Source organism: Mesorhizobium sp. AD1-1 (genome assembly GCF_020164655.1).
Classification (GTDB): Bacteria; Pseudomonadota; Alphaproteobacteria; order Rhizobiales; family Rhizobiaceae; genus Mesorhizobium; species Mesorhizobium ciceri.
Window position 1 is genome coordinate 1 of sequence record NZ_JAIUGP010000011.1, and the last position, 112,248, is coordinate 112,248.

The 112,248-nt window shown below is 62.7% G+C and carries 107 protein-coding genes, 1 tRNA gene and 3 pseudogenes (1 of these 111 only partly in view); 45 read left to right on the forward strand and 66 right to left on the reverse strand.

The features are described from left to right. Positions 1–74: 74 nt before the first annotated feature. Positions 75–974, reverse strand: coding sequence for a LysR substrate-binding domain-containing protein (locus LB519_RS20210; RefSeq protein ID WP_224620979.1), 900 nt, complete (start codon positions 972–974; stop codon positions 75–77). Positions 975–1,084: 110 nt separating this feature from the next. Between LB519_RS20210 and LB519_RS20215 the strand changes: the two genes are divergently transcribed. Both LB519_RS20215 and LB519_RS20220 read left to right on the forward strand, forming a co-directional pair. Beyond that, positions 1,085–1,375 (forward strand): muconolactone Delta-isomerase family protein, encoded by a 291-nt coding sequence (locus tag LB519_RS20215; protein ID WP_013532552.1) that lies wholly within the window; start codon positions 1,085–1,087, stop codon positions 1,373–1,375. A gap of 174 nt (positions 1,376–1,549) precedes the next feature. After that, positions 1,550–2,548, forward strand: a complete 999-nt coding sequence (locus LB519_RS20220; protein WP_024503048.1) for a transporter — start codon at positions 1,550–1,552, stop codon at positions 2,546–2,548. A gap of 16 nt (positions 2,549–2,564) precedes the next feature. On the opposite strand, the gene LB519_RS20225 is transcribed toward LB519_RS20220, so the two are convergent. The 8 genes from LB519_RS20225 to cysS form a co-directional block, all read right to left on the reverse strand. Beyond that, positions 2,565–3,251, reverse strand: coding sequence for a glutathione S-transferase family protein (locus LB519_RS20225; RefSeq protein WP_063171780.1), 687 nt, complete (start codon positions 3,249–3,251; stop codon positions 2,565–2,567). 9 nt (positions 3,252–3,260) lie between these two features. Further along, positions 3,261–4,187 carry an EamA family transporter RarD gene (rarD, locus tag LB519_RS20230; RefSeq protein ID WP_024503050.1) on the reverse strand — a complete coding sequence of 309 codons (927 nt, stop codon included), beginning with the start codon at positions 4,185–4,187 and terminating at the stop codon, positions 3,261–3,263. 83 nt (positions 4,188–4,270) lie between these two features. Beyond that, entirely contained in the window at positions 4,271–5,893 is a 1,623-nt protein-coding gene (gene cimA, locus LB519_RS20235; RefSeq protein ID WP_196815395.1) for a citramalate synthase, read from the reverse strand. Then, entirely contained in the window at positions 5,890–6,846 is a 957-nt protein-coding gene (pip, locus tag LB519_RS20240; RefSeq protein ID WP_127368678.1) for a prolyl aminopeptidase, read from the reverse strand. The genes cimA and pip overlap by 4 nt, the downstream gene beginning before the upstream one ends. Further along, a complete protein-coding gene (locus LB519_RS20245; RefSeq protein WP_013532558.1) occupies positions 6,843–7,319 on the reverse strand; it encodes a GFA family protein in 477 nt (158 codons plus the stop codon). The genes pip and LB519_RS20245 overlap by 4 nt, the downstream gene beginning before the upstream one ends. Next, entirely contained in the window at positions 7,316–7,807 is a 492-nt protein-coding gene (locus LB519_RS20250) for a GFA family protein (protein WP_013532559.1), read from the reverse strand. Before LB519_RS20250 ends, LB519_RS20245 begins: the two co-directional genes overlap by 4 nt. Before the next feature lie 6 nt (positions 7,808–7,813). Then, positions 7,814–8,200: a VOC family protein gene (locus LB519_RS20255; protein WP_013532560.1), complete on the reverse strand. Its 387-nt coding sequence runs from the start codon at positions 8,198–8,200 to the stop codon at positions 7,814–7,816. Further along, positions 8,197–9,633, reverse strand: coding sequence for a cysteine--tRNA ligase (gene cysS, locus LB519_RS20260; RefSeq protein WP_224620980.1), 1,437 nt, complete (start codon positions 9,631–9,633; stop codon positions 8,197–8,199). The genes LB519_RS20255 and cysS overlap by 4 nt, the downstream gene beginning before the upstream one ends. Positions 9,634–10,023: 390 nt before the next feature. On the opposite strand from cysS, the gene LB519_RS20265 reads away from it, so the two are divergent. Next, positions 10,024–10,179: a hypothetical protein gene (locus LB519_RS20265; RefSeq protein ID WP_013532562.1), complete on the forward strand. Its 156-nt coding sequence runs from the start codon at positions 10,024–10,026 to the stop codon at positions 10,177–10,179. 61 nt (positions 10,180–10,240) lie between these two features. On the opposite strand, the gene LB519_RS20270 is transcribed toward LB519_RS20265, so the two are convergent. Beyond that, positions 10,241–11,002, reverse strand: a complete 762-nt coding sequence (locus LB519_RS20270) for an SOS response-associated peptidase (RefSeq protein WP_127385306.1) — start codon at positions 11,000–11,002, stop codon at positions 10,241–10,243. Positions 11,003–11,130: 128 nt separating this feature from the next. Here LB519_RS20270 and LB519_RS20275 point away from each other — a divergent pair, with 128 nt between their 5' ends. From LB519_RS20275 to LB519_RS20290, 4 genes are all read left to right on the forward strand, one after another. After that, positions 11,131–11,565: an NUDIX hydrolase gene (locus tag LB519_RS20275; RefSeq protein ID WP_024503054.1), complete on the forward strand. Its 435-nt coding sequence runs from the start codon at positions 11,131–11,133 to the stop codon at positions 11,563–11,565. A gap of 81 nt (positions 11,566–11,646) precedes the next feature. Then, positions 11,647–12,024, forward strand: coding sequence for a TIGR02301 family protein (locus tag LB519_RS20280; protein ID WP_224620982.1), 378 nt, complete (start codon positions 11,647–11,649; stop codon positions 12,022–12,024). A gap of 458 nt (positions 12,025–12,482) precedes the next feature. Continuing rightward, positions 12,483–12,740, forward strand: a complete 258-nt coding sequence (locus LB519_RS20285; RefSeq protein WP_008874920.1) for a hypothetical protein — start codon at positions 12,483–12,485, stop codon at positions 12,738–12,740. Positions 12,741–12,822: 82 nt separating this feature from the next. Then, positions 12,823–13,596, forward strand: coding sequence for a hypothetical protein (locus tag LB519_RS20290; protein ID WP_013532566.1), 774 nt, complete (start codon positions 12,823–12,825; stop codon positions 13,594–13,596). 33 nt (positions 13,597–13,629) lie between these two features. On the opposite strand, the gene LB519_RS20295 is transcribed toward LB519_RS20290, so the two are convergent. Next, the gene (locus LB519_RS20295; protein ID WP_224620984.1) at positions 13,630–14,961 is read right to left on the reverse strand and encodes a dihydroorotase; all 1,332 of its coding nucleotides are present in this window, start codon (positions 14,959–14,961) and stop codon (positions 13,630–13,632) included. Positions 14,962–15,036: 75 nt separating this feature from the next. Between LB519_RS20295 and LB519_RS20300 the strand changes: the two genes are divergently transcribed. From LB519_RS20300 to LB519_RS20310, 3 genes are all read left to right on the forward strand, one after another. Beyond that, the gene (locus LB519_RS20300; RefSeq protein ID WP_224620985.1) at positions 15,037–15,897 is read left to right on the forward strand and encodes a YgfZ/GcvT domain-containing protein; all 861 of its coding nucleotides are present in this window, start codon (positions 15,037–15,039) and stop codon (positions 15,895–15,897) included. Further along, positions 15,897–16,532 (forward strand): HD family hydrolase, encoded by a 636-nt coding sequence (locus tag LB519_RS20305; RefSeq protein WP_224620986.1) that lies wholly within the window; start codon positions 15,897–15,899, stop codon positions 16,530–16,532. The genes LB519_RS20300 and LB519_RS20305 overlap by 1 nt, the downstream gene beginning before the upstream one ends. A 165-nt stretch (positions 16,533–16,697) precedes the next feature. Continuing rightward, on the forward strand, positions 16,698–18,839 hold the full coding sequence (locus tag LB519_RS20310) for a putative bifunctional diguanylate cyclase/phosphodiesterase (protein WP_224620987.1): 2,142 nt from the start codon (positions 16,698–16,700) through the stop codon (positions 18,837–18,839). Between the two features lie 11 nt (positions 18,840–18,850). Here LB519_RS20310 and LB519_RS20315 read toward each other — a convergent pair whose 3' ends face one another. Then, positions 18,851–19,741, reverse strand: a complete 891-nt coding sequence (locus tag LB519_RS20315; RefSeq protein ID WP_027162671.1) for a fatty acid desaturase family protein — start codon at positions 19,739–19,741, stop codon at positions 18,851–18,853. Between the two features lie 112 nt (positions 19,742–19,853). Between LB519_RS20315 and LB519_RS20320 the strand changes: the two genes are divergently transcribed. After that, positions 19,854–20,765 carry a LysR substrate-binding domain-containing protein gene (locus LB519_RS20320; RefSeq protein ID WP_064993160.1) on the forward strand — a complete coding sequence of 304 codons (912 nt, stop codon included), beginning with the start codon at positions 19,854–19,856 and terminating at the stop codon, positions 20,763–20,765. Between the two features lie 18 nt (positions 20,766–20,783). On the opposite strand, the gene LB519_RS20325 is transcribed toward LB519_RS20320, so the two are convergent. The 5 genes from LB519_RS20325 to LB519_RS20345 form a co-directional block, all read right to left on the reverse strand. Further along, positions 20,784–21,056 (reverse strand): DUF3303 domain-containing protein, encoded by a 273-nt coding sequence (locus tag LB519_RS20325; protein WP_013532573.1) that lies wholly within the window; start codon positions 21,054–21,056, stop codon positions 20,784–20,786. A gap of 18 nt (positions 21,057–21,074) precedes the next feature. Then, positions 21,075–22,538 (reverse strand): RimK family alpha-L-glutamate ligase, encoded by a 1,464-nt coding sequence (locus LB519_RS20330; protein ID WP_013532574.1) that lies wholly within the window; start codon positions 22,536–22,538, stop codon positions 21,075–21,077. Then, the gene (locus LB519_RS20335; protein ID WP_013532575.1) at positions 22,535–23,641 is read right to left on the reverse strand and encodes a peptidase C39 family protein; all 1,107 of its coding nucleotides are present in this window, start codon (positions 23,639–23,641) and stop codon (positions 22,535–22,537) included. Before LB519_RS20335 ends, LB519_RS20330 begins: the two co-directional genes overlap by 4 nt. Before the next feature lie 310 nt (positions 23,642–23,951). Next, the gene (locus LB519_RS20340) at positions 23,952–24,743 is read right to left on the reverse strand and encodes an anti-sigma factor family protein (protein ID WP_027162669.1); all 792 of its coding nucleotides are present in this window, start codon (positions 24,741–24,743) and stop codon (positions 23,952–23,954) included. Beyond that, complete coding sequence (locus LB519_RS20345; RefSeq protein ID WP_013532577.1) at positions 24,740–25,258, reverse strand: RNA polymerase sigma factor; 519 nt, start codon at positions 25,256–25,258, stop codon at positions 24,740–24,742. Before LB519_RS20345 ends, LB519_RS20340 begins: the two co-directional genes overlap by 4 nt. Positions 25,259–25,478: 220 nt before the next feature. Between LB519_RS20345 and LB519_RS20350 the strand changes: the two genes are divergently transcribed. After that, positions 25,479–25,730 (forward strand): prevent-host-death protein, encoded by a 252-nt coding sequence (locus tag LB519_RS20350; protein ID WP_027045294.1) that lies wholly within the window; start codon positions 25,479–25,481, stop codon positions 25,728–25,730. Then, a complete protein-coding gene (locus LB519_RS20355) occupies positions 25,723–26,118 on the forward strand; it encodes a hypothetical protein (RefSeq protein WP_224620989.1) in 396 nt (131 codons plus the stop codon). Before LB519_RS20350 ends, LB519_RS20355 begins: the two co-directional genes overlap by 8 nt. A 50-nt stretch (positions 26,119–26,168) precedes the next feature. On the opposite strand, the gene LB519_RS20360 is transcribed toward LB519_RS20355, so the two are convergent. The 14 genes from LB519_RS20360 to rpoZ form a co-directional block, all read right to left on the reverse strand. Next, entirely contained in the window at positions 26,169–28,916 is a 2,748-nt protein-coding gene (locus LB519_RS20360) for a DUF2339 domain-containing protein (protein ID WP_224620991.1), read from the reverse strand. Positions 28,917–28,998: 82 nt separating this feature from the next. Then, positions 28,999–29,517, reverse strand: a complete 519-nt coding sequence (locus LB519_RS20365; RefSeq protein ID WP_224620992.1) for a PaaI family thioesterase — start codon at positions 29,515–29,517, stop codon at positions 28,999–29,001. After that, on the reverse strand, positions 29,514–30,290 hold the full coding sequence (recO, locus tag LB519_RS20370) for a DNA repair protein RecO (protein ID WP_224620993.1): 777 nt from the start codon (positions 30,288–30,290) through the stop codon (positions 29,514–29,516). The genes LB519_RS20365 and recO overlap by 4 nt, the downstream gene beginning before the upstream one ends. Positions 30,291–30,419: 129 nt before the next feature. After that, complete coding sequence (locus tag LB519_RS20375) at positions 30,420–31,556, reverse strand: porin (protein ID WP_024503065.1); 1,137 nt, start codon at positions 31,554–31,556, stop codon at positions 30,420–30,422. Between the two features lie 696 nt (positions 31,557–32,252). Continuing rightward, complete coding sequence (locus LB519_RS20380) at positions 32,253–33,170, reverse strand: aminoglycoside phosphotransferase family protein (protein ID WP_224620994.1); 918 nt, start codon at positions 33,168–33,170, stop codon at positions 32,253–32,255. A gap of 5 nt (positions 33,171–33,175) precedes the next feature. Continuing rightward, positions 33,176–34,102, reverse strand: coding sequence for a GTPase Era (gene era, locus LB519_RS20385; RefSeq protein ID WP_024503067.1), 927 nt, complete (start codon positions 34,100–34,102; stop codon positions 33,176–33,178). Further along, entirely contained in the window at positions 34,099–34,854 is a 756-nt protein-coding gene (rnc, locus tag LB519_RS20390) for a ribonuclease III (RefSeq protein ID WP_013532584.1), read from the reverse strand. Before rnc ends, era begins: the two co-directional genes overlap by 4 nt. After that, positions 34,854–35,603 carry a signal peptidase I gene (lepB, locus tag LB519_RS20395; RefSeq protein WP_013532585.1) on the reverse strand — a complete coding sequence of 250 codons (750 nt, stop codon included), beginning with the start codon at positions 35,601–35,603 and terminating at the stop codon, positions 34,854–34,856. Before lepB ends, rnc begins: the two co-directional genes overlap by 1 nt. Before the next feature lie 78 nt (positions 35,604–35,681). Then, the gene (gene acpS, locus LB519_RS20400) at positions 35,682–36,095 is read right to left on the reverse strand and encodes a holo-ACP synthase (protein WP_224620995.1); all 414 of its coding nucleotides are present in this window, start codon (positions 36,093–36,095) and stop codon (positions 35,682–35,684) included. Then, entirely contained in the window at positions 36,092–36,691 is a 600-nt protein-coding gene (locus LB519_RS20405; protein ID WP_013532587.1) for a DUF2062 domain-containing protein, read from the reverse strand. The genes acpS and LB519_RS20405 overlap by 4 nt, the downstream gene beginning before the upstream one ends. A gap of 256 nt (positions 36,692–36,947) precedes the next feature. After that, complete coding sequence (locus LB519_RS20410) at positions 36,948–37,328, reverse strand: VOC family protein (protein WP_224620996.1); 381 nt, start codon at positions 37,326–37,328, stop codon at positions 36,948–36,950. Between the two features lie 35 nt (positions 37,329–37,363). Further along, positions 37,364–37,942 carry an orotate phosphoribosyltransferase gene (gene pyrE / locus LB519_RS20415; RefSeq protein WP_013532589.1) on the reverse strand — a complete coding sequence of 193 codons (579 nt, stop codon included), beginning with the start codon at positions 37,940–37,942 and terminating at the stop codon, positions 37,364–37,366. A gap of 50 nt (positions 37,943–37,992) precedes the next feature. Continuing rightward, positions 37,993–40,221 carry a RelA/SpoT family protein gene (locus LB519_RS20420; RefSeq protein WP_013532590.1) on the reverse strand — a complete coding sequence of 743 codons (2,229 nt, stop codon included), beginning with the start codon at positions 40,219–40,221 and terminating at the stop codon, positions 37,993–37,995. 128 nt (positions 40,222–40,349) lie between these two features. Then, positions 40,350–40,751, reverse strand: a complete 402-nt coding sequence (gene rpoZ, locus LB519_RS20425) for a DNA-directed RNA polymerase subunit omega (protein WP_013532591.1) — start codon at positions 40,749–40,751, stop codon at positions 40,350–40,352. Positions 40,752–41,074: 323 nt separating this feature from the next. Between rpoZ and LB519_RS20430 the strand changes: the two genes are divergently transcribed. Both LB519_RS20430 and LB519_RS20435 read left to right on the forward strand, forming a co-directional pair. Continuing rightward, positions 41,075–41,656 (forward strand): NYN domain-containing protein, encoded by a 582-nt coding sequence (locus tag LB519_RS20430; RefSeq protein WP_010915096.1) that lies wholly within the window; start codon positions 41,075–41,077, stop codon positions 41,654–41,656. Between the two features lie 11 nt (positions 41,657–41,667). Continuing rightward, positions 41,668–42,324 (forward strand): uracil-DNA glycosylase, encoded by a 657-nt coding sequence (locus tag LB519_RS20435; protein ID WP_127366505.1) that lies wholly within the window; start codon positions 41,668–41,670, stop codon positions 42,322–42,324. A gap of 17 nt (positions 42,325–42,341) precedes the next feature. On the opposite strand, the gene LB519_RS20440 is transcribed toward LB519_RS20435, so the two are convergent. The 3 genes from LB519_RS20440 to dapA are packed head-to-tail and all read right to left on the reverse strand — an operon-like array spanning position 42,342 to position 44,454. Beyond that, entirely contained in the window at positions 42,342–43,052 is a 711-nt protein-coding gene (locus tag LB519_RS20440) for a GH25 family lysozyme (RefSeq protein WP_224620997.1), read from the reverse strand. 15 nt (positions 43,053–43,067) lie between these two features. Beyond that, a complete protein-coding gene (smpB, locus tag LB519_RS20445) occupies positions 43,068–43,547 on the reverse strand; it encodes an SsrA-binding protein SmpB (protein WP_013532594.1) in 480 nt (159 codons plus the stop codon). A gap of 25 nt (positions 43,548–43,572) precedes the next feature. Further along, entirely contained in the window at positions 43,573–44,454 is an 882-nt protein-coding gene (dapA, locus tag LB519_RS20450) for a 4-hydroxy-tetrahydrodipicolinate synthase (RefSeq protein ID WP_013532595.1), read from the reverse strand. 247 nt (positions 44,455–44,701) lie between these two features. On the opposite strand from dapA, the gene LB519_RS20455 reads away from it, so the two are divergent. Together LB519_RS20455 and LB519_RS20460 are read left to right on the forward strand one after the other, a co-directional pair. Continuing rightward, positions 44,702–46,753 carry a lytic transglycosylase domain-containing protein gene (locus LB519_RS20455; RefSeq protein WP_224620998.1) on the forward strand — a complete coding sequence of 684 codons (2,052 nt, stop codon included), beginning with the start codon at positions 44,702–44,704 and terminating at the stop codon, positions 46,751–46,753. A 109-nt stretch (positions 46,754–46,862) separates the two neighbouring features. Further along, positions 46,863–47,762: an alpha/beta fold hydrolase gene (locus LB519_RS20460; RefSeq protein WP_224620999.1), complete on the forward strand. Its 900-nt coding sequence runs from the start codon at positions 46,863–46,865 to the stop codon at positions 47,760–47,762. 59 nt (positions 47,763–47,821) lie between these two features. Here the strand turns inward: LB519_RS20460 and LB519_RS20465 are convergent, their stop codons facing one another. The 3 genes from LB519_RS20465 to LB519_RS20475 form a co-directional block, all read right to left on the reverse strand. Then, entirely contained in the window at positions 47,822–48,907 is a 1,086-nt protein-coding gene (locus tag LB519_RS20465; RefSeq protein ID WP_224621000.1) for a tyrosine-type recombinase/integrase, read from the reverse strand. A 241-nt stretch (positions 48,908–49,148) separates the two neighbouring features. After that, positions 49,149–50,288, reverse strand: a complete 1,140-nt coding sequence (locus LB519_RS20470; RefSeq protein ID WP_086081345.1) for a porin — start codon at positions 50,286–50,288, stop codon at positions 49,149–49,151. 139 nt (positions 50,289–50,427) lie between these two features. After that, a tRNA-Ser gene (locus LB519_RS20475) sits at positions 50,428–50,518 on the reverse strand. Positions 50,519–50,969: 451 nt separating this feature from the next. Here LB519_RS20475 and LB519_RS20480 point away from each other — a divergent pair. Both LB519_RS20480 and LB519_RS20485 read left to right on the forward strand, forming a co-directional pair. Then, complete coding sequence (locus LB519_RS20480; RefSeq protein ID WP_127371729.1) at positions 50,970–52,118, forward strand: porin; 1,149 nt, start codon at positions 50,970–50,972, stop codon at positions 52,116–52,118. Between the two features lie 243 nt (positions 52,119–52,361). Beyond that, positions 52,362–52,542: pseudogene (locus LB519_RS20485) on the forward strand (IS5/IS1182 family transposase); the annotation flags it as partial. A gap of 67 nt (positions 52,543–52,609) precedes the next feature. Here LB519_RS20485 and LB519_RS20490 read toward each other — a convergent pair. Next, positions 52,610–54,283: a tetratricopeptide repeat-containing sulfotransferase family protein gene (locus LB519_RS20490; RefSeq protein WP_224621001.1), complete on the reverse strand. Its 1,674-nt coding sequence runs from the start codon at positions 54,281–54,283 to the stop codon at positions 52,610–52,612. Positions 54,284–54,400: 117 nt separating this feature from the next. On the opposite strand from LB519_RS20490, the gene LB519_RS20495 reads away from it, so the two are divergent. Next, positions 54,401–55,513, forward strand: coding sequence for a pyridoxal phosphate-dependent aminotransferase (locus tag LB519_RS20495; RefSeq protein WP_224621003.1), 1,113 nt, complete (start codon positions 54,401–54,403; stop codon positions 55,511–55,513). A 35-nt stretch (positions 55,514–55,548) separates the two neighbouring features. On the opposite strand, the gene LB519_RS20500 is transcribed toward LB519_RS20495, so the two are convergent. After that, entirely contained in the window at positions 55,549–56,541 is a 993-nt protein-coding gene (locus tag LB519_RS20500; RefSeq protein WP_224621004.1) for a helix-turn-helix domain-containing GNAT family N-acetyltransferase, read from the reverse strand. Positions 56,542–56,716: 175 nt separating this feature from the next. On the opposite strand from LB519_RS20500, the gene LB519_RS20505 reads away from it, so the two are divergent. The 8 genes from LB519_RS20505 to LB519_RS20540 all read left to right on the forward strand — a co-directional run bounded on the left by LB519_RS20505 (position 56,717) and on the right by LB519_RS20540 (position 64,096). Further along, positions 56,717–57,001 (forward strand): acylphosphatase, encoded by a 285-nt coding sequence (locus LB519_RS20505; RefSeq protein WP_224621005.1) that lies wholly within the window; start codon positions 56,717–56,719, stop codon positions 56,999–57,001. A 71-nt stretch (positions 57,002–57,072) separates the two neighbouring features. Further along, on the forward strand, positions 57,073–57,723 hold the full coding sequence (locus LB519_RS20510) for a TetR/AcrR family transcriptional regulator (protein ID WP_013532606.1): 651 nt from the start codon (positions 57,073–57,075) through the stop codon (positions 57,721–57,723). A gap of 64 nt (positions 57,724–57,787) precedes the next feature. Further along, complete coding sequence (locus LB519_RS20515; RefSeq protein ID WP_013532607.1) at positions 57,788–58,951, forward strand: isovaleryl-CoA dehydrogenase; 1,164 nt, start codon at positions 57,788–57,790, stop codon at positions 58,949–58,951. 2 nt (positions 58,952–58,953) lie between these two features. After that, a complete protein-coding gene (locus LB519_RS20520; RefSeq protein ID WP_064993367.1) occupies positions 58,954–60,561 on the forward strand; it encodes a carboxyl transferase domain-containing protein in 1,608 nt (535 codons plus the stop codon). 93 nt (positions 60,562–60,654) lie between these two features. After that, positions 60,655–61,125 (forward strand): hypothetical protein, encoded by a 471-nt coding sequence (locus LB519_RS20525; RefSeq protein ID WP_318011939.1) that lies wholly within the window; start codon positions 60,655–60,657, stop codon positions 61,123–61,125. A 39-nt stretch (positions 61,126–61,164) separates the two neighbouring features. Beyond that, positions 61,165–61,536 carry a hypothetical protein gene (locus LB519_RS20530; protein ID WP_224621006.1) on the forward strand — a complete coding sequence of 124 codons (372 nt, stop codon included), beginning with the start codon at positions 61,165–61,167 and terminating at the stop codon, positions 61,534–61,536. 39 nt (positions 61,537–61,575) lie between these two features. After that, positions 61,576–61,950 (forward strand): hypothetical protein, encoded by a 375-nt coding sequence (locus LB519_RS20535; RefSeq protein WP_164753856.1) that lies wholly within the window; start codon positions 61,576–61,578, stop codon positions 61,948–61,950. 163 nt (positions 61,951–62,113) lie between these two features. Further along, positions 62,114–64,096 (forward strand): acetyl/propionyl/methylcrotonyl-CoA carboxylase subunit alpha, encoded by a 1,983-nt coding sequence (locus tag LB519_RS20540; RefSeq protein WP_224621007.1) that lies wholly within the window; start codon positions 62,114–62,116, stop codon positions 64,094–64,096. Between the two features lie 91 nt (positions 64,097–64,187). Here the strand turns inward: LB519_RS20540 and LB519_RS20545 are convergent, their stop codons facing one another. Further along, positions 64,188–65,309 carry an ABC transporter substrate-binding protein gene (locus LB519_RS20545; protein WP_013532613.1) on the reverse strand — a complete coding sequence of 374 codons (1,122 nt, stop codon included), beginning with the start codon at positions 65,307–65,309 and terminating at the stop codon, positions 64,188–64,190. A gap of 392 nt (positions 65,310–65,701) precedes the next feature. Further along, on the reverse strand, positions 65,702–65,968 hold the full coding sequence (locus LB519_RS20550) for an SEL1-like repeat protein (RefSeq protein WP_013532614.1): 267 nt from the start codon (positions 65,966–65,968) through the stop codon (positions 65,702–65,704). Positions 65,969–66,414: 446 nt separating this feature from the next. Here LB519_RS20550 and LB519_RS20555 point away from each other — a divergent pair, with 446 nt between their 5' ends. The 5 genes and pseudogenes from LB519_RS20555 to LB519_RS20575 all read left to right on the forward strand — a co-directional run. Then, positions 66,415–66,756, forward strand: a complete 342-nt coding sequence (locus LB519_RS20555) for a DUF2147 domain-containing protein (protein WP_013532615.1) — start codon at positions 66,415–66,417, stop codon at positions 66,754–66,756. A 224-nt stretch (positions 66,757–66,980) separates the two neighbouring features. After that, on the forward strand, positions 66,981–67,139 hold the full coding sequence (locus LB519_RS20560) for a hypothetical protein (RefSeq protein ID WP_023812838.1): 159 nt from the start codon (positions 66,981–66,983) through the stop codon (positions 67,137–67,139). A 39-nt stretch (positions 67,140–67,178) separates the two neighbouring features. Further along, entirely contained in the window at positions 67,179–67,373 is a 195-nt protein-coding gene (locus tag LB519_RS20565) for a hypothetical protein (protein ID WP_013532616.1), read from the forward strand. A 116-nt stretch (positions 67,374–67,489) separates the two neighbouring features. Then, complete coding sequence (locus LB519_RS20570) at positions 67,490–68,953, forward strand: AMP nucleosidase (protein ID WP_128278158.1); 1,464 nt, start codon at positions 67,490–67,492, stop codon at positions 68,951–68,953. Between the two features lie 71 nt (positions 68,954–69,024). Then, positions 69,025–69,954 (forward strand): annotated as a pseudogene (locus LB519_RS20575) (endonuclease/exonuclease/phosphatase family protein); the annotation flags it as partial. Here the strand turns inward: LB519_RS20575 and LB519_RS20580 are convergent. The 3 genes from LB519_RS20580 to LB519_RS20590 form a co-directional block, all read right to left on the reverse strand. Continuing rightward, a complete protein-coding gene (locus tag LB519_RS20580; RefSeq protein WP_224621008.1) occupies positions 69,948–70,547 on the reverse strand; it encodes a DUF922 domain-containing protein in 600 nt (199 codons plus the stop codon). The pseudogene LB519_RS20575 and the gene LB519_RS20580 sit on opposite strands and share 7 nt — an antisense overlap. A gap of 129 nt (positions 70,548–70,676) precedes the next feature. Further along, on the reverse strand, positions 70,677–72,356 hold the full coding sequence (locus tag LB519_RS20585) for an electron transfer flavoprotein-ubiquinone oxidoreductase (protein WP_013532620.1): 1,680 nt from the start codon (positions 72,354–72,356) through the stop codon (positions 70,677–70,679). Between the two features lie 63 nt (positions 72,357–72,419). Further along, entirely contained in the window at positions 72,420–72,566 is a 147-nt protein-coding gene (locus LB519_RS20590; protein WP_224621009.1) for a hypothetical protein, read from the reverse strand. A 10-nt stretch (positions 72,567–72,576) separates the two neighbouring features. On the opposite strand from LB519_RS20590, the gene LB519_RS20595 reads away from it, so the two are divergent. From LB519_RS20595 to LB519_RS20605, 3 genes are all read left to right on the forward strand, one after another. Further along, on the forward strand, positions 72,577–73,221 hold the full coding sequence (locus tag LB519_RS20595) for a hypothetical protein (RefSeq protein WP_063171747.1): 645 nt from the start codon (positions 72,577–72,579) through the stop codon (positions 73,219–73,221). A 198-nt stretch (positions 73,222–73,419) separates the two neighbouring features. Beyond that, on the forward strand, positions 73,420–74,301 hold the full coding sequence (locus LB519_RS20600) for a uracil-DNA glycosylase family protein (RefSeq protein ID WP_024505277.1): 882 nt from the start codon (positions 73,420–73,422) through the stop codon (positions 74,299–74,301). Between the two features lie 54 nt (positions 74,302–74,355). Further along, the gene (locus LB519_RS20605; RefSeq protein WP_013532623.1) at positions 74,356–75,168 is read left to right on the forward strand and encodes a helix-turn-helix domain-containing protein; all 813 of its coding nucleotides are present in this window, start codon (positions 74,356–74,358) and stop codon (positions 75,166–75,168) included. On the opposite strand, the gene LB519_RS20610 is transcribed toward LB519_RS20605, so the two are convergent. Together LB519_RS20610 and LB519_RS20615 are read right to left on the reverse strand one after the other, a co-directional pair. Beyond that, positions 75,169–76,071: a DMT family transporter gene (locus LB519_RS20610; protein ID WP_224621108.1), complete on the reverse strand. Its 903-nt coding sequence runs from the start codon at positions 76,069–76,071 to the stop codon at positions 75,169–75,171. A gap of 71 nt (positions 76,072–76,142) precedes the next feature. Continuing rightward, positions 76,143–78,449: a xanthine dehydrogenase family protein molybdopterin-binding subunit gene (locus tag LB519_RS20615; protein ID WP_224621010.1), complete on the reverse strand. Its 2,307-nt coding sequence runs from the start codon at positions 78,447–78,449 to the stop codon at positions 76,143–76,145. A 156-nt stretch (positions 78,450–78,605) separates the two neighbouring features. Between LB519_RS20615 and pepN the strand changes: the two genes are divergently transcribed. Both pepN and LB519_RS20625 read left to right on the forward strand, forming a co-directional pair. After that, positions 78,606–81,251, forward strand: coding sequence for an aminopeptidase N (gene pepN / locus LB519_RS20620; protein WP_224621012.1), 2,646 nt, complete (start codon positions 78,606–78,608; stop codon positions 81,249–81,251). 262 nt (positions 81,252–81,513) lie between these two features. Continuing rightward, positions 81,514–83,835, forward strand: a complete 2,322-nt coding sequence (locus tag LB519_RS20625; protein WP_224621013.1) for a PAS domain-containing sensor histidine kinase — start codon at positions 81,514–81,516, stop codon at positions 83,833–83,835. A 44-nt stretch (positions 83,836–83,879) separates the two neighbouring features. Here the strand turns inward: LB519_RS20625 and LB519_RS20630 are convergent, their stop codons facing one another. The 5 genes from LB519_RS20630 to LB519_RS20650 all read right to left on the reverse strand — a co-directional run bounded on the left by LB519_RS20630 (position 83,880) and on the right by LB519_RS20650 (position 91,431). Next, positions 83,880–84,362 carry a hypothetical protein gene (locus LB519_RS20630; protein WP_224621014.1) on the reverse strand — a complete coding sequence of 161 codons (483 nt, stop codon included), beginning with the start codon at positions 84,360–84,362 and terminating at the stop codon, positions 83,880–83,882. Positions 84,363–84,412: 50 nt separating this feature from the next. Further along, the gene (locus LB519_RS20635; RefSeq protein ID WP_224621015.1) at positions 84,413–87,367 is read right to left on the reverse strand and encodes a bifunctional [glutamine synthetase] adenylyltransferase/[glutamine synthetase]-adenylyl-L-tyrosine phosphorylase; all 2,955 of its coding nucleotides are present in this window, start codon (positions 87,365–87,367) and stop codon (positions 84,413–84,415) included. Beyond that, complete coding sequence (locus tag LB519_RS20640; protein WP_224621016.1) at positions 87,367–88,845, reverse strand: sensor histidine kinase; 1,479 nt, start codon at positions 88,843–88,845, stop codon at positions 87,367–87,369. Before LB519_RS20640 ends, LB519_RS20635 begins: the two co-directional genes overlap by 1 nt. Positions 88,846–88,852: 7 nt before the next feature. After that, the gene (locus tag LB519_RS20645; RefSeq protein ID WP_023812818.1) at positions 88,853–89,527 is read right to left on the reverse strand and encodes a response regulator transcription factor; all 675 of its coding nucleotides are present in this window, start codon (positions 89,525–89,527) and stop codon (positions 88,853–88,855) included. 350 nt (positions 89,528–89,877) lie between these two features. After that, positions 89,878–91,431 carry a Do family serine endopeptidase gene (locus tag LB519_RS20650; RefSeq protein WP_224621018.1) on the reverse strand — a complete coding sequence of 518 codons (1,554 nt, stop codon included), beginning with the start codon at positions 91,429–91,431 and terminating at the stop codon, positions 89,878–89,880. A 205-nt stretch (positions 91,432–91,636) separates the two neighbouring features. On the opposite strand from LB519_RS20650, the pseudogene LB519_RS31345 reads away from it, so the two are divergent. Beyond that, positions 91,637–91,860, forward strand: a pseudogene (locus LB519_RS31345) (type II toxin-antitoxin system RelE/ParE family toxin); the annotation flags it as partial. Here LB519_RS31345 and LB519_RS20655 read toward each other — a convergent pair. The 9 genes from LB519_RS20655 to LB519_RS20695 form a co-directional block, all read right to left on the reverse strand. Further along, entirely contained in the window at positions 91,857–92,321 is a 465-nt protein-coding gene (locus tag LB519_RS20655) for a cytochrome c-type biogenesis protein (protein ID WP_024505284.1), read from the reverse strand. The pseudogene LB519_RS31345 and the gene LB519_RS20655 sit on opposite strands and share 4 nt — an antisense overlap. Further along, entirely contained in the window at positions 92,318–94,309 is a 1,992-nt protein-coding gene (locus LB519_RS20660; RefSeq protein WP_224621019.1) for a heme lyase CcmF/NrfE family subunit, read from the reverse strand. The genes LB519_RS20655 and LB519_RS20660 overlap by 4 nt, the downstream gene beginning before the upstream one ends. A 32-nt stretch (positions 94,310–94,341) precedes the next feature. Then, a complete protein-coding gene (gene ccmE / locus LB519_RS20665; RefSeq protein WP_013532635.1) occupies positions 94,342–94,785 on the reverse strand; it encodes a cytochrome c maturation protein CcmE in 444 nt (147 codons plus the stop codon). A gap of 8 nt (positions 94,786–94,793) precedes the next feature. Next, the gene (gene ccmI, locus LB519_RS20670) at positions 94,794–95,933 is read right to left on the reverse strand and encodes a c-type cytochrome biogenesis protein CcmI (RefSeq protein ID WP_224621021.1); all 1,140 of its coding nucleotides are present in this window, start codon (positions 95,931–95,933) and stop codon (positions 94,794–94,796) included. A 93-nt stretch (positions 95,934–96,026) separates the two neighbouring features. Next, positions 96,027–96,464 (reverse strand): hypothetical protein, encoded by a 438-nt coding sequence (locus LB519_RS20675; RefSeq protein WP_013532637.1) that lies wholly within the window; start codon positions 96,462–96,464, stop codon positions 96,027–96,029. Between the two features lie 184 nt (positions 96,465–96,648). Next, positions 96,649–98,082, reverse strand: coding sequence for an ATP-binding protein (locus LB519_RS20680; protein ID WP_318011941.1), 1,434 nt, complete (start codon positions 98,080–98,082; stop codon positions 96,649–96,651). Beyond that, the gene (locus LB519_RS20685; RefSeq protein ID WP_013532639.1) at positions 98,066–98,731 is read right to left on the reverse strand and encodes a response regulator transcription factor; all 666 of its coding nucleotides are present in this window, start codon (positions 98,729–98,731) and stop codon (positions 98,066–98,068) included. The genes LB519_RS20680 and LB519_RS20685 overlap by 17 nt, the downstream gene beginning before the upstream one ends. Before the next feature lie 119 nt (positions 98,732–98,850). Then, positions 98,851–99,153 (reverse strand): hypothetical protein, encoded by a 303-nt coding sequence (locus LB519_RS20690; protein ID WP_013532640.1) that lies wholly within the window; start codon positions 99,151–99,153, stop codon positions 98,851–98,853. Between the two features lie 175 nt (positions 99,154–99,328). Continuing rightward, positions 99,329–99,736, reverse strand: coding sequence for a DUF3168 domain-containing protein (locus LB519_RS20695; RefSeq protein WP_224621022.1), 408 nt, complete (start codon positions 99,734–99,736; stop codon positions 99,329–99,331). Between the two features lie 293 nt (positions 99,737–100,029). Here LB519_RS20695 and LB519_RS20700 point away from each other — a divergent pair, with 293 nt between their 5' ends. Then, positions 100,030–100,818 carry a 2-keto-4-pentenoate hydratase gene (locus tag LB519_RS20700; RefSeq protein ID WP_224621023.1) on the forward strand — a complete coding sequence of 263 codons (789 nt, stop codon included), beginning with the start codon at positions 100,030–100,032 and terminating at the stop codon, positions 100,816–100,818. Here the strand turns inward: LB519_RS20700 and LB519_RS20705 are convergent. From LB519_RS20705 to LB519_RS20725, 5 genes are all read right to left on the reverse strand, one after another. Next, a complete protein-coding gene (locus LB519_RS20705) occupies positions 100,815–101,618 on the reverse strand; it encodes an ABC transporter permease (protein WP_027162976.1) in 804 nt (267 codons plus the stop codon). The genes LB519_RS20700 and LB519_RS20705 overlap by 4 nt on opposite strands. Next, entirely contained in the window at positions 101,618–102,451 is an 834-nt protein-coding gene (locus tag LB519_RS20710; RefSeq protein WP_013532644.1) for an ABC transporter permease, read from the reverse strand. Before LB519_RS20710 ends, LB519_RS20705 begins: the two co-directional genes overlap by 1 nt. 23 nt (positions 102,452–102,474) lie before the next feature. Beyond that, the gene (locus LB519_RS20715) at positions 102,475–103,590 is read right to left on the reverse strand and encodes an ABC transporter substrate-binding protein (protein ID WP_127366760.1); all 1,116 of its coding nucleotides are present in this window, start codon (positions 103,588–103,590) and stop codon (positions 102,475–102,477) included. 67 nt (positions 103,591–103,657) lie between these two features. Next, on the reverse strand, positions 103,658–104,752 hold the full coding sequence (locus LB519_RS20720) for an ABC transporter ATP-binding protein (RefSeq protein WP_013532646.1): 1,095 nt from the start codon (positions 104,750–104,752) through the stop codon (positions 103,658–103,660). Positions 104,753–104,872: 120 nt separating this feature from the next. After that, positions 104,873–105,769 (reverse strand): LysR substrate-binding domain-containing protein, encoded by an 897-nt coding sequence (locus tag LB519_RS20725; protein ID WP_013532647.1) that lies wholly within the window; start codon positions 105,767–105,769, stop codon positions 104,873–104,875. 84 nt (positions 105,770–105,853) lie between these two features. Here LB519_RS20725 and LB519_RS20730 point away from each other — a divergent pair, with 84 nt between their 5' ends. The 5 genes from LB519_RS20730 to LB519_RS20750 all read left to right on the forward strand — a co-directional run bounded on the left by LB519_RS20730 (position 105,854) and on the right by LB519_RS20750 (position 112,014). Continuing rightward, positions 105,854–107,473: an amidohydrolase gene (locus LB519_RS20730; protein WP_206524306.1), complete on the forward strand. Its 1,620-nt coding sequence runs from the start codon at positions 105,854–105,856 to the stop codon at positions 107,471–107,473. Continuing rightward, positions 107,470–108,402, forward strand: coding sequence for a dimethylarginine dimethylaminohydrolase family protein (locus LB519_RS20735; protein WP_013532649.1), 933 nt, complete (start codon positions 107,470–107,472; stop codon positions 108,400–108,402). Before LB519_RS20730 ends, LB519_RS20735 begins: the two co-directional genes overlap by 4 nt. 150 nt (positions 108,403–108,552) lie before the next feature. After that, entirely contained in the window at positions 108,553–110,706 is a 2,154-nt protein-coding gene (locus LB519_RS20740; RefSeq protein ID WP_224621025.1) for a transglycosylase domain-containing protein, read from the forward strand. A gap of 161 nt (positions 110,707–110,867) precedes the next feature. Next, positions 110,868–111,452 (forward strand): DUF1214 domain-containing protein, encoded by a 585-nt coding sequence (locus LB519_RS20745; protein WP_224621026.1) that lies wholly within the window; start codon positions 110,868–110,870, stop codon positions 111,450–111,452. Next, on the forward strand, positions 111,445–112,014 hold the full coding sequence (locus tag LB519_RS20750) for a DUF1254 domain-containing protein (protein WP_224621027.1): 570 nt from the start codon (positions 111,445–111,447) through the stop codon (positions 112,012–112,014). The genes LB519_RS20745 and LB519_RS20750 overlap by 8 nt, the downstream gene beginning before the upstream one ends. A gap of 139 nt (positions 112,015–112,153) precedes the next feature. Here the strand turns inward: LB519_RS20750 and LB519_RS20755 are convergent, their stop codons facing one another. Next, positions 112,154–112,248, reverse strand: partial view of a hypothetical protein gene (locus tag LB519_RS20755; RefSeq protein WP_013532653.1) — the 3' portion only. 94 nt of this gene lie beyond the right edge of the window; the window shows 95 of its 189 coding nt (coding positions 95–189); its start codon lies beyond the right edge, outside the window; the stop codon is at positions 112,154–112,156.

A 112,248-nucleotide genomic window follows, 5' to 3' on the forward strand; every position in this document is an offset into this window, starting at 1 on the left:
CCCTACTGCCCTACTGCCCTACTGCCCTACTGCCCTACTGCCCTACTGCCCTACTGCCCTACTCCCCTACTGCCCTACTCCCCTACTCCCTCTTCCGCCGCAGCCTGCCGCAAATCGGCAATCACCGCGCGCCGGTCATGACGCCGCCAGGCGAGATGGAGTGAAACCGTGCGGTCGAACCACGGCAGGTCGCGAAACACGATCCGCGGCGGCGCGGCGGCACGCAGGCTGGCTTGCACCGTCGCCAAGCCGAGACCCGCGCTGACAAGGCCGAGCGAGGTCAGCGGGTCCGCCGTCTCATAGGCGATGTCGGGCAAAAAGCCGGCTTTGGCGCAGGCGGCAAGGAACTGGCCGCGATTGGTGTCGTCCGGCTGGCGCACGACGGTGATCCAGGTGCGACCGTCAAGATGGTGCGGCCCGATCTCTGGCACTTCAACGAGTGGGTCATCTTCGGGGATCGCCAGCACCAGCGGCTCATGCCGCAGCGCCATGGCGGCGACATCCGGATCATCATCGGGTGGCGGCGAGTAGACAAAGCCCAGATCCAGCGACCGCTGCCGTAGCCCTTCCAACTGCGCCGCCGAACGCAGGCTTCTCAGCTGCAGGTGGAAATCCGGCCGGTCGCGACGGAACTGGCGCAGCATCCCGGCGACAAGCCCGGCATGAACGGCCCCTTCGACATAACCGATGGCGAGCCGGCCGACGGCACCGCTGGCCAGGTTGCGGCCGAACTCCTCCACACGTCGCGCATTGGACAGCAGCGCGCGGGCCTCGGGGAGGAAGGCGCGGCCCTCGGCGTTGAGATGGACCCGCTGCTTCGACCTCTCAAAGAGGGAAACACCCAACTGCTCCTCGAGCTGGATGATCTGCCGGCTGAGTGGCGATTGGGAAATATGCAGCATTTCGGCTGCGCGCCCGACATTTCCGGTTTCGGCGACCGTGACGAAATAGCGGAGCTGGCGCAGGTCGAACATTTCTCCTCCAAGGCTCAAGTCCTTTTGGGTCTCAACTTTAGCCTAATCAGTCTTGGACTGTCTGACCAGCCAAAAGCGATAATCGGCCATCCCAACCAAAGGAGACCGCCATGCAGTTCTTTGCCCTCCTCGCTCGCAACACCGAAAAATTTACCGATGCCGATTTCGCTCCACTTCTGCCCGGCGAAGCCGAACAGCGGCGCACGCTCTACGCCGAAGGGGCGGTACGTCAGGTGTGGAACCGAGGCGACATCCCGGGCAGCGGCATGATGCTCGAGGCTGCTGATGATGCTGAGGTTCGCGGCCACCTCGCCACCTTGCCGTTGGTCAAGGCCGGCATGATGGACATTGCCGCAATCGTGCCCCTCAAGCCCTACCCCGGCTTCGGCCCGAAGCACTGACAGGGCACATCCGGGGGTGACGAAGGCGTCACCCCCAGATTGACACGGGGGATCGACAGACTGTGATCGGCTGTCAAGAAACCGTCACACGAAACCGGCTTCGCGCGTGCTAGGAATCAGTATCAGGCAGCCGCCGTGCGGCGCCATCTTCGGAACATGCATCTGGCACCGCCCATGGACATCACTCTCGCCCCGGAAGGCACCGATCTGTCGCCCTACCTGCCCGACGAGCACGGACTGTTCTTCATCTATCACTTCACCGCTGAGGGCGTGCGAACCAGGGACGCCGCCGCCGCGCACTGGACATGGCGCAGCTACCAGCTTTCCGACATGCGGGCCCGTCACGAAATCGGCGCCGATCGGGCTTTGCCGGCACCGGTGCGTGAAGCTTTCCTGTCCGCCAGCCATGGCTGCCACATCGACCTCGAGGACGACTGGCTCTATGGCGATCTGCCGGACCTGCGCCATGACTATTCGGCGGAAGCGGGCGGGCTTGGCCATTTCCGCTTCGCGCTCAATGACACGATGCTGGTCGGCGCCCGCAAGCAACCGCTGCAGTCGGTCGACAACATCCGCAAGGCGATCGAGAATGGATCGCGCAAGTTCCGCTCGCCAGCCGAGTTGATCGAGGCTGTCGTCGGCCAGTCGTTCGATGGCATGGTGGCGGAACTTGCGGCACTCGGCGACAGTCTCGACGGCATCGAAGACCGTATCGTCTGCGACGCATGGCACAATGAACGGCAATCCCTGGTCGACGCGCGCCGGCATCTGGTGGTGATCCACAGGCAGATGGCGACGCTGACCAATCTGTTCCGTCACCTTGATCATTCGCACCGCAACGACCTGCCAGACAGCATCAACGACATGGCCGCGCGCCTTTCACACCGGGCGCAGACGCTGCACTATGACGGCGAGCAATTGCAGGCGCGCGCCCGGCTATTGCAGGACGAGCTTATGGCAAAGCTGACGACGCAGTCGAACCGGCTGCTGTACGTCCTGTCGGTGATGACGGCGGTGCTGTTGCCGATGACCATCATCTCAGGCCTGTTCGGCATGAACGTTGGGGGCCTGCCGCTGGTCGACACGCCAATGGGCTTTTGGGTGGTGACGGCTGTGTCGATGGTGATCGCGGGCGCGACCTATCTCTTTGTCAGGCGGCTCGGACAGATGTAGCACCCGCCGGCAGCTTTCACGCAGTGGCGCGAAGATCCTCGATGATGGTGCCGGCGGCGGCCACTTCCGCTTCGTGATCGGGCTCGCGCCAGGTCTCGGCAAGCCCAGCCGCATGCCATTCGCGCATCGCCGGCAGAGCAAGCAACTGCGCCGGATACGCTGCAGCCGCGCCCTCGAAGGAGAGCCCATAAGACTGTGCGCGGAACGCCACCGGGGCAAAGAAAGCATCTACTGCGGTGAAATGAGCGCCCGCCAGAAATGGCCCGCCGAAACGAGCAAGACCATCATTCCAGAGGTCGTCGAGGCGAAAGAGGTCCTGCTTCAGCGCATCGGACATCGGAAACGGCTCTACCCGCACGCCGCAACTCATCGGACAGGCGCTGCGCAATGCGGTGAAGCTCGAATGCATCTCGGCGGCGGCCGAGCGCGCCCAGGCGCGCGCCTTGGCTTCGACGGGCCACACGCCATGGTGGCGTTCGGCCAGATATTCGACGATGGCCAGCGAATCCCAGACCGCCCAGCCGTCGTCGACCAGGCACGGCACGCGGCCGCTCGGTGAGAAGGAACGGTACAGATCCCAGCTCGATCCGGTCGGGAATGGCGTCAGCCGTTCCTCGAATGGGATATCCAGCGCGCGCATCAGCACCCAGGGCCGCAGCGACCATGAGGAATAATTTTTGTTGGCGATATGCAGCAGGTACATCGAACCCCCTTACCGTACGGGCTGCGGCGCGGCGCGTCGCGCTGTCGTCAACATCGACCAGGAATAGACTGCCAAAGCCGCCCAGATCAGCGCAAAGGCGATGGCCTGGATGGTGCCGAAAGGCTCGTCGAAGATCAGAACGGCGATCAGGAACACCATGGTCGGCGCGATATATTGCATGATGCCGATGGTTGACAGCCGCAGCAGCTTGGCGCCGAAGGCGAACAGCAACAACGGCACCGATGTGACTGGACCGCAGCCGATCAGCAACGCCGTATCCGTGCCACTGCTGGATACGATGTGGTCCTGTCCGGTTGCGATGAGATAGACGATGTAGCCAAGTGCCGGCACCGACAGCAGAAGGACTTCGAGCAAAAATCCCTGGCTCGGGCCGATCGGCAGCGTCTTGCGGAAGAAGCCGTAGGCGGCGAAGGAAAACGCCAGTGCCAGCGACACCCAGGGCAGCTTGCCGCCTTCGATGGTCAGCACGGCGACGGCGACGGCCGCCAGCACCACCGCCGCGATCTGCAGCCGGTCGAGCCGCTCGCCGAGCAGCAGCGCGCCGACAACGACGCTGACCAGGGGATTGATGTAGTAGCCGAGCGCGGTTTCGACGGTGCGGTCGACCGCGATCGCCCAGACATAGATGCCCCAGTTGACCGAGATCAGCGCCGCCGTCAGCGCGGCCATGGCGATGGTGCGCGGCGAACGCAGCGCCGCCTTGAAATCCGCCGTGCGGCCGGCCCAGATCAGAACGGCGGCGGCGATCGGCACCGACCAGACGATGCGATGGGCAATGACTTCCGCGAGCGGCAGATGAGCGACCGCCTTCATGTAGAAGGGCAGCAATCCCCATAGCAGATAGGCGCCGAGCGCCAGCAGAAAGCCGCGCCGGGCCTTGGACTCTGCATCCAGGGTAATTGCTTCAGTGGCCATGGGCCAACGCTATGGCCCAGTCACCTTGGCAAGACCATCGCAAAGTTCTGATGGATCAATGGACTTTCGCTGATGGTTCAACCCTATTCGGCGGCCACCAGTCCGGCCATCTCGCGGTTCTTCATCAGCTTGTAGACGATGGAATCCATCAGCGCCTGGAACGAGGCGTCGATGATGTTCTCGGAAACGCCCACCGTCCACCAGCGCGCGCCGGTGCCGTCATGCGATTCGATCAGAACGCGGGTGATCGCCTCGGTACCGCCATTGAGGATACGCACCTTGAAGTCGGCCAGCTCCATGTCGGCGATCTCGCCCTGGAATTTGCCGAGGTCCTTGCGCAGCGCGATGTCGAGCGCGTTGACCGGGCCATGCCCTTCGGCCACCGACATCTTCTCCTCGCCATCGACCACCACCTTGACGATCGCTTCGGAGACCGTCTTCAACTGGCCGTTGGCGTCGAAGCGGCGCTCGACCATGCAGCGGAACGAGGTGACGTTGAAGAATTCCGGCAGGCCGTGCAGCATCTTGCGGGCGAGGAGTTCGAAGCTGGCATCGGCGCCTTCATAGGCATAGCCCTCGGCCTCGCGCTCCTTGACCACGGATATCAGCGCGTCGAGCCGGTGATCGTCCTTCGGCACCTCGATGCCGCGTCGCCTCAGCTCGGCGAGGAAATTGGCCTTGCCGCCCTGGTCCGAGACCATGACACGGCGGCGGTTGCCGACGGTTTCGGGGGGGACGTGCTCATAGGTCGCCGGCTCCTTGGCCAGTGCGGATGCGTGGATACCCGCCTTGGTGGCGAAGGCGGAAGCGCCGACATAGGGCGCTTGCGCCTCTGGCGCTCGGTTCAGGAGTTCGTCAAATGCGCGCGACAACCTGGAAATGCCTGTCAGCGCCTCAGCCGAAATGCCAGTTTCGAAACGATCGGCGAAGGCCGGCTTTAGCGCCAGCGTCGGCACGATCGAGATCAAATTGGCGTTGCCGCAGCGCTCCCCGATGCCGTTGAGCGTGCCCTGGATCTGGCGCACGCCAGCCTCGACAGCGGCGAGGGAATTCGCCACGGCCTGGCCGGTGTCGTCATGGGCATGGATACCGAGATGATCGCCTGAAATACCCGACGAAATAACCTTCTCGACGATGGCGCGGACTTCCGATGGCTGCGTGCCGCCATTGGTGTCGCACAGCACCACCCAGCGCGCCCCGGCATCATAGGCGGTCCTGGCGCAGGCCAGCGCGTAGTCGGGATTGGCCTTGATGCCATCGAAGAAATGCTCGCAGTCGACCAATGCCTCCTTGCCGGCGGCGATCGCCGCCTCGACGGAGGCCTTGATGGCGTCGAGGTTCTCCTCATTGGTGCAGCCGAGCGCGACACGGACGTGGTAGTCCCAGCTCTTGGCGACGAAGCAGATGGCATCCGATTTCGATTGCACAAGAGACGCTAGGCCGGGATCGTTGGACGCCGACACCCCTGCCCGCTTGGTCATGCCGAAGGCGACGAATTTGGCGCGCTCCGTGCGCTTCTCCTGGAAGAAGGCGGTGTCGGTCGGGTTGGCGCCGGGATAGCCGCCTTCGACATAGTCGAGGCCAAAAGCGTCAAGCAGTTTTGCGATGGCGATCTTGTCCTCGACGGAAAAGTCGATGCCCGGCGTCTGCTGGCCATCGCGCAACGTGGTGTCGAAGAGATAGAGGCGCTCGCGGGTCATGGTCATTTGCCTGCAAACTTGTCCGTCGCGCGGATCAGCCGGTCGAGGATACCCGGCTCCGAATAAGCATGGCCGGCGCCCTCGATCAGATGGAAATCCGCCTTTGGCCAGGCCTTGTGCAGCGCCCAGGCATAGCGCGCCGGGCATGGCATGTCGTAGCGGCCATGGACGATGGTGCCGGGGATGTCGCTCAGCCTGTGCGCGTCGCGCAGCAATTGTCCCTCTTCCAGCCAGCCGGCATGGACGAAATAGTGGTTCTCGATGCGGGCGAACGCGACGGCATAGTCGTCCTGCCCAAACGGACCGCTTGTCTCAAGCTCCGGCAACAGCGTGATCGTTTCGCCTTCCCACAGGCTCCAGGCGCGGGCCGCCTCGATCTGCGCCTTTCGATCCGTGCCGACCAGCCGCTTGCGATAGGCGGCCATCATGTCGCTGCGCTCGGCCTCCGGGATCGGCGCCAGGAAGCGCTCCCATTTGTCCGGGAACATTTCCGAGACGCCGAACTGATAGTACCATTCCAGTTCCGCACGCGTCAGCGTGTAGATGCCGCGCACCACCAGTTCGCTGACGCGTTCTGGATGGGTCTCGGCGTAGGCGAGCGCAAGCGTCGACCCCCAGGAGCCGCCGAACACCAGCCATTTGTCGAAGCCGGCCATTTCGCGCAGCCGTTCGATGTCGGCGACCAGGTGCCATGTCGTATTGGCTTCGAGCGAGGCGTTGGGCGTCGATTTTCCGCAGCCACGCTGGTCGAACAGGATGACATCGTAGAGCTTCGGGTCGAACAGCCGCCGGTGTTTTGGCGAAATGGTGCCGCCCGGCCCGCCATGCAGGAACACCGCCGGCTTGGCGCCTTTGGTGCCGGAACGCTCCCAGTAGACCTGGTGGCCGTCGCCGACATCGAGCATGCCGGAATCGAACGCCTCGATCTCGGGATAAAGCGTACGCAATTGACTGCTCATAGTTGTAAACCTTTGGTCGGCCAGTCCGGCGTTTCATGGTCTGGGTGCTGGAAGGAGATGATGGATTCCTGCCTGTTGTAATAATCAGGATCCTGGTGGACGGGCTGATCGAAGATCGTCTCCACCCAGGGCAACCGCGCGGCATAGTTGACCTGGATCTGCGGTGCCAGGTCCGAACGGTCGTCGAAGGCACCGATCGCGATTTCCAGCCCGCCGGGCTGCCGATATGTCAGCGGCGTGCCGCAGCGGGCGCAGAAACCACGATCGATGTTGACCGACGACTGGAAGTAACTCGGCTCTTCATGGGTCCATTCGACGCCATCTCTGGGCACCGTGACCAGCGCGCCGAAGAACGAGCCGAACTGCTTCTGGCACATGCGGCAATGGCAGATGGACGGACGGCCGAGCGCTCCATGAACGCGGAAGCGCACGGCGCCACACTGGCAGCCGCCGGTTCTTACCTGATCGGTCATGATCTTTCCTTTGGCGGCCATTGTTCGGTGTCGTGGTCGGGGTGCTGGTAGGAAACGAGATCGGCCAGATAGGAGGCCGACGACATGTCGGCCATGGTGTCCTCGCCCGGCAGTTGCGGGATCGAGTCGACATAGGGCAGCTTTGCCTCGATCCCCCATTGAATCAGCGGCACGATCTCCGCTGGATTGTCGAACGCACCGATGGCGAGGCCAACCCCGTCCGGCGCGGTGAAGGTCAGCGGCGTGCCGCAATCGGCGCAAAAACCGCGATCGACATGGTTGGACGAACGGAAGTATTTCGGCTCGCCGCGCGTCCAGTCGAGCCTGGCGCCACGCACCGAAACCAGCGGCGCGTAGAACGCGCCGAACGCCTTCTGGCACATGCGGCAATGGCAGACCGAAGCGTCGCCCAAAGCGCCTTCAACGCGAAAGCGCACCGCGCCGCACTGGCAGCCGCCGGTGTAGATCGGTCGGTTGTCGAGGCTCATCGCTGATCACTCCGGCGCATGGCAGACGGCCTCGACGTTGTTGCCGTCGGGATCGAGGACGAAGGCGCCATAGTAGTCCGGGTGATAGTGCGGGCGCAGGCCCGGCCCGCCATTGTCCTTGCCGCCGGCGGCAAGCGCCGCAGCATAGAAGGCTTCGACCTCGGCGCGGCTGCGCGCGGTGAAGGCGACGTGCTGATGGGCCTTCTGACCATCCTTGCCTTCCTGCAGCCAGAATACCGGCCGATCGCGACCGTAGCCACCGACCTTTTTACCGCCGGTGTACTCCAGCGGCACCATATACAACAGCGCGGCACCAAGCGGCGCCATCGCCTTGTCATAGAAAGCCTTCGAAGCGTCGAAATCGGCAACGTTGATGCCGAGATGATCGATCATCTTTTTACCTCCCAGGTGGTGATGCGTTCGCCTGTGACCGGATCCTTGCCGTCCTTCAACTGTATCCCTTGGGCCAGCAGGTCGTCGCGGATGCGGTCGGCTTCGGCCCAGTTCTTGGCGGCGATGAACGCGAGACGCTTGGCGATGGCCTTGGCGACGTGGCCTTCATCAACCTTCGCCGACGCGACGTCGAAGCCGAGGAACAGCAGCGACGCCTTCAGCGATGCAGCGGCATCGTTGCCGTCCACTGCCTCGCCGGCCAACTGGGTCAGGATCTGGAAGGTGGCATAGGTGGCGAGATCGTCCGACAAGGCGTCGATGATCTCCACGGGCACCTGTCCCGCCGCCGTCGGCGCGAGGTCGGCCCCCCGCTTCCATTTTCGCAGGGTGTTCTCGGCCTCTTCCAGCTTGCGCACGGAAAAGTCGATCGGCTCGCGATAATGCGTCATCAGCATCGCCAGCCGCAGCACCTCGCCCGGCCATTTGCGGCCGCCGAAGGTCTCGGTCTCCAGGAGTTCGTTGATCGAGTAGAAGTTGCCGAGGCTCTTCGACATTTTCTGCCCTTCGACCTGCAGGAAGCCGTTGTGCATCCAGATGTTGGCCATCATTTCGGTGCCATGGGCGCAACGCGACTGGGCGATCTCGTTTTCATGGTGCGGGAAGATCAGGTCGAGGCCGCCGCCATGGATGTCGAAGACCTCGCCGAGATAGGCGGCCGACATCGCCGAGCACTCGATGTGCCAGCCCGGCCGACCCCTGCCCCATGGCGAATTCCAGCCCGGCTCCTCCGGTGACGACAACTTCCAGAGGACAAAATCGCCGGGATTTTTCTTATGCGCGTCGACGGCGACGCGAGCACCGGCCTGCTGCTCGTCGAGATTGCGCTTCGACAGCTGGCCGTAGTCGGGCATCGACGCCGTGTCGAACAGGACTTCGCCCGCAGCAACATAGGCATGGCCGCGTTCGATCAGGCTTTGAATCAAGGTGATCATGTCGACCTTGCCGTCGGCACGGGGCTCGACGAATTCGGTGGCGCGCGGCTCGACCGTCGGCGCCAGGCAGCCGAGAACCGCCACGTCGCTGTGGAACTGGCCGGCGGTCTTTTCGGTGACCCGCCTGATCGCCTCATTCAACGACAGCGTGCCGGAAGCGATCTCGCCGCCGAAATCGCGCAAAGCGCGCGCATTGATCTTGTCGTCTACGTCGGTGATGTTGCGCACATAGGTGACGTGCGTCTGCCCATAGAGATGGCGCAGCAAGCGGAACAGCACGTCGAAGACGATCACCGGCCTGGCATTGCCGATATGAGCAAAGTCGTAGACGGTCGGGCCGCAGACATACATGCGCACGTTCAGCGGATCGATCGGGACGAAATCCTCTTTCGTCCGCGTCAGCGTGTTGTAGAGGCGCAGGCCCTGCGATGCGTCGGACATTCGTGCCTTCCCGGTTCAGAACTCAATTCGACGAAGCCAGCCCTGCGCGAACGCAAATCAGGCTCCAGCCTGCTGGCCGGGGCGTTTGTCCAATCTGGGGAAAGATGAGGCGAAAACGTCCGGACCAGCGCGAGGCTAGCCAATAATGCAAATGCCACAAATGGCGAAAGACGTTTTCATGGGCGGCTTTATCGCCTTGGCTTGTGTTGCCGTCAAGTCGCAAGTTTCGGCAAAACCGTCGCTGGGTCACAGGTAATGATGCACTGAAACATTTTATTAAACATGTCGGCACAGTCATGAAACATTCGCCGGCTAGATCAGCAGGCGTCACGATTTGGTCAGAATCGGCCATCAAACGCAGACACGAAAATGTTACCAGGGAAGAGAGACATGCCCCGAACCAAGCAGGAAGCCAACCGCGCCAAGCAGCCCGCGCTGGCCAACCACTATCGCGCAATCGGCCCGGCCGCGATCGTCGCCGCCCTTCTCCATACCGCCAAGAAGAAAAAGCCGGCGCAGAAGATCGTTTCGCCCCGCGCTGCCTGAAGGGGTGTGCGACCGGCGCCAATGGCGCCAGAAATGAAGGCGCCGACACGCGCGCCCTCTGCTAGAACAACGTCATCTGACTGTCGTCCGCGCCGGACTTCTGGCGCTTGACCTTCTCGGGCTCCGGCCCGATCTCGCCCCGCTCCTGAATCTCCGGTCCGGTGTTGGCGACCTTGTTGACGAGGTCGGAGACCGGAATTGCCTCGAAGAAATCGAGCTGTGCCGGTCGCAACAGATCGGCGACATCGCGCGGTTCGAGCGTGCGGCAATCCAGCCAACGTGCGAAATCCCTGGGATCGATCACCACCGGCATGCGGTCGTGGATATGCGCGATGTCGGCATTGGCGTTGATGGTCAGGATGGCGCCGGTGTCCATTTCCGAACCGCCCGGCTCGGCATAGGTCTCGATCAGCCCGGCGAAGGCAACCAGCCCGCCATGCCTGGGGCGTATCCAGTAAGGCTGCCCCTTCTTGCCACCGGTTTGCCGCCATTCATAAAAGCCGGACGCCGGCACCAAAGCGCGGCGATGGCGCATGGCGGCCTTGAACGACGCCTTTTCGGCAGCCCCTTCGGAGCGCGCGTTGAACAGCAGCGGAAACTCGCCTGTATCCTTCACCCAGGTCGGGATCAGCCCCCAGCGCACCAGCATTGGCTGCCGGTCCGGCAGATTGGAGCCCGGCGCCCGCGGAGGGCCGGCGACCGCCATCAGGATCGGCTGCGTCGGGGCGATGTTGTAGCGCGCCGGGAAATCCTCAAGCCCCGCCACGTCCAGAAACGCAGCGGTCTGATCCGGCGTCGCGGTCAAGGCGAAACGTCCGCACATGGTCGATTGATGCCCTTCGAAAGCTTCGGTTTCTGAAAGTGGCGATGGAACCGGCGTTGCGCAACCGCTAAAACTTGTCCACGCTGGCCGGTCCACAACTGACCGGCCTTCAGTCTGATTGGGAATCCATGAACGAAGCGCGCAAAATACTTCCGGCAGTCTCGGTCGCCGTCGTGCGGGCAGACACCGTGCTTCTGGTCAAGCGAGCCCGGCAACCGTCGCAAGGGCTCTATGCCTTTCCGGGCGGCAAGGTCGAACCTGGTGAGACGCTGGAGGCAGCGGCAGAGCGCGAACTTCAGGAAGAAACCGGTTTGCGTGCCACAAATTATCGCCCGCTGCGGGAAATCCACATCGACGGCCGGGATGACAGCCACCCGGTCGATTATCTCCTCACAGTCTTCGGCGCCGCCTATGCCGGCGGCGAGGCCGTGGCCAGCGACGATGCGGAGACGGCGGCCTTCTATACGCTCAGCGAGATGGCGGCGCTGCCGCTGGCAGGCTCGGTATTCGCGGTCGCCGAAGACTTGTTGGCCCCCGGCGGAAACGCCGGACTGCTGTCCTGAAATCAACTTGCGGGCGACAAATTGTTTCGCCACAAAGACTTATGCTGTTTAGCAGAGCCACGCAGCTGGTAGAGAAGGCTTATGAATCGTCCATCCATGCTCCTCGCCCTGTGTCTTGCGGTCGGCGCGACCGTTTCGATACGGCCCGCGCTCAGCGCCGAGTCGCCGTTCGAGCCCGGGTTGATGCGGCTGGCGGAGGTTCTGGGCTCGCTGCATTTCCTGCGCAATCTGTGCGGCGAGAAGGGCGACCAGTGGCGTGTCGAGATGACAAAACTGCTCGATTCGGAAAATCCGGACGCCGAGCGGCGCGCCCGCTTCATTGCCAGCTTCAATCGCGGCTACCGCTCCTTCGGCGGCACCTATACGAGGTGCACGCCCTCGGCGACCGAAGCCATCAGCCGCTATATGAAGGAAGGCGAGACGCTGTCTCGCGATATCGCCTCGCGTTACGGCAACTAATGCATGTCGCCCAAAACTGGCTGCGGTTTTGGGAGAACGACACGCATAAAAACGAAAACCTAAAGCGCCTCGCCTGAATCCGTTCAAACGCGGCGCGCTTTAGGCACTCGCTCATCGACAACTATCCGAACCATTGCTGGGTACAGCCGATATATCGGCTTGTGCCAGGCGATATCTTGGTGCAATCCTCATGTTGCACTTCTGCAACAGTATTAACGAAACCTTACCGCGCGAAAGCGGAATTAACTCAAACTGAAGGTTTTCGCCCCGCAGGCCGCCCCAATCGGCTAAGTTTGACTCGAACTGAACGCAGCTTCGCACAAGGCAATCGGGCTTTGTAAAAGACGATCAAAAAAATGTCGTATTTACAAATACTTAATTGTCCCTGCGTGTGAAATGAACAGATCAGGCCTGATCCACATCAATGGATCGCAGCTTGAAAGGGTGGACATTCGCTTATGGAACATGGTGTCAACGACATCGACGCGCTGGTCAGGGAAGAAAAACGCTTGACCGCCGTGGAAAGCCACAGCGAGGCCTGGGCGGAAGGTCTCTCCGCCGGGATAGAGCCCGAGATCATTGCCGAAGCAGCGCTCGAAACAGCCTTCGGCGAGATGTTGCGTGCCAATGGCGAGACCTCGGCCCTTGCCCTGCTCGACCGTATGCGTGAAAAGGTGATTGCTGGCGCCTTCGAACCTGAACGGCTGCGGCACTGAACCGACGTCCGGTTCTTTGACGGCAATATGCCGCTCGGGCGTCATGCCCGTAAGCAGGGAGAAACGGGCAGTGAGTTTTTCGATGTCAGGCAAGCCGCGTGGCTTGGTCCTTCGCATCTCTTTCGCCGCTTGCTGTGCCGCGATTCCCCTGGTTGTGTGTCTCGCGAGCAGCCCCGCCTATGCGCTGAGCGAAATCAAGCGCGAAGAGCTCCCCCCGACGGTCACGCCGCCGGCCGACGACATGTCGCCCCCCGGAAGCACCGTGCCAATGCCCAACCCGGTCGGGACGCCGCCGCCGTCTAGCCAGCCGACTGCTCCTGCCGAAGCCGAGCCGGACAGTCCGGCGGATGGCGGCGTGACCAGGCCACGCGTCGATCCGGACACGCCGGTGCCCGAGGTCATCTACGATCTCGGCAAGCTGCCGGAACCAGTGCGGCGCATGCATGATTTGATCGTCGAAGCCTGCAAGGGCGGCGATATCGAAAAGTTGCGGCCGTTGATCGGCACGGGCGACAACACAACGCAATTGTCCCTAACCGACATTGATGGCGATGCCGTCGCCTTCCTCAAGGGCCTCTCGGGCGACCCGGACGGCCAGGAAATCCTGGCCATCCTGGAGGAGGTGCTTGATGCCGGCTACGTCCACCTCGATGCCGGCACGCCACAAGAGCTCTATGTGTGGCCGTATTTCTTCGCCCTACCGCTGGACAAGCTGGACGCCAAGCAGCGGGTCGAACTGTTCAAGATCGTCACCGCTGGCGATTTCGACGACATGAAGCAGTTCGGCGCCTATATTTTCTATCGCGTCGGTATCACCCCTAGCGGACAATGGTCGTTCTTCGTCGCCGGGGATTGAGAGCGGCTCTTCCCACCCACGGAGGTGGGGAGCCTAGCAGGGCAATGCCTCAGAAAACTCCACCGCCCTACCCTGGCTTGGCGTGGCGATCTCGCCTTCCCACATCACGCGGCGGCCGCGAATGACGGTGCCGACCGGCCAGCCGACCACTTCTCTCCCGTCATAAGGCGTCCAGCCGGCTTTCGAGCCGGCCTGCGCATTGGTGATGGTCTGGCGCCGCTTCATATCGACGATGGTGAAGTCGGCGTCGTAGCCGGCAGCGATGCGGCCCTTTCTCGCCATGCCGAAGATCCGCTGCGGGCCGTGGCTAGACAGGTCGACAAAGCGCTGCAAGGTCAGCCGGCCGGCATTGACGTGGTCGAGCATGATCGGCACCAGCGTCTGCACGCCGGTCATCCCCGACGGTGAGGCCGGATAGGGCTTTGCCTTCTCGGCCAGCGTGTGCGGCGCGTGGTCGGAGCCGAGCACATCGACGATGCCTTGCGCAATGCCATGCCAGACGCCATCGCGATGGCGCGCGGCACGCACCGGCGGGTTCATCTGGATCAGCGTGCCAAGCCTGAGATAGTCGTCGGCGCTCAGCGTCAAATGATGTGGCGTCGCCTCGCAGGTCGCGACATCCTTGTGTTGTTCGAGGAACACAATCTCCTCGGCGGTCGAGATGTGTAGAACATGGATGCGGGCACGGGCGTTTCGCGCAATGCGTACCAGCCGTTCGGTACAGCGCAAGGCGGCGATCTCGTCGCGCCAGACAGGGTGCGATGCCGGGTCGCCTTCGATGCGTTCGCCAAGGCGCTCGCGCAGCCGGAATTCGTCTTCCGAATGAAAGGCGGCGCGCCGGCGCGTGTTTCTCAGGATCGACGCCACGCCCTCGTCATCCTCGACCAGCAGGTCGCCAGTGGACGAGCCCATGAAAACCTTGATCCCGGCCGCACCCGGCAGCCGCTCAAGCTCGCCGACATCCCCGGCATTCTCGCGGGTGCCGCCGACCCAGAAGGCGAAATCGCAATGCATGCGCCCCGTGCCGCGCCGGACCTTGTCGGCAAGCGCTGCCTCGCTGGTGGTCAGCGGATTGGTGTTGGGCATCTCGAACACGGCGGTGACGCCGCCAAGCACGGCAGCGCGCGAACCCGTTTCCAAATCTTCCTTGTGCTCCAGTCCCGGCTCGCGAAAATGCACCTGGCTGTCGACGACACCCGGCAGGACATGCAGGCCGCGGCAGTCGATCGTCTCGCCGGCCGAGGCCTGGCGGAGATCGCCGATGGCAGCGATGCGCCCGTCCTTCACGCCGATGTCGCGAGCCCCTTCGCCGTCATGGTTGACCACTGTGCCGCCTGTCAGGATGAGGTCGTAGATCATGGCCATGCTCTCTTGCGGGGGGAGTGCCAGCGGCTTACGTAAAGGCCGACCATTTTGCAAGATCAGGTTGCTTTTCCGCCCATGCCCTGTGCCCAGCTCAAAGACCGCGCCCTCATTTCCGTATCAGGTGCGGATGCCGAGCATTTTTTGCAGAACATCCTGACCACCGATCTCGACATCCTGGCTCCCGGCGAAGCCAAACCCGGTGCGCTGCTGACGCCGCAAGGCAAGATCCTGTTCGATTTCCTGATCTCCCGCACCGGCGAGAATGCATTCCGGCTCGAATGCCGTGCCGACATATCGGACGATTTCGTACGCCGGCTGACGCTCTACAAACTGCGCGCCAAGGTCGAGATTGCCAAATCCGATCAGGCGTTTGTCACCGTCGCGTGGGGACATGAATCAACACCCTCACAATCTGATTCAACGGCGGCCGCCGACACACGCTTTCCGAAGGGTGCCGTCACGCGTTCCTATGGCGAAACGGATGAGCGCGGCGATCTTGCCGCGTGGCAAGCCTTCCGCATTGTCGGCGGCATTGCCGAAAGCGGCAGCGACTACCAACTCGGAGACGCCTTCCCCCACGATGTGCTGCTGGACGAAACCGGCGGCATCGGCTTCGAGAAGGGCTGCTATGTCGGCCAGGAGGTCGTCTCGCGCATGCAGCATCGCGGCACGGCCAGGCGGCGCGTGCTGATTGCATCGGCCGACAGGCCCCTGCCCGCGCCCGGCACCGAACTGACCGTCGCAGGCAGGCCGGTTGGCACGCTCGGCTCGACCGTAGAGACGACCGGTCTGGCCATTGCGCGCATCGACCGGGTCAAGGCGGCGCTCGATGCCGGCCAGCCGATCATGGCCGGGGACGTTCCGTTAACGCTGGCCATTCCCGGTTGGGCAAAATTCGCCTTCCCGCAGGAAGCCGTCAGCGCGGAGGAGGCCTGATGGCGGCCGACCGCGTCGGCGCGCCGGCACGCGCCTGGCAGCGCATGCTGTCGGGCCGCCGGCTCGATTTGCTCGACCCCTCACCGCTCGACATCGAGATTTCGGACATTGCGCACGGGCTCGCCCGCGTTGCCCGCTGGAACGGCCAGACCAGCGGCGAGCATGCGTTTTCGGTCGCCCAGCACTCGCTGCTGGTCGAAGCGCTGTTCTGCGACCTGGTGCCCGAGGCTTCGGCCGACGCCCGGCTGGCGGCCCTGCTGCACGACGCCCCCGAATATGTCATCGGCGACATGATCTCGCCGTTCAAATCGGTGATGGGCGGCAGCTACAAGGATTGTGAGTTACGGCTGCAGCGCGCCATCCATCTGCGCTTCTCGCTGCCTCCGGAACCAAGTGCTGCGCTGCGCAAGGAGATCAAGCGCGCCGACCAGATCGCCGCCTATTTCGAGGCAACGCTGCTCGCCGGCTTTTCGACCGCCGAGGCGACCGAGTTCTTCGGCCGTCCGCGCGGCTTCAATGCCGACCGCTTCGATTTCACGCCACGCTCGGTGACCTGGGCGCAGAACGCGTTTCTGAAACGGTTTTCGGCGATCGAGACGTCGCGGCGCCAGGTTTCGGCGACCGCAATCGGCTAAAGCGCGTCGCGCTGAAACGGATCCACGCGACGCGCTTTAGGTCTTTGTTTCTATGCATGTCGTTCCCCCAAAACCGAGGTCACTTGTGGGCGACATGCATTAAAACGCTAAATTAACCGGCGGCGACCACAGTAGCGCGTTCGATCACGGTCCGCAGGCGCGCTCATGCCCGTCGCTGATGCCAAGGATGGTTCGGCCGTCCCGAAACGGGAGGCCGAAGGCATGGACCGCTCCCGCCACATGGAAGACGAACTGCGCGAGCAGAACCAACGCTTTTCGGCTGCCGTCGAGAACATGTCGCACGGCCTGTGCATGTTCGACGCCGACGAGCGGATGATCATCTGCAACGGCAACTACCTGAACATCTTTTGCCTCGACGCCAGAGTGATAAGGCCCGGCATCCGGTTCCTCGACATTCTGCGCCACAGCGTCGATATCGGCATCGCCTCGCAAACAGCCGACGAACTCTACGCCATCCGCAAGCCCTATATCGATCAGGCAAAGCCCTCGACCTACGAAGAAACACTGTCGGACGGCCGCATCGTCAGCATCTCGCACCGCCCTCTGGCTCTGGGCGGCTGGGTCTCGATCTATGAAGACATCACCGAGCAGCGCCGCGCGCAAGAGGATCTCAAGGAGCAGCACCGCCGCTTCGACGCAGCGCTCGCCAACATGTCGCAAGGCCTGCTGATGTATGACGCCGACGGCAAGATGATCGTGCGCAACGGGCGTTTTCTAGAACTCTACAACGTCACCGCGGCGGACTTCCCGCTTGGAACGACGCACCGCGACGCGCTCGAACGATTGCTGGAACTCGGCATCTATACGAAAATCGATGTCGACAGCGAAGTCGCCAAGACCGAGGCCTGCCTGGTGGCGAAAAAAATGCATTCGGCCTATCGGCATCTTACCGACGGCAGGACGGTTCTGGTCACCCGCCAGCCGATGAGCGGCGGCGGTTGGGTGGCGACCTTCGACGATGTTACGGAGCGCCGCCGTACCGAAGAGCGCATGACCCATCTTGCGCATCACGATATGCTGACCGGACTGCCCAACCGCTCGATGTTTCGCGAACGGCTCGACCTTGCGCTGGAGGACACGGCGGCCACGCCGCTGGCGATCTTCTCGCTCGATCTCGATCGCTTCAAGGCAGTCAACGACACCTGGGGACATCCGGCCGGCGACTGGCTGCTGAAGAGCGTGGCCGAGCGGCTGCAGCGCTGCCTGCATAATGAAAACGACGTCGTTGCCCGCTTCGGCGGCGACGAATTCGTCATCATCCAGTTCAATTTCAAGGGCATTGCCAATGCTGAAAAACTCGCGAAGCGCATCGTCGAGACAATCGGAAAACCGTTCCGCGACAAGAGCCGCGAGATGCATATCGGCATCAGCCTGGGCATCGCGGTTTTCCCCGACGACGGCGGAGACGCCGACACGCTGCTGAGGAACGCCGATACAGCGCTTTACCGGGCGAAGAGCGAAGGGCGCAATCTGTATCGCTTCTTCGAACCCGGAATGGACGCAATGGTACAGGCACGGCGTGCGCTGGAGGTCGACCTCGGGACCGCACTGTCGCGCCAGGAATTCGACCTCGATTTCCAACCCATCATGAACATCGCCTCCGGCGAGATCGTCGGCGCGGAAGCCTTGATGCGCTGGCATTCCCCAGAACGTGGCATGGTGGCGCCGGACAGCTTCATTCCGGTCGCCGAAGAAACCGGATTGATCGTGCCGCTTGGAGAATGGGCGCTGAGGAAAGCCTGCACGGCGGCGGCACGGTGGCCCGCCGGCCTGCGCGTCGCGGTCAATGTCTCGGCCGTGCAACTTAAAAGCGGCAGCTTCGCCCGCAGCGTCATCTCGGCGCTGGCTTTCTCCGGCGTGCCAGCCGGTCGGTTGGAACTGGAGATCACCGAAACCGTGCTGATGGACGAAAGCGAGGTGGTGCTAAGGACGCTGCGGCAGTTGCGCGAACTCGGCATCCGCATCGCGCTGGACGATTTCGGCACCGGCTATTCGTCGCTCGGCTACCTCAGGCGTTTTCCTGTCGACAAGATCAAGATCGACCGTTCGTTCATCCACGACCTCGGCAATCGCGACACCGCGGCGATCGTTCGCACCGTCATCGGGCTGGGTGCCGAGCTTGGCATCACTGTCACCGCCGAGGGGGTCGAGACCGAGGTGCAACTCGACATCCTGCGCAGCAATGGCTGCACCGAGGCGCAGGGCTTTCTGATCGGCGCGCCGTCAAAGGCGGCCGAGATCCAGCGCCTGTTGAGATCCCGAGCGCCGCACAGCCAGACCGGCTAGGCCGGCCATCGTCAATGCAGCGTCTCGATGTACTTTTCGTGGAAGCTGACATAGCCGGGCTCGACCACCTTGAGATGCCGCTCGATCAGCGCATGAAACCGCGGCAGTTGATGAAACGGCACGCCGGGATAGGCATGATGCTCGGCATGGAACGGCATGTTCCACGCCAGCTTGCGGACCAGCCAGTTGGTCAATGTGGTCCTGGTGTTCTCCAGCATGTTGGCGACGAACGGACAACGACCGTGCTCGGCCAAGAGATAGAGGCGCAGAAACGGCTGCCCCAACAGAGCGGGCAAAATCCAGACATAGACAAGCACCGAGAGCCGGAAATAGACGGCCAGCAGAAGGAGCACGGCATAAAAGGCAATCATGGCGCGTGCCTCGATGCGCACCTTGTCATAGCCCTTTGGCGGAACGTAGCTTTCGCGACCACGATCCGCGGCGTTGGCATAAAGCGTCTTGATGTGGCCCCACCATAACGGGATGCCGGATATGTGGACGAGGTATTGCCGCCATGTCTCCGGCTTGGGGAACGCCAGTTCCGGGTCATTGTCGGGATCTTGCGTGTATCGATGGTGGGCAAAGTGGAAGTAGCGGAACCAGTCCGCCGGCAGCGCGATCGCCAGGCTGCACACCCGCGCCACGACATCGTTCAGCCGCTGCGCCTCAAAGGCCGTGCGATGAACCGTCTCGTGCAGCAGCGTGAACAGAAACACGATGAGGAGACCTTGCGGCAGCATCAGCAGCGGCCAGAACGGCACTTTGGCGGCGATCAGCGATCCGAGGATCACGATCGCACCCCAATGAGCGGCAAGCTGAACGAGGCCCGCGGCATCAGACTTGGCGGTCAGCCGGTTGCGCTCCTCCTGCGTCAACGATGAAATTACGTCGCGATGATCCACGGGCTTCGATCCAGGCTGGGATTTGATAGAATCCACTGTAGCGCATGAAAAACCTTTCCAAAAATGACGATTTCTGCGATTTAGATAAGCTGAACTTATCTATTCGGTGATCATGGCCGTACTTCCCTCTCTCAAAGGACTTCAGGCTTTCGAGGCTGCGGCTCGCACAGGCAGCTTTGCGGGGGCGGCGGAAGAGCTTTCTGTATCCGCCGCCGCCGTCAGCCAGCTCATCCGCACCGTCGAGGAGCAGATGGACCGCAAGCTGTTCCATCGCGTCAACCGGCGCGCCGTCCTCACCGAGGCCGGCGTCGAGATGCTGCCCAGGCTGACCATGGCCTTCCAGGAGATCGGCAGCGTCGCGCGCCAGCTGGGCGGCGATGCGTTCCGCCCGCGCCTCGTGGTGTCGGTGCCGCCATCCATGGCCATGGGTTGGCTTTCGCAGCGCCTCACTGGTTTTGTCTCCAGCCATGGCGCCGTCGACATATCGCTCAGAGGCGAGGATGACCCGGTGCCGTTCGACCGTGAGTTGATCGACATCAGGCTCACTTATGGCCCGCACTATCGCGAGCACCCGACCGAGGACATCGTCCAGGACGCAGTCTATCCCGTGTGTGCACCCGGGCTGGCCGACACGATCAAACCCGAAGGCCTCGCCAGCCTGCCGCTTATCCATACCGGCTGGGGACCGACCGGTGCGTCCTTTCCGTCCTGGCACAACTGGTTCGAGGCGGCCGGCATCGAGCCCGGCCGGGCAGCGCAGCGCGGCCTTTCGGCCAACTCATCGCGCGCAGCACTCGACCTTGCCATTTCGGGATTGGGCGTGGCGCTGGCGCAAGGGATCTACTGTGCCGAGGCGCTGGAGGACGGCCGACTTGTCAGGCCCCTCGCCCAAATGGTCGAGCTGCGCCAGCCCTATTGCCTGACGATCCCGGAGCGCAGCGCCAGGCGCGATGTCGTGGACGCGTTTCGCCAATGGCTGATCGACGAGTGCCGGCGCGCAGTCGGCTCGCCGGCACTGCGTTGACGTGACACGCGGCAATGGTCAGAGGTGCCCGCTCAATGCCTCAGCCATGTCCTTGTTTGTCGCCACGGGGATGATCTCGAATTCCACCAGATCCGCCCATTCGATGACCCAACGCTGCAGCAGCGTGACGTCATCGGCCTCCACCAGCAGGAAGCAGCGGCTCATGTCCGCCGCGATCCAGCTGTGGTGCACGAGCAGCTCGTCCGGTTTCAGGCGGCCGCGGTCGCGAAAGCGGCGATAGATCTCCTTGCGATCACAGCCGGTGAAGTCCTCGATCACGATGAACTGCATGTTCTACCCCCGATCAAATTACCGCCCCGGCCGGTCCAACCGCTCCAGGAACCACTGCGTCAGCCGCACCCACACCTCGTCCTTCTCACCGGAATCCTCCCAGCCATGGTCGAGGTTGGGATTGTCATTCACCTCGATGACGAAGACGCCGTCCTTGGTCTCCTTGAGGTCGACGCCATAGAGCCCGTCGCCGATGCAGCGCGCCGCCTTCACTGCCGTCTCGACGACATGCGCCGGCGTTTCCTTCAGCGTGAAGGTCTTGATGCCGCCCTGGTCGGGCTTGCCGTTGGCCTTGTGGTTGACGATCTGCCAGTGCTTCTTGGCCATCAGATAGTGCACGGCAAACAGCGGCTGGCCGCCGAGCACGCCGACACGCCAGTCATATTCGGTCGGAATGAATTTCTGCGCGATCAGAAGGTCGGAATCCTCCAGCCATTCGGTGGCGAGCGTCTTCAGTTCCTCGAAATTGGCGCATTTCTTGACGCCGCGCGAGAACGACGAATCCGGGATCTTCAGCACCAGCGGAAAGCCCAGCGTCTGCGCCGCCAGTTCGAGATCCGAGGTGCCGGCGATCATCACCGTCGGCGGCACCGGCACCTTGTTGTAGGCCATCAGCTCGTTGAGATAGACCTTGTTGGTGCAGCGGATCATCGACAGCGGATCGTCGATCACCGGCATGCCTTCCTGCTGGGCGCGGCGGGCGAAACGATAGGTGTGGTTGGAGATCGAGGTGGTCTCGCGGATGAACAGCGCGTCGTAATTGGCGAGCTTGGCCAGGTCCCGCTTGGTGATCGGCTCGATTTCGACGCCCATCTTCTCCGCGATCTTGGCCCAATAGCGCAGCGACGAGATCTCCGAGGGCGGCAATTCCTCATGCGGGTCGACCAGCGTGGCGAAGGTGTAGCGCGCCGGCGTACGGCCCTTGGTGTCGCGCCACTCCCGGTTGGTGTAGGTTTCCAGGCACTGGATGAAGCTTTTTTCCTCGTCCTCGGTCATCCGCGCCAATGGATGAAAGCCGATCTTGCGGATCGAGGCCCATTCGGCGCTGTCCTTGATGTGGACTTCGAGCGCCGGTGCGCGGAACCAATCGAACAACAGCTTGGCGAAACGGTCCCAGATTTTTGACGGCCCGATGCCGAAGAAGATGCAGACCTTTTGCGGAAAGGCGCCACCAAGATCCTTGCGGCATTTGTTGAGCGCCAGTTCCAGTTCCGGCAGCGCGTGCTCATAGAGCTTGCGTTCCGACAGGTCGATCATCGTCTCGACGGTCGGGATCACCTTGTGGCCGCGCGAGCTTGCCAGCAGCGAGGCATAGTAGCCGCGGCTCTGGTAGGCGTAATTGTTCGACAGGTTGATGACCTTCGGCCGCTGGCCGCGAAACAATGACGGATGCGCGAGATAGTCGCGGTTGGTGATGATCTTATGCGGTGTCGCCACCTGGTCGAGATCGCTCTGCCTGCCGGTAAGGATGACCCAGGTCATTGTCTGTCACGCTTTCCCAGAGTGATGGCGGCCCGCAGTCCATCGCGACCGAACTGCGCCATGTTCATGAAGATGCCGTAAGGCACGGGAATGTTGGCTGCATCAAGGATGGTCTCCTGCCTTTCATCCTCGACCCAAGGGTCGTGGATCAGGATATGGTCGCCGTCATCGCCGATCGCCAGCACCCAGTGCGGCACCTTCTTGCCGAACATCAGGAAGCCGCTGATCAGCACCAGCACCAGCTTTCCCCCAGCGATCGCAGCGCGGATATCGTCGATTGTGAATGCACGGTAATTCACCGGGATGCCGTAAAGTTCCGCGCGTCGGCGAAAGTCGACCTGCGCCAGTTCCATTACCCTGCGCTTGTCCTCGCTGCGCACCGATTGCAGGAACAGCGCGCCATAGAAGGAGACGTAGATCTCCACCGCGAGCCCGCTCTCGTAGCCCGAGACAGCGAGGCCGAACGGCTCGCAACCGCCGGGACCCGACATCATGAAGACGGTCGTCGCTTCACGCCACAGGCGGATTTCCATGACCGGATCCGGCACGAAGCCGCGATCGAAATTGGCCATCGCCATCATCAGGCAGCACGGACCGCAGGTGAATTCGCAGGTCTGCGGGTAGAACGGCACCTTGGTGGCGATCGGAATGTCGCCACGCAAGGTTTTTTCGTAGCGAAGTGCCGTTTCGCCATCCTCATAGTAGCCGGGCTCACGCCCGATCTTGCGATAACCGGCCCGTTCGTAGATGCGGATCGCGCGGCTGTTGTCTTCGCGAACTTCGAGACGCAGCATCATGCGGTCGTGCTCGAAGGCGGCATCTTCGGCGGATCCGAGCAGGATGCGGCCGACACCCAGCCCGCCGAAAAACGGACTGGTCGCAATCGAGTAGAGGCGCGCCACGCCGCTGCCTTTGCGAAACAGCACGATCGCATAACCGGCCACGCGGCCGTCGACTTCGGCGACCAGCGTCTCGGCGGTTTCACGCTCGATGAACAGTCGGAAGGAGCGGCGGGAAATACGGTCGCTTGAGAAAACAGCTTTCTCGATGGCGGCGAGATCATCGACGTCAGACGCGCGGGCCGTGCGGATCTCGGCAGGCATGCGGCTTCAGAAAACCTCGATTGGTGGTGGAAATGGCCCTACTCGAACACGTCCTTGACGCCAACCAGGGCGTTGGGAAAACCGGCGTCCACCTGGGCGCACGAAGTCCGCTCCACCACCTTGAATCTTCGCCTCGTTTTTCCAAAAACCGTTTCCGATTTTCGGGGCGATGCGACGGCATTCATCAAGCGCTATCGCACCTCGATTAGGGCCGAATTGTGACAAATCCGACGCCGATCCGACGGGCGCAAAAGGTCCTTCGGCCGGATCGGCATTCGCGGATCGACGGCACCGGCAAAAGCGGTGCCGTTCAGCTTGCCAGCCCGTTTACAAGTTGCGTGTAGGCGTTCCTGGCGACCTCGTTCAGCCGCTCGCGCGGCAAGGAGCCGACGACGGCGCAGCCATAGCCCTTGTCCAGCCAGTAGACGGCCTCGGGTCCGTCTTGCGTGGCGGCGTAGGTGCCCTTGGCATTCTCCGTCGATTCCGTGGTGACGAACAGCGATATACGCTGCCCATTGCCGTCCTCGTAAAGCAGCATGGCGGCCTTGCTCTCGCCTGCCGGAAGCAACCGGCCGCCGACCAACTGGAAACCGTTCGCGGTCAAGTCGGGTGCCACCAGCTTCAACCCTACCCGGTTGGACAGCCAGGTCTGCAGATGGTCCTTGTCGCTGGCCGGAACCTCGACGGCATGCCGCTTTTCGGCGGCATAGATGACATGGGCCGCGATTGCCTGCTCGGCCAGCCGATCTTCCGCCGGGTCCTCCTGGCCGATGCCGTCGACGCCGGCAAGGTAGCCACCAAGCCCGCCGGCGACCAAAAGCACGGCGGCAGCAGCGGCAAGCCACCAGCGCGAGCGTGGCACAGCTGCCTTGACCGGCGCCTCGCCAAGCACGACCTTGCGCAGGCGCGCGGGCACGGCTTCGTCCAGCACCCCGGCGAAGGCGGCCTGCAGCGCCGTCCGGTCGGCGGTGAAGCGGGCGCTCCTGGCCTTCATCTCGGGATTGGCGTCGAGCCAGGCGTCGTAAGCGGCGCGCTCGTCTGCAGGCAGCTCGCCATCGAGCGCCATGTGGATGTCCCGTTCGGAAAAGTCGCGGCGGATCATTTCTCGACGATCCTTATTGCGCGGCGACGCGCCGTATCGTCCAGCAACCCACGCAATTCCTCACGCCCGCGCGCAATGCGCGACATCAGCGTGCCAGCGGGGACGCCCAGAATGTTGGCGGCTTCGGCATAGGAAAAACCTTCGATGGCAACCATGACAAGAGCTGCGCGTCGATCGGGGCTGATCGCCTGCAACGCGTCGATGATCTCGCGCGAGGCGATACTCTCCACCTGCTCTGCCGGCTGGGCAACGGCCTCGCCCGCCTCCAGCGGCAACATCGCCGCCTCGCCGCGGCGGTTCACCTTGCGCATCTGGTCGATGAACAAATGATGCATGATCGTAAACAGCCACCTCCGGGGGCTTTCTCCTGTCTGCCAGTTGTCGAGCCGCACAAGCGCCCGCTCGAGGCAATCCTGGACAAGGTCGTCGGCAGCGTCGCGGTCGCGCAAAAGCGAGCGTGCGTAACGGCGCAGGCGCGGTATTTCGCCAAGGATTGCTGCCTTCTTTTCGTCCATGACCGCTGGTTTCGAGGTCGCCCTTGTTGATCTGGATTGAACGCGCCTTCCGGGCGCGGCGCAAGCGGCCAGCGCGAAGCGGTCTCCCGCCCCGGTCACCCAAGCAATGAGATAACGCTGGCGAGTGCCGATTTATTCCCCAATTGCAAGGCAGGGGCAAATCGGCTGCCCGAACACGTAAAATATGTACAATATGTAAAATACGTATTAGGATCACTCGATGAAACAATTCACCTTTTCGGATATGAATCGGGCGTCCGGCGAAATTCTCGAAACGGCAATGATCGAGCCTGTCGCTCTCACGAAACGCGGCAAAGAGAAGCTGATCATCCTATCAGCGGCCCAATACCGGCAGCTCGTCAGTTCGCCTCATGCCGTAGCCTATACGCTTGAGGACGCGCCGGACGAGGTTCACGATGAACTCATGTCCGGATTGGAGGCCATCACAACCGGCGACAAGCCGGATGCTTAGGCCCGGTAATTTGCTTCGATACTATTATTTATGGGCGCGACAGGCTGACGCTGGCGAGGAATCCGGCCGCAAGGCGCGGCCGGTCTGCATCCTGGTCAGAACGCCGGCAACGCCTGCCGCACTGTTCTTGTTCCCACTCACCTCGCAAAAACCCGACCATTCCCGCACGTATGTTGCCGTTAGCGAAATCGAGTGTCGCAGGGGTGGGCTCGATTTCCCGTCATGGCTGATCCTGGACGAGTACAACCGCGTACAGATCGATGAAGCTTATGATCTCGTCACGACGAAGCCAATCGGCTCCTTCAGCCCGGCGTTTGTTCGCAAGATCGCGGGCCTCATCAAAGAGGCAATCGCACAACGACGCGTGCGTGGCGTCGTCCGAAAATAGCGAACAAACCGGCACATGACGGGTAAGAGCTATTCACGGAAGCAAGCGCATCATCCCTCCCTCGCCGCCCGTGTCAAAAGCCGCTGATAGAACAGGCCGATACCGATCAGAACCGCGCCGAGGCCGATGAAGGATAGCGCCCGGAGTACGCCTTCCAACTCCGACATGTCGAATATGAAGACCTTCAGCACGGCGATCGCGATCAGCGCGGCCGAAGCGATGCGCAGCACCTGCGATTTCAGCCAGACGCCAGCTGAGAGCAGCGCAACGCCAATCACCAGCCAGAGCGCCGAATAGGTGTAGGTTTCCAACTGGCCGAGGCCGCTCCACAGGCCGATGAATTCGCCCTTGAACAGGCGCCTCACCGACAGCGTGGCATAGGCGAAGGCAAGCGCGGCAGACACCACGGCCAGCATCTGCGCATACCATTTTGGCCGCTTGTCCCTGGCGTAGAGCGCCAGTCCCCCGGCGGCGACCGCCGGCAGGAGATAGGCGAGGAACAACAGGTTGAACACCGGGATACGGCCGGTCGATTCGTCGGTAAGCAAAGGATTCAGCACCACGAAATGCCTGACAACGATGAAAGCGACCGAGGCCACACCGGCGGCCATCGAACCATAGCGCAGCACCGAGCTTGGCGAGCGCATGTCGATGGCGACCAGGATGGCGCCGGCGCCGATGGCGATCAGCGTGTAGATCGACTGTTCGGCGAGCGTCATGGCACCCGTGTCGATGACGCCGCCATGCATGGCGTGGCGCACCAGCATGGCGAGCGTGAGCAGCGCAAACAGCGCCGCCGCCGCTTCCATGGCAAGGCGCGGTCGGCCGTTGGTGGTGCGCGCTAGCTGCCACGCGGCGAAGCCGAAGGCCAGTGCGGGCACGCCGTAGCCCGGCAGCAGCCAGTTGAACACCGGCGTCGTCGACAGGAACCCGGCGCCGACAATGGTCGGGTCGAAGGCGACACGGCCAAGCACCGCGATCACCGCGCCGACCGAAATCCAGCCGAGCACCGGATAGGAGCGCCAGCGCGTGGCCAGCGCCGGCACGATGGCCGCCGCACCGAGCAGGATGGTGGTCCAGCCGGAATCGAAAGCCATATGCATGAGCAGGAGCCCGGCGATGGCCGCGCCGCCCAGGGCAAACGACACGGCGATGCCGCCCTTGAGCGGCGGCTCCTCGGCCCGCGCGATCCACTCGCCGCCGGCGGCGAAAATGACGACCAACAGTGCCGCTGCGGCGGCGTAGACAGGGTCACGGTCGAGATTGCCGAAAGTGAACCAGAGCGCCAGCAGGACGACCAGCGGGACGATGACGCCCCACGCCGCCCATGAGGCCGCACGTATCTGTGTCCCAGCGGCGAACCGGCGCGCGGCCCAGAAGCCGGCGCCGATGAAGACCAGGCCGAGTGCGATGCCGATGCGCAAGGTCAGCGCGTTGGACGTGGCCACCGGCAGTCCGTCGACGCCCAGGGCGCCGCCCGAAAAATCGGAAGCGATCGAGGTTGGCGGGATAATGCCGAGATAGATCAGCACCGTGACCAGTCCCGCGGCATAGAGGAGCGGCAGCGCCAGCGGACGATAAAGCGTGACCGCCACCATCGCGGCGATCACCACCGCGCCCGGCAAGGCATAGCCGGCGGCAGCAAAGGCCGGGTCTACCGACAGGCCCAGTGCCGAGAATGCGACGAACAGGCCAGGCACGATGGACGGCCAGTCGAAAGCCCTGTCTGGCGTGGTTTCGTCGCCACGGCGAGCGAGCCAGACAAGGGCGAGCACGGCCAGCGTGACGGCGTCGATGAGCAGGATCGCAGAGAGGTTCGCCCCCGGCGCATCGGTCATATAGAGAATGGTCCAGACACCGGTGCCGAAAAAGGCAGCCGCCATCAGCAACTTCCAGTCGCGCATGCGGGCGATGACGCCGGTGGCGGCAAGCACGATGGCGAGATAGCCGAACAGCGCCCAGGGATTAGGTGCCTGCGAGGCGACGAGCACCGGCGTCACCATGGCGCCGACAAGGCCGACGCCGGCCAGCGCCTGGCCGTGGACGAGCGCAGCGGCAATGGTTGCCACACCGATGGCCCCAAGCAGCGTGAAGGCGAGCGCCGGCCCGATGAAACCGTAAATGCCATGCGCGGCGTAGACGGTGCCGAACAGGATGAAGGCACCGGCCGCTGTCAGGATCGCCGGAATATAGGCGCCCGCGGCGCCTTGTACGGGCATCTTGAAGCCGGTGCGGCGGACGAACTCGCCGCCCACGACCAGCACAAGGCCGAGCGCGCCGGCCATGGTCAGCCGTACGCCGGGGCCGAAAATGCCGGCTTCGATGGTGTAGCGGATCAGGAACAGGCCGCCCAGCGCCAGGGCGATGCCGCCGACCCAGACCGCCCAGCGGGTGCCGAGCGCGGTTTCGACATCGGATTGGCGGGCGGCTTTCGTCGCTCCGGGAAGCTCCGCGGGTTCCACCGCCTTCGGCGCCGGTTCTGGAGCGGTCCACGGCCCGGACACGATCTCGCCGGTCGAGTCTTCCGTTTCCGTGGCTGGCGCCGGTGCGGCGACCGGCTCGCTTGTCGCTGGAGAGGGAATGTCGGCCGCTGCCGCAACGGCTGGAATCACATCGGCGGGCACGTTGTCGGCCACCGCCTGTTCGGACGGCTTGGCCGCCGGCGGCACGGCTCCCGAGAGCACAAGGCTGCGCAGCGCGCCAAGCTCACGCTCGACAAGGCCGATGCGGCTCTGCTGACGCGAAATGATGACGAACAAGGCGATGATGGCGACAAGGCCGATCAGGCTTTCAAACATGGCGGTTCCCCCAAACCAGGCCAGTTTTCACTGACATTCGTCTTACTGACATGCAAATGCGGCGGCCAAACGGCCAGAAAACTCAGCGCGCCGCCAGATTGGCGGCCGGAAAGATCGAGCATGTTTCGGTACCGAAAGCCAGCAGCTTGCCGCCGCCATCCTTCAGCGTCGCTTCCGACACCGCCAACGTGCGGCCCTTGTGAACAACCCTGCCCTCGCAGACCACTCCGCCGGTCTTCGGCGTGATGGGACGCGTCAAATTCACCTTGAACTCCGCCGTCGTATAGGCCTCGCCCTTTTCGAGCAGCGTCTGCACGGCACAGGCCAGTGCCGAATCGAGCAGCGTCGCCGCCCAGCCGCCATGCACGCTGCCCAGCGGGTTGAGATGGCGCTCGCTCGGCATGCCACGAAAGACAGCGCGCCCTTCCGAGACTTCGGTGAGAGTGAAATTCAGCTGGAAGGAAATCGGCGGCGCCGGATACTTGCCGTCGACGATGCGCTGCAGCAATTCCAAACCGGTGTATTTCAGGATGTCGGCGTGCGGAATGGTGCCGAGGCCGAGCGGTGAGACCCGGCCAGGATAAAGTTCGACTTCGCTCATGTGAGGATTTCTCTGGCTGCGTCCTCGCCAGCTATGGCCTTGCCGCGCGCGTGATGTTTGCGCAAGGCGGCGAGGAAGCCGGTACGAGCGTCCGGCGGCTCGATGCCGCGCGGCTCATAGACGTGCCGGGTGAAAAAGAAGCCGGTGAGCCGGAAGGCGTCCTCGACATCAGCCGCATCGGCGCGCAGGCCGGAGCCGCGCTGCAGGAAGGCCGGCAGAGCCAGCATCCTGTCGCGCCATGGCAAACCGGCTTCGCGCGATACCGCGCGTCCCGACTTCGGCGAAACATAGGCCAGGTCCTGTCGCGTGCCGGTGGCGGCGCATTGGCTGAGATCGAGGCCGAAGCCGAGTTCGTCCAGCACCAGAAGCTCGAAACGCGCCACCAGTTCGCCGGCAACGTCGGCATCGTCGAGATGGACGATCATTACGGCAAGCGTTTCGTAGAGACCTTCATGCGCGTCGCGCTCGGGCAGCAGGCGCAGATGCGCGGCCATGGTCTGCAAGCCGTAGACGGCGACGGCGCTGTCCATCAACCGGGCAGCATTCATCTCGATCGCTTCGGCCTGGAACGTGCCGAGATGTTCATCAAGGCGCGCACGCCACAACAGGTCGACGCGATTGCCGGGCTGGAGGACGGGCTGCTGTTTGCGCGAACGGCCGCCGCGAACAAGGCCGAGATGACGGCCATGCGCTCGCGTCAGCACCTCGAGAATGGCGCTGGTTTCGCCATGCTTGCGGGTGCCGAGAATGATTCCCTCGTCGCGCCATTCCATTTCAGGAGCTTTTCACCGATCGGGTGGCGAAATCAAGGTGGGTTTTGGCCTGGGGTGGCGCTCACAACAACACATAAAAACCGCCCGCAGCGATGTGCTGCGGGCGGGCTGGTGAGGTCAGTCGATCTGCTAGAAATTGCGCTGGAAGCGGACGATGCCGCCGACGCTGCTCTTCTTGTCGGCCTTGGTCCAGTTGTTGAAGTCGAAGTCGTCGAATTTTCCTGCATTGAGGTAATCGACTTCAGTCGTGACCGTAAAGCCGGGCACAATGGTATAGGCAACGTTGGCAGCGACGCCGAGGTTCTTCCAGTCGTCATAGGAAATCTGGGCGTTGAACGAGGTCTTCTCGTTGAACTTGTAGGTGCCGCCACCCCAGACTGCCCAGTTACCGCCCCACGGCTTGTATTGGGTACGGCCTGTGCCGAAGTCGTTGATGTTGTCGTTGGTGCCGTAGCCGCCCATGACGAACAGCGTCAGTTCCTTGCTGACGTTGACGTCCAAACGGACCTTGCCGGCCACTTCCTCATAGTTGCTGTCATAGGCCACGACGCCAGTGATCGCACCCCAGTCGCCCTTGTACTTCAAGCCGCCGACGACATGCGGAACATAGCTGTCGATGGTGTTGACGGCGGTGCCTTCCTCAAGCGAGACCACGCCCGTGAAGCCGCTGCCAGCGTCGAAGTAATAGCTGATGAGATTGGTATCCTTGACACCATACGGGATGAGCGTGTCCTGGATGACGTTGCCGGCATAACCGATGAACTGGTCGTATACCGTTTCATCCTTACCGACGCGCAGACCACCGAGCTGGATCCAGGCGAAATTGAGGGTGGTGGTCTTGTTGCCGGCCTGCCAGCCGGTGCCGTCGCCTGTATAGTCGCCGGAAGAGTTGCCGAACTGGAAGCGAGTTTCGGTAAAGGTCTTCAACGTGCCGAGTTCGGTTTCCTGGCCGGTATAAGTCCTCAGCGTGAAGCGCATGTTCTTGTAATAGGTGTCGTGCCTATCGCCGTCCATGTGATCGGCAACGTTGTTGGCGCCATCGAGCGAGCCGGAATCGCCGACGCCCATGTCGTAGCGGAGATAACCGCCGATGCGCAGGCAGGTCTCGGTGCCCGGAATATAGAAGTAGCCGGCGCCGTAGACGTCGCAAATCTTGACGTATTCGGCCGGTTCCGGTTCGGCGACGACGACAGCGTCGGCGGCGCGTGCGCCGCTGACCGCGATCAGGGCCGCGGCTGAGCCGAGAAGGAGGCTCTTGATGTTCATTTTCTGACCTCTCCAGTCATAGTTTTAAATGGCTTCGGATTTGTGGCTGGCGGCAATGTTTTCCCGCCTCACCCCCACAACGAAAAAGGCTCACACCGCTCGCCCTTTTCAGCGGCGAACATACCCATCGATCATCTGCCTTCAATGACGATTTCCGAAATAATGCCAATTCCGTGAACAGATTAATGCTGTGTTGCACAAATAACACTTGTCGTTATGGCGAATGGCACAAGTGGCACAACGTCACATATTGAATATATATACGGGATACTTTCGCGGCTAAATATAATTCAACGTTTTATATTTCTAAAAATACCGCACAATGTGGAATATCTACCTGGTTTTCGCCGACATCGACCTGAATCTTGCCGACCCCTCTATCGCCAGGTGACGCCCATTCGCCAATCTCACTCTGATGCCGAGGCGAAAAGCGGGATGACGCTTCCAAGCCTGTCTGCTTCTTCCAAGACGATCGAAACCCTGGAGCGCTGTGGCGTCCCCGATTGTGACAGCAGCCAACCGTTCAAAAACGATTCCTCCGTGACGCCTCTCAGTCGACCTTGGCGACACGGGCGACGTGGTCGTCCGCCTCGATCAGGCGGATCGGCACTCCCGGGAAGCATGGCGTCGGTCGGAATGTCCCTGGTCGCGCCATGCGACGGCGGATGTTTGGCGACGGGACTGGGTTTTGGTTGGCTAGAGTGGCTTATCGTTCGGCGCTTCACGCTCGCGCGCGCGGTCGGCAAGGACTTCATCGATTACGTGACAGGATTTCTCAACCTCAACAGGGTTGGCGTCGATCTGTCCAGCGACCGTGATCAGCGCCTTCCAAAGCGTCCAGCCACGACCGCGCGCCCACATCGCCCCGTCGGCCGGAAGGCCGGCACGAAACGCCTCCCGGCTTTTGCCTTCAAACAGCGTCCACGCAATCGCCAGATCGCAGGCGGGATCGCCGACGCCGGAGGTTCCGAAGTCGATCACCGCGCTCAATCGGCCTTGCCTGACCAACAGGTTTCCCCAACTGACGTCACCGTGGAACCAGACCGGCGCACCGTGCCATTGTGCGGCAAGTGCTGCCTCCCACACCGCACTGGCTGCGGCCGTGTCGATCTTGCCTTCGAGGGCGGCAATCGCTTGCCGGGCCTCGCCATCGTAGACGCTGAGTGCTCCGCCGCGAAAGAAATTGTGCTGTCCCGGCGCCGGTCCACCGGTGGCATCGATACGCTGAAGGGCGACCAGGAACGCGGCCAGGTCGGTCGCAAATTGCGGCAGGCTGGCAATCCGCTCGCGCTCTGCCGTCTCGCCTTCGATCCAGCGGTAGACGGACCAGTGCCAGGGATAGCTTTCGGCCGGAACTCCCATCGCCAGCGGCACCGGGATCGGCAGCGGCAGCAGAGGTGCGAACCTCGGCAGCCAGCGATGCTCCTTTTCCACCTGCAGGGAATAGGCCGCGGCGCTTGGCAGTCGCACGGTCATCTCGCCGCCCAGATGAAAGGTCCTGTTGTCCCATCCGCCTGATGCAACCGGCCTGACCGGAAGATCCTTCCACTTGGGAAATTGCGTGGCGATCAATCGGCTGACAAGCGTTATGTCGATGTTCGGCTTGCCGACCATCGAGCCTAGCGCGGAAACTCGAGCCCCATTTCGCGGTAGCGCTCGGGGTCGTCGCCCCAGTTCTCGCGCACCTTGACGAACAGGAACAGGTGCACCTTCTGTTCGAGGATGCCTGCTATCTCCATGCGCGCCGCCTGGCCGATGGCGCGGATGGTCTCGCCCTTGTGGCCGAGAACGATCTTCTTCTGGCTGTCGCGCTCGACATAGATGGTCTGGTCGATGCGCACCGAGCCGTCCGGCTTCTCTTCCCATTTCTCGGTCTCGATATGCGAGGAATAGGGCAATTCCTGATGCAGCCTGAGATAAAGCTTCTCGCGCGTGATCTCGGCCGCGAGCTGGCGCATCGGCAGGTCCGAGATCTGGTCTTCCGGATAGTACCAGGGACCGACCGGCAGAGACTCGGCCAGATAATCGAGCACGTCCTTGCAGCCGGAACCGGTCAGCGCCGACACCATGAAGGTGCGCTTGAACGGCACCCTTTCGTTCGCTGCCGCCGACAGAGCCAGCAGCGCTTCGTGCTTGACGCGGTCGACCTTGTTGAGGATCAGCACCATCGGCTGGCGCACATCCTTCAGCCGTTCGAGGATGGCGTCGGCGTCGCCCCTGATGCCGCGCTCGGCGTCGATCAGAAGCAGTACGATATCGGCGTCCTTGGCCCCACCCCAGGCGGTGGTCACCATCGCCGTGTCGAGCCTCCGCTTCGGCTTGAAGATGCCGGGCGTATCGACGAAAACGATTTGCGCATTGTCATGCGTGGCGATGCCGCGCACGATGGCGCGGGTCGTCTGCACCTTGTGGGTGACAATCGACACCTTGGCGCCGACCAGTTGGTTGACCAAGGTCGACTTGCCCGCATTGGGCGCGCCGATCAGCGCGACAAAGCCGGAATGCGTGGCGGCGGCTGTGGTCGCCGGCTCTTCGGTAGCGGTCATGCCGCGCTCCCTTCACTGGAGGGCCGCGAGCCCCCCGATTTTTGGGCCGATGCGGCGGCCCAGACGCCTTCGCGCACAAGAAATGCCGAAGCCGCCGCTTCTTCGGCCGCCCTGCGCGAGCCGCCGGTGCCGCTTATCGGCGCAAAGCCGCGGACCTGCAAGGATACAGTGAAGACCGGCTGATGGTCGGGTCCCTCGCGCTTGTCGATCACATATTCGGGTCTGATATCGCTGGTCTTGGCAATCCATTCCTGCAGATCGGATTTCGGATTGAGCGGCTTTGCGATCACCGTATGCGAGCGCGGTTCCCAGTAGCGCAGGACGAACCGCCGCGCGGCCTCGATGCCACCGTCGACGTAAACCGCCGCAATCAGCGCTTCGACCGCATCCGCCAGATAATTTCCGCCCGAGCCACGCGACCGCATCTTCAAGGCAGAATCGGCGCGGACCAGATCCTCCAGCTGCATTTCGATGCCGATTTCGGAGCAGGTCCGCGCATCGACCAGCGCATTGAAGCGCGGCGCGATTTCACCTTCCGGCGCATCGGGAAATTTTTCGAAAAGCATATCGGCGACGACAAGCCCGAGCACGCGGTCGCCAAGAAATTCAAGACGCTGGTTGTTGGTGGCCGCCTTGACCGCACTGGAATGCGTCAAGGCGGTCTCGAGCAAACGGATATCCTTGAAGACGTAACCGGTCTTGGCCTTCACCAAACCGGCCAGTGTTTCGCCTGTCGGGCGCTTCAAAGCCATCAATTGACGAAGTGAAACAGGCGCGAAGCGCGCATCAGCGACGGCCATTTCCAGATTTCGAGAGGGCTCGCCTTGCCGGCGATCGAGAAGAAGACAAGATTGGCGCGGCCAACCAGATTTTCCGCGGGAACGTAGCCGACAGTGAAACGGCTGTCGGCGGAATTGTCCCGGTTGTCGCCCATCATGAAATAGTGGCCGGGCGGCACGTCGAATTCGCGGGTGTTGTCGCCGATCGAGTTCGAATTCAGGTCAAGCGTGTCGTAGCTGACGCCGTTGGGCAGGGTTTCGCGATAGACATCGATCGGGCGCGATTCCTCGGTGATGTCGGGATTGTCGATCTGGCCTGTTTTCACGCGCGGCACGCCGACGCCGTTGATGAACAGCTGGCCGTCCTTGACCTGGATCTTGTCACCCGGCAGGCCGACCACGCGCTTGATGTAGTCGACGGACGGATCAGGCGGGAACTTGAAAACCGCCACGTCGCCGCGCTTCGGCTCGGAGCCCCAGATGCGGCCCGAAAAAATATCGGGTCCGAAAGGCAGCGAATAGCGCGAATAGCCATAGGACCATTTGGTGACGAACAGATAGTCGCCTTCCAAAAGCGTCGGCCGCATCGATCCCGATGGGATCGAAAAAGGCTGGAACAGCAGCGTGCGGATGACCAGGGCGAGCAAAAGCGCCTGGACGATGACGCTGACGGTCTCGCCAAGCCCGCCGGATTTCTTCTCGGATTTTTCAGCCACGCTCATGTCGTCCTCGATTGTGCGTTGGATGGTATAGAGTCTCGGCGCGCGCTGGGCAACGTCAATGCCGGTCGTCAGAGGCAATCAATGTGGCGCTTCTTCGACGGGCAGCGCCTCGATGATCACAAAGGCTTGAGCGAGCGGGAAATCATCCGTGATGGTGAGGTGGATTGCCGCCCGATGGCCCTTTGGCAGGATTTTGTCCAGCCTGGCCTGCGCTCCTCCCGTCAGCGCCACGGTCGGCGCGCCACTGGGCAGGTTGACGACACCCATGTCGCGCCAGAACACGCCCTGCGCCAGTCCGGTGCCCAGCGCCTTGGCGCAGGCCTCCTTGGCGGCGAAACGCTTGGCATAGGAGGCCGCGCGGGCGCGTCGATTGTCCGAACGCGCCTGTTCGATGTCGGTGTAGATTCTCTGGACGAAGCGCTGGCCGTGACGCTCCAGCGATTTCTCGATGCGTCTGATGTCGATCAGGTCGCTGCCGATGCCGATGATCATCGCGCAGTGGAACCGATGCTTGCGCCGGGATGGGACGATTGCGCATGCCGGCTTGCGCGCTCGGCCAGGCGTTTGCGCCGCTGTTCGCGGAAAGCGTTCATACCCCAGCGCGTGATGGCGTAGAACAGCAGCCCGAAGATCAAGCCGAGCGGAACCGCACCGATCAGCATCGGTTCAAGGACCGGTTTCCACAATTGCGCGAAGGAGAGGTTGTGCAACATCTCGCCCAGATGCGCCGGCGGCCCATGCGTCGGCAAACGGTCATGCAGGATGAGCTTGCCCGTTTCCCACGACGCGCCCCATAGCAACGGGAAGGTCAGCGGGTTGCCGAAAAAAACCGCGCCAAGCGCCGCCGCCACCAGATTGCCGGCGATCACCCAGCACAGGATGGCAGCGATGATGAAATGGAAACCGACGGGGAAGAATGAAGCGAAGACACCAGCCGCAACGCCGGCGGCCACCGCATGCGGTGTGGCCTTCAGCCGCAGGATGCGCTTGGAAAAATACTGAAGCGAGCGCGAAAACGAGCGGCGCGGCCAAAGATAGGTACGCACCCGCTCATAAAGGCCATCAGGCTTGCGGCGTCGAAATAGCACTCTGTTCCCGTTCCACAGCGCCCGCAACGGCACCTTCAGCCGGGCGTGGCAGCCACACATCTTGCGCTTGACGATCACCCTATGGCAATCGCCAGCTTATATAACAACGCGCTGGCGCAAGAACAACCAAACACCTTTTGTGCGCCGCGCTTGTCGCCGCCCTTCGGAGTGGCAGGTCTTGCTTCGAACATTGGACAATCGCGGCAAATTTAAGGAACGGCAGTCGCATCGCCGAAAGGCACAGCGCCGCCAGCGGCTACGGCAGGTATTCGCTGACCTCGACCAGATTGCCGTCCGGGTCGCGGAAATAGACCGACATCATTGGACCTCGGGCCCCGACACGTTCAACGGGGCCGAGTTCCACCACCACACCATTGGCCGCGAGCCGCGCACGGACCTCATCCAGTGGCCGCTCGGTGATCAGGCAGAAATCACCTGATCCTGATGTCGGCGACTTCGCCTTTGGCTCGAAAGTCCGGCCGACCTCATGCACATTGATCTTATGGATACCGAAAGCCAGCGCGGTCGGTCGATCCGCCGCGTCGATGCGCTCAAAACCCAGCACGCGCTGGTAAAACTCACAGGTCACTTCCAGCGAAGCGACCGTCAGCACGAAATGATCGATGCCGGCGATCATTTCCAATTCGTCTTCACGCATGTCGGCATGCCCCGTCAGATGTTGCGGCTGCCGGGCTTGATCGCCGGGATGGCGGCAAGCTCCGGCGGCAGCCGGTCGGCCGGATAGGCCGGGACCTCATACTCGGCAAGCGCGATGAGCGGCACGCCGACGTCAGTCTTGCCGGCCGAACGGTCGATGATGCAGGCCGCGGCAACCACCTCGGCGCCAAGCTCGCGCAGGCACTCGATGGTCTCTCGGATCGACAGGCCGGTGGTGACGATGTCCTCGACGATGACGACACGCGACCCCCTGGCGATCTCGAAGCGGCGCAAGCGGAACTCGCCCCCTTCCCGCTCGACCCAGATCGCCGGCACCCCGAGATGACGTGAGGTCTCATAGGCCGGGATCAGCCCGCCGATCGCCGGGCCGACGACATAGTCGATCTTGCCGGGCACGCCTGCGCGGATCTTCTCCGCCAGCGCCTTGCACAGAAGCTCGGTCTTGTCGGCATGCATGAACACGCGCGCCTTCTGCAGGAAGACCGGACTGCGCAGGCCCGAGGTCAAAATGAAATGCCCTTCCAGAACAGCACCCGCCTCGCGGAAAATGCCCAGCACTTCATCGGTGTTCATGCCTGCCTCTTTTTGATTGACCATGACGTTGTCCGAAACCGGAGCATGGTCTAGCCATTGACGCGTCTTGCGTCGCTGACGCTCGAATTGTCCTTGAGCTGCGATAGCAGCCGGTTGAGGTGCTTGAGATCCCAGACTTCGAGATCGATCAGCATTTCGGTGAAGTCGGGCGCAGTGCGCACCATCGACAGCGTATGGATGTTGGCGTCGTTCGAGGCAACCACCTGCGCTATATCGGCGAGTGACCCCGGCGCGTTGATGGCGGTGACCGATACGCGCGCCGGAAAGCGTTCCTTGGTGCGCTCATCGATGTCCCAGCGCACGTCGATCCAGCGCTCGGGCTGGTCGTCGAACGCCTGCAGCGCTGGCGACTGGATCGGATAGATAGTGATGCCGGTGCCCGGCTGGACGATGCCGACGATGCGATCGCCAGGCACTGCCCCCTCCGGCGCGAAGCGCACCGGCAGATCGCCGCGCACGCCGCGGATCGGCACGGCTCCATCGCGTGGCTGGTCCTTGTCCTTGCGCGCGGCACGACCCGGAATCTGGAACAGCATGCCGGCGGCATTGCGGATCTTCGACCAGCCCTCCTCGCGCGGCTTGGGAACGGCCGTGGTGACGCGCTCGTCCTTGTAGTCAGGGAATACCGCCTTCATGACATCAGTGGAGGCGAGCTCGCCACGCCCGACAGAGGCCAGCACATCCTCGATGTCCTTGCGCGCCAACCTGTGCAGCACCTGCTTCAGGCTCTCCTTGGTGAAGGTCTTGCCGGCACGCTCGAAGGCGCGTTCCAGGATGCGGATGCCAAGACCCGAATATTGCTTGCGGATGGCGTTCTTGGTGGCACGGCGGATGGCCGAGCGCGCCTTGCCGGTGACGACGACCGATTCCCACGCCGCCGGCGGCACCTGCGCCTTGGAGCGGATGATCTCGACCTCGTCGCCGTTCTTCAGTTCCGTCATCAGCGGCATGATGCGGCCGTTGACCTTGGCACCGACGCAGGTGTCGCCGACGTCGGTGTGCACCGCATAGGCGAAGTCGATCGGTGTCGCGCCGCGCGGCAGCGCAATCAACATGCCTTTCGGGGTGAAGCAGAACACCTGGTCCTGGAACAGTTCCAGCTTGGTATTTTCGAGGAAATCCTCAGGGTTGTCGCCTTCGGCAAGCTGCTCGATGGTGCGGCGCAGCCAGGCGTAGGCGTTGGTTTCCTTTGAAATCGCGTGGGCGGCTCCATTCGTCTTGCCGCCGGTATCCTTGTAGATCGAATGGGCGGCGACGCCGTATTCGGCGATCTTGTTCATCTCTCGGGTACGGATCTGCAGCTCGACACGCTGGCGCGACGGGCCGACAATGGTGGTGTGGATCGAGCGGTAGTCGTTCTGTTTCGGCGTCGAGATGTAGTCCTTGAAGCGGCCCGGCACCATAGACCACGCGGTGTGGATGGCGCCAAGCGCCCGGTAACAGTCCTCGACCGTGTCGACCACGACACGAAAGCCGAAGATGTCAGAGAGCTGCTCGAAGGACAGCGCCTTGGCCTCCATCTTGCGGAACACCGACCACGGCTTCTTCTGCCGGCTCTTTACGCTGGCGTTGATCGCATGCTTCTCGAACAGCGTGGACAGTGCCTTTTCGATGTCCGTCAGCACGCCCTTGTTGCGTTCGAAGATTTCGGCAAGCCGTGCGGTGACGGCGCGATAGGCTTCAGGATTAATGAAGCGGAAGGCGATCTCCTCCAGCTCTTCACGCATGCCTTGCATGCCCATGCGCCCGGCCAGCGGCGCGTAGATATCCATCGTCTCCTCGGCGATGCGCAGGCGCTTGGCCTCCGGCATGTGGTCGAGGGTGCGCATATTGTGCAAGCGATCGGCGAGCTTGACCAGCAGCACGCGGACATCTTCCGAAATCGCCAGCAGAAGCTTTCTCAGGTTTTCCGCCTGCTCGGCCTTCTTCGAGACCAGATCGAGCTTCTTCAACTTGGTCAGGCCCTCGACCAGCTTGCCCATTTCGGGGCCGAACAGATCGTCGATCTCGGCCCGCGTGGCGGTCGTGTCCTCGATGGTGTCGTGCAGCAGGGCGACCGCGATCGTCGCCTCGTCCATATGCATTTCGGTGAGGATGGCGGCGACTTCGAGCGGATGCGAGAAATACGGATCGCCGGAAGCGCGCTTCTGGTGGCCATGCTTCTGCATGGCATAGACATAGGCCTTGTTGAGCAACGCCTCGTTGACGTCAGGCTTGTAGCGCTGGACGCGCTCGACAAGCTCATACTGACGCATCATGGGCGGAATCTCGCGGTGCTGAAATGATTGATGCGCCGCACTAGCGTACGGCGCATCCCATAGATAGCCACGAAACTGACTGGACGGAAGTGCCGGAAACGTATTCCAGGCAGGTCCAGAACGCTGGCTTAGTAGTCGTCGCTCTTTTCCGGCGGCACAAGGCCCTCGATGCCGGCCAGGAGGTCTTCCTCGGTCATCCGGTCGAAGGTGATGTTCTCCTCGGCGTCGTCGGCGTCGGTGGCGGCAACGGCGGTGCCGGTCTGATCGGCAATCGCCTCGCCATCGGCCTCGGGCTCGTCGACCTCGACATGCTTCTGCAGCGAATGGATCAGATCTTCCTTGAGGTCGTCGGGCGACAGCGTCTCATCGGCGATCTCGCGCAGCGCCACAACCGGATTCTTGTCGTTGTCACGCGGCACTGTGATCGGCGCTCCCTGGCTGATCTGCCGGGCACGATGGCCGGCAAGGAGCACCAGCTCGAAGCGGTTGTCGACCTTGTCGATGCAATCTTCAACGGTTACGCGGGCCATGGATTGCCCCTTTCATGCGATGGATTTGATGGAAAACAGGCGCGGTCCATAACCCGAACGCCGCCAAAATACAAGCATCATGGCAATGGCTGGGTTGCATGGCGCCCAAACCTTGGTTCAAACACCCGATTTGGCAAAACCAGTCTGTGCTATGTGTTCGGTGTCCCGATCACAATTGCTTGCAGTGCCGCACGCGCCCTTGGATTGCCGCGAAACTGGCGCTATCTCGGATGGCATAGAGGTCAGCCGGTTTATTATGAGCCTGACCGAACGCTATCGCATTTGGTTTAGACGGGTGTTTATTTCGAGAAGGAATATTTTCCATGTTCGACCCTCGTGAAAAAATCGCCCTATTCATCGACGGCGCCAATCTCTACGCGACGTCGCGCGCGCTCGGCTTCGACATCGACTACCGCAAGCTTCTGTCGAGCTTCCAGAAGCGCGGCTATCTGCTGCGCGCCTATTATTACACGGCGCTGGTCGAGGATCAGGAATACTCCTCGATCCGTCCGCTGATCGACTGGCTCGACTATAATGGCTTCAAGGTGGTCACCAAGCCGGCCAAGGAATTCACCGACTCGACCGGCCGCCGCAAGATCAAGGGCAATATGGACATCGAGCTCACCGTCGATGCGCTGGAACTCGCCGATGTCGTCGACCACTACGTCATCTTTTCCGGCGACGGCGATTTCCGCACATTGGTCGAGGCATTGCAGCGGCGTGGCCGCAAGGTATCGATCGTCTCGACCATGGCCTCGCAGCCGCCGATGATCTCCGACGATCTGCGCCGCCAGGCCGACCATTTCATCGACCTGACGACGCTGAAGAACGAGGTTGGCCGTGACCCGTCCGAGCGCCCGGTGCGCAGGCCCGAGCCGGCCGAAGTCGACGAGGACGATTATTGAGGCCGGTCGCCTTGACCGTGCTTTCCGCCTCCGAACCCGGCCGCGATTGCCCGCTCTGCCCAAGGCTGCATGACTTCATCGCCGAGTGGCGGCAGCGCGAGCCGTCCTGGTTCAATGCGCCGGTGCCGACTTTTTTACCACCCGAGGGTGACGCGGCGGTTCAGTTGCTGATCGTCGGGCTGGCGCCTGGCCTGCGCGGTGCCAATCGAACGGGCCGCCCGTTCACCGGCGACTATGCCGGCGACCTGCTCTACTCGACGATGATTTCGCACGGTTTTGCGCGCGGAGAGTTCAAGGCGCGGCCAGATGACGGATTGGAGCTGGTCGGCACCGCGATCACCAACGCGGTGCGCTGCGTGCCGCCGGAGAACAAGCCGGTGGGCGCTGAGATTGCCACCTGCCGGACATTCCTGGTGCCGACGATCGCCAGGTTCCCGAACCTGCGCGCCGTGCTGGCACTGGGATCGATCGCGCATCAGTCGACGGTGCGGGCATTGGGCGGGCGTGTCGCCGCCTATCCGTTCAAGCATGGCGGGCAGCTGCCGGCCGGCAGCATCACGCTGTTTTCGAGCTATCATTGCTCGCGCTACAACACCAACACCGGTGTGCTGACCGAAGCGATGTTCGTTAGCGTTTTCAGCCAGATAGCGGCGTTCCTGCAGAAATAGAGTCGGGCGCGAGCGGATCAGCTTGATGGCGCAAACAGTGCAGCCAGCACCGCCGGCCCACCCTTCAGCACATTCATATCGACATCGCCATTGATGCCGTCGACGCGACCCCTGTTGTGGTACTGCCAGTAGACCCAGTCGTCGCGGTCCGGCTCCAGGAGCAACGAGCGGAGCCAGAGCGGACGGGCAGCAATGCGCCCTGCATAGGTCTGCGCTGCCTCATCGGTCAGATAGACGATCGCAGGCTTGCCGAACGTCGCCTCGACTGGAGCGAGGAACGCGGCCAGTTCGGCGTTCAATTGTTCGGGCGTCGGCCGCTGCGGGCAGTTGCCGCCGAATTCGATGTCGACGACCGGCGGCAGCAGCGGCTGGTCGTGCGGCACAACCGAGATGAAATTCTTCGCCTGGTCGGCGCCAGGTCGGCAAAAGGTGAAAAAGTGATAGGCGCCAACGGCGAGACCGGCGGCGGGGGCCTCTTCCAGATTCCTCGCGAAGGCATCGTCGACATGATCGCCGCCTTCGGTCGCCTTGATGACTGCGAAAGCGACATCGTCGGCGGCGACACGCGGCCAGTCGATCCGGCCCTGATGATGGGAAACGTCGATGCCCCTGAGCGGATATTTGTCGCGGTCCGGCGAGAATGCCTTGAAATAGATGTAGCCGCCTGCTGCGACGAAACATACCAAGACCAGACTGGCCAGACCAAAGAGGACAATTCGGTTCTTCAAGCGAATGGCCCCAGCCTACCCACGCTCTTTTAACAGCCGGCCCTTCTCGCGCGACCAATCGCGCTGCTTCTCGCTCTCGCGCTTGTCGTGCAGTTTCTTGCCGCGGCCGACAGCGAGCAGCAGCTTGGCGCGGCCCTGGTCGTTGAAATAGATCTTTAGTGGCACAAGCGTCATGCCTTCGCGGTCGACGCTTTGCGACAGTTTCGCCATCTCGCGCTTGTTGAGCAGCAGCTTGCGGCGCCGCCTGGGCTCGTGGTTGAAGCGGTTGGCCTGCAGATATTCCGGCAGATAGGAATTGATCAGCCAGATCTCGCCGCCTTCGACCGAGGCATAGCTGTCCTGGATATTGGCCTGGCCCTGGCGCAGCGACTTGACCTCGGTGCCGGTCAGCACCAGACCGGCCTCGACCGTGTCGAGCACCTCATAGGAAAACCGCGCCTTGCGGTTTTCCGAAACGGTCTTGTTGTTGGGATCGGCTTTTCTGACTTGATTCATGATGCGGAGAGGTGGCGCCTCATCCCTAATTAATCAAGCCGGCGTGCTTCATAGCCGCATCGATCTTGTCGGCAGTCGACTGTTCGATCGTCACCAGCGGCGAGCGCAGCACGTTTTCGACCTTGCCTAGCTTCGACAGCGCGTATTTGGCGCCGGAAACGCCAGGCTCGATGAAGATCGCCTTGTGCAGCGGCAGCAGGCGATCCTGCAGATCCAGCGCCTTGGCGCTGTCGCCGGCAAGCGTTGCCTCCTGGAATTCGGCGCACAGCCGCGGCGCGACGTTCGACGTCACCGAAATACAGCCGACGCCGCCATGCGCGTTGAATCCAAGCGCCGAAGCATCTTCGCCCGAAAGCTGGATGAAATCCTTGCCGCACGTGGCACGCTGCTCGGAAACCCGTTCGACCTTGCCGGTGGCATCCTTGACACCGACGATATTCTTGAAGTCGTGCACGAGCCGGCCCATCGTGTCCGGCATCATGTCGATGACCGAGCGCGGCGGGATGTTGTAGATGATGATCGGCAGCTTGGTCGCCCTGGCGACCGCCGCGAAGTGCTCATACAGGCCGCGCTGCGTCGGCCTGTTATAATAAGGCGTGACGACCAGGGCGGCATCTGCGCCGGCCTTCTCGGCATACTGCACGAGCCCGACGGCTTCCTCGGTGTTGTTGGAACCAGCGCCGGCGACGACCGGAACTCGTCCCTTGGCCACCTCGATGCACACCTTGACGACCTGGCGATGCTCGTCATGCGACAGTGTCGGCGACTCGCCGGTGGTGCCGACCGGCACCAGGCCCGTCGTGCCCTCCGCGAGTTGCCATTCGACGAATGCGCGAAAGGCTTTCTCGTCGAAACGCCCGCTCTTTTCGAACGGTGTCACGAGCGCAGTAAGCGAGCCTCTCAGCATATCGTCCAACTCCTTGGCACTTCTGGTGTTTTGTGTCGGTGTTTGTGGTCGCGCCTTCTAACCGAAAGCGAAGCGGCGCACCATAGTCTCGACATGGTTGCGCGGCAAGCATTGCCATGGTGCCAGCAAGCGCAATTCGAACGGCCTCGCTAACTCTTTGTTTACGGGCTCTTCACGACCTAAGTCTAGGCTTCGAGGCATCTTCGCCAGCTTGTGGAATGCCAGGACAAGGAAAGATTTAGGGATCATGCCGGGCGGTCGGCCTCACCTTCTCGCGCTGCTTGGCGCCGCGCTCGCGCTGATGCCGGGCATGGCGATCAGCGGCAGCGTGGACGCACGGGTCACCTCAGCCATTCCGGTTCCAGGCGCGGCAATTGCGCTGCCAGACCTGCAGGACAGAACGCGACAGGCGCCCTTGCCCGACGTCGCCCCTCTGAAAAGCGGACTGGATGCGTTGGCGCAGGGTGATAGTCCCCGCGCTCGTGGCGTGCGCGATGCCCTTCCGGCGCAGTCGCTCGACCAGCATATCCTTGCCTGGGCGATCGCGCTTTATGGCGGCGACAAGGTTCCGAGCGACGATATCACTGCTGCGGCCAAGATGCTGCCCAACTGGCCGGGGACCGTAGCCCTGCGCAAGAACAGCGAGCGCGCGCTCTATCGAGAGAACCCCACCCCCGACATCGTCATCAGGGCGTTCGATGGCAGCCAGCCGCAGACATTCGAAGGCGTGATGGTTCTCGCCCGCGCCTATGTGGCGTCCAGCAATACCAAGGCGGCGCGTTCCGTGCTGTCGCCCTTCTGGCGCACCGCGATCCTGGAGGCCAAGGACGAGGCGGCGCTGATCAAGGAATTCGGCAGCCTGATCCCGGCCGCAGACCACCGCTTTCGCATGGAGCGCATGTTCTATGCCGACCGCGCGAATTCCGCGCTGCGCGTCGCCGGCCTCGCCGGCGCCCAGCAGCTCGCCGATGCATGGGCGGCGGCCGACAAAGGCGACAAGAACGCGCCCAAGCTGCTGAAGGCCGTGCCGGCAATGCAACGTTCGGCCGGCTACTTCTTCGCGCAGGCCGAATATTTGCGCAAGCAGGAGGATTTTGCCGGCGCTGCAGCCGTTGTGATGCAGGCACCGACCGATCGCGAAGCTCTGGTCGATCCGGATGCCTGGTGGGTCGAGCGCCGGGTGCTGTCGCGTGAACTGGTCGACCAGGGCGACATGAAGGCCGCGTACAAGATTGTCGCTACACACGCTGCCGAAAGTGCCACCAATGCGGCCGACGCCGAATTCCATGCCGGCTGGTACGCGTTGCGCGGCCTGAGCGACCCCAAGCTTGCCGCAACGCATTTCGCTCGCATCGCCGACCTTGCCCAAGGGCCGATGACGCTGTCGCGCGCGTATTACTGGCTCGGCCGTGCCGCCGAAGTCGGCGGCCCGGGCAACGCCAAGGATTATTTTGCGCGCGCCGCTGCCTACGGCACGACATTCTACGGCCAGCTTGCCGCCGAACGTGTCGGCCGGCAGGCGCTCAACATCGTCTATCCCTCGCCAAGCGCCGCCGACCGGCAGAACTTTGCCGGCCGCGAGGCCGTCAGCGCCATCAAGCGGCTGCAGGAGGCGGGCTACGATCGCTATGCCGAGACGCTCTATCGCGACCTTGCCGGGCAGTTGACCAGTCCAGGCGAACTGGCGCTGCTCGCTGTCCTTGCCGAAAAGCAAGGGAACCATTTCATGGCGCTGAAAATCGGCAAGATCGCCGGGGCGCGCGGCATTGATGTCGGCGCATTGTCGCATCCGCTCGGCGTCATTCCCGATTCGGCCGACATTTCCGGCTCAGGCAAGGCGCTGGCCTATGCGATCGCCCGCCAGGAAAGCGAATTCAACATCGGCGCCGTGTCGAGCGCCGGCGCGCGCGGGCTGCTGCAGCTGATGCCGGGAACCGCAAGGCAATTGGCGAAGAAGGCCGGGCTGCAGTTTTCGCAAACACGGCTGACCACCGATGCCGGCTACAACGCGACGCTTGGTTCGGCCTTCCTCGGCGAACAGCTCGACCGCTTCAACGGCTCCTACGTGCTGACCTTCGCCGGCTACAATGCCGGCCCCAACCGGGCCAGGCAGTGGGTGGGCAGATATGGCGACCCGCGCGGCAAGGACATCGACGCGGTCGTCGACTGGATCGAGCGGATTCCCTACACGGAAACAAGAAGTTACGTTCAGCGAGTGATGGAGAATTACGAGGTCTACAAGATGCGTATTTCCGGCAAATACGACATTGTCGGGGATCTGGTGAACGGGCGGAGTTGAGCCTTTCTGTCCTTCTCCACTTGTGGGAGAAGGCAAGAGCGCCTTTTATTGACCATCCCTGCCCTCGCCTGTAGCTGTCCAGATTGATACAGCGAGGTCGCACATTCCGATGGCAAGCGAGCAACTTTTTTCCGACTTCTTCTACAGCGCACCGGACGGGTTAAAACTCCATGCGCGCGTCTATGGCGAGGCCAATTCCGGACCCTGGCCGGTTGTCTGCCTGCCTGGCCTGACCCGCAATGCCAGGGATTTTCACGAGCTGGCGCTCTATCTGTCGACGCATGCGGCAACTCCACGAAAGGTCATCGCCTTCGACTACCGCGGGCGCGGGCAGTCAGCTTATGATCCCGACGTCAAAAATTACAATGTCGGCGTGGAGGCCGGCGACATTCTCGCCGGGCTGGCGGCGCTGAACATCGGAGAAGCGGCCTTCATCGGCACCTCGCGCGGGGGATTGATCATCCATGTGCTCGGGACGATGCGGCCATCCGTCCTGAAAGCCATTGTTTTCAACGACATCGGACCGGTGATCGAGACGGCCGGACTTGCCCATATCCAGTCTTATCTCGAGCGCGACCCGGCACCGAAAACACGCACACAGACGACCGCCGCCCAGCGCAGTGTGCATGGCGAAGACTTCTCCGCCCTTGCCGGCGCCGATTGGGATCGGATGGTATGGGCTCTCTACCGCGAAACGGATGGTGGACTGGTGCCGGATTTCGATCCGAAGCTGGTGGATACCGTTGCCAGTCTCGATCTGACGCAGAAGCTGCCTGATCTATGGCCTCAATTCGAGGCGTTGGCCGCCATCCCGTTGCTCGCCATACGTGGTGCCAATTCGAGATTGCTGTCGATAGACACGCTCAAGCAGATGAAAGAGCGCCATTTCATGATGGAGACGATCACCGTCGAGGGCCAGGGCCATGCGCCGTTCCTCGAGACCGGCAGCCTACCGGGCGACATAGGCGCTTTTCTCGATCAGGCCGAGCGGAAGAATATCCTGAAGTAAACCCCATGACCAAACAAGGTCACGGGATAGCTATGATAGTATAGGCACGATTCTTCAGCCTACTTGGCTTTTGAACTTTTCCGAGTCGCTTTCGGCGACTCCTTAGCGGCGGCGGCTGCCTCGTCCCTCGTTTTCCGCTCTGCCGTCGGCGACGAAGGCGTCGTCACGGGCGAAGAAAACATGGAGCCTTCAGCGCAATTGCCGCCCGGCTGAGTCGATCGAGGCGTTTCCAGCACGATGACACAGCCATCGAGATCGTTGGTGGCCAGATGCGCGTAGCGCATCGTCATCGACAACGTTTGGTGGCCGAGCCACATCTGCACGCGTCTGATGTCGATGCCGCCTTGGACCAGACGCGAGGCGCAGGTATGGCGCAGTATATGCGGCACCACCTGATCGTCGGCACCGAGGCCGACTTCGGCCTTCGCGTCGTTCCAGATGGCACGGAACTGTGCCTGGCTGAGCTTGGTGAACGGTCCTTTGGGCCGGCGGCCCTCGGTGGGAGGCAGCTTGATGACCTCCTTGACCCGCTCGGTCATTGGAATGGTGCGGCTACGGCCGGATTTGGTGATCCAGAACGAGACGCGATGCTCCTGGATATCGTTCCAGATCAGCCCGAGCGCCTCGCCGAGACGGCATCCGGTGTCGACCAGGAAGACGGAAAGCCTGTAGGCATCCTCGCTGCGGCTCTTGATGGCGGCGAACAGGCGCGCCTCTTCGTCCCTTTCGAGGAACCGAATCCGACCCGCCCGCTCCTTCTGGCGGCGGAACTCGGGCAGGCTGTGGATATCTCCCATCTTGTGAGCCTTGCGCAGCAGTTTGCTGAGGGCAGCCATCTTTCGATTGATGGTTGCGTTGCTGTTGCCGCGCTGGCGCAAGGTGCCGATAAGGTTGTCGAGGGTACTTTGGTCAAAGGCGCTGAAACGCTCCCCAAGGAGAATCTCGTCTATTTCGCCGATGAAAGAGCTGACATTATACTTATGCCGCCCGTCATCCCATAATATGTCGCGATATACTGAAAAAAGATCTCCGACCCGGTGCGATTTTACCTCTCTTATTTTATTGAAGCTGTATTTTATTTTTTGAGAAGAAAACATCGCAAAGGGATCAGAGGAAACGCCCCCTTGAATTGCTTCGTTTGTCATTTATTCGCCACACCCCCGAGTGGATAGATCAGACCTATCCGCTTGGAAGCGTCCTTTCAAGAGATTTTAATCACGCAGTTGTGATCTCATCCGCGCATCAGCGGATCCCACGAAACCACTCCACGGATTCATTCAGCTACCGTTACCCCCATCCTTCCGTTTGCCTTGATCCAGTCACGAAACAAAAACAGCCCGGGCGTTTGCGCGCCCGGGCTGGATTTCACCTGTAAGGAACCAGCCCTTAGAAGGAGCGCTGGAAGCGGAGCATACCGCCGAGGCCGTCGAAGCTGTCGTGCCAATCGCTATCGCCAGCGTTGATGTAGTCAACTTCGCCGGTGATCGTGAAGCCGGGAACGACGTCGTAGGCAATGTTGGCCGCCAGGCCGAACTTCTTGCCGTCGTCATAAGAGGCCTGCACGTTGAACGAGGTCTTCTCGTTGAACTTGTAGCTGCCACCGCCCCAGACTGCCCAGCTGCCGTCCCAGAGCTTGAAGAAGTTGTGGCCAAAGTTCGGATCCAGGAAGTCGTCGTCACTTCCGTACCCAGCCATCAAGAACAGCGACAGTTCATTGGTAGCGTTCACATCCAAGCGAGCCTTGCCGGCCCATGCTTCGTAGTTGCTGTCATAAGCAGCAACCGCCGTGATGGCGCCCCAGCCCTGCGTGTACTTCACGCCGCCAACGACATGCGGAACATAGCTGTCGATCGTGTCAGCGCCAGCGCCTTCTTCGAGCGAGACCACGGCCGAGAAACCGTTGCCAGCGTCGAAGTAATACTGGACGACGTTGGTGTCGAACGAACCGTAGGGAACCAGCGTATCCTGGATGACGTTGCCGGCGTAGCCGATGAACGTATCGAAGGCCGATTCGTCCTTACCGACGCGGAGACCGCCGAGCTGGATCCAGGCGAAGTTCAGCGAAACAGGCTTGTTGCCAGCCTGCCAGCCGTTCGGATTGTAGCCGGCGGGGAAGGGAGCGACCTGATCTTCATAATCGCCGCCGCTGTTGCCGAAGTTGAAGCGGGTTTCGGTGTAGGTCTTCAACGTGCCGAGTTCGGTTTCCTGGCCGGTCCAGGTCTTCAGCGTGAAGCGGGCATTCTTGGAATAAGTGTCGTTGGTGTCAGCGTCCAGATGGTCGGGAACGTTGTTCACGCCGTCGAAGGAAGCCGCATCGCCCACGCCGATATCGTAGCGGATGTAGCCGCCGATGCGCAGGCAGGTCTCGGTGCCGGGGATGTAGAAGTAGCCAGCGCCATAGACGTCGCAAATCTTGACGTATTCAGCGGGTTCCGGCTCGGCGACGACGACGGCGTCGGCGGCGCGCGCACCGGAAACTGCGATCAGGGCCGCAGCGGAGCCGAGGAGAAGGCTCTTAATGTTCATTTTCTGACCTCCAGTCAGAATCGAATGAAACAGCGGCTTGCGGAGAGTCAGGCGACGCCACAGGAACAGCGCTTCCTTCGACTATCAATTTGTTATTGTTAGGAGATTTGTCCTGCGAAGCGCGCAGCGCGAAGCAGGATGGCGGAGAGGATGGGATTCGAACCCACGAGAAGCTTTTGACCTCTACTCCCTTAGCAGGGGAGCGCCTTCGACCACTCGGCCACCTCTCCGTTGCGCCGCTGGATAAAGAAAAGCGCCGGCACAATCAACAAGCCCGCACCATTATCTGAAAAAATAAGAAGGCGCCGAACCGCGATCTTCCATGCATGTGGCGGTTCTGCGGTTGTTTCCTGGCTAGCGACTCGGGAACTCGCCATGATTCCGTCGGTCCATCGCCGGATTCGGCGGCAAACAAGGGGTTGCGGCGGGCCTGATGGTTAACGAGAGCTTTCTGAGTGAGGCCAAATCGTGTCATTTGTGCAACAACGCCAGGGGATAGCAGCCAGGCAGCCCTTTCACCGGTACGATCGTGGTTGAACGCCGCCGCCTCATGAGTAATGTCGATTTCGAAGGAGCGGCGCGGTGCGCATCTTTTTCGGTAGTGGGGATGGGGCAGGGAACGCTGTCCTTCAGCAAAGAATACCCAGACCCGTTTTTTAACTTTTGACTGGAGGTCAGAAAATGAACATTAAGAGCCTTCTCCTCGGCTCCGCTGCGGCCCTGATCGCAGTTTCCGGTGCGCGCGCCGCCGACGCCGTCGTCGTCGCCGAGCCGGAACCCGCTGAATACGTCAAGATTTGCGACGTCTATGGCGCTGGCTACTTCTACATCCCCGGCACCGAGACCTGCCTGCGCATCGGCGGCTACATCCGCTACGATATCGGCGTGGGCGATCACGGCACCAACGATGGCGTCAACAACGTTCCGGACCGCATGAACGCCGGCGACGAGCACGACACCTACTACAAGCAGGCTCGCTTCACGCTGAAGACCTGGACCGGCCAGGAAACCGAACTCGGCACGTTGAAGACCTACACCGAAACCCGCTTCAACTTCGGCAACAACACCGGCGACTATACCGATGAGTTTGCCGGCGACTGGCAGGCTCACAACAAGGGTACCACGCTGAATTTCGCCTGGATCCAGCTCGGCGGTCTCCGCGTCGGTAAGGACGAATCGGCCTTCGATACGTTCATCGGCTATGCCGGCAACGTCATCCAGGATACGATTGTTCCCTACGGCGGCTTCGACACCAATGTCATCCAGTACTACTTCGACGCTGGCAACGGTTTCTCGGCCGTGGTCTCGCTCGAAGAAGGTTATGGCGACTACTCGATCGACAGCTATGTTCCGCATGTTGTCGGCGGCGTGAAGTGGACGCAGGGCTGGGGCGCCATCACCGGCGTTGTCTCGTATGACAGCAACTACGAAGAAGTTGCCGGCAAGGTTCGCCTGGACGTGAACGTCTCCAACGAACTGTCGCTGTGGGTCATGGGTGGCTACGGCTCCGACGACAACCTCGGCGATGATCCGCTGGTCGGAGCTGGCGGTCGCGGCATGTACAAGCAGTGGGGCGGCAACTGGGCAGTGTGGGGCGGTGGCACCTACAAGTTCAACGAGAAGACCTCGTTCAACGCTCAGGTCTCGTATGATGACTGGAAGAACCTCGGCATTGCGGCGAACGTCGCTTATGACGTCGTTCCGGGCTTCACGGTCACGGCCGAAGTCGACTACCAGAACGTCGGCAGTGACGATCTTAACAAGGGTTGGTTCGGCGCTGACAAGAAGAGCAACATCGGCGGCATTCTCCGCTTCCAGCGCTCCTTCTAATAGACGTCTAGACATCGCTTCGGCGAGATCGAAAACCCGGCGGGCAACCGCCGGGTTTTTTTAAGCTTTTATGCGACCACTACACGTGGTGCTGCAGTTCGCTGTCTTACCTTTGGTTCGGCCTCAACAGCGAAGCTCACGGACGCCTTGCCGCAAAGTTCGTAGCAAATTTCGGAATTGGATTGGTCGACCGCGAACTATCCACAAGCCATTGGTCTGGCAAGGCCTTCACCGCCGGCCAGAAGCATCAAGCGCCAGATGCGGCGGCGCTCGCGGTCGAGCCCGGCAACATCAAGAGCGAACACAGAATGGGCCGCAACTACCTCTCCGGCTAGCAGGCGATGCCCTCAACGCCATCCTGGCAGCCGCCGGCTATGACTTCTCCTCCCTGCTCATATGGCTGAAGAGATTTTTGTCGCTCTAGATCACCCTGCCTCACCTCCGACCCAGGTCGGTCGCCGCTTAGGTCCGGATTGTTCACAGTCGACGGATTATTTGTCCGCCAGGTCGCCCAATGCATCAATCAGCGGCTGAATTTCATTTTCATAATTTTTCCAGCGCTTGACCGACGATGTATAGATCGGTTGGCGGACCTGCCAGCGGCTGGGCGTGTTGACCGAACCATCCCTGTCGAAAAAACGCAGGCAGGCGTCATCCCAGGGCAGCCCAAGGTAATCTATGAGGCGGCGTGACTGCGCCTCCTGATCCTCGACCAGCGTTTCGTAGCGATTTTCGAATATAAGGCCTGGAAAAACCTCGTTCCAATGGCGCATCAGTCGGTCATACTCACGATAGTACAGACCCAGTATCCGCAAATCAGTATTGTAGCTGTGTCCTTTGTTGAAGGTCTGGACAAAGCAAGAGACGCAATTGTCGATGGCGTCACGGCGGCAATGAATGATGCGCGCGTTGGGAAAGAGAAGACCGATAAGGCCGATCATTTCAAAATTGTGCGGCATCTTGTCGACCACGCGAAGCGCGGCAGGCGCCCACTCCCTAAGGTAGGACAGATGCTCTTCCGCCAGCGTTCTGGACAGGTCTTGCGTGACCGACATGGCCGGCCGGCTCAAATCGCCGGCCGATGAGGTTTTAAGGCCGATTGCATTGGCGACCCGCCTCAATTTGTTAAGCTCGCCTGCCCCTTGAACATCGGGATGGCTGGCGCAGATCTGTTCCGTGAGCGTTGTGCCCGACCGCGGCATGCCGACCACGAACACAGGCACTTCGGAAGGATTTCCATAGCCGGCCCTGGCCGCCAGAAAGTCCGGCGTGAAGGTTTCAATCAGGGAGTCGATCCAGCGGCGATACAGATTGATATCGAAGATGTAGCCGGAGGCCCGTTTCGCCCTGTTGAAATGGTCGAATGCCTCACTGTAGCGCTTGAGGTCGTTCAGCACCTTGCCGGCAGCGTGATGGAGCTTGTAAGCACTGTCCGGATCAAGCTTGGGATTGCCGAGTTCACGCAGGATGGATTGGAGTTCCTCCGGCTCTTCGGTGAATTTTTTCGTCTGCACAAGGTCGTTGTAGGCAGTCGGCACGTCGATGCGACGTCCGATTGCTTCTTTCAGACAGGCGGCGGCCTCATCCATGCGCCCCAGGCCGCTGAGCGCACTGGCCAGCCCCGCCCGCACTTTGGGATGATCGCGGTTGATCTTGAGCGCCTTCTCGTAGAGCGGCAAAGCCATGCCGGGTTTGTCAAACTTGGTGTAGGCGTGCCCCAGGGCACAAAGCACCTCGATAAGGCCGGGCTGCAGTTCCAAAGCATACAGCATATGCCTGATGGCTGGCGAATATTCGCTGACCTTCGCATAGGCCTCGCCCAGGCTGAGGTGGTAGTAGGGGTTTTTAGGTTCCTCGCCGACCGCCCGCGCGAAATACCGCAAGGCCATCTCGTCATCGTAACGCTGGTATAGGGTCCCCAGGATATACAGAGCGAGCGGATGGTTTGGCGTGCGCGCCAGCACCCGAAGGCACAGATCCTGGGCCTCGTCGAGCCGCTGGGCCTGCTGAAGGGCATAGGCCTGGTTCAGCAGCGCTTCGTCGGCCTGCGCTCGCGATTGAGCGTTTCCTTGGCTCATTGTCGGCTTGAGTATCGGCCCCTTCGCTTTCGGCGCGGGTCCGGGCTTGATGTGCTTTGACCAAGCAGGCGGCAGACGGTTGTTCATCACGTCTCGCTAGCAAAAGCGGCCGAAAGAATCCAGCGTTACGGATCTGCCCAGCGGCAACTTGCACCGACCCATCCGGCGCGCTAGCAAGAAGGCCCTTTCAAGCGAGCTTCCACCATGCATCAGCGCCCTCCCCTCATGCCGCTCATCGCAGCGCTTCCCTCGACGGTGCCGTTTGTCGGCCCCGAAGCGCAGGAGCGCGAGCGTGGCCGCGCTTTTCGCGCCCGCATCGGCGCCAATGAGAGCAGCTTTGGTCCCTCGCCGCGCGTCATCGCCCGCATGGCCGAGATCGCCGGCGACATGTGGATGTATTGCGATCCCGACAATCACGATCTGAAGGTGGCGGTAGCCGCGCATCACGGCGTAAAAGCAGAGAACGTCGTTGTCGGCGAAGGCATAGATGGCCTGCTCGCTCTGGTGGCACGCATGTATGTGGCGCCCGGCGATGCTGTGGTCACATCGCTCGGCGCTTATCCGACCTTCAACTTCCACATCGCCGGTGTCGGCGGACGACTGGTGACGGTCCCTTACGAGGACGACCGGGAAAGCCTGGATGGCCTGCTGGCGGCGGTGCGCAGGGACAAGGCCCCGCTGGTCTATCTCTCCAACCCCGACAATCCGATGGGCAGTTGGTGGGAGGCGAGCGAGATCATCCGCTTCATCGAGGCGCTGCCGGAAACCACCATGCTGGTGCTCGACGAGGCCTATGGCGAACTCGGGCCGGCCTCGGCGCTGCCGCCGATCGATATCTCCAGGCCAAACGTCATCCGCATGCGAACCTTCTCGAAGGCGTACGGGCTGGCGGGCATACGCTGCGGCTATGCGATCGCCGAGGCCCAGGTGATCCGCGACTTCGAGAAGATCCGCAACCATTACGGCGTCAGCCGCATGGCGCAGATCGCCGGCGTCGAGGCGCTCGCCGATCAGCACTATCTGCAAAGCGTGGTGGCGCGGGTCGCGGCCGGCCGCCGACGCATCGCCGGCATTGCCGAGGCGAACGGGCTGAAGCCACTGGCGTCGGCGACCAATTTCGTCACCATCGATTGCTGCGGCGATGGCGCCTTCGCGCTGAAAGTTCTGCAAGCCCTGCTGTCACGCGACGTCTTCATCCGCAAGCCGATGGTGCCACGGCTCGACCGCTGCATCCGCGTCAGCGTCGGCCTCGATCACGAGCTCGACATTTTTGCCGAGGAACTTCCCGGTGCTTTGGCGGCGGCGCGGGGCAATTAGGATACCGCTGGCGCGCAACCGGCAGCAAAAGCCGCCTACAAATCCATTTCCCAGGTCTGGCCGGTCAGATCCTTGCCGAAGCTGCGGTGGTGCTCCTGCGAGACTAGCCTGAAGCCGGCACGTTCGTAGATCGCGCGCGCCGCAACGAGGATGTCGTTGGTCCACAGAACCAGCTTGGTGTAGCCGCAAGCCCGGGCCTGGTTCACGCATTCCGCCACCAGTCGTTTGCCGATGCCGAAGCCGCGCGCCGACGCCTCGACATGCAGCATTCTCAGCTTGGCCACCTTATCATCGTGATGAACCAGGAACACCGCGCCGACCGGCTGACCACCGCGCTCGGCGATCCAGCAGAAATCGCGGCCGGGCACGAAATTGCGAATGAAATCGGCGCCGATCTCGGCGAGCATGGCCTCGAACTCGATCGTCCAGCCATATTCCTCGGCATAAAGTTGGGCCTGGCGCTGCACGACCCAGCCGACATCGCCGACGCGGTGCGGCCGCAACGTCACCTCACCGCTTTCACGGGTGGGATCACCCAGCAATTCCCCCGCCTTGCGCAAGGCGCTGCGCAGTTCATGCAACCTGTCGTCGGGTACGCTTTCGATCAGCCGCGCCGTATCCCGATCGGCCGCCGCCTGCAGCCTGGCAAGCGCTGCCTCGCCCCTTGCGGTCAGCGAGAGGACCCTTCGGCGCCGGTCAGCCGGGTCCGTTCTGGCCTCGGTCAGCCCCTGGCCCGCGAACTTGCGCAGGATCCGCGTCAGATAGGCGGCATCGACACGCAACTGTCTCGATATTTCGGAGGCCGCCGGGCCATTCTCCAGCCGAAAAGCACCAACCAGGAAACCTCGCTCGCCGGCGATTTCGGCGGAAGCCGGGTTGCTGCGGTGACCCAGTTCGAACAGCACGCGCGCCTCGGTCAAAGTGAATGCACTTTGTGTCAGCGTCTCGTCGAGAAGGCCGACAGTGCGCGTGTAGAAGCGATTGAAGCGCCGGACATCGGCCACCAATGCGTTGCGTTCGTCCAACATTTGCGGCCAGCTCCTAATAAAGCAGTTCCATTATCCTAAATTAGTGGACTGAGTCAATTAAATTCAAGGCCAGAAGGCCAGCTAAAGCCGGAAGGCCCAGCTATTGCGTCCGCGCGCAGGTTGCATTCCTCAGGTCGTGCGCCAGATTCAAAACGAGACAGGCTTGGAGAGATTCATGGCTGGTCATCGCAGGAAAGTGCACGCACGCGTCTACGGTAACGTGCAAGGCGTCGGCTTCAGAGCCTGGGCCCGGGATGAGGCCACGGGCCTTAGTCTTGCGGGCTGGGTTTGCAATGAAGCGGACGGGTCCGTAACGGCCGAGATCGCAGGCCTCGATGAGGCGGTCTCGACAATGATCGAGCGCCTGTGGAAAGGGCCGGCCGGGGCTTTGGTTTCCAAGGTCGACGTCGAGGAGTTGGAGACAGAAAACGCCTCTGTTGGGTTCAGGATCGTGGCATGAAGGCGGATCTGGATTGAGCGCCTTGAATTAATTAAACGTTCGTTTTATTATTGCTCCGCAGAGGAGCTGACATGGCACGCACCGCCGGGTCTGATGGCGAAAAGACCGAAGCGACCATTCGTGAGGCGGCGGTCAATCTGATCGCGCGTTTTGGCTACGAGGCGATGTCGATGCGACAGCTCGCCGCCGAGGTCGGCGTACAGGCGGCCGCACTCTACCGCTACTTTCCGACCAAGGAAGAGCTTCTGTTCACGCTGATGCGCGAGCACATGGAAGGTTTGACCGAAGCGTGGGAAACAGCTCGCCCGGTTAATGCGGATCCCGTGCAGCGGCTTTCGGCCTATGTCGAAAACCACATCACTTTCCACATCGAGCGACGGCACGCCACGCATGTGTCGAACATGGAATTGCGCAGCCTGTCGCCGGAAAGGCTGACGCAGATCCTGCGCATGCGCACGGCCTACGAGAAGGAGCTGCGCACCATCCTGCGCGACGGCGCCGAGACGGGCACCTTCAGCATCGACGACACCGGGCTGACCGCCATGGCGCTGATCCAGATGATGACCGGCGTCATCGTCTGGTTTCGGCCGGGCGAACGGCTGTCGATCGCTGAAGTGACCACAACATATCTTTCAATGACAATGCGGCTCGTCGGCGCGAAGATCGACGCCTACGGCGCCGCGCGTCCCTTCGGACGCGCAAAGGACGCTGCAGCATTTTGATTCGCGCATGATCCCTTTCCGAAATCAAAGTCGATTTTCGAGGTCATGCGCAGGGAGGAGAAAAATGTACACCAACACGCTCAGCTTCGGGCATGACGAAGAGATCGAGGCACTGCGCGACATGGTGCGGCGCTTTGCCCAGGACCGGATCGCGCCGATCGCCGCCGACATCGATCGCTCGAATGAATTCCCGGCGCATCTGTGGGGCGAATTCGGTGCGCTCGGCCTGCTCGGCATCACCGCCGACCCCGATTTCGGCGGCAGCGGCATGGGCTATCTCGCCCATGTGATCGCCGTCGAGGAGATTTCGCGCGCTTCGGCCTCGGTCGGCCTCTCCTACGGTGCCCATTCCAACCTCTGCGTCAACCAGATCAACCGCTGGGCGACGCAGGCGCAGAAGGAAAAATACCTGCCGCCGCTGTGCTCGGGCGAGCGAGTCGGCGCGCTGGCGATGTCGGAATCCGGCGCCGGCTCGGACGTCGTCTCGCTGAAGCTGCGCGCCGAAAAGCGCAATGACCGCTACGTGCTCAACGGCACCAAGATGTGGATCACCAACGGGCCGGACGCCGAGACGCTGGTGGTCTATGCCAAGACGGATCCGGACCAGAAATCGCGCGGCATCACCGCCTTCATCGTCGAGAAGGCTTTTGCCGGATTTTCCGTGGCGCAAAAGCTCGACAAGCTCGGCATGCGCGGCTCCAACACCGGCGAGCTGGTGTTTAGGGATGTCGAGGTGCCCTTCGACAACGTGCTGCATGAGGAAGGGCGCGGCGTCGAAGTGCTGATGTCTGGCCTAGACTATGAGCGCACGGTGCTTGCCGGCGGCCCGATCGGCCTGATGGCGGCGTGCCTCGACGTGGCAATCCCCTATGTGCATGAGCGCAAGCAGTTCGGACAGGCGATCGGCGAGTTCCAACTGGTGCAGGGCAAGCTGGCCGACATGTACACGACGCTGAATGCCGCGCGCGCCTATGTCTATGCCGTCGCCGCCGCCTGCGATCGTGGCCAGACGACGCGCAAGGATGCCGCCGGCTGCGTGCTGTTTGCCGCCGAGAAGGCGACGCTGATGGCGCTCGACGCCATCCAGCTGCTTGGCGGCAACGGCTACATCAACGACTATCCAACCGGCCGCCTGTTGCGCGATGCCAAGCTCTACGAGATCGGCGCCGGCACCAGCGAAATCCGCCGCTGGCTGATCGGCCGCGAGATCATGGCGGAGGGGGTGTAGGTATGGCCACGTTGCAAACCCAGATCTCCCCCTCCTCCGAAACCTTCCGTGCCAACGCCGAGCGCATGCGGGCGCTGGTCGCCGACATTGCGGAAAAGGCCGCCACCGTCGAGCTCGGCGGTTCGGAGGAAGCGCGTGAGCGCCATGTCTCGCGCGGCAAGCTTCTGCCGCGCGAGCGCCTTGCGCAATTGCTGGATGTCGGCTCACCCTTCCTCGAGATCGGCCAGTTCGCGGCATGGTCGATGTATGGCGAGGAGATCTCTTCGGCCGGCATGATCGCCGGCATCGGCCGCGTCGAAGGCACCGAGGTGATGGTCGTCGTCAACGACGCCACCGTGAAGGGCGGCACCTATTATCCGCTGACCGTGAAGAAGCATTTGCGGGCGCAGGAGATCGCACTGCAGAACAATCTTCCCTGCATCTACCTCGTCGACAGCGGCGGCGCCAATCTGCCCAACCAGGACGAGGTGTTTCCCGACCGCGAGCATTTCGGCCGCATCTTCTACAACCAGGCCAACATGTCGGCATCAGGCATTCCGCAGATCGCCTGCGTCATGGGTTCGTGCACGGCGGGCGGCGCCTATGTGCCGGCAATGTCCGACGAGACGATCATGGTGCGCAATCAGGCAACCATCTTCCTCGGCGGCCCGCCGCTGGTGAAGGCGGCGACGGGCGAGGATGTCAGTGCCGAGGATCTCGGCGGTGCGGATGTGCACACCAGGCTTTCCGGTGTTGCCGACCACTATGCGCTGGACGACGACCATGCCCTCGCCATCTGCCGGCGCATCGTCAAGAACCTGAATCGGAACAAGACTGTAAGCCTGAACTCTAGGAGAGCGATTCCGCCGCTTCATCCGGCGGATGAACTTTATGGCATCGTGCCGACCGACCTGCGCCAGCCCTATGACGCGCGCGAGGTCATCGCGCGCGTCGTCGACGGTTCCGAATTCGACGAGTTCAAGCAGAATTACGGCACCACGCTGATCACCGGCTTTGCCCATCTCCATGGCGTGCCGGTCGGCATCATCGCCAACAACGGCGTGCTGTTTTCCGAAAGCGCGCTGAAGGGCGCGCACTTCATCGAACTGTGCTGCCAGCGCAAAATTCCATTGGTCTTCCTGCAGAACATCACCGGCTTCATGGTCGGTCGAAAATATGAAGCAGGCGGCATCGCCAAGGATGGCGCCAAGCTGGTGATGGCGGTTGCCACCGCCAGGGTGCCGAAGGTGACTGTCATCATCGGCGGTTCGTTCGGCGCCGGCAATTACGGCATGTGCGGCCGCGCCTATTCACCGCGCTTCCTGTGGATGTGGCCGAACGCCCGCATCTCGGTGATGGGCGGCGAACAGGCGGCAACGGTGCTTGCCATGGTCAAACGCGAAGGCATCGAGCGCAAGGGCGGAGAATGGAGCGCCGAGGAAGAGGCGAAATTCAAGAAGCCTATCCTGATGAAATACGAGCATGAGGGCCATCCGCTCTATTCGTCCGCACGCCTCTGGGACGACGGTATCATCGATCCTGCAAAGACGCGCGACGTGCTGGCGCTCAGCCTGTCGGCCGCGCTCAACGCCGAAATCGAGGACACGCGCTTTGGCGTGTTTCGGATGTGAGAATGGACGGTCAACTTCGACAGCCAAACGGCGGAACTATACCGGCAGGCCGTTGCTGCCGTGTGAAAAGGCTGAACTGTATGGACCAAGCGATTGGTCAGTATAGGCGGCTTCGAATCTCAAACAGTGAACTGGCGGGGGGACAAAATATTCGCTACTGTTTATCCAGCATGGGGCAATGGGGACGGGCTGGAAATGAAACTGAAATATTGCCAGGGAACGGCTGCTTCGATACTTTCCGCATTTCTAATATTAACGGCGACCGGCATCAGCTCGGCGGAATCGCTCGCAGGACGCAAGGGAGACGTGCGTTTTCCGCCGACCTTGGGTTCGGGCGAATGCAACGTTGCCTACAAGGGTTACGTCGCGGCGAGCGGCCATTCGGCCTACGCCACAACCTTTTATTCGCGCGTTGTCGACCTCTACATCATCTGCGGGACGAAGCTCAACGCGCCGTCCCAGAAGGCGGCGGAAGAGACGGCGCTGCGCAATTGCCAGGCCGGGTTGACACGGTGGAAGCTCAAGACCGCGAGTGGCGGCTGCGCAATCTCGTCATCGAAATAAGCAACCGGCCGAGACTTTTTTGCGAATGGGGGAAGCAGAATGAAATCCGGGACCTTCAAACGAGCAGCCACCCCCATAGTGGCAGGCTTGCTGATGGTGGCGGCCTCCACCGCTGCCATGGCCGGATCGCTGGCAGGCAGCAAGGGCGACGTGCGCTACCCGGTGACCATTCCTATAGGAACCACCGGGGGCTGCGGGAAGGCCTATGCAGCGTATCTCGCAGCCGCAGGCCATTCGGCTTTCGCGGCGACGCCAATCGTTCCGGCGACCGAGTACTTCGTTTGCGGCGTGAAGCTGAATGCATCGTCACAAAAGGCGGCGGCGGAACTGGCACTGAAATCCTGTCAGGCCAGCAAAAGCAAATACAAGGTTACCGTCGCCGGCGCCTGCAGCATCGCCGCGTCCAAATAGACCGGAAAGCGCCCGGTTTTTCTCCTTGGGGAAGACAAAATGAAATCCACGAATTCCAAGCGAACAGCCATGGCGATATTTGCCGGATTGCTGACGATCGCGGCGTGCGGCGCGGGCATGGCCGGCTCACTGGCGGGAAGCGAGGGAGACAAGCGTTTCCCGCCGTACCTGCCGCGAAATCCCAAGGATCCCTGCACCAAGGCCTACAAGGCCTATGTCGCGGCCGGTGGCCATTCAGCGTACGCAACCACTCCCTACGCACGGATAATGTCGTCGTACATAGTTTGCGGCGGCCACCTCAACGCACCATCTCAAAAGACGGCCGAAGAGTTGGCGATGAAATCCTGTCAGTCCACCCGCGGCCACTACAAAGTCACGACCGGCGGCAGTTGCGAGATCGCGGCCTCGAAGTAGGTACAGCCGACCGCAAGGTAGAGCACTTCCCTGGTAAGGGAGAGGTTTACTCCGAGGGCTTAAAAGGCTCGCGAGACAGCACCCCCCTCTGTCCTGCCGGTCAGAGGGGGGTGTTCAAGCGCCATGCTTCCCATGGACTTCGAACCTTACATGCGGAGGCTCCATGTTCGCCAAGATCCTGATCGCCAACCGCGGCGAGATCGCTTGCCGTGTCATCCGTACGGCTCGGAAGCTGGGCGTGCGTACCGTCGCCATCTATTCGGATGCCGACGCAAAATCCCTGCATGTCGAGATGGCCGACGAGGCGGTGCATATCGGCGCCTCGCCCGTCGGCGAAAGCTATCTGCGCGGCGACAAGATCATCGCGGCGGCCCTGGCAACGGGTGCGCAAGCCATTCATCCCGGCTACGGCTTCCTGTCGGAAAATCCCGATTTCGTCGACCAGGTGACAGCGGCGGGGCTTATTTTCATCGGCCCATCCGCGGCCTCTATCCGTGCCATGGGGCTGAAGGACGCCGCCAAGCGGCTGATGGAAAAGGCCGGCGTGCCGGTCGTGCCGGGCTATCATGGCGAGGCGCAGGAGATCGTGCTGCTTGCCTCCAAGGCGCGCGAGATCGGCTATCCAGTGCTGATCAAGGCGCGCGCCGGCGGCGGCGGCAAGGGCATGCGCCGGGTCGAGCATCCCGATGAGTTTTCCGAGGCGTTGTCCAGCGCACGGCGCGAGGCGAAAGCCGCGTTCGGCGACGACCGTGTGCTGGTCGAAAAATATGTCGACAAGCCGCGCCATGTCGAAGTGCAGGTCTTCGGCGACAATTTGGGCAATGTCGTGCATCTCTACGAGCGCGATTGCTCGGCGCAGCGCCGCCACCAGAAGGTGATCGAGGAATCGCCGGCGCCCGGCATGACGCCCGCTTTGCGCAAGGCGATGACGGAGGCGGCAGTGAAGGCCGCCAAGGCGATCAATTATTCAGGCGCCGGCACCATCGAGTTCATCGTCGATGCCTCGCAGGGCCTGAAGGCCGACCGCTTCTGGTTCATGGAGATGAACACCCGTCTGCAGGTCGAGCACCCGGTCACCGAAATGGTCACCGGCACCGACCTGGTCGAGTGGCAGTTGCGGGTCGCGTCAGGCGAAAAGCTGCCCAAGACGCAAAGCGAGATCGCGCTCGTCGGCCATGCCTTCGAGGCGCGCATCTATGCCGAGGACGCGGCAAAAGGGTTCCTGCCGGCGACCGGTACGCTGCATCATCTGAAATTTCCGGATGCGGCCCCGCAAGGCGCCACGATTCGCATCGAGACTGGCGTGCGAGCGGGTGACGCCATCTCGCCCTATTACGACCCGATGATTGCCAAGCTGGTCGTCCACGCAACGGACAGGCAGGCGGCTCTGGAGGCGCTTGGCGCGGCGCTATCCCGGACCGAGATCGCCGGCTCGACCGTCAACACCGCCTTTCTTGCCGCTCTCGCCGCCGATCCGGATTTCGCCGCAGGCGACGTCGACACCAGCCTGATCGCCAGGCACCAGACGGCGCTGACCGAGGTCGCGCCGCCGACCGGCGAAACCATCGCTGCCGCGGCCGTTGCGGCCTCCGGCGCCGGAGCATCGCCGTCACCCAACGATCCGTGGTCGTCGCTTGCCGGTTATGCGCATTTCCACAGCGTGGCGCGACGCACACGATTGAAGTTTGGCGAAGACGAAATCGTGGCGAAAGTTTCGGTGCGGCATGACGGGCGGTTCCAGGTGACGCTGGACAAGCCCTATGACGACACCAATTCGCGTGATTTTCGCTCAACACCACGCCTCGCCCGCTGGCCAGGCCACATCACCGTGTTCGAAGGCGCCGTCGGCTACACCTTTACGGTGCCGGACCCGCTCGCACGAGCCGACGAGGCAGCGGCGGGTTCAGGCAGCCTGCGCGCGCCGATGCCGGGACTGGTCAAGCTGGTGCGCGTGGGAAAGGGCGATGCCGTGATCAAGGGTCAGCCGCTGCTGATCCTGGAGGCGATGAAGATGGAACACACCATCGCCGCGCCGCATGACGGCGTGATCGCCGAGATCGCCACCGAGGGCGTGCAGGTGACCGACGGGACGGTGCTGGTACGGTTCGTCGAGGAACAAGCCGCTTCGGCCGCTGTAACCAGCTGACGGTTCGAAAGGCAGACTACAGGGCAAACAAGAAAATGGCCGGGGACGACCCCGGCCATTTCCCTATGCTATTCAGTCGCCGGGCCGGCGATTACTGCGCGATCGGCGCATATTTTCCGTCATGCCACTGGTTGATGTCGTAGCTGGCATTCTTGAGATCGCCCTTCTCGTCGAAGGTGACATTACCGACAACGGTGCTGATCGGCGTGCCGTTCTTCAGCGCCTCGGCAACCTTGGCCGGATCGTCGCTGCCGGCACGCTTGATGCCTTCGGCGAATGCCTGGATGGTGGCGTATGAGAACAGCGTGAAGCCCTCCGGCACGAAACCGCCGGCCTTGATCTTCTCGACGGCTGCCTTGGCTTCCGGCTTTGCCTGCGGATCCGACGGGAAGACGAACATGGTGCCCTCGCCGGCCGGGCCAGCGACCTGCCAGAATTCCGGCGAGGCGATGGAGTCCGGCATGATCAGCTGGAACTTCAGGTTCTGTTCCGCCGACTGACGCAGGATCAGGCCAGCTTCAGGATGGTAGCCGCCGAAATAGACGACGTCGGCTTTCAAGTCCTTGAGCTTGGTAACGAGAGCCGAATAGTCCTTCTCGCCAGCGTTGATGCCGTCATAGTAGACCTCCTTGAGGCCGCCGGCATTCATCGTTGCCCTGACGGCGTCAGCCACGCCCTGTCCGTAGGCGCTCTTGTCGTGCAGGACGACGACATTCTTGCCGGCGAACTTCTTGGCGATCCATGGGCCGATGAAGGCGCCCTGCGCATCGTCACGCGTATAAAGGCGCATGATCGTCGGCCAGCCGGCCTTGGCGGCCGCGTCGGTCAGCACCGGGTTGGAAGAAGCCGGGCTCATCATCAGCGCGCCGGCTTCGGCATAGACGGCCGAGGCCGGAATGCTCGAACCCGAGCAGGCATGGCCGTCGATGAACTTGACGCCATCGGCGACGACGCGGTTGGCAACCGACACCGCCTGCTTGGGATCGCACTGGTCGTCTTCGATATCAAGCTTGATCATCGACCCGTTGACGCCGCCAGCGGCGTTGATCGCATCGGCAGCGGCCTGTGCGCCCTGCTTGAACTGATCGCCGATGGTGGCGAGCTGTCCGGTCATCGGGCCGATCACCGCAAAGGTGATATCGTCGGCGAATGCGACCGGCGTGCTCATCATCAGGCCGAATATGGCCGCGTTCAAAATACTCAATTTTTTCATGATGGTAGAACTCCTCCACTCACGCGCGGCCGCCCCGGCCACGCTTCTTCCAGAGAGGCGGGACAATTTCATCCTTCATTCGGCCTGTCTAGGCGCATTGGCGCCGCTCGATTGGGCCTGCAAGACGTCATCCACGCAAAAAGCCACGCCAGCCTTGTTCCGGCTGGTCGTGGCTTTTTTGCCCGTCGAGCAATCTCCAGGCGCCCCGCCCCTAAAAATCCCGCTCAGCTTCCCTGTGTCGCGCACGACTGGGCCTTGCGGCCTGCCGCGTTCTTTCTCTTGCCCTCGTGACCGTCTTGCGCGGCCTTCAATTTCGCCGGGTCCGGCCGTCTGTGCGGCCTTGATCCCGGAGCTTCCCTGTCTTCGATAGGCCTGTCTGCGATTGGCAGATTTCAGTGCATGGTCATCCATTCGCGGGCTTCGCGAAGCGCCGTGGCGATCTCGACCTTCGACATGGCCGCCGACAGTTCCGAGCGCAGTTCCGCGGCGCGGGCCGAGCCCTTGATGGCGGCGATGTTGAACCATTTGTGGGCGGCAACGACATCGGTCTCGCAATCGCGGCCGGTCGCATACATCATGCCCAGTTCGAAAAGGATGTCGGCCTGGGCAGTTGCCCCCATGGCGCCGAAACCTGCTTCAAGCATTTCAAAACGTGCCATTTCAATCCCCTGTTTCCGGCCCCTGTCAGGCTCCCGAGAGCTGCCTTCTTTCGTCCTTGGCGGCTGCTCTTCCGATGCTTTCGAGAATGCCGTGCAGGCTTGAATCCGTCGTTAAATGGCGTGCTTAATTTGAGGAAAACAAAGCTAAAACAAGAGGTAAACGCGGAAATTCGTTAAGGATACAAAGCCAGCAATTCAGCCTGCTTGCGTCAAATTTGACGAAAATTTCCCGATGCCAATTCAAGACTTCGCTAACCACAGGAGACAAAGGCGATGCGCCGATCGTTTCATTTCCTTGGCCAGGAGGCGCATTCGGGGCCCTTCAAAATCCGAAAGTCTTCCGTTGCGGCACCGCTTTTGTTTTGCCGGGAGCTGGATTAGCTTACGTTTGCGTAAGCGGCAGACCGAGGCGGAGCATCCGGCCGGACATCTAAAGGGAGGAAGACATGTTTCGAAGAGTGAGCCTGGCCCTTGCGGCCACATTGATCATGGCCGGTGCGGCCTGGGCCGATCCGATCGAGGGCAATTGGAAGACGCAGGCCGGCGACACCGCAGCCATCGCTGGCGGCGGCTCGTTTTCCATCACGCTCAAGTCCGGCAAATATGCCGGCAAGACCATCGGCTCGCTCAAGGCGACGGGCGACAACAAATATGCCGGCAACATCACCGATCCGGCAAACGACAAGACCTATTCGGGCAAGGCGACATTGTCGGGCACCTCTCTCAAGATGAGCGGCTGCGTGCTCGGCGGGCTGATCTGCAAGAGCCAGACCTGGCACAAGCTCTGATCGAGCGCATCTTTCCGACCTGATGACGGGGCCCCGACGGGCCCCGTTTTCGTTTTGTCGACACATCCTGCGCCGGTGATGCTCGATGGAGGCCGGCGGCTATCCAACCGACGCCGGCGCCGTCGAAACCCCGTCAATCATCTTGAACCGCAGATGAACGCCGCCATCAGAGCCGGTTCAGTTGCATCAGGGCATTCTCCGGCGTGTTGAAGGAGACCGACCCAATGCTTGCTCGCCGCTTCACCATCGTCTGCCTGCTGGTGAGCCTGTTTGGAATGTTCTTCGCCATCCTCGTCGCTGAAGCGGGCCGTCCGGCCCGCGCCTGGGACGAAGCCAGTTCCAGAACCTGCCGCCTCGCCTGCCCCACCCATCTTCGCAACTGAACAAAGAAACCAAGACCTCGAAAAGAAAAGCTGAACGCCATGAACCGCATCGCCGCCAACGTTCTCAAGACCCTTCGGCTTCTGCCGCGGGCGGCGCTTATCCTGACGGTTCTGGCCGCTCCGGTCCTGGCCGTGCCGATGATGCGCGCTGACGCCGGCTCGACGATCGACGCACCGGCCCTGAAGAAGTCCGGCGTCGGCTTTGTGCTTCTGGTCAGCCTGCAGCGCGGTTGAAGAAAAACGGCGCTTTGGCCGCCTTCGGTCGCGACACCCCTCCCAAGTGCCGATCCAAGTCTCTATATTGAGCCATGGAAAAGCGAATCTACCCACAAGCCATCGAATCTGTCGTCATGCCGGAGCCTTTTGGCCGGCAAAGCTTTGATAGCGCTGAAAAGGCCGTCAAGGCACTGCAGGCGCTTTACGATCGCAACACCAGGTTCCTGCGCGACTCCTTCGCAGAATTGGCGGCAGCAGGCGGTGATAATGGCAAGCGCTACCGGGCCTTCTATCCGGAGATCGGCGTCACCACCAACTCATTCACCCAGATCGACTCGCGCCAGGCCTATGGGCATATGCCGACGCCTGGGCATTTTTCCACCACCATCACCCAGCCGGGCCTGTTCGAAAGCTACCTCGTCGAGCAGTTGCGCCTGATCATGCGCAATCATGGGGTTGCGGTCACGGTGTCGGAATCGACCACACCCATCCCGCTGCATTTCGCCTTCCTTGAAGGCACCCATGTCGACGGCGCGACGGCAGAGCGCATCAAGCGGCCGATCCGCGACCTGTTCGACGTGCCCGATCTCGACGGCACCGACGACCAGATCGCCAACGGCACCTTCGAAGTCGCCTTCGGCGAGCCGAGGCCTCTGGCGCCCTTCACGGCGCAGCGCATCGACTATTCGCTGCACCGGCTGTCGCACTATACGGCAACCACGCCGCAGCATTTCCAGAACTTCGTGCTGTTCACCAACTATCAGTTCTACATCGACGAATTCGTCGCCCGCGCCCGCGACCTGATGGCCAATGGCGGCGGCGGATACACGGAGTTCGTCGAGCCGGGCAATGTCATCACCAAGGGCGGGCAGAGCGCGCCCAGCGAAGGCGTTGCACCGCCGCGCCTGCCGCAGATGCCGGCCTATCACCTGAAGAAATCGGGACATGGCGGCATCACCATGGTCAATATCGGCGTCGGGCCTTCCAACGCCAAGACCATCACCGACCATATTGCGGTGCTGAGGCCGCATGCCTGGGTGATGCTCGGTCACTGCGCCGGCCTGCGCAACACGCAGGCGCTGGGCGACTATGTGCTGGCGCATGCCTATGTGCGCGAGGACCACGTGCTGGACGACGATCTTCCGGTCTGGGTGCCGATCCCGCCGCTGGCCGAGATCCAGGTGGCGTTGCAGGAAGCCGTCGCCGAAGTCACCGGCCTTTCGGGCTACGACCTGAAGCGCATCATGCGCACCGGCACCGTCGCCACCATCGACAATCGCAACTGGGAGCTGCGCGACCAGCGTGGGCCGGTACAGCGTCTGTCGCAATCTCGCGCCATCGCACTCGACATGGAATCGGCGACCATCGCCGCCAATGGCTTCCGCTTCCGTGTTCCCTACGGCACGCTGCTGTGCGTTTCGGACAAACCGCTGCATGGCGAGTTGAAGCTGCCCGGCATGGCGACCGAATTCTACAAGCGCCAGGTGGCGCAGCACCTGACCATCGGCATCAGGGCTATGGAGAAGCTCGCGGAAATGCCGATGGAACGGCTGCATTCGCGCAAGCTCAGAAGTTTTTCGGAAACGGCGTTCCAGTAGGCCGCTTCCACGCATCGCATGGGCATTTCGCCATCTTGATTGAGCCGCATTTCTGCCGATAAGCAGGCGGCATGGAGAGAGCGGGCTTCGGGACATTGCTGATTTCGGTTGCGTTCCTGGCAATGCTGGCCTGTTCGATCGCGCTGGTGGCCGGGTTTTTCGGAACGCTGCATCCCGCCTTCGATTCCTTCTCGCATTTCCGCGTCCACCTTGCCGTGCTGATGGCGCTTTGCGCGTTGCCGCTGCTGGCCACGACATTTCGACTGCAAGCGGCCGTGGCACTGCTTTTTGCCGCGGCGGCCTTCGCCACCACTTCCGGCTCGCTGTCCTTCTCCCGCCTGTGGCCGGTTCAGGCGGCCTATGAAGCCAGGAACGAAGACCGCGCGATCTACAAGCTGCTGCAGATGAACCTGCGCTACGACAATCCAACGCCGAAGAAGGTGCTGTCGCTGATCGGCCGGACCAATCCCGACGTGATCACCCTCGACGAGGTGTCGGCGATGTGGGCGACCGAGCTTGGCTATATCAGCAGCGCATATCCATACCGGATCCTCTGTCCTTACCCTAACAAGATATTCGGCGTCGCGCTGCTCTCGCGGCGGCCCTTTGCCGCCGGCACCGAGGCGCGTTGCGAAAGGCGTGGTGCCATGGCGACAGCGACCGTCGACTTCGGCGGCATCGACGTCGATGTCGCCGCGATCCATCTCAGCTGGCCCTGGCCACGCGAGCAGTACTGGCAGATCGGCGAGTTGACGGAGCCGCTTTCCGCGCTCGGCGAGACGGCCATCATGGCGGGCGACTGTAATGCCGCCCCATGGAGTGCCGCCGTGCGTCGGGTCGCGGCGCTTGGCGGGCTGACCGTCATGCCTTCTGCCGGCCCGACCTGGATCCACATCAGGCTGCCGGATTTCCTGCGGCGCTTCGCCGGCCTGCCGATCGACCAGGTTTTCAGCAAGGGCGGCGTGACGATCCATTCGGCGACACGGCTGGAAGATCAGGGCCTGACCAAAGCGATGACGAGATGCTGGACATGGCCGCCGTCGCGATGCTCGCGCGCATCGAAAGCGAGCTGCTTGGCCTCATATGCGGCATTGGTGGCCTTGATGCGTCGCTGTGCCTCGCGACGTGTCTTGTAGCAGGACCGGTCGTCGGCAACCCTGAGGCCGGAGATGGATCTTTCCGTGGCCCGCATCATCTCCCTGGCGATGCGGCCATGGGTTTCCTCATGGGCGCGGACGCCGGCGAAGAACCGCGTCCAGCGCTTCCGGAGCGTCGGGGTGGTGGCCGAGGCGACACGCGGAAACGTGTAGAAGAGATTGAGCGTGCCGTTGGCACGCCGCAAGCGGCAGACGCCATTGTCCTGGCTGGTGTCGAGGTCCCAATCCACAGCGTAGCCGGTCAGCGCGATGGCATGCGTCATGAAGCCGTGCTTCGGCCCCTTGCGGTCCATAGCCTGGACTAGTGCCAGCCCCGTGTTCCCGGTGATGTGGTAGGTCCGCGTCTTGACCACCACCCTGGTGCCGGCCGGGGCCGCCGAAGCCAAACCGAACAGCGCACCGATCGCCACAAGGCATGCCAGAACCGCCAGGCGCATTGGCCATCTCCTTATCGTCAAGGAATGGAACCATAAGCGCGCGGCAGTTTCAACAGTTCTAATGTTCCACATGCCACGGGAGACCCCGAGCCATCGTCGGGACCTTTGCGCGCTGCGGCCGGCTCGGGCCTACATGCCCTGATAGACCGGGCCTTCTCCGCCTTGCGGCGGCACCCAGTTGATGTTCTGGTTCGGGTCCTTGATGTCGCATGTCTTGCAGTGGACGCAGTTCTGCGCGTTGATGACGAAGCGCACATCCTTGGCCGTGGGATCGGCGGCGGCGTTGCCGTCTTTGTCGACCCACTCGTAAACCCCGGCCGGACAATAGCGCGTCGAGGGGCCCGCAAAGACATCGTGCTCGGAACGCTTCTGCAGCTCCATGTCGCCGACAAGCAGGTGGACCGGCTCGTTTTCCTCGTGATTGGTGTTGGACAGGAACACCGAGGACAGCCTGTCGAAGGTCAGCACGCCATCGGGCTTCGGATAGGCGATCTTCTTGTGCCGGGCGGCAGGCTCGAGCGTTGCGTAGTCGGCCTTGCCATGCTTCAGCGTGCCGAAGGGCGAGACACCGAACAGCGTGTTCAGCCACATGTCGAGGCCGCCAAGGCCGACACCGACGATGGTGCCGAAGCGCGACCACAGCGGCTTGACGTTGCGCACCTTCTTCAGATCCTTGCCGATGTCGGTCGCGCGCCAGGCTTCCTCGTAGGACGCGAGTTCGTCGTTGGCGCGCCCGGCGCCGATCGCCTCGGCGACATGCTCGGCCGCCAGCATGCCGGACAGCACGGCATTGTGCGAACCCTTGATGCGCGGCACGTTGACGAAGCCCGCGGCACAGCCCATCAGCGCACCGCCGGGGAAGGACAATTTCGGCACCGACTGCCAGCCACCCTCGGTGATGGCGCGCGCGCCATAGCCCAGCCGCTTGCCGCCTTCGAACGTAGCCGCGATCGCCGGATGGGTCTTGAAGCGCTGGAATTCCTCGAACGGCGACAGCCAGGGATTCTTGTAATTGAGATGGAGGACGAAGCCGACCGCCACCTGATTATCTTCGAGATGGTAGAGGAACGAGCCGCCGCCGGTCTTCAAGTCAAGCGGCCAGCCGAAGGAATGCTGGACCAGCCCCGGCCGGTGGTTCTCCGGCTTGACCTGCCAGAGTTCCTTAAGGCCGATGCCGTATTTGCCCGGTTCGCGGCCATCGGAAAGCTTGTATCTGGCGATCAGCTGCTTGGCGAGCGAGCCGCGAGCGCCCTCCCCGATCAGCACATATTTGCCCATCAGCGCCATGCCGGGTGCGAAACCCGGGCCGTGCGTTCCGTCCTTCTCGACGCCCATGTCGCCGGTAACGACACCGGTGACGGCGCCTTGCTCATTGTAGAGCAGGCCGGCAGCGGCAAAGCCCGGATAGATCTCGACGCCGAGCGCTTCGGCCTTGGTCGCCAGCCAGCGGCAGACATTGCCCAGCGAAACGATGTAGTTGCCGTGATTGTTCATCAGCGGCGGCATGAAAATGTTGGGCAGACGGAACGAGCCGGCAGGACCAAGGACCAGGAAATGATCCGCGGTGACCGGCGTCTTGAAGGGATGGCCGTCCTCGTCGCGCCAGCCCGGCAAGAGCCGGTCGATGCCGATCGGATCGACGACGGCGCCGGAGAGAATATGGGCGCCGACCTCACCGCCCTTCTCCAGGACGACGACCGAAAGCTCGGGATTGACCTGCTTGAGGCGGATGGCGGCGGCGAGGCCCGCCGGCCCGGCACCGACGATAACCACGTCGAATTCCATGCTTTCGCGTTCGATGTCGCTCATCAACCCCTCCGCACTGGCTTATCCCATTCGGGTATCTTGCTGGCTCCCGCGCTGCATAGCGCATCAATTGACGACAGGAAACCGGCGCATACGTGACAATGCCGTTTTGGCCAAAAAGTCGCGCATTGCGAGGCTGGAAGACTGCTTTTCGCCTGGCATTGCCTGCGGGGCGCGCGTTTTTAATTGTTCGATGGCTTGCTTATCGGCCATACTTCACGCCATGCGCTTTCCTGGGCCAGCCGGCTTTTCATCGACGCGCTTTCTTTTCCCGCCCGGCCGGATCCGCCGGGCGCTCCTTTGGGCCCTTCTGATGCTGGCGCCGCATCACGCTGCCGCCGACGAAGTGAAGGTCTGGGCGGCGGGCGCCTACTCCTTCTCCGACGAGCTGGGCGGCTTCCACATCACCGGAGCCTCGGGCATCGGCACAAAGGACGATCCGTTCGTCATCACCGAAGAGCTGACTTCGTCAACGCCGGTGACGCTGACGATCCGCACGACAAAGCCGATCCAGGCCTTCGGCAAGGCCGGCGAATTCGCCAACGGCATGATGTATATGCGCATCGAGGTGCTCAACAACAGCGGCCAGGCCTGGGTCGAATTCCAGTTCGAATTGCAGGAGATCCTGAACCAGCCGAGCGTGTTCGGCGACGGGCTTTCCTTCGACCAGCGCAACAAGACGCCGGACAATATCCGGTCGAGCAATTTCGCCGATTTCGATCGCGATTTCGAACCCTATGACCGGCTGCTGTTCAGGAATGGCAAGGTCGACCCGCTGAAAACCGCCAGCTTCGAATTCCTGATGACCGACTACACGCCCAGATGGACCTTCTACCTGGTGCAGGATCCGCGCATACCAACGGGCTGACACGATAGGAATTTTTTCTTGACTCGGTGAGCTCAGCTATGGTACATTTTTGCCTATGGTGCTGAGTTGCGCCAGTGACCCGCCGCACAGGCGGGTTTTTCGTTTGATGCTCCGTCAGCCAACGCGCCGGCGAGAGGCTCCGAAGGAACCCAAGCTGCCAGCCTTGCAAATTGCCGCCACGCGGACGAATGTGAATCGATGACTGCCGCTTCCCCAACCAACAGACCTGATATCGCCGACCTGCTGGCGTTTTACGCCAGCGTGGGCGTCGACGAGGCGCTCGAAGAGCAGCCGGTGAACCGGTTCGCCGAGGTTGCGCCAAAGCCGATGGAGCGCGCGCCGATCGCAGCGCCTTCGGGTGGCACCGCCGCACCGCTGCGCTCGACGACCGTGTCCCGCGGCGAAGCCGGGGACAGAGCAAATGCACCACCCGTTGCGCGGTCGCCGTCTGCGACGACTGCGGTTCCCGACGAAGCGCAGGCGGCACTTGCCCGCCAATTGGCGACCACAGCAACGACGCTGGACGAGCTTCGCCAGCATATGGCGGCGTTCGAGGGCTGCAATCTCAAGGCCACCGCCAAGAACCTGGTGTTTGCCGACGGCAACCCGGAAGCCGCCGTCATGCTGGTCGGCGAGGCGCCCGGCCGCGACGAGGACATCGAGGGCCTGCCCTTCGTCGGCCGCTCGGGCCGGCTGCTCGACCGCATGCTGGCCGCGATCGGGCTCGACCGCACTTCAGCCTATATCGCCAATGTCATTCCCTGGCGGCCGCCGGGCAATCGCACGCCGACGCCGCACGAAACCGAGATCTGCCGGCCGTTCATCGAACGGCAGATCGAGCTGGTCAATCCCAAGGTGCTGATCAACCTTGGCGGCCCGTCGGCCAAGACCTTGCTCAACACCTCGGAAGGCATATTGCGGCTGCGCGGCAATTGGCGCGTTCACACGACGGCATCCGGCATCGCCATCCCGGCCATGCCGACGCTGCATCCGGCCTATCTCCTGCGAACCCCGTCGCATAAGAAGCTGGCGTGGCGGGATTTCCTCGAAGTGAAGGCAAAGCTGCGAGCGCTCACCTAGCGATAACCTTGCAGGTAATTGAAATGCCGTCCTCACCAGCCTAACCATCCACTCATGACAACAGCCCAAACCTCCGCCGGCAGCCTCATTCGCGAATGGCGCACGCGCCGGCGCATGTCGCAGCTCGACCTCGCCATGGAGGCCGAAATCTCGCAGCGGCATCTGAGCTTCGTCGAAAGCGGCCGCGCCGCGCCCTCGCGCGACATGGTGCTGCATCTGGCCGAGCAATTGTCGATCCCGCTGAGGCAACGCAACCAGTTGCTGCTCGCCGCCGGCTTTGCTCCCAGTTTCGGCGAACGCTCGCTGACCGACACGACAATGGCACCGGCGATGGCGGCGGTCGAAATCGTGCTCAAAGGCCACGAGCCGTTCCCGGCACTCGCTGTCGACCGCCACTGGAACCTGGTTTCGGCCAACGCCGCCATCGCTCCCTTCCTTGCCGATGTCAGCGAGGCTTCGCTGCTGACGCCGCCGGTCAACGTGCTTCGCCTCAGCCTGCATCCCGGCGGCATCGCGCCACGCATCGTCAATCTTCAGGAATGGCGCACGCATCTGCTCGAGCGCCTGAAACACCAGAATGACGCGAGCGGCGACGCGGTGCTGATCGAACTCGAGCGTGAGCTGAGGACTTATCCGTCAGGCTTGAGAGGCAGCCGGCCGTCGCCGGTCGAGGCGAACGCCATCGTGCATCCGCTCAGGCTGGCGCATGGCGATCAGGTGCTGTCGTTCATCAGCACCATCACCGTGTTCGGCACGCCGCTCGACGTGACGCTTTCGGAACTGGCGATCGAATCGTTTTTCCCCGCCGATGAACAGACGAGGACGGTGCTGGTTCGGTTGGCGAAGGAACGGGCCGAACGTTCGTAATCACCCTTCAGGCAAAGATGCCTTGCGCGTGCGGGTGCGCTCCAGGCCGAGCTGGCGTTCGCGCCAGATGATGAAGATGCCGGCGGCGACGACGATCAGGCCGCCGACAAGCATATGGAGCGTGGCGACGTCGCCGAAGACGAGATAGCCGACGACGAGGCCTAGGATCATCGAGGTGTATTCGAACGGCGCCACGACCGAGGCTTCGGCATGGCGATAGGCCGCCGTCATCAGGATCTGGCCAAGGCCGCCGCAGAAGCCGGCGGCAACAAGAAGGGCCGCCTGGAGCGGCGTCAGCGCCTGCCAGCCGAATGGCAGCGAGAGCAGCGACATGACGCTCGCCGTCACCGAAAACCACAGCACGATGGTCGCCGTGCGCTCGCTTTGCACGAGATTGCGCACCAAGAGCATGGCGACGGCCGAGATCGCTGCCGCGACAAGAGCGGCCATGACGCCAAGCACTTCCTGGTCGTCGAGCGCCCGGTCGGAACTCAGCAGCGTCAGTTCCGGCCAGGAGATGATCAGCACGCCGACCAGGCCGACCGCGACCGCACTCCAGCGATACACGCGGATAGCCTCGCCGAGGAAGATGGAGCTGAACACCACCACCAGCAGCGGCTGCGCGTAGTTCAGCGTGATCGCTTCCGGCAGCGGCAGCCGGGTCAACGCGAAAAAGCCGAGCCCCATGGCGCAGACGCCGACCAGGCCGCGGGCGATGTGGTTGAACGGACGCTTGGTGGTGAAGGCAGTGCCGAGCTCTTTCCTGAAGGCCAGGAAGGCGATGATCGGGAAGATGGCGAAGAAAGAGCGGAAGAAGACAATCTGGCCGGCCGGAACGGTGCCTGCGGCTTTGATGCAGGTCTGCATGCCGACGAAGACAGCCACCGACACGATCTTGAGCATGATGCCGGTAAGCGTGTCGTGCCCGCCGGCATCATCGCTGGCTGTGGCCGAGGGGCTGCCGGGGCCCGCTGTCACGCTCCCGACGCTTCTCGGATCGTCGCCCAGATACGCGCCGGCGTTGCCGGCATGTCGATGTGCTTGACGCCATAAGCGCGCCAGAGCGCGTCGGTCACCGCATTGAGTGCCGCCGGGGTCGAGCCGATGGTGCCAGCCTCGCCCGCGCCCTTGATGCCGAGTGCATTGGTGGTCGAAGGCACGTTGCGGGTCTCGAAATGGAAGAACGGGAAATTGTCGGCGCGCGGCATGGCGTAATCCATGAAGCTCGCCGTCAACAGCTGTCCGTCCTCGCCATAGATAGTGTCCTCGGTCAGTGCCTGGCCGACGCCTTGCACGACGCCGCCATGCACCTGGCCGGCGAGCAGGATCGGGTTCACGGTCACGCCGAAATCGTCGACGATGGTGTAGCGGACAATCTCGGTCGCGCCGGTGTCGGGATCGATCTCGACCTCGCAGATATGAGTGCCGTTGGGATAGGTGCATTCGTCCTGCACGAACTCGCCAAAGCCCTTGAGGTCGTCAGGCGTCTTGGCGGCCTTGGCGATGCTGGAAAAATCGAGCGAGCGATCGGTGCCGACGATGCGGGCAACACCATCGGACAACTCGATGTCGCCGGCAGAAGCCTCCAGCTCGTCGGCGGCGATGCGCTTGATCTTGTTGGCCAGATCCTCGCCCGCGCGGGAAGCCGACACACCCCCCAGCGGAATGGAGCGCGAGCCGCCGGTGCCGCCGCCGGCCTTCAATTCATCGGTATCGCCCTGGCGGACATGGATCTTGTCGATGTCGAGATTGAGCTTTTCCGACAGGAACTGCGCATAGGCGGTGGCGTGTCCCTGCCCGTTGGTCTGGGTGCCGATCTTCAGCGTCACCGTGCCGTCGCCATTGAGTTCGACGAAGGCCGGCTCCGAGCCCGGAAAGGCACAGGCCTCGATATAGGTCGCCATGCCGAGACCGCGGATTTTTCCGCCGGCCTTCGACTGCGCCAGCCGCTCCGGAAATGCTTTCCATTCGGATTGCTCAATGGCGCGCTCCATATGGCCTTCGAATTCACCGGTGTCGTAGAGGCGGCCGGTTTGCGTCCGGTAGGGAAATTGCTCCGGCCGGATGAAATTGCGGCGGCGGATCTCCTCGACGGGCAGGCCGAGATCGTGGGCGCAGGCATCGACCAGTTTTTCCAGCAGGAAGGCTGCTTCCGGCCGGCCGGCACCGCGATAGGCATCGACCGGGCAGGTGTTGGTGTAGAGGCCGGTCACCGAGACGTCGAGCGCCTGGATATCGTAGACACCGGTCGACATGGTGACGCCGATATAGGGGATGAACGGACCATATTGCGAGATATAGGCGCCGATGTTGGCGAGCAGGTCCACCTTCATGCCGAGAAAGCGGCCGTCCTTGTCCAGTGCCATCTCGGCCGTGACGAAATTGTCGCGGCCTTGCGCGTCGGTCAGAAAGTGTTCCGTGCGGTCGCCGGCCCACTTCACCGGGCGGCCAAGCCGCTTCGCCGCTTCCAGCACCAGCGGATATTCGCGGTAGACGAAGCTCTTGGGCCCGAAACCACCGCCGACATCAGGCGTGATGACGCGCAACTGGCCCTTCTTGATCTTGAACACGCTGGCCAGGATATACTGCATGGAGTGCACGCCTTGCGACCCGGTGGTCAGCACGAAGCGCTTCTCCTCGGCGTTCCATTCGCCGATCGCGGAGCGCGGCTCCATGTAGTTGCAGACCAGCCGGTTGTTGACGAACTCGATGCGGGTGACGTGTGCGGCCTTGGCGAAAGCCGCTTCGGTCTTTTTCCTGTCGCCCATGTGGTAGCTGAAGGCGCGGTTGGAACCGAGCTCCGGCCAGACCAGCGGCGTGCCTTCGGCAAGTGCATTTGCGGTCCCGGAGGCTGCGTCTTCGCCGTCATAGTCGACATCGATCAGTTCAGCGGCATCCTGCGCTAAGGCACGGCTGTCGGCGACGACGAAGGCAACGGCATCGCCGACATAGTTGACGCGGTCGCGGCACAGGATCGGGATGTCGCGCGTCGGCGCCTTGGTGCCGTCCGGCTGTTCCTGCATGACGCCGGATTTCAGATCGCCGAGATGGGCAAGGTCCTTGCCGGTCAGTACCAGATGGACGCCAGGTGCGGCCTTCGCCGCCTCGGTCGAACCGATGGTGAAGCTGGCCTTGGCGACCGGCGAACGCAGGACATAGCCATGCAGGACGCCAGCCGGCTGGATATCGTCGGTATAACGGCCCTGCCCCTGGATGAAGGCGGCATCCTCGCGCCGCAGCACGGATGCGCCCATGCCGAATTTCGGTGTGACGACGGTCATGGATGCCTCGTGATGATGACAGGAGAACGAACGCCTGAAATAGGCATTGCCTCAGTTTTGTCGAGGGGCCGTTTCGTGTAAAGAGCGCGGACTTCAAATTTCTTGGACCAGCGGACACAATCCGCCGCCAAGGCAATCGACAGGAAAACCCACGGAATGCGCACGGACACCGGCCAGGTCTTCAAGCTCGAAGACTATCGCCCCAACGACTACCTCATTCCGCAAACCGACCTCACCTTCCGCCTTTCGCCAGACGCAACGCGTGTCACCGCCGTGCTCACGATAGAGCGCCGTGACGGCGTCTCCGTGTCGGCACCGTTGGTGCTCGACGGCGACGGGCTGACGCTCAAGCGCATCGAGATCGACGGCAAGAAGGTAAAACCGGCGGATCTGCTGGCGACGCCTGACCAGCTGACCATCCTCGAGCCACCGGTGGCGCGGCGCTTCCAGTTGCTCATCGAGACCGAGGTGGCGCCGGCGGGCAACGAAGCCCTGATGGGCCTCTACCGCTCGAGCCACGTCTACTGCACGCAATGCGAAGCCGAGGGCTTTCGCCGCATCACCTATTTCCTCGACCGTCCCGATATCCTGTCCGTCTACACGGTGCGCATGGAGGCAATGCGCGACGAGGCGCCGCTGCTCCTGTCCAACGGCAACCCGCTCGAAAAGGGCGACCTCGGCGACGGCTGGCATTATGCCGTGTGGCACGACCCTTTCCCCAAGCCGTCCTATCTGTTCGCATTGGTAGCCGGCAATCTCGGCCGGCTCGCGGACAGTTTCGTCACCCTGTCCGGCCGCACGGTCGAGCTCGGCATCTATGTCGAGCCCGGCAAGGAGACGCTGGCCGGCTATGCGATGGACGCCCTGAAGCGGTCGATGAAATGGGACGAGGAGGCGTTCGGCCGCGAATACGATCTCGACGTCTTCAACATCGTCGCCGTGTCGGACTTCAACATGGGCGCGATGGAGAACAAGGGCCTCAACATCTTCAACGACAAATATGTGCTGGCCGACCGGGAGACCGCGACGGACGCCGATTTCGCCAATATCGAGGCGATCATAGCGCATGAGTATTTCCACAATTGGACAGGCAACAGAATCACTTGCCGCGACTGGTTCCAGCTCTGCCTGAAGGAAGGCCTGACGGTTTTCCGCGACCACGAATTCTCCGCCGACCAGCGCTCGCGCGCGGTCAAGCGCATCGCCGAAGTGCGGACCTTGCGCGCCCACCAGTTTCCAGAGGACCAGGGCCCACTGGCGCATCCGGTGCGGCCGCGCCGCTACCGCGAGATCAACAATTTCTACACCGCGACGGTCTACGAGAAGGGCTCCGAAGTGGTGCGCATGATCCGCACAATTCTCGGTGCCGACGTGTTTCGCGCCGGCATGGACCTCTATTTCGAGCGGCACGACGGTGACGCGGCGACGATCGAGGATTTCATCAAGGTGTTCGAGGATGCGTCCGGCCGCGACCTGTCGCAGTTCGCGCTCTGGTATCATCAGGCGGGAACGCCGAACCTGACGATCAGTTCGGCGCACAATCCGGCCGCGCAGGAGTTCACACTCGAAATCGAGCAGTCGGTGCCGCCGACACCCTCTGAAAGCCGCAAGCGGCTGATGCACATCCCGCTCGCTTTCGGGCTGATCGGCGCCGGCGGCAAGCCTGTGCCGTATAGCAGCGTCGAGGGCGCCAGCGTCGAGGACGGCGTCATCCATATCCGCAAGCGCCGCCACATGGTGCGGTTTTCAGGCGTCACCGAGCGCCCGGCCGTGTCGCTCAACCGCGGCTTTTCGGCGCCGGTGACATTGTCCGTCGAGCAGAAAGCCGACGACCAGTTCTTCCTTGCCCGCCATGACAGCGACGCCTTCTCGCGCTGGCAGGCTTTCAACACATTGCTGACCGATGCGCTGATATCAGCGTTCCGCGAGATCCTCGGCGGCAAGCAGCCGGCCTTTGCGCCGCGGCTGACCGAGCTCGCCGGCAGCATTGCCGGCGACGAGACGCTGGAGCCGGCCTATCGGGCATTGGCGCTGGCCCTGCCCGGCGAAGCCGACATTGCCCGCGACATCGGCAGGAACATCGACCCCGATGCCATCTATGCGGCTCGCGAGGCACTGGCGCTGGCGATCGGCACTGCGAACCGGGACGTTTTTTCGGGCCTCTACCTCAGCCTTGCCGACAGAGAAGCGTTCAGCCCCGACGCGGCAAGCGCCGGACGACGCGCCTTGCGCAACACCCTGCTGGATTATCTGTCGCTGCAGCCGGGCGGAGCGGAACTCGCTGCCGGGCATTTCCAGTCCGCGACCAACATGACCGACCGCGCGGCGGCACTTGCCGTGCTCGCGCATCGTCACCACGGTTCGCCCGAGGCGGTCGAGGCGCTGGCGGCTTTCGAGACGACCTACGGGTCCGACCCGCTGATCATGGACAAATGGTTCCAGATCCAGGCCAGCGTACCGGGGCCGCAAACCGTCGACACCGTGAAGGCCTTGACCAACCACCCGGCCTTCTCGATGGGCAATCCGAACCGGGTGCGCTCGCTGATCGGCACCTTCTCCAGCGCCAATCAGACCGGCTTCCACCGGGCCGACGGCGAAGGCTACTGGTTCTTTGCTCAAACCGTCCTCGAGGTTGAAAAGCGCAACCCGCAAGTGGCGGCAAGGCTGGCGACGGCGCTCAGATCCTGGCGTTCGCTCGAACCCTTGCGGCAGGCGAAGGCCAGGGAAGCGCTGCTCTCGATCGCCGGCGCCGAAAACCTGTCGGCGGATCTGCGGGATATTGTCGAGCGCACGCTGGCTTAGCCGCTCTCTTTCTTCTCCCCTTGTTGTGGCAGAAGGGAGATCCGTGCACGCCGCCAAGCTGGTGAATTTCAACCAGGACCTGCCAGCAGCGGCTTCCGTTAGGCGCTGCGCCAGCGAAAGCCCATTATTTTAGTCGATTTTTAATCTTTTTTCGCCGGACCACTGGACAAGGCGAATCACCTTTGATTCTTTACTGACGATTCGGAAGTGCGGCGTTTGCCGGATCACCAAGCAGCATAGGCAAATTCGGGGAGTGCCATTTATGGCGAAGGCGGACGCGTGGGGCGCGCCCGGAGGGACGGTTTTTGCGCATCGTGAGACGCGCGGCGACGGTCTTGCCGGGAATACGCGACTCATCGCCGAACCGGCCTACCGGCGGCTTCTGGCCGCCGAGCCGCTGCTGCGCCGATCAATACCCGTCCTCATCATCACTTTCCTGATCGTCATCGCGGCGCTGCGCGTGCTGTCGCTGATGAACGAGCGCGACGATGTCGAGCGCAATGCCAAGGCGATCCTGACGCTGGCGGCGGGCCAGCTGGCCAGTTCGCTCGCCACCACCTCGGAAACGGTGCCCGGCGCCATACAGGATCTACTGGAGACCACCAGCCGTCAGGGCGCAATGGGCCGCAGCCATGTGCTTGTCATCACCGACAGCGCTTTCAAGATCGTCGCGGTGACGCCACGCTCGATGCCATGGCAGGGCCATTCTCTGGACGGCTTCGTCGAGGGCGGCCAGCCCTTGTTCATGTTCGGCGATCGTGCGGGCGTCATGGACGTCAACATCGACGGACGGGATTGGTACGCCGCGGTCAGCCTCGCGAATGGCGGAAAGGGTGCATCGGCGGCCCTGGTGCCACAGGACGCGGTTTTCGATGCCTGGCGCAAGACCGTTTCGCTGAACGTCACCCTGTTCGTGCTGACGGCCGGTGTGCTGATCGTCATCCTCTATGCCTATTTCGGCCAGGCGGCACGTGCGCAGGCGGCCGACCGCATCTACCTCGAAGCGCATCAGCGCATCGACATGGCGCTGGTTCGCGGCCGCTGCGGCCTGTGGGACTGGGACATGGTGCGCGGCAAGATGTACTGGTCGCGCTCGATGTACGACATGCTCGGCTACAAGCCTTGCGAAACGATGCTGTCCTTCGGCGAGGTCGATCAGATCATCCATCCCGAGGACGGCGACCTGTTCGAGCTCGCCAACAGAATCGTCGCACGCGAGATCGATCACATCGATCAGGTGTTCCGCATGCGCCATGCCGATGGCCAATGGGTCTGGATGCGCGCACGGGCACAGGTCATCGATCCGGAAGCGCCGGAGATCCAGCTGATCGGCATCGCCGTCGACGTCACCGAACAGCGTCATCTGGCGCTGCGTTCCGAGGCTGCCGACCTTCGCCTCAGAACGGCGATCGAGAACATCAACGAATCCTTCGTGCTGTGGGATTCGACGCAGCACCTGATCATGTGCAATTCCAAATACCAGCAGGACAACGGGCTTTCGGACCGCGACGTGATGCCGGGCACCGCGCGCGCGGCGCTGGAAGAACGCATGCTGGCCTTTGCTTCCGAAAGGCGGCTTGCCCACACCAGCGGCCTGCAGGGCGGCGCCACTTTCGAGCGGCAGTTGGCCGATGGCCGCTGGCTGCAGGTCAACGAACTGAAGACCCGGGACGGCGGCATCGTCTCGGTCGGTTCCGACATCACCCAGATCAAGCTGCACCAGGAGAAGCTGGTCGACAGTGAGCGACGGCTGATGGCAACGATCCATGATCTCAGCCTCGCGCGGCGGGCCGAAGAGGAGCGTTCGCGCGAACTGGTCGACCTCAACCGCAAATACATGAAGGAAACCGAACGGGCCGAAGCGGCGAACCGGGCCAAATCCGAATTCCTGGCCAACATGTCGCATGAGTTGCGCACGCCGCTGAACGCCATCATCGGCTTCTCCGAACTGATGGAACAAGGGCTGTTCGGCCCGCTCGGATCGGAGCGCTACGAGGAATATGCCACCGACATCAACAGCAGCGGCAAGTACCTGCTGGGCGTCATCAACGATATTCTCGACATGTCCAAGATCGAGGCCGGCCAGTTCTCTCTGGACCGGGAAGAGATCGACCTCGGCCCGCTGATCAGCGAAACCGTACGCGTCGTTTCGCTGCAGGCGGCGCAAAAGGCCATCTCCGTGGAAACGCGCATTGCCGATGCGCTGACGCTGGTCGCCGATCGCCGTGCGATCAAGCAGATCGTCATCAACCTTTTGTCCAATGCGGTGAAGTTCACCGGCCAGGGCGGCCACATATCGGTCAGGGCCCGCAACACATCCGGCGCGCTGGTGCTGACGATCGAGGACAATGGCTGCGGCATCCCCAAGGAGGCGCTCGGAAAGCTCGGACGGCCGTTCGAACAGGTGCAGAACCAGTTCTCCAAGAGCCATGCCGGGTCCGGCCTTGGCCTTGCCATCTCACGTTCGCTGGCCGAGCTTCAGGGCGGCGCGCTGAAGATCCGGTCGAGCGAAGGTGTCGGCACTATCGTGTCGGTGCGCATTCCGGTGAAGAAGAGCGTGCTGGCGATCAAAGCGGCAGCTTAAGTAAACACAGGCTCCGACCGAGGCGCCGGAGCCTGCCTCGGATCTCACTCCATGCCGCCGTCGTCTTCGCCGTCGCCGCCCCATTGACGGTGGCGACCGAAGCGGCCGCCCTTGGGCAGTTCGCGCTTTTCGATCTTGCCGTCATTGTTCCTGTCGAGCAGGGCAAAGACCTTCTTCTCCCGACTGGTGATGTCGTCTGACGTCAGCGTGCCATCGCCCTTGGTGTCGTAGCGAGCGATGATGCGTTTGGCCATCCGCTCGAAACGGGCCTTCTCAAGCGCATCGGCGAGTTGGGCGACGGTCAGCTTGCCGCCATTGTCGGCGACGAGCTTCTTCAGCCGCGCGTTCATAGCGTCGGAAAACTGGTCGAAGTTGATGGTGTCACCGGAAGCGCTCATTGCCTTGTCGAGGCGCATCATCGTGCCTTCGCGCATTTTTGCGCTGGCATTGTTTTCGGCATAGGCCGTGGTGCCGACGGCGCCGGCCAAGGCTACGAAGGCAAGGGCAAGTTTGGTTGACTTTCTCATGGTCATCTCCTGTTGCATCGTCACCCCCGATGCGATCCGGCGGCCGTTCATCACGATCGTCCGGCACGAAGCAAAAGGTCGAAATCCTTCCTGACCTTCTGCGACGTCTCCTTGAGGTGTGCTTCCAGCACATCGAAATCCGGCAGGTCGGTCACCGCCAGAAGCAGATCCGAAAGCCCCGGCGGAACGTCGTCGCGCTCGAAGGCTCCGGTAAGGCACAGCCGCGTCATCTGGGTCAGCGCCAGATAGAGCGCATAGGCGTCGAAAAGCTCCTGCCTCGCCCCGGCATTGGCGAAGCCCGGTGACAGGCGCGAAAGGATTTCGGCGGTACCGGTAACGCGCGGCCCGGCGCCTACCTGCCCGGTGATGACAGCGACTTGGGCGATGAATTCGAGATCGATCAGGCCGCCGGGGATCAGCTTGATGTCCCACAGGTCGCGCGGCGGCTTTTCCTTTTCGATCATGGCGCGCATCTCCGAGGCCTCGGCCATCACCTTTGCGGCGTCGCGCGGCTGACCAAGCACCGCCGCCACTTCCGCTTCAACCTCACTGCACAGGCTGGCGTCGCCAGCTATGGCGCGCGCGCGTGCCAACGCCATGTGCTCCCAGGTCCAGGCTTCCTGGCGCTGGTATTTCTTGAAGGCATCGATATGGGTCGCCACAGGACCCTTGTTGCCTGATGGCCGCAGGCGCAGGTCGAGTTCGTAGAGCACGCCCTCCGCCGTCGGCGCCGACACAGCTGCGATCAGCCGCTGCGTCATGCGGGTGTAGTAATGCGAAGGCGCCAGCGGCTTGTCGCCATCGGACTCCTCGGCGTCCGGCGCGTGGTCGTAAAGCAGGATCAGGTCGACATCCGATCCGGCGGTCAGCTCGCGGCTGCCGAGCTTGCCCATGCCGAGCAGCGCAACCACGCCGCCGGCAATGGTGCCGTGGCGCGCCGCGAATTCGGCCGTCACCGCCTGCAACGCAGCCTCGATGGTGAGATCCGCCAGATCGGAGAAGGCGCGGCCGGCGCGCGCCGGATCGATCGAGCCGGCGAGCAGCCGGACGCCGATCAGGAATTTCTGCTCGGAAGCAAAAATGCGCAGCCGGTCGAGCACGTCCTCATAAAGCCGGTCGCCCTCGACAAAGGCGGAAAGCCGTGCCGACAGATAGGCGCGGTCCGGTAGCTCCGTCAGCAAGGCCGGGTCGAGCAGACCATCGAAGACATGCGGCCGGCGGGTGATGATCGCCGCCAGCCGGGGCGCCGCACCCATGATCGTTGCCAGGAGCTTGAGCAGGGCCGGATTGGACTGCAGCAGGGAAAACAGCTGGATGCCGGCCGGCAGGCCGGCGAGAAATTCGTCGAAGCGCATCAGCGCTTCGTCGGCCCGGCGCGTCTGGCCGAAGGAGCGCAGCAGAGCCGGCGTCAATTCCGTCAGCCGCTCGCGCGCCTCCGCCGACTGAGTGACGCGATAGCGACCGAAATGCCAGCCTCGGATGACGCGGCAGATGTCGCTTGGCCGCTGGAAGCCGAGGCCGTGCAAGGTCTGCAGCGTATCGGGATCGTCGACATCGCCGGTGAAGACGAGATTGCCGATGCCTGTCGAAAGTTCCGGTGCTGTTTCGAACAGTGCCGCGTAGTGGCGTTCGACCTGCTGCAGCGAGGCGCGAAACGCCTGGGAAAAGGCAGGAGCATCGGCAAAGGCGAGCATGCGGGCGATGCGCTCCAAGCCTTCATCATCTTCCGGCAGCGTGTGGGTCTGCTCGTCGGCAACCATCTGCACGGCATGTTCGACGCGGCGCAGGAACCAGTACTGGCGGGCGAGCGCATCGCGCGCCTCGGTGGTGATCCAGCCGCGTGTCGCAAGCTCGCCGAGCATCGGCACGGTCTCGCGGCCACGCAGTTCAGGGAAGCGTCCGCCGGCGATAAGCTGCTGGGTCTGGACGAAGAATTCGATCTCGCGAATGCCGCCGCGCCCGAGCTTGACGTTGTGGCCCTTGACCGCGATCTCACCATGGCCCTTGTGGGCGTGGATCTGGCGCTTGATCGAATGGACGTCGGCAATCGCCGCGTAGTCCATGTATTTGCGCCAGATATAGGGCTGAAGCTCCTTGAGGAAGGCAGCGCCCGCTGCCAGATCGCCGGCCACCGGACGTGCCTTGATCATGGCGGCGCGCTCCCAGTTCTGGCCGCGCGCCTCATAGTAGCGCAGTGCCGCCTCGACCGGGATCGCCAGCGGTGTCGAGCCGGGGTCGGGGCGCAGCCTCAGATCGGTGCGGAAGACATATCCGTGCTCGGTGCGGTCCTGCAGGATGCGAACCAGGCGGCGCGTCAGCCGCGAAAACAATTCGGTGGCGTCGAGCGGGTCGACGACCGCCGGTGCTTCCGGATCGAAGAAAACCACCAGATCGATGTCCGAGGAAAAATTCAGCTCATGTGCCCCGAGCTTGCCCATGCCGAGCAGGATCCAACCCGACTGTTTCGACGGATTGTCGACATCCGGCAGTTTGAGTTTGCCCTGGCCGTGCGCGTCGCGCAGCAGGAAGTCGACGGCGGCACGGGTACAGGCGTCAGCGAGGTCGCTCAACCGCCGGACCGTCAGCGCCGTTTCGGCCTCGCCGGCAAGATCGGCCAGCGCGATGAGGAAATGCGCCTCCGCCTTCCACTGGCGCAGCTCCATCATCAGGCCGGATTCCGAAAGGGTCTCCGCCAAATGCGCCTGGTCTATGGCGGCGCGGATCGCTTTCAGCCGAGCCTCGATTGTCTGCTCGAACAGCCCGTCCAGGATTTGCGGCCGGCGACGTGCCGTATCGCGCAGGAACGGCGACAGATCGAAGACGGCGGCGAGGAAATCCTGGCCCTCCCCTTTGCCGGCCAGAAACTTGGCCAGCCGCGTCAGCCCTTCTTCGCGTGCGGCGGACGCGATCTCGGCCAGTTCCAGCCGCGCACGGTCCTCGTCCAGCGGAACAAGCCTGGCCGCCGGCTTCAGCAGCCAATCTTTCGCTCTCGCAGCCGTGCTCATCAGTGATCCTCCCGAACCGGGAAACTCATGACCACGGATAGTCCAGGATTGCCAGGCAAGAGTTCAAGCCGGCCATTGTGGAATGTCATGACGGCCTTGGCGAGGCTGAGGCCAAGACCCGAACCCGGTTGCGAACGGCTCTTCTCCAGCCGCACGAAACGTTCCGTGGCACGCGCGCGGTCGCCATCGTCGGGAATGCCGTGGCCATTGTCGGCAACCGACAGGCGAACGTCCGCACCGGCTCGCTCGAGCGTGACGCGCACCGCCGGCTGGGCATTGGCGCCGGTCGAATATTTGATGGCGTTGTCGACGATGTTCGACAGCGCCTGGCCGATCAGTTCGCGGTTGCCGTTGACGGACACCGCCTCGCGCGCGTCTGCTTCCAGCGACACGCCCGCCTCTTCCGCCACCGGCTCATAGAGCTCGACGACATCGCGCACGGCTTCCGCAAGATCGACGCGGTTCGTATTTTCAGACGAGTAGCCAGCCTCCAGCCGGGAGATCATCAGGATGGCGTTGAAGGTTTTTATCAACTGGTCCGACTCGGCGATGGTGCCTTCCAGCGCCTGCCGGTAGTCGGTGGGCTTTTGCTTGCCCGAAAGCGTCGCTTCGGCCCGGTTGCGCAGCCGGGTCAGCGGCGTCTTCAGATCATGCGCGATGTTGTCGGAAACCTGCTTCAAGCCTTCGTTGAGCGTGGCGATCCTGGCCAGCATGGCATTGAGATTTTCGGAGAGCCGGTCGAACTCGTCGCCAACCCCCGTCACCGGCAGCCTGCCCGACAGATCGCCGCCCATGATGCGACGGCTGGCTTCCGACACGCTGTCGATGCGCTTCAGCGCAGCGCGGCCGACAAAAAACCAGATCAGCAATCCGCCCAGCCCCATCATGCCGAGCGCCAGCATCAGCGCACGGCGGATGACGGCACGAAACCGTTCCGGCTCGCCAAGGTCGCGGCCGACCAGCATGATCATCTGGTTCGGCAGCCGCAGCACCAACGCAATGGCGTTGTGGCCCTTTTCGCCCTGCGCCTGCGCATCGTTCTGCTCGGATTGGGTGGTGGTACCCTGCTCGGCGGGAAGGTTGCGCAGGCGCTCGAGCTCTCCCTCGCCAAAGCGCTGATAAGAGAACGGACTGCTGGTCCAGCCTTCGGTTTCGAGAACGCCAGGTTCGAGGCTCTGCACATTGCCGGTCAGGATCTGGCCGTTGGCGTCGGCGATCAGGTAAAGGTTTGCGCCGGGCTGGCGCGAGCGCGCTTCGACCACGCGGACCAGTACCGGCAGGCCGCCGCGCTGATAGGCGCGGGCAAGGCCGAGCACTTCGTCATTGATGGTCTCCTGCGTCTGCGCGGTCAGCATTCGCGCCGACAGCGAGGTCATGTAGAAGACGAGCGCCACCGCGCAGAGCGCGAAGAGCAGGAAGTAGAGCGCCGAAAGCCGCGCTGCCGTCGTCTTCATGATGGCTGGCACGGAAAGAGCCATGCCGCAGCTAACCACTCTTCAGCATGTAGCCGGCGCCGCGAACCGTATGCAGGATGGGCTTGTCGAAGCCCTTCTCGATCTTGCCGCGCAGCCGGGAGACATGGACGTCGATGACATTGGTCTGCGGATCGAAATGGTAGTCCCAGACATTTTCCAGCAGCATGGTGCGCGTCACCACCTGGCCGGCATGCCGCATCAGATATTCGAGCAAGCGGAACTCACGCGGCTGCAGCGTTATCTCGCGTGACGCACGGCGGACCGAATGCGACAGCCTGTCGAGTTCGAGATCGCCGACGCGGTAGACGGTTTCCGCTTCCTTGGCACTGGCGCGCCGGTTCAGCACCTCGACGCGGGCGAGAAGCTCGGAGAAGGCATAGGGCTTTGTCAGGTAATCGTCGCCGCCGGCGCGCAAACCCGTGACCCGGTCATCGACCTCGCCGAGCGCCGACAGGATCAGCACCGGCGTCGTGTTGCCCCTGGACCTGAGACCGGCAATGACCGACAGGCCGTCGCGACGCGGCATCATCCGGTCGATCACCATCACGTCGTAGTCGCCGGCGTCGGCGAGCGCAAAGCCGGTTTCGCCGTCACCGGCGACATGCGCGGTGTGACCGGCCTCGGCAAAGGCTTTCTGCAAGTAATCCGCAGCCTCGCGATCGTCTTCTATGACGAGAATCTTCATAGGGCTGTTATACGCGATTTCGCCGGAAGGTTGAGTGGCAGACATCTGCATTGTGGCCTTTGCCAAAGCGCACCGCGACCGAGATCGCTCGAAGCAGTGCGCGATAAAGCTGCTCGCTGCCGATGTCGTTGGCATCGGATCGTTGAAGCGCTTTTGAAATTGTGCGGCAGCGGGCGATGGGAAGCCCGCTGCCGCCGGGGGAAGGCGCGATGACTGACTAACGCGCGCTCCTCCATGCTTTCCCGTACGGCGGCTCGGGGGTGTTGAACCGGCGCACTGGAAAAGTCCAACTTGCCGCCGGAACGCCCTCACCCGCCTCGGAAGGCCGAGAGAACGCTCCGGGGCCGACCTCAGCCCTTGGCGACGGGCAGCGCGACGAAACGATTGGTGTCGTCGCGGGTGATCTGCATCAGCACCGCCTTGCGGCCGGATTTGACCGCTTCTGTCATCGCCTTGGTGACGTCGTCGGTGCCGTTCACTTCGGTCGAATTGACCGATGTGATGACGTCGCCCGGCTGGATGCCGCGATCGGCGGCATCGCTGTCGGGATCGACGTCTGTCACCACCAGCCCCTTGCCGTTTTCGGACTTGGTGACGGTCAGGCCGAGATCGGTCAGCGTGTCGGGCTTTGCCGGAGCGGCAGGCTGCGACTGGTCGACAGAGGCCTGCTTGTCGCTCGAGGGCAGTTTGCCGAGATCGACCTTGACCGTCTGGCTCTTGCCGTCGCGCCACACGGTGACGTCAACCGATTTGCCAGGCGAGTAGGCGCCGATCAGCCGTGCCAGTTCCTTCGGCGAAGCGACGTCCTTGCCGTTGACCTGGGTGATCACGTCACCGGCCGTGATGCCCGCCTTCTTGCCGGGACCATCGTCCTGGGCACTGGAAACCAGTGCGCCGTTGTTGGACTTCAGACCAAGCGACTCAGCGATGTCGGAGGTGACCGGCTGGATTTCGACACCGAGCCAGCCGCGCTGAACGGAACCGCTCTTCATCAGGTCCTGAACGACCTGCTTGGCGGTCGAAGCGGGAATGTCGAAGGCGATGCCGACGCTGCCGCCGGACGGCGAGAAGATCGCGGTGTTGATGCCGACGACCTGGCCGTTGAGGTTGAAGGTCGGGCCGCCAGAATTGCCGCGGTTGACCGATGCGTCGATCTGGATGAAGTCGTCATAAGGGCCAGCGCCGATGTCGCGGCCGCGGGCGGAGACGATGCCGGCGGTGACGGTGCCACCAAGGCCGAACGGATTGCCGACGGCCACCACCCAGTCGCCGACGCGAACCTTGGAGTCATCGGCGAAGTCGACATAGGTAAACTTGCCGACGCCATCGACCTTGAGCACGGCGAGATCGGTGCGCGGGTCGGTGCCGATCAGCTTGGCATCGAGTTCCTTGCCGTCATTCATCACCACGGTGAAGGCCGAGCCTTCCGACACGACGTGGTTGTTGGTGACGAGATAGCCGTCATCCGAGATGAAGAAGCCGGACCCTTGTGCAACCGGCCGCGGCTGGTCGTTGTTGCGGTCGCGATGGCTGAAGCGCCTGTTGCCGCCACCCTGGCCGTCCTGATCACCAAAGCCGCGGAATTCCTTGAAGAAGCGGCGCAGTTGCGGATTGTTGGGCAGGTTGTTCATGCCATCCTGATCGTCGGACGGGTCGGAGCCGTCATCGGCGGCCGGGCTGATCTTGGCCTTGACCTTGACGCTGACAACAGCGGGAGAAACCCGCTCGACGACATCGGCGAAGCCCGGTACCTGCGGCGCCTCGACGCGCACGGCATCGGCCAGAACAGGGCTGGTTCCGCTGGTCAGCGCACCGACGCCGATCGCACCGGCCACGGCGACAGACGCGACGGCAGCCATGAGACGCTTGCGGGTGACGGAATATGAACGGGGGGCAATATTCATGGATCTCGTATCCTCTTTCCAAATGGACGCTGCTGATGGGCATCCTCAAGCAAGAGAATTAGAGTGGCGCACATTACAGCGCCATTTCCGACACATGAAACTTTGGTAATGTTTTGGGGTCGGGAGACGCACAAACCCGTTGGCCGCGATGCCCTATGCGCTATCTTGTACACAACTCAGCACAAGGCTTTCATAATGACAGCAAGCACGCCTGGCGGATCGTATTCGTGAAATGGGCCGAGACCTTGGTGATATGGCGACGGGCCGGCCAGGCCGAGTAACAGGCACATATGAGACGTTCATCAGCCGCCTGCCCCACACCACATCATTGCCTATGAGTTGCGCCCGATCGCTGGCCGTCAGAGCGTCGTTATCCTGCGCGTCATTCACACGTCGCGGGACTGGCCCTCGGAAGAATGGCCGAGCTAATTGCCTAGTATCTTGTCCAGCGCCGCCTGTTCCTCAGTGGTCAGCGCATTGGTTGCCAGCGAGCGACGCGACCGCGCGGTCAGCACGATGAAAACGCCTCCCACCAGCAACAGCAGGACAGGCGTGCCCCACAGCAATGCATTGCGCAGGTCGAAACGCGGCTTGAGCAGCACGAACTCGCCATAGCGCGAAACCACGTAGTCCATGACCTGCTGGTCAGTGTCGCCGGCGACGAGGCGCTGACGCACGAGGACGCGCAGGTCGCGGGCAAGGTCGGCATCGGATTCGTCGATCGACTGGTTCTGGCAGACCATGCAGCGCAAGCCTTCCGAAAGCGCCCGAGCCCGCGCCTCAAGTGCAGGATCAGGCAGCATCTCGTCAGGCTTCACCGCCAAGGCCGTGCCGGCAAAAAACAGCGCCAGCAGCAGGATAATGGAGGTCAGCGAAAGCCGTGCGTTCATGGCAGGGTCGCGGATGGCACCACGCTCGCCTGCTTGCGCCGTCGCGACGGCGCGCCGACGCGCAGGCGCCGGTCCATCAGCGACATCGCCGCGCCCGCCATCATCATCAGGCCACCGCCCCAGATCAACGTCACCAGCGGCTTCCACCACAAACGCACGACGACCGAACCGTCTTTGCCCTCGTCGCCGAGCGAGATGTAGAGCTGCGAGAAACCGATCGTCCTGATGCCGGATTCCGTCGTCGTCATCTGCCGCACCGGATAAAACCGCTTGGCGGAGCTGATTTCGCCAACAGGGCTGCCGCTGACGCCGATCAACTCGAAGCGGCCGCGATCCTCGCTGTAATTCGGTCCCTGGGCCGGATAAAGCCCGACGAAACGCAGCGTATGGCCGGACAGTTCGACGGTCTCGCCGGCATGCATCGACAGGATCTTCTCGGTGCCGAAGCAAAGTGTGCCGACGATGCCGAGCGTGGTCAGGCCGAGGCCGAGGTGAGCGAAGGCTGTGCCGAAGACCGAGCGCGGCAAGCCGAGCAAGCGCCGGACCATGATCCCCGTTGCGACGGTCCGAAAGCCGGATTTGACGGCGAGATCGGTGAGCGCGCCAAGGATCAGCCAGACGGCAAGGCCTACGCCCAGGGCTGCGAACACCGAGCCGCCGTCGATGAACAGAGCGGTGACCAGCGTCGCCAGCAGTGCCGCAGCAAAGGCCACCATCAGGCGCTGCGCGACGGCGAAGACATCGCCGCGCTTCCAGGCCAGCAACGGCCCGAACGGAACCACGAGCAGCAGCGGCACCATCAGCGGCCCGAAGGTGAGATTGAAGAACGGCGCGCCGACCGAGATCTTGTCGGCTGAAAAGGCTTCGACAGCGAGCGGATAGAGTGTGCCGACAAGCACGGTCGCCGTCGCCGTGGTCAGGAACAGATTGTTGAGGACGAGTGCCCCTTCTCGGGAAATCGGGTGGAACAGGCCGCCGGTCGTCAACCGGGAAGCGCGCAGCGCAAACAGCGCCAGCGAGCCGCCGATAAACAACGTCAGGATGCACAGGATAAACACGCCCCGGGTCGGATCGGTTGCAAAGGCATGCACCGAGGTCAGCACGCCCGAACGCACGAGGAAGGTGCCGAGCAGCGACAGCGAAAAGGTCAGGATGGCGAGCAGCAGCGTCCAGATCTTCAGCGCCGAGCGCTTTTCCATGACAATGGCCGAATGGAGCAGCGCGGTGCCCGCCAGCCACGGCATGAAAGACGCGTTCTCGACTGGATCCCAGAACCAGAAACCGCCCCAGCCAAGTTCATAGTAGGCCCAGTATGATCCCATGGCGATGCCGCCGGTCAGGAACATCCAGGCGACCAGCGTCCACGGCCGCACCCAGCGCGCCCACGACGCGTCGATGCGCCCTTCGATGAGAGCGGCGACCGAGAAGGAAAAACAGATCGAGAAGCCGACATAGCCGAGATAGAGGAACGGCGGGTGGATGGCGAGGCCGAGATCCTGCAGGATCGGGTTGAGATCGCGGCCTTCGATCGGCGCCGGGTTGAGCCGGATGAACGGATTGGACGTCGCCAGGATGAACAGGAAGAAGGCGGCGCCGATGGCGCCTTGCACCGCAAGCACATTGGCGCGCAGCGTCGCCGGCAGGTTGGAGCCGAAAGCGGCGACGAGTGCGCCGAAGAAGGTCAGGATCAACACCCAAAGCAGTATCGAGCCTTCATGATTGCCCCAGGTTCCGGTGATCTTGTAGATCAACGGCTGCAAGGAATGCGAGTTTTCCCACACGCTTGCCACCGAGAAATCGGAGCTCGCATAGGCACTCGCCAGCGCTGCGAAAGACAGCGCCGTCAAGGCGAAGCCGGTCACCGCGACCGGACCGCCGACGGCCATCAGGCGCTGGTTGTTCAGGCGTGCGCCAAACAGCGGCACGAGCGTCTGCACCAGCGAAAGCGCAAACGCCAGGACGAGGGCGAAATGTCCGGTTTCAACCATGCCCGTGATCCACTGTCGCTCTCCTGCCGGAGCTATTCACTCTTGCTCTCCTGCCACACGCCCTTGGCCTTGAGGCCGTCTGCAACCTCCTTGGGCATATAGCGCTCATCATGCTTGGCCAGCACGCTATCGGCAACAAAAACCCCGTCCGGGCCGAAACTACCCTCGGTGATGACGCCCTGCTCTTCGCGGAAAAGGTCGGGCAGGATGCCGGTATAGGTGACCTTGACCGATTTGTGCGTGTCGGTGACCGAAAAGCCGACCGTGGCCCCCTGCCCGCGCTGGATCGTGCCTTTTTCGACCAATCCACCCAACCGGATGCGCTGGCCAGGCTGGACGCTTGCCGTGGTGAGATCGGCCGGCATGTAGAAATAGGAGGCCTTCTGGCCAAGCGCGTAGAAAGTCAGCCCGGTCGCGGCACCCAGGAAGACCAGGCCGCCCGCGATCACCGACAATCGTTTCTGCTTGCGCGTCATGTCTTGTTCTACTCCGTCGCCGCAAGCCCAAGCGAAGCGGCAAAGGCGGTGAATTTCTTCGCCTGGTCACTGTCGGCCCCAAAGACGGCAATGGCGCGACCGAGCGCCTGACGCGCCTGATCGGCCTTGCCAAGCACGACATAGGAACGAACGAGCCGCATCCATCCTTCCGGGTCGTGCGGATTTTGCCGCAGTTTGTCGTCAAGGCCGGCAACCATGGTGTTGATCATGGCTTCCCGATCCTGCGGCGACATCGAGGATGCGGCGTCGATATCGCCGGCATCGGGGCCGTTGGCGGCGCCGCCGGAAGCCACTTCGGGGTTGCGGGACTTGGCCAGCGCCTGCTCGACGGCACCGCGCCATGGCGAGTCCGGCGGCAATCTGCCCAGCATCGCCTGCCATGCCGTGGTCGCTTCCTTGGCGCGACCCTCCTGCGCCAACGCCATGGCCAGGTAGAAACTGGCCTTCGCATTGGCCGGATCGAGCTTCAGGGCTGCCTCGAAAGCATCCTGGGCATCGGCCGAGACAATGCCGCCTGCCGCGCCGGCGATCGCCTCTCCGAGACCTGCCTGGCGAACGGCGCTGTCGCCATCAAGCCGAATGGCGTTGCGATAGGCATCCGCCGCGTCGGAAAAGCGCTGCATGCGCAGATAGACCGGTGCAAGCACGTCCCAGCCCCTGCCATCGGTGGGATTGGCGGCCAGATGGGCTTCGGCCCGCGCCACCAGTTCGTCGACCGAACTGTCGGCGGGATTCTTGGCCAACCGCTCGCTGAGCGGTTGTGACGGCAGGTCGGGAGAGCCAAGCTTGACATAGAGCCCCCAACTGACCAGCGGCACCGCCAGCACGGCTACGGTCGCTACCAGCCTTGCGGTGGCCGGCGCTCGGCCCGCGTTTGCGCCGCCGGCGGTACCCGCATTGTCAAGGCGAAGGATGCGGCGAGCGATCTCGGCGCGGGCTTCGGCCGCTTCGGCCGGCTGGATCAAGCCACGCGCAGCGTCGCGGTCAAGCTCGGACAGTTGGTCGCGATAGACTTCGAGATCATGTTCGCCGCTCGACGACGCGCCCTTCGCGCTGGCGGCCAGCGGCAACAGCACCGCCAGGCTTGCACCCAGCGTGAGAATGGCGGCTATGACCCAGAACAGCATGGTTCTTCCAATAACGGCAGAGCTCTGCCGTGCCAACAGATGCATGCTGCGACGCTTTGACGACGCCAGCCGCCAATCGTCGGCAGACGGTCGTCAGGTCAGCGGTGTCCAGCTGCCATCGGCGTTGCGGCAAGCGGTTCCGCGCGCCGTGACTCCGGCGCCGCCGGAAAACACCGTCTGCGTGTACTGGCGGCAGTCCTGCGAACCGACGCGGTAGGGCTGGGCCGGAACCACCTCGCCGTAGCGCGAAGCCTGGGCGCCTTTCCACGTCACCTTCTGGCCGCTGGTCGTGTATTCCAGCGCTTTGTACTCAGCCTCGAGCGCGCTGCGCTTCTCGGTCTCGCTGAGGCCGTTGCCGATCGCCCCGCTGATGAGGCCGCCGCCCATCGCCGAAATGATCGTCGTGGTGACCTTGCCGCTGGAAGGAGGTGTCGAGGCCGGTGTCGCTGCCACGGTTGGACCCTTGCCGCTCAAGGTGGTGCAGCCGGAAACAGCCAGCAATGCGGAAACAAGCGCGACGCGAATCTTCATGCCAACAACCGGTTTTCTTGAGTTGGAGCCTGCCATGGATGCGCCGGGGGCCGCGTCATCGAGAAGTCGGCGTGGCCATAGTATTGATATTTGTCGGAAATTTGGCCGCTGGCCGCTGCGGGACCAATGGACATGCCGCCAACAACATCTCCCGCCCCTCTATGTCGATCGGCTCTGGTGAACATCACTGAAGGCTCCGCAATCGCACCACCGCCTTCAATCCGCCCATACCGGACCGTTCGAGCGCCAGAACGCCTCCATACTCGTTGACGAGGTCTGCGACAATGGCCAGGCCCAGACCTGTTCCGGGCTTTGTCTCGTCCAGACGCCGTCCGCGCTTCAGCGCCTCGCGCGCCTTGTCCTCGGGAATGCCCGGACCGTCATCCTCTATGCCGATCTCGAACAGGCCGGCCGGGTCGTCCTTGCCGGTCAAGGGCACGACCGAGACCTGCACCGCGCTCTTTGCCCATTTCATCGCGTTTTCAAGGAGATTGCCCAGCAGTTCCTCAAGGTCCTCGCGCTCGCCGGCGAAGACGATCTCGGCCGCCGGCAGCGACAGCGATAGATTTGTCTGCGGATTGAGCTTCCGCAGAACCCGCACCATGCGCTGCACCAGCGGCGTCACCGGCGTGCGGTAGACGACGCTGTCGCGTTGTGCCGCGACGCGGGCGCGCTGGAGATAGTGTTCGACCTGCTTCTGCATGGAAGCCGCCTGTTCGGCGATCAACTGCCCCTTGGCGCCGCCGAGCGCGCGGCCCTCGTTGAGCAGTACCGCCAGCGGCGTCTTCAGCGAATGGGCGAGATTGCCGACCTGTGTTCGCGACCGCTCGACGATGCGCCTGTTGTTTTCGATCAGCGCATTGGTTTCGTTGGCAAGCGGTTCGATCTCGGCCGGGAAGCGGCCGTCGAGCCTCTGGGCGGTGCCTTCGCGCACCATGGCGAGCGCGTTCCTGACCCGGCGCAGCGGCTGCAGGCCGAGCAGGATTGCGATCGCGTTGATGGCAATCATGCCGACGCCGAACAGGCTGAGATAGGTCAGCAGGCGGCGCTGAAAGGTGGCGATTTCCTGTTCGAGTTCGCTCTGGTTGCCCATGACGCGGAAACGCGCGGCGCGGTTCTTGGCGTCGAGGACGAATTCGCTCTCGAACACTTCGAGCTGCTCGCCGTCGATGCCTTCGGCTGCGTAGCTGCGCTGGAAGCTCGCGTTGAACGGCACCTCGGCAACGCTCGGTGACGGGATCGTCGTGGTCATCGACGACGAATGGAGATCACCATGCACGCCTTCCGAAGCGGGCTCAGCCGACCAGTACCAGCCCGAATTCGGCTCCGAGAACCGGAGGTCGCCGAGATCTGGCGCGCCGGTCAGCGCACCGCTGTCGGAGATGCCGATCGAACCGATCAGGTTGAACAAATGCGCCGAAAGCAGGCTGTCGAAGCCGCGCTCGCTGGCCTGGCGGTATAGGGTGGTGATCAAGGTGAAGATGACAACGAGCGTCACGATCGCCCAGACCGTGGAAAAGGCGATGACGCGGAACGTCAGCGAACGCGGCCACAAACGCGGCGAAAGCGGCGTCCTTGCGGTTGGTTTGAGCGGTTCCGAGTTACGCCTCCGGCTCACGCATGCGGTAGCCCATGCCGCGCACGGTTTCGATCATGTCGATGCCCATCTTCTTGCGCAGCCGCCCGACAAACACCTCGATGGTGTTGGAATCGCGGTCGAAATCCTGATCGTAGAGATGCTCGACCAGTTCGGTCCGCGAGACGACCTCGCCCATATGGTGCATCAGATAGGCAAGCAGGCGGAATTCGTGCGACGTCAGCTTCAGCGGCACGCCGCCGACATCGGCCTTGGAGGCCTTGGTGTCGAGGCGCAGCGGTCCGCAGGTCAGCTCGGACGAGGCATGGCCGGCAGCGCGCCGGATCAGAGCCCGCAGCCTCGCCAGCACCTCCTCGATGTGGAACGGCTTGGTGACGTAGTCGTCGGCGCCGGCATCGATGCCGGAAACCTTGTCGCTCCAGCGGTCGCGCGCCGTCAGGATCAGCACCGGCATCTTGCGGCCGCCGCGTCGCCAGCGCTCGACCACGCTGATGCCGTCCATCTGCGGCAGGCCGATATCGAGCACGACCGCGTCATAGGGCTCGGTGTCGCCGAGGAAATGGCCTTCCTCGCCGTCGAAGGCGCGGTCGACGACATAGCCGGCATCGACCAGCGCATCCGATATCTGCCGATTGAGATCCTTGTCATCTTCGACGACCAGTACACGCATGCGGAGTTCGATACCTGTTGAAGAGCTTTGTCGGATGGAAGAGCTTTGTAGGATTGAAAACTGGGGCAGATATAGGCCGATTCCGGCGGCCTGGGAAACGTGGCCTAAGGTTGATTGGATCAGTTCAGCGGAACGACGATCTCGGAACGGCGCGGACGTTGTCCGTCCTTGCCCGGAACGAGCACGACGATGACACAGACAGGCTGACCGCCGCGCGTCGATTGCGAGGCCTTGGCCAGCGTTCCGCCATTCTGCTCAGCCACCTGTTGGCCGATGGCGTAGCAATCGGAGGCCGCCAGTACGATCGGACTGGCAAGATCGGGCGGCGCGATGACCGGCATCGCCATCGCCTGCGACGCAAACAGTCCGGCAGCACAAAGCGCCAGTGTCGCGGTTCGGAAGTGGGAGCGAAGCGTTTTCATGACCGGCGTTGTAACGCATCGGTGCTGAACGTGAAATGAACGGTGAACGCCGCTGAAAACATCCTCGTCACACCCCTGCAACGCGAGACAGTCAACCTGGAATTTCACCGCCTCGAACAGGCGAAATCCCGCGAAAGTCCAGTCTAGACTCCGTTTTGACCATATTGAAAGCGCATCAGGCATTTTCCTGCGTCATCGCGCGAAAACGCAGCAGCCCGTGATGCACGAGCAGATCCTCGTCATGGCGGGCTTCGGCAAATTCCAGCGACAGTCGTGTCTGGCCGCGAGGGCCGATCACCAATGCTGCGTCGGCAAGGCGCGCCTGGATGGCGGCCATGATGGCTAGCGTTTCGGCATCACCATGGGCTTTCGACCAGACATGCAGCGTAATCAACTGATCGTCAGTGTTCTCGATGCCCGTATCCCAGTCGAAAGCGGAGGTATGGCCGCAGGTCACGTACGGAAAAGCGGCGTTGTCGGCTGGCCGTTCGAGCAGTCCGGCGCCGCCCAGCAAGGCCGACAGCGATGGATCGCTTCTCAATCTCTGGAACAATGCCTGCTGCAAATCGCCGGACGCGGTCATCGTCTTTTCCTCCGGTTCCTGCGCTGCCGACTGTTGCTTTTCGGAAGCTGTCCGCGTTCTGCGTGTTCTGACAGATATAGCCATTCGACGCGCAGAGGCGATGGCGATTCGTCATCGGAATGATGGATGCCGATGATCTCGAAAGGGCGGCTTTGCCAAGACCACCGTCGCGGGCACCACGCCGTGAACATGGACTCTCGATTCCTGGTCACATATTCTCGCTCCATACAGCGTCGCATGACGCAATGTTTCCTTGCCGTTTTTGATCCACGAAGCAATTTCGGAAGCTGATGATGCTCGATGCAGAAAAGACCAAGGCTGCGTCGCGGTTGTTGGTAGGCCACTGGGACAAGGGCACCCGTCTCGACGCCATACCCGAGGCGTTGCGCCCACAAACACGGCTCGAAGGTTACGCTGTCCAGTCGCATGTCATGGATCGCTCGGCGGCTCCGCTTTTCGGCTGGAAGATTGCCGCGACCAGTCTGGCGGGACAAAGGCACATCAATGTCGACGGCCCCATGGCCGGACGTCTCCTGGCCGAGAAAGCGGTGGAGATCGGCGGGACCGTTTCCCTGGCGACGAGCAAGATGCGCGTGGCCGAGATCGAGTTCGCTTTCCGTTTCGGCCGCGAGCTGCCGCCTCGTCCGGCACCCTATGAAATCGCCGAGGCGATGGAAGCCGTGGCGAGCTTGCACCCGGCGATCGAAATCCCGGACTCACGGTATGACGATTTCTGCGCCGTCGGGGCGCCGCAGCTCATTGCGGACAATGCCTGCGCCAATCTGTTTGTCATCGGCGAGGCGGCGGAAGACGACTGGCATGACGTGGATCTTGCAAAGCACCCCGTGATCGCGTCCGTTTCCGGAAGGTCGCAACATAGCGGATCGGGAGCAGCCGTATTGGGCGATCCTCGCATCGCGCTTACCTGGATCGTCAATGAACTGTCGGGCCTGGGCATAGCGCTCCAGCCGGGACAGGTGGTGATTACCGGCACCTGCGTGACACCGATAAGCGTCGAGGCAGGCGACGAAGTCATCGGCGATCTAGGCAGGTTTGGCCGCGTCTCGGTGAGGTTTGTCTAGGCTCCGCGCTGCCTGGCCACGAAACTGCGCACCGCCAGCACCAGCACGGTGATGATGATCAGGATCACCGACAATGCCGCGATCGCCGGGTCGATGTTGTCGCGCAAGCCCATCCACATGAGCCGCGGCAGCGTGATGGCGTTGACAGAGGTGATGAACAAAGTGACGCCGATTTCTTCCCAGGACAGCACGAAGGAGAGAAGTGCAGCGGTGACGATGCCGAACTTGATGTTGGGCATGATGATGCGGGTGGCGCGCTCCCACACAGTGGCCCCTAAGCCCCGCGCGGCAAGGTCGATGCGGCGGTCGAGCTGGCTGAGCGAGACCAGCATCAGCACCGTGGCGAAGGGCACGGTCATCACCGAATGGGCCATGGCGACGCCCAGCCAGGTGTCGTAGCCGAAGAACGCGCTGAAGCCCGAGATCGAGGTGAGCAAGAAGTAGAGCGTGATCGCCGAGACCACCGGCGGCACCACCATCGGCAGTAGCACGAAGCCGACCAGGGCCGCGGTGAAGCGCGGCTGGAACATCCAGACGCCAAGGCTGAAGCACAGCGCCAGCACAGTTGAAAAGGCGCTGCTGACGACACCGATGCGGATCGAGAGCAGAATCGATTGGAGCCAGCGCGGGTCTTCGATCAGCGCCCGGTAATGGCGCAGCGACAGTTCGCCCGACGGCATGGCCAGCATGCGGCTCGGCGTCAGCGACACCGGGATGACGGCGAGCAGCGGCATCAGCAGGAACAGCGCCACGAAGGCGGCGATGATCAGCGAGACGGGACCGGGGCGGTAGGTCGGCATCAGATCAACTGCTTCGGTCTGACATATCGGAACAAGAGCGCCATCAGCGCGCCGACGAACAGCACCAGCACGACGCTGATCGCTGCACCCAAGCCCCAGTCCGGGCTCTGGAATATCCTGAGATAGATCAGCTCGGCAATCATGACGCTGCGGCCGCCGCCAAGGATCGCTGGCGTGACGAAGAAGCCGAGCGAGAAGACGAAAACGATCATCGCCGCGCCTATGATGCCGGAGCGCGTCATCGGCACGAACACCGTCCAGAAGGTGCGCATGCGGCTGGAGCCGAGCCCGCGCGCCGCCAGGAGCACGCGGTCGTCGAGGCTGCGCATGGCCGATGCCAGCGGAAAAACGGCGAAAGGAATGAGGAAGTGCGTCATGCCGACGATGACGCCGAATTCGTTGCGCACCAACGCCAGCGGTTCGGAGATGAAGCCGATCGCCTGCAGCCACGTGTTGATCAGGCCGCGATTGGAGAGCAGCGCCACCCAGCCGAAGGCACGGGTCAGCACCGAAATCCAGAAGGGAACGAGAATGCAGAACTCGGCGATCAGGCGCTGTGCCGGGGTTCCACGCACCCAGACGACGGTGATGGCGTAGGCAGCGGCCACCGAAACCACGGTGACGACCGCCGCGATGCGCAGCGTGCGGATGAACACCGACTGCACCAGATCGTCAGTGAGCAGCGCCTCATATTGGCCGAGGCCGGGCGTCGGCAGCGTAAAACTCCATTTGACGACGCCAAGGAACGGCCAGGCATAGGCCAGGACAAGAAACAGGAGCAGCGGCGCCATCAACAGCGCCGCGCCCATCCTGTCGGAGAGATAGGATCTCATTGACCCGATTACCCCGGCCCTGATCAGGCCGAGATGATCTTGGTGTATTCGTCGAGCGCCGGCCCGTAGTTCTTGGCGTACCAGTCCATGTCGAGCGCGATCTGCTTCTTCATGTTCTCGGGATCGACCGGGTTGATGCGCTTCTTGTCGGCCGTGATCAGCGCGTCTGCCGCCGGGTTTGCAGGACCTTGGCCGAGCTTGTCGAACATGACCAGCTGCTTTTCAGGGTCCTGGGCACTGGCGATGAACTTCATCGCAGCGTCCTTGCCGCCGGGGTTGTTCTTGAGCACGGCCAGCGCACCGGGCGAGATCAGTCCCTGGTCCCAGATGAACTTGATCTTGCCGCCCGAATCCTGCTCGATCAGCGAAGCGCGCGTCGACCAGACGATCGCCATCGAGGCCTCGCCATTGAGCAGCACGCTCTGGCTTTCGGCGCCGCCACCCCAATAGGCAACGACGTTTTCCTTGAACGCGGCGATCTTGTCATGGGCGCGCTTGAGGTCGAGCGGGTAGAGCGACGCCGGCGCGATGCCGTCGGCCAGAAGTGCTGCTTCCCAGCTCGATACGCCCCATTTGTAGAGCGAGCGCTTGCCGGGGAATTTCTTCACGTCGAAGAAATCGGCCATGCCGGTCGGCGCGTCCTTGCCGTACTTCTCGGAATCATAGGCAATGACATAGGAGAAGAAATAGGTCGAGGCGGCGTATTCCCAACCAAAGCCGGGCCGCATCTTCTTCTTGTCGACGATGTTGTAATCGATCGGCTCGAGAGCCCCTTGGGCGCCGAGCGTGATGGCCGAGAAGGGGTCTACGTCGACGAGATCCCAGGTCGGCGCGCCGCTCTTGAACTGCGCGGCGATGGCGCCTTCAGTCGGACCCGAACCGTCCATCTTGACGGCGATGCCGGTGTCCTTGGTGAAGGCCTGGCCATAGGCGGCATCATAGGCGGTGATGGCATCGCCACCCCAGTTGACCAGCACGAGTTCCTTGGCCTGCGCAAAGGCACCTGTCGAGCGCAGCAGCATCGGCGCGCCAGCCAGCACGAGTGCCGCCAGCTGTGTGAACTGCCGGCGCGAGATCTCGCCGCGACCTGCCCTGGCGGACAGGCTCTCGACGGCTTGTTTTTTGGTGTCATGTGTCATGTCAGTTCCCCTTTTTTGTTGTTGATAGTGCCGGAAAGCGGTGGAGCGATATCTCGCCACACCGTCGTCATTGCCCTCCATGCGGAAGGAGGAAACCCTTTTCCGCCGGCCAGGTGAGCCAGACGGAATTGCCCTTGCTGAGCGCTGCGGCCGCCACCTCGTTCGGCACCGACACGGTAACCTTGGCGCCTTGCCGTGTCGTCAGGTCGAGCCGCGTTGCAGCGCCCAGATAGGTGGAGTTGGTGGCGGTAGCGGCGATGCCATTCTCGCCATCCGCCGCCTCGCCCGATATCGACATGTATTCGGGCCGGATCGCCAGGATGGCATCGCCGCGCACGAGTTCGGCCTTGCAGCCCATGCTGACCGCGCGGTCTTCGCACAGGCCGGTCGAGCCATTGCCGGCAGGCTTGACGCCCTTCAGCGGCAGCATGTTGATTTCGCCGAGGAACTCGGCGACGAAGCGGTTGTCCGGCCGGTCGTAGACTTCGTCGGGCGCTCCGACCTGCAGCAGTTTGCCGTGGTTGAAGATGGCAACGCGCGACGACAGCGCCAGCGCCTCGCTCTGGTCGTGGGTGACGAAGACGAAAGTGGTTCCGGTTTCCTGGTGCAGCCGCTTCATCTCGGCCTGCATCTGGCCGCGCAGGCTCTTGTCGAGCGCCGAGAACGGCTCATCGAGCAACAGCACGCCAGGTTCGAACACCAGCGCACGGGCCAGCGCCACGCGCTGCTGCTGGCCGCCCGACAGTTGCGCCGGCAGTTTCTTCTCGTGGCCCTTGAGACCGACGCGCTCGATCATCTCGCCGACACGGCGCTTGATGTCGGCGGCCGGTTTCTTGCGCACCTTGAGTGGGAAGGCGATGTTGGCTTCGACGCTCATATGCGGGAACAGCGCGTAGCCCTGGAACACCATGCCGGCGGCCCGTTGCTCTGCCGGTCGGTCGGTGATGTCGACGCCGTCGCTGAACAGCTTGCCCTCGGTCGGCTGCACGAAGCCCGCAAGGATCATCAGGAAGGTGGTCTTGCCCGAACCCGACGGCCCGAGCAGGGTCAGGAACTCGCCACGGCCGATATCGAGCGACAGATTGTCCAGCGCACGGAACGAGCCGAAGCTCTTGCCGATCCCGATTGCCTTGATCTCTGCGGCACGGCCGGGTTGCTGCATACTGCCCTTTCCCTAACGCTTGTCGAAATCGTAGGCAGGGTGCCGGCTCACCGCAACCGAATAGTTTTCGCGTGATCGGCAAATTCCATTCATCTATGGCGAGATGGCGCCGCCTTGCCCTCAATACGGCAGAATGCGGTTCTCCTGGAGTTTCGACCGCAGCCATCCCGCGAACGCTTCCAGCACCGGATGCGAGGCCTTGGCGTGTTCGGAGACCAGGAAATAGGAGCGCGGCGACTTGATCGCGATGTCGAACGGCCTGACCAGCCGGCCCTCGCTCAGCGCCCGCCGGCTGGTCAGTTCGTCGCCCATGGCGATGCCCTGGCCGGCAATAGCCGCCGAAAAGACGAGGTTCATGTCCGAAAAGAAGATGCCGCCCTCAATGTCGGGGTTTTCCACCTTGGACAGCGCCAGCCAGCGCGCCCAATCCTCGGTGTCGTCGAGATGCAGCAGGTTGGCGCGTAGCACGTCCGACGGCCGGGAAAACCCGCCGACCTTGTTGAGCAGCGTCGGGCTGCAGAGCGGCGTGAACGAGATTTCGCAGAGCGGCTCGACCGCCCGGTTCGGCCAATTGCCGACACCAAACGCAATGAAGGCATCGGCATCTGCGTTGCTGACATCGTCGAGCCGGCGCGGCGTCAGGATGCGCAGCGCCACGTCAGGATACATCTGCCGGAACTCGCCGATATGGGTGCACAAGAACAGCGAGGCGAAGCCGGGCGTGCAACTGACGGCAAACGAGCCGCCGACGCCGGTGCCGGCGTCCCGCGTCACCGCATCGCCCAAAACGGTGAGCGCCTTGCGCACGTCGCTGGCGTAGCGCTGGCCGCGCGGCGTCAGCGCCACGCCCTTGCCGATGCGTTCGAGCAGGTCGAAGCCGAGATCGCGCTCCAGCAGACGAAGCTGATGGCTCACGGCGCTGCGGGTCAGGTGCAACTCGTCGGCGGCGCGCCAGACGCTGCCATGGCGGGCGAAGCTGTCGAGCGCACGCAGCGCTTGTGTGGATGGTATACGCAAGGAGCCTCAGGTGAACCGAATTTGCACGAACCGGGAAAACATATCACTTTTTAGCGAACCGCTTCACTGCTTTCTTCTCATGCCATGGAGAAACCGGTGGCCACCTCGGCGCAAGCAACCGCCCTTGCCTGTCTCGACGGCATCCAGCCGTTGTTGTCCGCGTGGACACGCATCATCTTCGATTACGGCGAGACCGCGTGGCGGGAATATCAATCCGCCGCCTGGTATGTCGAGCGACTGAAACTCGAAGGCTTTTCTGTCGAAGAAGGCTCCGGCGGCATGCCGACCGCCTTCTGCGCGCATTGGACCAACGGCCCCGGCCCGACCATCGGCATGTACGCCGAATACGACGCGGTGCCGGGCAATTGCCAGGATGCCGCTACGGTCGAGCGTCCGCGCCGGGGACTTGGCAACCAGGCCGGCGGCCACACCGACCCGCATTCCGGGCTGGGTATTTCGAGCCTCGGCGGGCTGCTGGCGACCAAGGCCGCGATGCAGCGCCACGGCATATCAGGCACGCTGCGCTTCACCGGCGAGCCGGCGGAAAAGGTGCGTGGGTCAAAGCCGATCCATGCCGCCAAGGGCTATTATGACGGCCTTGCCGGCATGATCTCCTTTCATCCGTTCTACATGCTGCCGCTCTGCAACACGGCGCGCTGGGACACGCATTGCGGCGCGGCCTACGCGATGATCTATCGCTTCATCTGCGACCAACCGGAGCGCTGGGCGCTGGCTGCGGGCGCTGCACCCATTCCGCAAGCACATTCGGCGGCGCGCGCGCCCGGCGCCAACGACGCATTGATGATGATGTACATGGCCTCCAAGGCGCTGCGCGATTCCATGCTGCCTCACCAGGGCGGCTGGTCGATCAGCGAGGCGATCCTGACGGCGGGGCAAGCGACCGCCGACAATTTGCCGGCGGGGCTGGCCGAGATTCAGTACATGATCCGCGTGCCGACGCTTGCCATGGCCGAGCAGGTCACCGCGGTGCTCGACCGCAATGCCGAGGCGGCGGCAGCGATGAGTGGTTGCCGCACCGAGCGGCATTGGGTGTCGAAGTCACGACCGGGACTTGCCAATCATGCCATGGCCGAGATCGCCTATGAAGCGCTGTCGACGGTCGGGCCGCCGCGCTGGGACGAAGACGCCAAGGCAGTCGCGCGCGAAATACAGGTCAATGCCGGGCGCATGGCGAGCGACGAGCCGTTCATCGAAGAGCTGGAGCGCCTGATCGAGCCGCAGGCGGCGGAAGCGATCCTGCGCCGCGACCTGCCGCCCTCGCAGGTCAATTCGACCTCCGACGATTACACCGACATGAGCTGGCACACGCCGACGGCGCGCTTCTATGTCGCCCGCCCGGCGCTGCGTTCGGAGACCGGCTATCCCTATCCAGCCTGGGTGATGAATGCGCTGGGCGGTATTTCGGCCACGATCGACCCGATGGTGGCCTGCGCCTCCCGCACGATTGCGCTTGCCGCCCTTCGCCTGCTGGAAGACCAGACTGCCCGCGAGGCGGCGATGGACGAGTTCGTTACCCGCACCGGCGGCGGCATCGGCGGTTCGAACTGGATCGCGCCGCTTTGCGACTACGAGCCGCCGATCGGGTTTCGCTGGCCAGAATATGTCACCACCCCGCGTGGACGCGACTGGTGGATACCGAGCAATCAGACACCCCCAAGTCACCTCACGAGGAGCATCCCATGACCGTTCATGACCGCATTGTCGCCGAGCCGTTTTCGCTGCAGCGCCGCAACCCCGCCGGCGGCACCAAGCCGCTGACCGCCTGGGGGTTTGCCAACGAGACCGACGTGCTGACCGACGTCCTGCTCGGTTCGCCCAATTTCCTGCGTCATCTCTCGACCAGCTCGCTGTCGCGCAAGCACCTGCGCGAGGCGCCCTGCAACGTCCAGATCGCACAAGCACAGCACAAGGACCTGGTCGCCGCCTACGAGCATTTCGGCGTCAACATCCACTGGCACGAGCCGACGCCCGAGCTGCCGATGCAGGTCTATTCCCGCGATTCCAGCGTCATGACGCCCTACGGCGCCTTCATCACCGCCATGGCCAACTGGTGGCGGCGCGGCGAGAACTATGCCGCGATCCGCACCTATGAAAAACTCGGCATCCCGATCTACGACATGGTCACGGCTGGTACCTTCGAGGGCGGCGACTTCAACGTCATCGAGGATGGCGTCGTGCTGATAGGCTGCGGCGGCGCGCGCACGCAGGAGGAAGGTGCGCGCCAGGTGCAGGCCTGGTTCGACAAGGAAGGCTGGGAAACCCGCATCGCTTTCATCGACGAATATTACGTCCATATCGACCTGATGGTGGTGCCGATCGCCGAAAAACTGACCGCCGTCTGCCTTGCCTGCACCGAGCCCGGCATTGTCGACTGGCTGAAGGGCAAAGGCCACGAGATCATCGACGTGCCGTTCCAGGACACGATGGCGCTCGGCTGCAACTTCATGTCGCTGGGCAAGGACCGCGTGATCGCGCCGACCTCCAGCCAGTCGCTGATCGGCCAGCTCAAGGCCCGCGGTTTCGAGGTCGCGGCCGTCGACATGAGCGAGATTTCGAAGACCGGCGGCGGCATCCACTGCATGGCGCAGGCGCTGAAGCGCGAACCGGCCTGAGCCGGCTCGCCCCTCAGCAACAAACCCGATACTGTGTCTTCGCTGCCCTTGTGAGTGCTGGAAAAATGGAGGAATAGTCTTGCGGAATGCATCGCCCTGAAATTGCCGGTTTGCGGTACTCAGGTCGTGCAATTGCTAGCCGGATTCCGAATGGCCAGTCCCGAACCGCGCAAGAGAAGAGGTCCGATCGCCGCCCGGCTGCTGGCGCTCGACGCGTGGATCGATTCCTCGCTCTACGAGATCGGCTTCAAGGCGCGCCAGTTCTGGGAATCGGCGACGATCTTCTCGCGGCGCTTCCGCGTCAACGGCTGGCGCCGTGGCATCATCGAAGTGTTGAGCGAAGGTTTTACGCTCGGCGCCGGCGGCATCGTGGTGATGCTGGCGCTGGCCATTCCGGCTTTCCAGGATACGGCCGGCGACTGGCGCGCCCAGGGCGACTTCGCCGTCACCTTCCTCGACCGCTATGGCAACGAGATCGGCCAGCGCGGCATCATCCAGCGCGATTCTGTGCCGGTCGACGAGATGCCCGATCACGTCATCAAGGCGGTGCTTGCTACCGAGGATCGCCGCTTCTTCGATCACTACGGCATCGATGTGCTCGGCCTTTCCCGCGCCATCTTCGAGAATGTGCGGGCCAATTCCGTCGTTCAGGGCGGCTCGAGCATAACCCAGCAGCTGGCCAAGAACCTGTTCCTCACCAATGAGCGCACGCTAGAGCGCAAGATCAAGGAAGCCTTCCTGTCGCTGTGGCTCGAGGCCAATCTGTCGAAGAAGGAAATCCTGCAGCTCTATCTCGATCGAGCCTACATGGGGGGCGGTACGTTCGGCATCGAGGCGGCCGCCGATTTCTATTTCGGCAAGAGCGTCAAGGATCTGAACCTCGCCGAGGCGGCGATGCTGGCCGGGCTGTTCAAGGCGCCCACCAAATATGCGCCGCACATCAACCTGCCGGCAGCGCGCGCACGCGCCAATGTGGTGCTGTCCAACCTTGTCGATTCCGGCTTCATGACCGAGGGGCAGGTTCTGCAGGCAAGGCTGCATCCGGCCGATGTCGTCGACCGCGGCGAGCAGAAAAGTCCGGACTATTACCTCGACTGGGCATTCGACGAGGTCAAGAAGATCGCCAAACCGGGCCAGCACTCGCTTGTTGCCCACACCACCTTCGACGCGAACATCCAGAAGGCAGCGGAAGAATCGGTGGAGTTCCACCTGCGCCAGTTCGGCAAGGAGTACAACGTCACCGAAGGTGCCGTCGTCGTCATCGAGACCAACGGCGCCGTGCGCGCCATCGTCGGCGGCCGCGACTATGGCGCCAGCCAGTTCAACCGCGCCACCAAGGCGCTGCGCCAGACCGGCTCGTCATTCAAACCCTATGTCTATGCAACGGCGATGGAACACGGCTTCACGCCCAACTCCATCATCTCCGGCGGTCCGATCAGCTGGGGGTCCTGGTCGCCGCACAATTACAGCGGCGGATCGGCGGGCAATGTAACTCTGATCATGGCTATGGCCAAATCGATCAACACCGTGCCGGTTCGGCTGGCCAAGGATCACCTTGGCATCGGGCCGATCAAGGCCATGGCCGAGGCGATGGGCGTAGAATCGCCGCTCGAAGCGCACAAGACGATGGTGCTGGGCACCTCGGGCATGACGGTGATGGACCAGGCGACGGGCTACAGCGTGTTCGCCGACAACGGTTTCGTCGGCTTCCGGCACGGCATCAGCCAACTCGTCACCCGCACCGGCGAGGTGGTTTATGATTTCGCCAAGGATGCGCCGCCGCCACACCGGGTGTTGTCGGAGCAGGCGCTGAAATCGATGAACACCATGCTGGCGGCAGTACCGGTGATGGGCACGGCGCGGCGGGCCCAACTTCCCAACATCGTCGTCGCCGGCAAGACGGGCACGACGCAATCCTACCGCGACGCCTGGTTCGTCGGCTTCACCGGCAACTACACGGCGGCAGTATGGATGGGCAATGACGATTTCACGCCGACCAAGAACATGACCGGCGGCTCGCTGCCTGCGATGGTATGGCAGCGCCTGATGGTCTATGCGCACCAGAACATCGACCTCAAGCCGATCCCGGGCATCGACAAGCCCTTCGTCGACGAGGAGATCGCTGCCAAGGCCGAGGAAGCACAGAAGAAGAGCGACGCGCAGGCGGTGGCTGATGCAGCCGCCGAACGGCCGCCGGTGCTGTCCAGCCGCACGACGCAGACGCTGCGGGACATGACCAGCCTGTTCCAGTCGGCGCCCGTCCTCAATAGGCCTCAACCGCCGGAGACGCTGTCGGCGCTGTGATGGCGCGCCTGGAACACCCCTCATCCGACCGAGCTTCGCTCGGCCACCGTCTCCCGCGGGGGGAAGGAAGAGGCGGCTGCAATTCTACATCGGCCCCCTTGCCACAAGGCCCTGCGCCGCGATATCCCCGAGCGGCAACTCTTCGGTGTCCCCGGCCCTTCATGCTCAAAACTGCCTTCCTGACGTTGCTTTCGCTTGCCATAGCCATCATCGGCGGTGGCGGCAGCGTCTGGTATGCGCTGAAAGTCCAGGATGGCGTCGGCGCCATCCGGATCGGTCAATGGACAGCCTTTCCCGATATCGGCACGCCGTCCGCCGATCCTTATTCCAAGGCTCGCGTGGCGCGCGAGGGCGTGCTTGCACTCGGCCGTGCCGAGGGGCTGTCCTTCGTCGCCGAGCGAGACACGGGCGGCGCCGAGCTCAAGCGCGAATGCACCTACACCATCGAGGGCGGATTTCCAACGGCGCGGTTCTGGACGTTCTACGCCGCCGACCAGTCGCTCAGCGTGGTCGAGACCGGCAAATCACGGCTGGCGGCGCTGCAATCCTACGGGGTGGTGCGCCAGCCCGACAATTCGGTGATCATTTCCGCCGGCCATCACCCGATGCCCGGCAATTGGCTGCTGACAGACGGGTTCGGCAGGATGTATTTCGTGCTGACCTTCTACGACACGCCAATCGCCAGCAGCACGGGCCTGTCGGACGTCTCGCTGCCGCGGATCGTCAAGGTCGGCTGCAATGCGTAGTTTTTATGCGGCGATGCGCAGACTTCTGCATGCCGTCCTGCTCGGCCTGCTCGGCGCCGGCATCGTGCACATCGCCGTGCTGCTTCTGGTGCCTGAATTTTCCGAACGCGACGCCTGGTCGCGGCTGTCAATGGCTTCGGATCTCTACAAGATGACGCGGCTCGATGCCGAGGCCGGTGGGGCGCCCGTGGTGAAATCCGTCGACCCGCTGTTTTATGCAACGGCGTGCCGGTTCGACCTGGGCGAAGGTTTGGTCCGCGTCAAGGCACCTGGACATGTCCCGTTCTGGTCGGTGTCGGTCTATGATCGCAGCGGCCACAACATCTATTCCTTCAACGACCACACAGCGACCGGCGGCGTTCTGGATGCCGTGGTGCTGACGCCGGCGCAGATGATCGACGTGCGCAAGGACCTTCCAGAGGATCTTCAGGGGGCGATCTTCGTCGAAGCGCCGATCGAGGAAGGCATCTTCGTCATCCGTGCCTTCGTCCCCGATGACAGCTGGAAGCCGATCGTGTCGCGCTTCTTCGAACAGAGTTCCTGTGAGTTGCAGGACTTCTAGAGCGTGTCGCGTCTGAACGGATTCAGACGACCCGGTTTAGGTCTTTGTTTTCATGCATGTCGTTCTCCAAAACCGAGGTCACTTTTGGGCGACATGCACTAGACATGATCCCGGACCAAAGGTCCGTGGCCGCCGAAACTCAGTGGTGCGGGACCGGCTTCGTCCCTGGCGACCCCGTCTTGTCGGGATCGACCGGCCGCACTTCGCCGGCATGCGACCGCTCATAGCGGATGC

Bases quoted from the DNA above. Each gene is read 5' to 3' on its own strand.
- LB519_RS20265 (WP_013532562.1), top strand. From the start codon at position 10,024: ATGCCCCGAACCAAGCAGGAAGCCAACCGCGCCAAGCAGCCCGCGCTG.
- LB519_RS20305 (WP_224620986.1), top strand. From the start codon at position 15,897: ATGGCGGCCGACCGCGTCGGCGCGCCGGCACGCGCCTGGCAGCGCATG.
- LB519_RS20630 (WP_224621014.1), bottom strand. From the start codon at position 84,362: ATGAGAAAGTCAACCAAACTTGCCCTTGCCTTCGTAGCCTTGGCCGGC.
- LB519_RS20640 (WP_224621016.1), bottom strand. From the start codon at position 88,845: ATGGCTCTTTCCGTGCCAGCCATCATGAAGACGACGGCAGCGCGGCTT.
- LB519_RS20695 (WP_224621022.1), bottom strand. From the start codon at position 99,736: ATGACCGCGTCCGGCGATTTGCAGCAGGCATTGTTCCAGAGATTGAGA.
- LB519_RS20720 (WP_013532646.1), bottom strand. From the start codon at position 104,752: ATGCAGCAACCCGGCCGTGCCGCAGAGATCAAGGCAATCGGGATCGGC.
- LB519_RS20685 (WP_013532639.1), bottom strand. From the start codon at position 98,731: ATGCGTGTACTGGTCGTCGAAGATGACAAGGATCTCAATCGGCAGATA.
- LB519_RS20460 (WP_224620999.1), top strand. From the start codon at position 46,863: ATGGCAAGCGAGCAACTTTTTTCCGACTTCTTCTACAGCGCACCGGAC.
- LB519_RS20320 (WP_064993160.1), top strand. From the start codon at position 19,854: ATGGCCGTACTTCCCTCTCTCAAAGGACTTCAGGCTTTCGAGGCTGCG.
- LB519_RS20340 (WP_027162669.1), bottom strand. From the start codon at position 24,743: ATGATCCGCCGCGACTTTTCCGAACGGGACATCCACATGGCGCTCGAT.
- LB519_RS20430 (WP_010915096.1), top strand. From the start codon at position 41,075: ATGTTCGACCCTCGTGAAAAAATCGCCCTATTCATCGACGGCGCCAAT.
- LB519_RS20300 (WP_224620985.1), top strand. From the start codon at position 15,037: ATGCCCTGTGCCCAGCTCAAAGACCGCGCCCTCATTTCCGTATCAGGT.
- LB519_RS20355 (WP_224620989.1), top strand. From the start codon at position 25,723: ATGCTTAGGCCCGGTAATTTGCTTCGATACTATTATTTATGGGCGCGA.
- dapA (WP_013532595.1), bottom strand. From the start codon at position 44,454: ATGCTGAGAGGCTCGCTTACTGCGCTCGTGACACCGTTCGAAAAGAGC.
- LB519_RS20570 (WP_128278158.1), top strand. From the start codon at position 67,490: ATGCCGGAGCCTTTTGGCCGGCAAAGCTTTGATAGCGCTGAAAAGGCC.
- LB519_RS20625 (WP_224621013.1), top strand. From the start codon at position 81,514: ATGGCGAAGGCGGACGCGTGGGGCGCGCCCGGAGGGACGGTTTTTGCG.
- LB519_RS20655 (WP_024505284.1), bottom strand. From the start codon at position 92,321: ATGAACGCACGGCTTTCGCTGACCTCCATTATCCTGCTGCTGGCGCTG.
- LB519_RS20350 (WP_027045294.1), top strand. From the start codon at position 25,479: ATGAAACAATTCACCTTTTCGGATATGAATCGGGCGTCCGGCGAAATT.
- pepN (WP_224621012.1), top strand. From the start codon at position 78,606: ATGCGCACGGACACCGGCCAGGTCTTCAAGCTCGAAGACTATCGCCCC.
- LB519_RS20270 (WP_127385306.1), bottom strand. From the start codon at position 11,002: ATGTGCGGACGTTTCGCCTTGACCGCGACGCCGGATCAGACCGCTGCG.
- LB519_RS20560 (WP_023812838.1), top strand. From the start codon at position 66,981: ATGCTTGCTCGCCGCTTCACCATCGTCTGCCTGCTGGTGAGCCTGTTT.
- LB519_RS20505 (WP_224621005.1), top strand. From the start codon at position 56,717: ATGGCTGGTCATCGCAGGAAAGTGCACGCACGCGTCTACGGTAACGTG.
- LB519_RS20550 (WP_013532614.1), bottom strand. From the start codon at position 65,968: ATGGCACGTTTTGAAATGCTTGAAGCAGGTTTCGGCGCCATGGGGGCA.
- smpB (WP_013532594.1), bottom strand. From the start codon at position 43,547: ATGAATCAAGTCAGAAAAGCCGATCCCAACAACAAGACCGTTTCGGAA.
- LB519_RS20290 (WP_013532566.1), top strand. From the start codon at position 12,823: ATGTCAGGCAAGCCGCGTGGCTTGGTCCTTCGCATCTCTTTCGCCGCT.
- pyrE (WP_013532589.1), bottom strand. From the start codon at position 37,942: ATGAACACCGATGAAGTGCTGGGCATTTTCCGCGAGGCGGGTGCTGTT.
- LB519_RS20710 (WP_013532644.1), bottom strand. From the start codon at position 102,451: ATGAGATCCTATCTCTCCGACAGGATGGGCGCGGCGCTGTTGATGGCG.
- recO (WP_224620993.1), bottom strand. From the start codon at position 30,290: ATGGAATGGCGCGACGAGGGAATCATTCTCGGCACCCGCAAGCATGGC.
- LB519_RS20520 (WP_064993367.1), top strand. From the start codon at position 58,954: ATGGCCACGTTGCAAACCCAGATCTCCCCCTCCTCCGAAACCTTCCGT.
- LB519_RS20500 (WP_224621004.1), bottom strand. From the start codon at position 56,541: ATGTTGGACGAACGCAACGCATTGGTGGCCGATGTCCGGCGCTTCAAT.
- LB519_RS20660 (WP_224621019.1), bottom strand. From the start codon at position 94,309: ATGGTTGAAACCGGACATTTCGCCCTCGTCCTGGCGTTTGCGCTTTCG.
- LB519_RS20330 (WP_013532574.1), bottom strand. From the start codon at position 22,538: ATGACCTGGGTCATCCTTACCGGCAGGCAGAGCGATCTCGACCAGGTG.
- LB519_RS20510 (WP_013532606.1), top strand. From the start codon at position 57,073: ATGGCACGCACCGCCGGGTCTGATGGCGAAAAGACCGAAGCGACCATT.
- LB519_RS20730 (WP_206524306.1), top strand. From the start codon at position 105,854: ATGGAGAAACCGGTGGCCACCTCGGCGCAAGCAACCGCCCTTGCCTGT.
- LB519_RS20715 (WP_127366760.1), bottom strand. From the start codon at position 103,590: ATGACACATGACACCAAAAAACAAGCCGTCGAGAGCCTGTCCGCCAGG.
- LB519_RS20275 (WP_024503054.1), top strand. From the start codon at position 11,131: ATGAACGAAGCGCGCAAAATACTTCCGGCAGTCTCGGTCGCCGTCGTG.
- LB519_RS20455 (WP_224620998.1), top strand. From the start codon at position 44,702: ATGCCGGGCGGTCGGCCTCACCTTCTCGCGCTGCTTGGCGCCGCGCTC.
- rpoZ (WP_013532591.1), bottom strand. From the start codon at position 40,751: ATGGCCCGCGTAACCGTTGAAGATTGCATCGACAAGGTCGACAACCGC.
- lepB (WP_013532585.1), bottom strand. From the start codon at position 35,603: ATGAGCGTGGCTGAAAAATCCGAGAAGAAATCCGGCGGGCTTGGCGAG.
- LB519_RS20220 (WP_024503048.1), top strand. From the start codon at position 1,550: ATGGACATCACTCTCGCCCCGGAAGGCACCGATCTGTCGCCCTACCTG.
- LB519_RS20650 (WP_224621018.1), bottom strand. From the start codon at position 91,431: ATGAATATTGCCCCCCGTTCATATTCCGTCACCCGCAAGCGTCTCATG.
- LB519_RS20335 (WP_013532575.1), bottom strand. From the start codon at position 23,641: ATGCCTGCCGAGATCCGCACGGCCCGCGCGTCTGACGTCGATGATCTC.
- LB519_RS20745 (WP_224621026.1), top strand. From the start codon at position 110,868: ATGCTCAAAACTGCCTTCCTGACGTTGCTTTCGCTTGCCATAGCCATC.
- LB519_RS20515 (WP_013532607.1), top strand. From the start codon at position 57,788: ATGTACACCAACACGCTCAGCTTCGGGCATGACGAAGAGATCGAGGCA.
- LB519_RS20365 (WP_224620992.1), bottom strand. From the start codon at position 29,517: ATGAGCGAAGTCGAACTTTATCCTGGCCGGGTCTCACCGCTCGGCCTC.
- LB519_RS20530 (WP_224621006.1), top strand. From the start codon at position 61,165: ATGAAATCCGGGACCTTCAAACGAGCAGCCACCCCCATAGTGGCAGGC.
- LB519_RS20480 (WP_127371729.1), top strand. From the start codon at position 50,970: ATGAACATTAAGAGCCTTCTCCTCGGCTCCGCTGCGGCCCTGATCGCA.
- LB519_RS20470 (WP_086081345.1), bottom strand. From the start codon at position 50,288: ATGAACATTAAGAGCCTTCTCCTCGGCTCCGCTGCGGCCCTGATCGCA.
- LB519_RS20255 (WP_013532560.1), bottom strand. From the start codon at position 8,200: ATGATCGATCATCTCGGCATCAACGTTGCCGATTTCGACGCTTCGAAG.
- LB519_RS20610 (WP_224621108.1), bottom strand. From the start codon at position 76,071: ATGCTCAAGATCGTGTCGGTGGCTGTCTTCGTCGGCATGCAGACCTGC.
- LB519_RS20615 (WP_224621010.1), bottom strand. From the start codon at position 78,449: ATGACCGTCGTCACACCGAAATTCGGCATGGGCGCATCCGTGCTGCGG.
- ccmE (WP_013532635.1), bottom strand. From the start codon at position 94,785: ATGACGCGCAAGCAGAAACGATTGTCGGTGATCGCGGGCGGCCTGGTC.
- LB519_RS20555 (WP_013532615.1), top strand. From the start codon at position 66,415: ATGTTTCGAAGAGTGAGCCTGGCCCTTGCGGCCACATTGATCATGGCC.
- LB519_RS20585 (WP_013532620.1), bottom strand. From the start codon at position 72,356: ATGAGCGACATCGAACGCGAAAGCATGGAATTCGACGTGGTTATCGTC.
- LB519_RS20310 (WP_224620987.1), top strand. From the start codon at position 16,698: ATGCCCGTCGCTGATGCCAAGGATGGTTCGGCCGTCCCGAAACGGGAG.
- LB519_RS20645 (WP_023812818.1), bottom strand. From the start codon at position 89,527: ATGAAGATTCTCGTCATAGAAGACGATCGCGAGGCTGCGGATTACTTG.
- pip (WP_127368678.1), bottom strand. From the start codon at position 6,846: ATGAGCAGTCAATTGCGTACGCTTTATCCCGAGATCGAGGCGTTCGAT.
- LB519_RS20360 (WP_224620991.1), bottom strand. From the start codon at position 28,916: ATGTTTGAAAGCCTGATCGGCCTTGTCGCCATCATCGCCTTGTTCGTC.
- LB519_RS20325 (WP_013532573.1), bottom strand. From the start codon at position 21,056: ATGCAGTTCATCGTGATCGAGGACTTCACCGGCTGTGATCGCAAGGAG.
- LB519_RS20285 (WP_008874920.1), top strand. From the start codon at position 12,483: ATGGAACATGGTGTCAACGACATCGACGCGCTGGTCAGGGAAGAAAAA.
- LB519_RS20495 (WP_224621003.1), top strand. From the start codon at position 54,401: ATGCATCAGCGCCCTCCCCTCATGCCGCTCATCGCAGCGCTTCCCTCG.
- LB519_RS20345 (WP_013532577.1), bottom strand. From the start codon at position 25,258: ATGGACGAAAAGAAGGCAGCAATCCTTGGCGAAATACCGCGCCTGCGC.
- LB519_RS20380 (WP_224620994.1), bottom strand. From the start codon at position 33,170: ATGGTCGGCAAGCCGAACATCGACATAACGCTTGTCAGCCGATTGATC.
- LB519_RS20545 (WP_013532613.1), bottom strand. From the start codon at position 65,309: ATGAAAAAATTGAGTATTTTGAACGCGGCCATATTCGGCCTGATGATG.
- era (WP_024503067.1), bottom strand. From the start codon at position 34,102: ATGACCGCTACCGAAGAGCCGGCGACCACAGCCGCCGCCACGCATTCC.
- LB519_RS20225 (WP_063171780.1), bottom strand. From the start codon at position 3,251: ATGTACCTGCTGCATATCGCCAACAAAAATTATTCCTCATGGTCGCTG.
- LB519_RS20245 (WP_013532558.1), bottom strand. From the start codon at position 7,319: ATGACCGATCAGGTAAGAACCGGCGGCTGCCAGTGTGGCGCCGTGCGC.
- LB519_RS20590 (WP_224621009.1), bottom strand. From the start codon at position 72,566: ATGGCCGATAAGCAAGCCATCGAACAATTAAAAACGCGCGCCCCGCAG.
- LB519_RS20280 (WP_224620982.1), top strand. From the start codon at position 11,647: ATGAATCGTCCATCCATGCTCCTCGCCCTGTGTCTTGCGGTCGGCGCG.
- LB519_RS20295 (WP_224620984.1), bottom strand. From the start codon at position 14,961: ATGGCCATGATCTACGACCTCATCCTGACAGGCGGCACAGTGGTCAAC.
- LB519_RS20465 (WP_224621000.1), bottom strand. From the start codon at position 48,907: ATGACAAACGAAGCAATTCAAGGGGGCGTTTCCTCTGATCCCTTTGCG.
- LB519_RS20210 (WP_224620979.1), bottom strand. From the start codon at position 974: ATGTTCGACCTGCGCCAGCTCCGCTATTTCGTCACGGTCGCCGAAACC.
- LB519_RS20705 (WP_027162976.1), bottom strand. From the start codon at position 101,618: ATGCCGACCTACCGCCCCGGTCCCGTCTCGCTGATCATCGCCGCCTTC.
- LB519_RS20580 (WP_224621008.1), bottom strand. From the start codon at position 70,547: ATGCGCCTGGCGGTTCTGGCATGCCTTGTGGCGATCGGTGCGCTGTTC.
- LB519_RS20675 (WP_013532637.1), bottom strand. From the start codon at position 96,464: ATGAAGATTCGCGTCGCGCTTGTTTCCGCATTGCTGGCTGTTTCCGGC.
- LB519_RS20540 (WP_224621007.1), top strand. From the start codon at position 62,114: ATGTTCGCCAAGATCCTGATCGCCAACCGCGGCGAGATCGCTTGCCGT.
- LB519_RS20635 (WP_224621015.1), bottom strand. From the start codon at position 87,367: ATGAGCACGGCTGCGAGAGCGAAAGATTGGCTGCTGAAGCCGGCGGCC.
- LB519_RS20605 (WP_013532623.1), top strand. From the start codon at position 74,356: ATGACAACAGCCCAAACCTCCGCCGGCAGCCTCATTCGCGAATGGCGC.
- acpS (WP_224620995.1), bottom strand. From the start codon at position 36,095: ATGATCATCGGCATCGGCAGCGACCTGATCGACATCAGACGCATCGAG.
- cimA (WP_196815395.1), bottom strand. From the start codon at position 5,893: ATGACCATGACCCGCGAGCGCCTCTATCTCTTCGACACCACGTTGCGC.
- ccmI (WP_224621021.1), bottom strand. From the start codon at position 95,933: ATGCTGTTCTGGGTCATAGCCGCCATTCTCACGCTGGGTGCAAGCCTG.
- LB519_RS20535 (WP_164753856.1), top strand. From the start codon at position 61,576: ATGAAATCCACGAATTCCAAGCGAACAGCCATGGCGATATTTGCCGGA.
- LB519_RS20490 (WP_224621001.1), bottom strand. From the start codon at position 54,283: ATGAACAACCGTCTGCCGCCTGCTTGGTCAAAGCACATCAAGCCCGGA.
- LB519_RS20565 (WP_013532616.1), top strand. From the start codon at position 67,179: ATGAACCGCATCGCCGCCAACGTTCTCAAGACCCTTCGGCTTCTGCCG.
- LB519_RS20250 (WP_013532559.1), bottom strand. From the start codon at position 7,807: ATGAGCCTCGACAACCGACCGATCTACACCGGCGGCTGCCAGTGCGGC.
- LB519_RS20420 (WP_013532590.1), bottom strand. From the start codon at position 40,221: ATGATGCGTCAGTATGAGCTTGTCGAGCGCGTCCAGCGCTACAAGCCT.
- LB519_RS20690 (WP_013532640.1), bottom strand. From the start codon at position 99,153: ATGAAAACGCTTCGCTCCCACTTCCGAACCGCGACACTGGCGCTTTGT.
- LB519_RS20375 (WP_024503065.1), bottom strand. From the start codon at position 31,556: ATGAACATCAAGAGCCTCCTTCTCGGCTCAGCCGCGGCCCTGATCGCG.
- LB519_RS20750 (WP_224621027.1), top strand. From the start codon at position 111,445: ATGCGTAGTTTTTATGCGGCGATGCGCAGACTTCTGCATGCCGTCCTG.
- LB519_RS20735 (WP_013532649.1), top strand. From the start codon at position 107,470: ATGACCGTTCATGACCGCATTGTCGCCGAGCCGTTTTCGCTGCAGCGC.
- LB519_RS20740 (WP_224621025.1), top strand. From the start codon at position 108,553: ATGGCCAGTCCCGAACCGCGCAAGAGAAGAGGTCCGATCGCCGCCCGG.
- LB519_RS20215 (WP_013532552.1), top strand. From the start codon at position 1,085: ATGCAGTTCTTTGCCCTCCTCGCTCGCAACACCGAAAAATTTACCGAT.
- LB519_RS20600 (WP_024505277.1), top strand. From the start codon at position 73,420: ATGACTGCCGCTTCCCCAACCAACAGACCTGATATCGCCGACCTGCTG.
- LB519_RS20595 (WP_063171747.1), top strand. From the start codon at position 72,577: ATGCGCTTTCCTGGGCCAGCCGGCTTTTCATCGACGCGCTTTCTTTTC.
- LB519_RS20410 (WP_224620996.1), bottom strand. From the start codon at position 37,328: ATGATCGCCGGCATCGATCATTTCGTGCTGACGGTCGCTTCGCTGGAA.
- rnc (WP_013532584.1), bottom strand. From the start codon at position 34,854: ATGGCTTTGAAGCGCCCGACAGGCGAAACACTGGCCGGTTTGGTGAAG.
- cysS (WP_224620980.1), bottom strand. From the start codon at position 9,633: ATGTCCGACGCATCGCAGGGCCTGCGCCTCTACAACACGCTGACGCGG.
- rarD (WP_024503050.1), bottom strand. From the start codon at position 4,187: ATGGCCACTGAAGCAATTACCCTGGATGCAGAGTCCAAGGCCCGGCGC.
- LB519_RS20700 (WP_224621023.1), top strand. From the start codon at position 100,030: ATGCTCGATGCAGAAAAGACCAAGGCTGCGTCGCGGTTGTTGGTAGGC.